Origin of the sequence: Halomonas caseinilytica, from assembly GCF_001662285.1 — a bacterium.
Lineage (GTDB): Bacteria > Pseudomonadota > Gammaproteobacteria > Pseudomonadales > Halomonadaceae > Halomonas > Halomonas caseinilytica.
Genome location: NZ_BDEO01000001.1, coordinates 170,123 through 282,930 on the forward strand (window position 1 = coordinate 170,123; position 112,808 = coordinate 282,930).

Sequence of the window (112,808 nt, forward strand, 5' to 3'; positions counted from 1 at the left end):
CACGTTGCGTTCGGGGCATCGGGCGGCCGGTGATCTGTTGTCGCAATCCGAGCCGCCCACGGCGATCTTTTGCGAGAACGACGAAATGGCCATGGGCGCCTTGCGGCGCATCAGGGAGGCGGGACTGCGGGTGCCCGAGGACATCTCGGTGGCGGGGTTCGACGATATCGCCTTTGCATCCTTCTGCGATCCTTCCCTGACGACCATTGCCCAGCCGGCCGAGGATTTCGGCCGTGTGGCCGTCTCCTTGCTGCTCGATGTCATCGATGAGCGGGACGAGGCCGCAGACCAGCACTGCATCATGCCCTTCGAGCTGGTGGTGCGGGAGAGCACCGGGCCGAGTGCTTGACGCGGGGCATGTGATGACGCGGGATCGACGGAGGCGGCCGAACCCGCGCGCTCCTTTCTCTTCATGCCGAGTCGGTGGGGTGGCGTGCCCGGCGACCGCTCAATGCCTGACGGACATCTTCATCGAGCGACTGGCGCGAGGCTCGCTCGATCTCGCCGCGGTCGAGGCCGAGATCGGCCAGTATCCGGTCGTCGTAGGCCAGTAAATTGACGGCCTGGCGTCGGAAATGCCGACGGCGCTGCCATTGACGCACTCGCGCGACGATCCAGCGCTCCAGGCTATCGATCAGCCCCAGCGGGGGCATGGCCGGCATGTACAACGCCGGGAACTGGTTGCGTGACCGGACGCCGCTCCTGACCTGTCTCGTGTCCGCGACGCCGGATTCATGACCTGTGCCACGGCATTGCGATGTGGGACGCGGTGTGTTGTAAGCGTTCATGACAGCACCTCTCGTTCGTGTGCCCCGCAGGGGCAGGGTCGATGGAAAGACTCCAGGGTCGCGACCTCGGTGCTCAGGATGGTGCGGAGTGTTTGTTCAATCCAGCGAAAAGGTCTACATTCACGATTCAGAAATTCTGAAAGGTGATATGCCATGAACACCGCTTCCGCTCCCTCGCATCCCACGGCCTTGCCACTGCTCGATACTGACGTGCTGCGTTCCTTCGTCGCCATCGCCGAGAGCGGCAGCTTCACGCGGGCGGCCAATCAGGTCTTCCGTACGCCATCCGCGCTCAGCATGCAGATCAAGCGTCTCGAGGAGACGCTGGGTCAGTCCTTGTTCGTACGCGAGGCGCGTCAGGTGCGGTTGACGCCCGAGGGGGAGATGCTGCTGGGATACAGCCGCCGCCTGCTGCGACTCAACGAGGAAGCGGTGACGCAGTTTCTGACGCCCTCCCTGGAAGGCACGGTGCGCTTCGGCACCCCCGATGATGTGGGGTCACGCATCCTTCCCCGGGTGCTGTCGCAGTTCGCGCGTTCGCATCCTGCCGTGCAGGTGGATGTCATGGTGGGCCGCAGCATCGATCTGCTGGAGCGCCTGGATAAGGGCGAGCTCGATCTGGTGCTGGCCACGGCGGGAAACGAGGGATTTCCCGCCGATCGCGGCGAGGTCGTGCATACCGAGCCTCTGGTCTGGGTGGGGCGAGAAGGCGGCGTGGCGCTGGAGCGCTCGCCGCTGCCGCTGGCGATGGCCAATCATGGCTGTGCCTGGCGACGTATGGCCTTGTCGGCGCTGGATGAAAGCGGCCTGGCGTATCGCATCGCCTATATCAGCGAGAACTGCGCAGGACAGGAGGCGGCACTGCTGGCGGATCTGGCCGTGGCCCCGCTGCCGCGCAGCCTGGTCCGGGCGCCCTTGAGCATTCTGGGAGATGAGTCGGGACTTCCGCCGCTGGGCGATTATCACGTGCTGTTGCTGCGTTCGGGCCTGTCGGGGGAAGCCACGGAGGTACTGGCCGGCCATGTGATCGAGACGTTCCGGGGCATGCGGTAGCGACGTAAGCCAGGGTGAGCAGGTTGCCTGCAGTGCGTGGTGCCATATGTCGATTCCTGGCCCCGCCAGACGACTCAAGGCTGGACGACCATCAAGAATGGAGAGAACAGCATGAAATATCTGTGTCTGGTCTACAGCGATGAGGAACTCCTGCACAGCTTGCCGGAGAGTCCAAGGGACGAGGAATGCCTGGCCTATGCCGAGAGCGTTCAGGAAAGCGGGCGCCTGATTGCCGGCGAGGCGCTGGCTCCGGTACAGACCGCGACGACCGTGCGTGTGCGCACCGGCAAGACGACCGTGACCGATGGCCCCTTCGCTGAGACCAAGGAGCAACTGGCAGGCTTCTACATGGTGGAGGCTCGGGACCTGAACGAGGCGCTGACCATCGCGGCCGGGATTCCGGCGGCGCGGGTGGGCAGCATCGAGGTGCGGCCGGTACGCCAGCTGGATGTGCCGGCACGGCCCGTGGCAGCCGGCAAGCGTGGATGAGGAGGGTATGACATGCACATGAATCCCTATCTGATGTTCGATGGCGACTGTGAGGCCGCGTTCACCTTCTATGCCGAGTGCTTCGGCGGTCGCATCGAGGCGATGGAACGTTATGGCGATGGCCCGCAGTGCGATGGCGAGATCTCCTTTGCGCCCGACAAGATCATGCATGCCCGTCTGGTGGCGGATGACTGGATCCTGATGGGCTCGGACTGTCCGCCGAGTTACATGAAGACGCCGCAGGGATTTTCGGTTGCCGTGCACGTCGATGGCATTGAGAAGGCCGAGCGCCTGTTCGGCATCCTGTCGGCCGGAGGCGAGGTCGGCATGCCGCTGCAGCAGACCCATTGGGCCATACGTTTCGGCATGCTGGTCGACCGCTTCGGCACGCCCTGGATGATCAACTGCGAGACGGATTCCCGATAGCGGGCAGCCTGACAGAAAGTCTCCGAGGCTTTCGTCAGAGCGAGGTGCGGCGACCGACCCACGGCGAACTTTGCCGTAACGACGACGCTTTCCTACGCTGATCAAGCGGCGCCAACGCCGAGTGATGTCCCGTCGTGGGGCGTTGGCATGAATCGGTTCGATGATCCGGATGCCTGGCGATCGCCAAACCCCGCGACGCGAGGCAACACGAAAAGGCCGGAGGTGGACATGAGCGCCCAGGTGCATGCCCTGGTCGAGCGCACGTACCGGCACGAGTCTCGTCGTGTCTTGGCGACCCTGATCCGGTATCTGGGGGATTTCGATCTCGCCGAGGAAGCACTGCACGACGCTTTCATGGCCGCGGTGGATCAATGGCCGCGAGAAGGAATCCCCGACAACCCGCGTGCCTGGCTGGTGACGGCCGGGCGTTTCAAGGCCATCGACCGGCTGCGTCGACGGGCCCGCTTCGATGCGTCGCTGGATACACTGGCCGAGCGGCTCGATGAGGCGCCTCGAGGCATGGGAGATCCTGCTGACGTCGAGGCCGTGGAAGACGATCGGTTACGGCTGATCTTCACCTGTTGTCATCCCGCCTTGACGGCGTCTGCTCAGGTGGCGCTGACCCTTCGCGAAGTCTGTGGCCTGACCACCGAGCAGATCGCCCACGCCTTTCTGACCCGGCCGGCTACCGTGGCGCAGCGCATCGTGCGGGCCAAGGCCAAGATCCGGGACGCCGGCATTCCCTATCAAGTACCCGAGGCCACCGAGCTGTCGGAGCGCCTGGAAAGTGTGTTGAGCGTGATCTACCTGGTGTTCAACGAAGGCTATGCCGCTTCAATGGGGGAGCGGGCAACTCGCGGCGAGCTGGCCGAGGAAGGTGTACGCCTGGGGCGGCTGCTGTTGGGCTTGTTGCCGGATCCCGAAGTCATGGGATTGCTGGCGCTGATGCTGTTGCATGAGGCGCGTCGCGGGTCGCGTACCAGCATGGCCGGCGAGCCGGTATTGCTCGCCGATCAGGATCGACGTCTCTGGGATCGGGACATGATTGCCGAAGGGCGGGCACTGATCGGGCGCGCTTTCGCCACCGGAGAAGTGGGGGGCTACACCCTGCAGGCCGCCATTGCGGCAGTGCATGCCGGCGCGGCCAGTGCCGAACAAACCGACTGGGCGCGCATCGTCGGGCTCTATGATGTGCTGGCTCAAGCCTCGCCATCGCCGATCGTTGAGCTCAATCGGGCCGTGGCCGTCGCCATGCGCGATGGGCCCGAAGCTGGCCTGTTCCTGGTCGATGCGTTACTGGCTCGAGGCGAGCTGGTCGATTATCGATTGGCCCATGCCGCACGGGCTGACCTGTGCCGCCGGCTCGGTGATGATGAGCGAGCCCGATGCGCTTATCAACGGGCGCTGGATCTCAGCGAGCAACAGCCTGAACGGGCGTTCCTGGAGCGGCGGCTGGCGGAGCTGGATGGTATCGGTGTCTCGGAAACGACGACGCCCCATCCCGAGGGTGGGGATGGGGCGTCGCGACCCTAGGCGGGGCGCGTTCGTCAGCTTTCGTCGTCCTCGTCGCCATCCTCGCCGTCAGAGGGCTGTGTGCTGGCCACGACCGTACCGGTCTGACCGCTCTCCAGGGCGGCGAGCACCGGTTCCGTCTGATGCTTGAAGCTGGCCAGTGCCTCACCGCTCAGGCTACCGCCTTCGGGCAGCGCGACCTTCATGGCATTGACCTGGTTGTTGTTGACCAGGACTTCATAGTGCAGGTGTGGCCCCGTACTGCGTCCGGTATTGCCGGACAGGGCGATGCGTTCACCCATGGTGACGCGATCCCCGCGACTGACCAGCGGCTTCGAGAGATGCAGGTAGCGCGTCTTGTAGCCGTTGTCGTGGCGAATGACGATGTAACGGCCCGCGGCCGGATGGTTGCCGACCTTCTCGACGCGACCGTTGGCCGGCGCCTTCACCGCCGTACCGACGGGCATGGCGAAGTCGGTGCCCTTGTGGGGGCTGATGCGACCGGTCACGGGGTGATGGCGTTGGGGATTGAAGGGGGAGCTGATTCGATACTGACCGTCGAACGGGTAGCGATTGAACGAGGGATCGAGGCTGACGCCATCCGGCGTGTAGAACTGGTTGTCCTGCGGGTTGCGGAGCAGTGTCAGATCCATGCGCGAGCCATCGTACTTGACGGCCAGGATGCGCGGGTCAAGGCTCTGACCGTCGATGATGTCGGATTCCACCAGCACTTCGAAACGATCGCCGCGACGGGTGTCGCGGCGAAAGTCGAGTTTCTTTTCCAGCACCTGGGAGAGCTCGGCCACCTCGGCGCTGGTCAGGCCGGTAGCCTGTGCCGAGCGGGCGAAGCTGCCGCTGACGGTGCCGGCGAACATGCGCTGGGTCGCTTCTCCGGCACGTTCGATGGTCGATATCTCGGTGTTGTCGGCGTCGCGCTTGACCAGATAGCCGTCACGCGGGTTGCTCATGATACGCAATGCCGCGAGTTTTCCCTCGGCATCGAGCTGATACTCGAAGCGTTTGCCGACGTTCCATCGGGTCAGCAATTCGGGCTCTGGCATCTTGTCCAACAGGGCCATGACCTCGCGATACCCCATCCCGAAACGATCCTGTGCCAGGGCCGTGAAAGTGTCGCCGGACTGGACGGTATAGGTGCGCCATTCGGGCACGAAGGGTTCGTTGGCGGCGATTTCTTCCTCGAGAATGATCGGGCCTTCATCGAACAGTTCGAGCTCGTCTTCGCTGATATCCTCGTAGGAGGTGGCATCGGCCATGAGGCGCTTGTCGGATGCCAGCATGCCGCTGGCCACGGTGCCGAGCACGACGGCGATGTGGCGGGCGGCATCATCGATGTGGCGGGTGCTGTCGTCGCTGGGGGACAACGGGCTGGTCGCTGGCGTATCGGTGGCCGAGACGACGGCATCGCGACCGGCCTGGGCGGCGTCGATGAAGTCGATGTCGACGACTTCACTGGCGGTCAACTGCGAGAGCGGAACGTGTTCGCGAGTGGCGTCCACGGCGCGCGAGGCGACGTCGATCGCTTCGGAGACAGGGTCGCGATCCAGGGCAAGAGAAGGAACGCCAGGACTGATGTTAGGTTCGAGAGGGACGAGCAGTGTATCGGTCTGGGTCGTGTCATGCTCGTATCGGGAGTCTTCCAGGGTGGAGACGATCTTGTGAGCGCCCAGCACGGTGACCATGGTGGCAACGGGTAACAATAGTAACTTGTGCGTGCGGGGCAGCGAATGAAGGATTCGCATCATGAAATTGGGCCGTCGTGACTGAATGAATAAACGTAAATGACATATAAATAGGCATGAGAACCATACCCCATGAAACGGGGAGTGCCTAGTCTATACATTCATACAGTAGTCGGCCGTCCCGCCCCGTCACCAAGCGGGGCGAGCGATGCAAAGGGAAATCGAACGCTGTTTGCTAAAGGCGACAATGCCATGCCTTATTGGCCGTTGGCAAGCCCCTGTTCGTTTGGTGAATGCGTCAGGGTTCCATCACGATAGTCGCGCATGGCCTGCTCCAGCTCGTGTGTGTGATTCATCACGAAAGGGCCATGGTGAGCGATTGGCTCCTGATGGGGTTCGCCGGCGAGCAGCAGCACCTGGGCCTTGTCGATGCCGTGCAGCGTCAGGATGTCGCCCGGGCCGAAGCTGGCAAGTTCGCCGCGCGCGAGGGTGTCGCCATTGGCCGTCAGGCTGCCGTCGAAAACGAATGCCAGCAACCGTGTGGCATGGTTCTCGAGCGACAGGGAGGCCCCGGCGTCGAGGCGCAGGTGCGCCATGGCACCTTGGCCGGCCAGGGCGTCGAGAGGCCCTTCGAGCGTGTCGCCGCCCGAGGTTCTCCAAGTGCCGCCCAAGGCGATCAATTCCACGCCAGGTGCCCGGTGGCGAGGCATTTCGTCGGGACTCACGTCGCGATAGGTGGGCTCGCTCAGCTTGTCGTGGGCCGGCAGGTTGATCCATAGCTGGAACGCGTGGAGCCCTTCGGCATCGGTGAAAGGCGTTTCGCCATGGATAATGCCGTGACCGGTATGCATCCACTGGGCACCGCCGGCACCGATGCTGCTGTGGTGGCCAAGATGGTCCTCATGGCGCAGGCCACCATGCACCACATAGGTGAGCGTCTGGATGCCGCGATGCGGGTGGGGCGGGAAGCCGCCGATGTCATCGTCTCCCGGGGAGGCGACGAGTTCGTCGAGCATCAGAAAGGGATCCAGGCCACCGCCGAAATCGTGCAGACGCAGGATATCGACGCCATCGCCGTCACGGCTGGCCTGGCCGCGCTGGCGGCGGGTCACTGGTCGCTGAATGGGCATGTTCATGAAGGAATCTCCTCGGTAGTGGAGGGTATGGGTGGCATTCTAGTCCGATATTTTCGAAAATTAAGCGCATATATTTGGGTTGTATGTTCGAGGGAATCGAAAATGTCGCGTGTCACGCTTGCGCAATGGCAGATGCTTGCTGCCGTGGTCGATCATGGGGGGTTCGCCCGTGCCGCCGAGGCGATCCACAAGAGTCCTTCCACGCTCAATCATGCGGTCCACAAGCTTGAGGAGCAGCTCGGCGTTGAAGTGTTGGAGCCGGTGGGGCGGCAGGTGCGCCTGACCGAGGCAGGCGAGCTGTTGCTGCGCCGTGCTCGTCAGCTCCTGGAGGGCGCCGAGGCCCTGGAAGATGTCGCCGAGCGGCTCGGCGAAGGGCTGGAGGCCGAGATCGTGCTCAGCGTCGATCAGATCTTTCCTCCCGATGTCCTGGCGCGCGCCATGGAGGCCTTCTCTCGTGACTATCCCCATGTGCGCGTGCAGCTTCACGAATCGGTGCTCAACGGTGGCGTCGAGATGCTGTATGACGGCTCGGCCGACCTGATCATTTCAGGACTTGCCGCCCAGGGCTTTCTGGGTGAGCCGCTGGTCTCGGTGCGTTTCGTCGCTGTGGCGCATCCCGAGCATCCCCTGCACAAGCTGGAGCGTGTGCTGGATCTGCGTGACCTGGAGCAGCATCGCCAACTGGTGGTGAGAGATTCCGCGCAGCGCCAGTCGCTGGATGCGGGGTGGCTGAAGGCCGAGCAGCGCTGGACGGTCAGTCATCTCAGTACCTCCATCGACATGCTCGAACGCAATCTGGGATTCGCCTGGGTACCGGAGACGTTGATCGAGGCGTCATTGGCAAGTGGTCGGCTCAAGCCACTGCCATTGTCGGCCGGTGGCACGCGTGAAGCGCCCATGCAGCTGATCCATCGCGATCGCGACCGTGCAGGCCCGGCAACGCATGCCATGGCGCAGCATTTGCGGGATGAAGTGGCGGTCTGCCCGGATGCGAGAAGGCAAGGCTGATTTTGGCTGCACTCGGCGCCCCGTCTCGTATGGCTCCCGACATGAAGCCGCACGCCCTTCAGGATCGATAAAATCGAATGAATGCCGCCAAAAACTGCGCTTGAGCGCCAAGTTTTTCGGCATAAGCTGGCAGCATAGCCTGACAGGAAAAGGAGCGGCGACATGGGCCTGCTGATCGAGGGGCGCTGGCATGACCAGTGGTACGACACCAAGCAGCATGGTGGGGAATTCGTGCGTGAATCCGCCAAGCTGCGCGACTGGGTGACCGCCGACGGCGGTCCCGGCCCGGATGGGCAGACCGGCCTGCCCGCCGAGGCGGGGCGTTATCACCTTTATGTGTCGCTGGCATGTCCCTGGGCGCATCGCACTCTGATCATGCGTCGTCTCAAGGGGTTGACGTCATCGATCGACGTGTCCGTGACCAGCCCGCTGATGCTGGATCAGGGCTGGAGCTATCATCGCGACGAGGGATCGAGTGGCGACTCGCTCAACGGTGTCGAATTCCATCATCAACTCTATACCCTGACCGATCCCCACTATACCGGCCGCGTGACCGTGCCGGTGCTGTGGGACAAGCATGAGAAGCGCATCGTCAACAACGAGTCGGCGGAACTGGTGCGCATGTTCAACGGCGCCTTCGACGACCTGACCGGCAATCGCCTGGACCTGTATCCCGAGGACCTGCGCGGGACCATCGATGCCGTCAATGCCGATGTCTATGATCACGTCAACAATGGCGTCTACAAGGCGGGCTTCGCTACCGAGCAGTCGGTCTACGAGAAGCACGTGGATGCGCTGTTCCAGGCACTGGATCGTCTCGAGGCGCGTCTCGCCGAGCAACGTTATCTGGCCGGCGAGTGGCTGACCGAGGCGGACATTCGCTTGTTCACCACCCTGGTGCGCTTCGACGCGGTCTATCACGGGCACTTCAAGTGCAACCTGCGCCGTCTGGAGGACTACCCGAACCTGTCCCACTACCTGCGCGAGCTCTATCAGTGGCCGGGTATCGCCGAGACGGTGAACATCGACCACATCAAGCGTCATTACTATGTCAGCCACGGCAACATCAATCCGACGCGCATCGTTCCCGCCGGACCAGTGCTGGACCTGGAGCGGCCTCACGATCGTGAACGCTTGCCGGGGCAGGGGATACGCCAGCGCGGCTGACGCCGCGCTCTCAGCTTGTGTTACGTGCCAGCCAGCGGTCCAGGGCGTTGGCGAATTCCCGTCGGTCCACGTCCGAATAGCCCTTGGGGCCACCGGTGTGCTCACCGCTGGCCCTCAACGTCTCCATGAAATCCCGCATCTGGACCCGGGCGCGGATGTTGCTCTCGTTCAGGGCTTCCCCCCGGCTGGTCATGACGCTGGCGCCGCGTTCGATGGCCGCCATGGCCAGGGGCAGGTCGGAGGTGATGACCAGATCCTGCTCGGCGAGACGGTCGACGATTTCGTCATCGGCGGCATCGAAGCCATGACTCACCGTCAGCCCCTTGACCCACTTCGATGGCGGCAGGGGGATCTGATGGTTGGCCACGAAGGTGGTCGGCGTGGCGGTCCGCTCGGCGGCGCGCACGATGATCTCGCGGGCGATTCGGGGGCAAGCGTCGGCATCGACCCAAAGGTTGGGCATATCGGAGGACCTCGAGGAAAGGACTGGCCAGGGTGGTGCGACAATGGTAGCATGCGCGCTCCTCGCATGTGCTGACCCCACCATCATGACGACGCGACCCGTTCACCGATGTGAACGCGGTGGTCGACAACGCCGGGCCGAGGCCCAACGCGTTTGAACTGTGTAGATGGAGCGCCGACGAGAGTTCGCCACCAGGGCGAATTCGGCGCAGACGGTCGCCACGATGTGCTCGCCAAGCCGGCGGGCAAGCATCGGATGCTAGGTGCGACCGGCGTCCCCGACTCCGCTTGAGACTCCCGCAATGTTCGGGACCTTGACTGTACGCCAGGTGTACGGGACGCCATGACTGATGTTTCTTGCCGGTGATCCCGGCCTACCAAGGTGTGATTCATGACCTCGACTTCCGTCGCCTCGCCGAGTTTCGGCGATCTGGCCCTGCTGCCCGCCGTTCTCTCCGCCATTGAGACGCTCGGTTACGAAACGCCGTCACCGATCCAGGCACAGACCATTCCGGCTCTGCTGGAAGGCCGCGACATGCTGGGCCAGGCCCAGACCGGTACCGGCAAGACGGCTGCCTTTGCCTTGCCGATTCTCTCGCGCCTCGAACTTGAGCGACGCGAACCCCAGGTGCTGGTGCTGGCGCCGACCCGCGAACTGGCGCAGCAGGTTGCCGCGTCCTTCTCCAAGTACGGCCAGAATCTCAAAGGCCTGGAAGTGGCGACCCTGTGCGGTGGCATGGAATACCGCGACCAGCTTCAGGCATTGCGCCGAGGCGCTCAGGTCGTGGTCGGCACGCCCGGTCGGATCATCGATCACCTGGATCGCGGTAGCCTCAAGCTCGGCGGTCTCTCCGCCCTGGTGCTGGACGAGGCCGACGAGATGCTGCGCATGGGCTTCATCGACGACGTCAAGCGCGTGGTAGCCGATACCCCCGTGGACGCCCAGCGCGTGTTCTTCTCCGCGACGCTGCCCACCGAGATCGAGCGCATCGTCAATCAGTACCTGGTGGAGCCGGTCAAGGTAACCATCGAATCGCGCGCCTCCAGCGGCGACAACATCGAACAGCGCCGGGTGCGCATCGATGGCGGCGCCAAGCTGGAAGCCCTGGCACGCATCCTCGAGGTCGAACCCGTCGACGCGGCGATCGTCTTCGTGCGGACGCGAGCGGCCTGCACCACCTTGATGGAGCAACTCTCGGCGCGTGGCCTGAATGTGGCGAGCCTGTCGGGCGACCTGGACCAGAGCCTGCGCGAGCGCACCATCACGCGTCTCAAGCGCGGCAAGATCGATGTGCTGATCGCCACCGACGTGGCGGCGCGAGGCCTGGACGTGCCGCGCATCACGCACGTCATCAACTATGACCTGCCGCAGGATGCCGAAGCCTATACCCACCGTATCGGCCGTACCGGTCGTGCCGGCCGCGACGGGATCGCCATCACCTTTGCCGGCAACCGTGAAGGCCGCAAGGTCGGCTGGCTCGAGCGTGCCACCGGCCGCAAGATGGAAGACATGGAACTGCCCGACGAGGCGGCCATCCGCGCACATCGCGATGCCGTCTTCCAGCAGCGCGTGGTCGGCTCGCTGACCAAGGATGCCGATACCCAGCGTGAGCTGGTCGAGCGTCTGATCGAGGAAGGCCATGATCCGGTCGAGCTGGCCTGCGCCTTCGCCGCCCTGGCGCGCGCCGATGAAGCGCCCATCGGTCGCCTGCAGGCACCGCGCAAGGAGCGTGCACCGCGCGAAGGACGCGAAGGGAAGGCGCCGCGTCGTGAGCGCGGTCCCACCGAAGGCATGACGCGCTATCGCGTCGCCGTGGGCCACAAGGATGGCATCAAGCCTGGCCAATTGGTCGGTGCCCTGGCCAATGAAGGGGGCATCGAGGGTAACCGGATTGGTCGGATCGACATCCGCAATGCATTTTCCGTCGTCGAGTTGCCGAGCGGCTTGCCTTCCAGCATTCTGGCCAAGATGGCACGGGCCCGGGTTGGCGGTCGTCCGCTGGAGATCAGCGAGGATCGCGCGCCGCGTCGCCAACGCGATGACGGGGCGGCTCGTCGCGAACGAGCCTGACCACCGTGCCGCTCAAGGGCGGCCGATGAGAAGCATCCAGGCAGGCCGGGGAATCTCCCCGGCCTGCCTGCTTTTAGGCCCCTTGCAACGAAACGACGAACAACGCTGAGGAACCTGCCATGTGGAAGCGACTGCCATTCCGCTTGCGGGGGTATCTGATCACCATGACCGGTGTGTTGCTGCTGTCGCCGGACGCTCTGTTGATCAAGGATACCCAGGCCGAGGTGGCGACCTTCATGTTCTGGCGCGGCCTGTTGTTGGGGAGCGTGCTGCTGGTCATCGCCGCCCTGCGCTATCGTGCGCGTCTGCCGGATGCCATTCGTGCCTGTGGGGCTGCAGCCTGGTGGTGTCCGCTGGCGTTTGCCGGCAGCGCCTGGGCCTTCGTCTGCGCGGCGCGCCTGACCGCTGCCGGCAACGTGCTGGTGATGATGAACCTGGCACCGCTGGTGGCGGGGCTGATCGGCATGATCGTCTTCGGCCAGCGTCTGCGTCGCCAGACCTGGGTGGTGATCGCCGTGTGCGTGACCGGGGCCTGCCTGATGGCGGCAGGCGAGATTGGCCAAGGAAGCCCGCTGGGACTGGCGATAGCCTTGTTCGTGCCCATCTCCATTGCCGTGAATACCACGGTGGCAAGTGTTCAGCGCGGCGACCGCCAGCGCGGGGTGGACACCACCGTCGTGCTGCCGCTGGGATGCCTGGCGATGCTGGTGCCGGCGGTATTGCTGGGAGGCGCGCAACCACCGCCGCCCGAGGACGTGCAGCGCCTGGCACTGCTGGCGTTGTTCCTGCCGGCGGCCTACTTCCTGATCCAGACCGGGCCGCGCTATCTGCCCGGCGCCGAAGTCAGCCTCGTGATGCTGCTGGAGACACTGGTCGGAGCCCTGCTGGTTTGGTGGTGGCTGGGCGAGGTGCCGCCGCCACTGGCCTTCGTGGGCGGCGGCATGATCGTCGCTGCCATGCTGCTCAGTGGATTGCGCGATCTCCATCGCCAACGCCGCAAGGCCGCTGCCGGCGCCCCGGACGAACGTCTGTTGCAGGAGCAGGTCATGCGCGAGGAGGAGAACGTCGATTGATCGGCCGGCGCTATCCGCTCGGCAAGGGCATTGCCGGTATCTCTCGCCTTGAGGGGGCAGGGCATCATGCTGTCGAACGGGTCGACAGGCGTTCGCCCAATGCCGTCATGAAGCGCTCGCCCGCTGCCAGTTGCTCGCACTCGATGTATTCGTCCGGTTGGTGGGCCTGGCTGATGCTGCCGGGACCGCAGATGAGGGTGGACAGCCCCTGGCGCTGGAACTGGCCGGCCTCGGTGGCATAGGCCACGGCCGACGCCTCGACCTCGCTGCCCAGCAAGGCACGGCAGAGTCCCAGCACCTCGTCGTTGTCGCGGTCGGCCAGGGCGGGCACGGTGACGTTCAGCGCCTCGGTCACGATGCCGGTCTCCGGCGCGGTCCGTTGCATTTCGGCCTCCAGCTCGGCGGCATAGGCATCAACGCGGCCGCGCAGCTCCTCGATCTCGTCGCTCGGCAGGTGACGAATCTCCCACTCGAAGGTGCATTGGCGGGCCATGATGTTGATCGCCGTGCCGCCTTCGATCCGCCCCACGTGCAGGCTGGAATGGACCACGTTGAAGGCTTCGTCGACGCGCCCCTCGGCCTTGAGTTCGCGCATGACGTCCTCGATCTTGGTCACCAGCCGGGCCGCCACGTGGATGGCCGAGACGCCTTGATAGACTTGGCTCGAGTGGGCCTCGCGGCCGGTGACCGTGGTGCGCAGGTTGGTCGCCCCCTTCTGAGCCACCACCGGCTGCATCAGTGTCGGCTCGCCGACGATCACCGTCGAGGGGCGAGGGTGATCGGCCATCAAACGCTCGATCATGCGTGGCGCGCCGACGCAGCCCACTTCCTCGTCGTAGGAGAAGGCCAGCCACAGCGGCCTTTCCAGTGTCATCGTCACCCAGCGGGGCACCTCCGCCAGGGCGCAGGCGATGAAGCCCTTCATGTCGCAGGTGCCACGCCCGTAGAGGCGGCCATCGTTGCCGTCGCGCAGAACGAAGGGATCGCTCGACCACGGCTGGCCATCCACCGGCACTACATCGGTGTGGCCGGAAAGCACCACGCCACCTTCCACCGCCGGCCCGATGCGGGCCAGCAGGTTGGCCTTGCGGCTATCGTCGCTTTCGATGCGCCAATGCTCGACGCCATGATCGTCGAGCCAGGCCTCGATCCACTCGATCAGGGCCAGGTTGGAATCTCGCGATACGGTAGCAAAGCCCACGAGGCGCTGAAGTATCTCGGTGGCGGTCATGGCGGCTCCTGGGTCAAGAATTCGAAGGGAGATTAGCACGCGGGTGAGCCTGGTCGCAGCCAGTGCGATGAAACAGGCTATAGGTCCTGCCTATCGGGACGATCATCTTGCTGGCTTGGCGAAAAATAATTAACACGCTTATTGTGTAGCCCACTTCATCATCGAGCCAACGAATCGAGCAAGCGATTCGTCGCCACAGGAGAGAGACCATGGCCGACACCACATTATTCACTCCGCTCCGGCTCGGCAGCCTGAGTCTGCCCAATCGCGTCATCATGGCGCCGCTGACGCGAGCCCGCACTCCCGACAGCGTGCCCGGAAAACTGCAACAGGCCTATTACGGTCAGCGTGCCGGTGCAGGTCTCATCATCAGCGAGGCGACCAATATTTCGCCGACGGCGCGTGGCTATGTCTATACCCCCGGCATCTGGACCGACGCCCAGGAAGCCGGCTGGCAGCAGGTCGTCGAGGCCGTGCATGCCAAGGGCGGGCGCATTGCCCTGCAACTCTGGCACGTTGGGCGCGTGTCCCATGAAATGGTCCAGCCCGACGGCCAGCCGCCCGTGGCGCCCAGCGCGTTGAAGGGCGAAGGTGCCGAGTGCTTCGTCGAGTTCGAGGATGGTTCCGCCGGACGGCACCCTACCAGCACGCCTCGGGCGCTGGAGACCGACGAGATCCCGGGTATCGTCGAGGACTATCGCCAGGCGGCCGTGCGCGCCAAGCGAGCCGGCTTCGACATGGTGGAGGTGCATGCCGCCAATGCGTACCTGCTCAACCAGTTTCTGGCCACCGGCACCAACCAGCGTACCGATCGCTACGGCGGTTCGGTCGAGAATCGTGCGCGCTTCCCGCTGGAAGTGGTCGATGCCGTGGCCGAGGTGTTCGGCCCGGATCGCGTGGGTATTCGCCTGACTCCCTTCATCGAGATCTTCGGCCTCAGCGACGACGAGCCCGAGGCGATGGCCTTCTACCTGGCCGAGCAGCTCGGCCGACGCGGCCTGGCTTATCTCCATTTCAACGAGCCCAACTGGGCCGGTGGTGATGTCACGTTCCCGGAAGGATTCCGTGAGCAGATGCGCGAGCGTTTCGGCGGCAGCCTGATTTACTGCGGTCATTACGATGCCGAGCGTGCCCAGCAGCGTCTGGAGGAAAACACCGCCGATGCCATCGCCTTCGGCCGGCCCTTCATCGCCAACCCGGATCTGCCGGAGCGCCTGCGTCTGGGCGCCTCGCTCAATGAGCCGGATCAGGGCACCTTCTACGGTGGAGGCGAGCAGGGCTACACCGACTATCCCTTCCTCGACAATGGGTACGATCACCGAGCCTGAGGGGCCACGCATCTTCATCAATGTTCATCAGCCCGGCCAGTGTGCCGGGCTTATTGCGTCGAGGTTATGGCATGATGACGGCACCCGGCCAGGGAGGCATTTCCGGGGGCGTCGTTTCATTGAGTGGCTTGAGGATGTGATATGTTCCATTACCAACCGCGTCAGTTGGCCGAGGTCGTATTGGCCATCATGGGGATCTGGCTCGTGGTTAGCCGCATGCCGGATTATGCGGCTTCTCTGTATGTGGCGTGGTCGAGTGCAGCGGTGTCGCAGCCATCGGATGGCCCGAACGTACTGCTCCTGCAAAGCGTGTATTTTCTGGTCAGTGGACTGCTGGGGCTGGCGCTGATCCTGGCGCGCAAGCCGCTCGCTGCCTGGATGTCGCCGGTTTCCACCGAGGCGCCTGCCGCCACCGAGTCGCTGGTGGCGGTGGGGGCGGCCGTTGTCGGCGTCTATTATCTCGCTGACGGGGCGGTCACGCTGAGCATGCAGATGGCCTCGGCCAGCCAGGCCTTCCTCTGGCAGGGCGGTGTGTCGATGGTCGTCGGTATTGTCCTGTTCGCGGTCTCCGTTGGCCTTGGCCGCTTGTGGGGGCTGCTGCGGGGGCGGCAAGAGCTCTGAGCACGTTCTGCACGCGTTGAGGTTCACTCCCGCTCGCTCTTCGTCGAGCGCAGCAACACTCGGTCCATGCCGCGCGTGCTGAGTACACGCTTGAGCGCGGCGAACAGATGGGTCGGTAGGGTGACCGCGTAGCGGGGCTTCGGTCGCCGGCTCTCCAGGGCATGGATGAGCTTGGCGACCACCGCATCGGCCTCCAGTGCGAAGGGCGTCTTGCCGTCGGGGTTGGCCAGTCGTGCTTCGACTTTCGCGTAGGTGCTGGCATGGGCGCTGTTGGCCGTGTCGATATTGGCCTTGAAGGCACGGTGGGCGTTTTCACGAAAGCGGCTGGCGATGGGGCCGGGCTGGATCAGGCTGACGTGAATGCCGCTGCCCGCGAGTTCCTGGCGCAGGGTGTCGGTCAAGCCCTCCAGGGCGAACTTGGAACAGACGTAGGCGCCGCGATAGGGCAGGGCAGCAAATCCCAGTACCGAACTGTTCTGCACGATACGCCCATGGCCCTGGCCACGCATCATCGGTAGCACACGGGTCGTCAGCTCGTGGGTGCCGAGCAGGTTGGTCTCCAACTGGTCCCGTAACACGTCCCGCCTGAGATCTTCGACGGCACCGGGCTGGCCGTAAGCGCCATTGTTGAAAAGGGCTGCCAGCGCGCCGCCGGTGCGCTGGCTTACTTCCGCCACCGCGGCCTCGATCGAGGCACTGTCGGCAAGGTCCAGCCGCAGGGCTTCGAGTCCTTCCTCCTGAAGCCGGATGACATCTGCCTTGGCCCTTGCGGTGGCAAAGACCCGCCAGTCGCGTGCCGCCATGGCATGGGCCGCGGCATGGCCGATGCCGCTCGAGCAGCCGGTGATCAGCAGGCTGCGTGTCGGTGTCGTCGAGGCGTCCACTATGCGCGTCTCCTTGCATTCCGCAGGGCGAGAGGGGAGGTGTCACCTCTGTGCCCGATATGATTCGTCGAGTCCATGAAAGCAAGGTGCCGCGCCGTACTCAACGCTGGCAGTTGCCTTGACCATTCAGGGTCTGTGTCGCGTCGACAGTGGCGTCGATGGCCGCGGGATCGAGAATGAGGCCGATGTGGTCGATGCCGGGCAGGTGCTTGATCGGCACATGCCGGCCGGCGTGTTGAAACACGGGGTCGAACTGCTCGGCACGAAAGATCTGGTCGTCCTGGCCCACCAGCACCTGCATGGGGCAATCGAGCGCTTTCAGGGTGGCACGATAATCGGGCTTGGGTCGGTAATTCTGCGCGAGCGTGAACGAATAGGCCGTGGTGAGCGAGGGGGCGGCGTCATCATCGACGGCGTAGCGCATCACCGGCAGATGATGGAAGGCATTGATGCCGAGTCGGTCGAGCAGGATGAGCGCAATGTAACGGGGCAGGCCGACGCTCGTCCAGCCGCCGCTGTCGGGCCGATGGGTCGGTGCCTCCTGGCTGATGAAGGGCGCCAGCAGCAGGTAGTGGTCAAACAGCCGCTGGCGCTGACTGCCGGCGACGCGCAGCGCAAAGCCGCCGCCGGAGGAGAAGCCGACCAGAGTGCGCGGGCGGGCCGGAGCGATGGTCGCCAGGAAGTCTTTTAGATCGTTTTCGAGTTGCCCGATGTAGGCAATGTCGCCTTTGGTGCCCGAGGCGCCGTGGCCGCGCACATCCAGCGAGTAGACCATGAAACCGGCCGCGGCATGGGCCTTGGCCAGCGGGTGCAGGCTGCGACTGTTACCAGCCGAACCGTGGAGCAGCACGACGCTTCCCTTGGCGGCGTCGGAGGCCGGTGGGTAATGGCGATAGGCGAGCTGGCTGCCATCGCGTGCCGGATAGTGACTGAGTTCCGGCAGGTCGCGATAGTCGACGGTGCTGAACGGGGCGTTGATGTCTTTCATGGCCGCCGGCCGGGACGGGCCGCCGAGGACGAGTACCATGGCGACGATGCCCACCGAGGCGACGAGGATCAGCAGCACTAGGCCCGCAGCGATTTTCATGAGGCCTCGCTCAAGCATTGACCAGTGTGGCGCGACTGGTGCCGTTGCCGATGGGGGCAACGTGGATCTGCACCGGTATGCGTTCGTGCATTTCCTGGACGTGGGAGATCACGCCGACACGGCGGCCCAGGGCCTGGAGGCCGTCCAGCGCTTCCATGGCCAGGGCCAAGGAGTCTGGATCGAGGCTGCCGAAGCCCTCGTCGATGAACAGCGATTCGATGGTCAGCTCGCCGGAGGCCATCGAGGCCAGCCCCAGGGCGAGGGCCAGCGAGACCAGGAAGGTCTCGCCGCCGGAGAGCGAGTGCACCGAGCGGCGTTCGTCGCCCATGTCGCGGTCGACGACCAGCAGGCCGAGCTCGCTGCCGCCGCGCACCAGACGATAGCGTCGGCTGAGGCCTGTCAGGTGCGCATTGGCGTGCTCCAGCAACTGTTCGAGGTTGTAGGCCTGGGCGATGCGACGGAACGTCTTGCCGTCGGCGGAGCCGATCAGCTCGCTGATCCGGCCCCAGCGGCGATACTCGGTGCGGGCCGCTTCCAGCTCGGCCTGGCCTTGCTGCTGGCGCGCGCGCTTGCGGTCGTCGTCACGCAGGGCATGCTGGGCGTCGTCGCGCTGTCGTTGGGCATCCTCGAGCCGTGGCGCGAGCGCCTCGCGTTCGCTGGCCAGCGCCTCGCGACGCTCGCGGAGCCTGGCCTCGGCGCTTTCCCCCAGCAGAGCCGCGTCATCTTCGTCGCTCTCGTCATCTTCGGTCAGCCCCTGATCGCGGCGGTGAGCGAGCAGTGCCTGGCGACGTTCGGCGAGGGTGGCATCGGCCTGCTGGCGGGCCCGCTCGGCGTCGTCGAGCTGCTGCTCCAGGCGTTGCGCCTCGTCGTCGGATTGGTCCAGCAGCCGGGTGAGCGTGGCGTCGTCCAGTTCGGGATGGGCTCGGCGCCATTCGGCCAGCTCGTGGTCCAGGGTATCGCGCTCCTGGTGCAAGGTCTCGAGGCGCTGGCGTTCATGGTCGCGCTGCTGGGCGAGACGTTGCGCTTCCTGCCTGGCCTCATGCAATCGGCTCAGTGCGGCATCCCGGGCGTGATGGGCCTGGGCCTGTCGGTCGTCGAGGGATTGTTGCCAGGCGTCCGGCGAGGCGTGTTCGCCGAGCTGGGCCTGTAGCTGGCGCGCGATGTCGTCACGTTGCGACCGCAAGGGCGGGAGGCGCTCGGCCAGCTCGGCCAGTTCCTTGTCGAGGGCCTCTCGCCGGGATTCGAACCTGGCCAGGACGAGTTCGTCCTGCTGCAGGGCACGCTCGAGCGGGGCCAGCTCGGCCTCGGCCTTGGCCAGATCGTTCAGTATTCGCTGGTGATGCGCTCGGGCAGCTTCGCTCGCGTCGCGTTGGGCGGCCAGCCAGGCATCGCGTTCGGCGTCTTCGATGGCGTCGAGTTCAGCGTGGAGAGGGTGATCGTTCAGGGCCTGGCGAGCCTCGTTGTGTTGCTGCTCGGCTGTTTGCGCATCCTGACGGCGCTGCTTGAGCGCGGCCTCGAGGGCGCGGTATTCGCCGACCAGGTTGTCACGCGCTTGCCGCGCCTGGTCGAGCGCTGCCTGTGCCTCGTTCAACTGGCGTTCTTCCTCTGCCTGCTGGGCGGCAAGCTGGGTGGCCTCCGGCGTCGGTGGTGGGTGATGGCGCCAGGGATGGTCGAGGCCACCGCAGACGGGGCAGGGCTCGTCCTCCTGCAAGCCTTCGCGCAGCCTCGCCACGCTCTCGCTGCGCACGGCGCGAGAGCGCTCGATGACGGCAGAGATGCTGGCGTAGTGGTTGTGCCTTTCATCGAGGCGGCGCCGAGCGTTCTGGCCCTGCTCCAGTAGCGTCGCCAGGCGACGTTCGTCGTCGCTGAGCTGGTCGGCCAGGCGGCGTTGGGTCTCGGTGGCGTGGCGGACCTGCCGCCAGCGGCTGGCCAGTTCTTCCAGGGCCAGGTGACGTCGGGCGGCCTGGTCGAGCTGACGCTGGGTCGCTTGGCGGGCGTCCTCGAGTCGTGGATGTTCACCCATCAGTTGCGTGAGCGTTGCCTGCCGGGCGTCGCGTTGCTGGCGGCGCTCGTGGTGTTCGGCCCTGGCTTGCCGATGCTGGGTGTCGAGCTCGACACGCTGGCGTTGACGCTCGGCCTGGGTGGCTTCCCGCTCGGCCAGTTGCTGCTGGATACCGGCGAGTTGCTGGGCCTGGTCGCGGGCTTCGCGCAGCCTCGGGTCGGCCCGACGTCGAGCTTCAGTGGCGTCATGCAGGGCATGCTCGGCTGCGGTATGGGCCTGGCTGGCCTGCTGGCAGGTCGTTTCACTGTTCCTGAGCGATTCGAGCGTTGCGGCGTGAGTGGTTTCCAGGGTGGCGATGTCGCCGGGTAGCGCGGCCTGGCGCGCAAGGCGGTGGCGCTGGGGGAGAATCAGTCGTCGCCACTCGCGGTCGGCACGGGCAGCCGCCAGTTCCCGCCAGCCGGCATCGGCCTGTTGCTGCTGGTGCCGCCCCTCGGCGACGGCGAGGCTAAGGCGGTCGTCGGTGTCGTGCCAGCGCTGACGAGCGTCCAGCCGGTCTTGCCGTTGCTGTAGGTCGGCCAGGGCCTGATGGGCGGATGCCGCTTGCTGCTCGAGCTCGGCGCGGGCCTGTGGCTCGGCGGGCAGGTCGTCGGCGAGCTTAGCTTCGAGCGTCTCGACGCCTTTTCTGGCCTCGCTGGCCCGGCGGTAGGCGGCGCGTGAGATTGCCGAGTACTCGGCGGTGCCGGTCAGGCGCTCGAGCAGGTCGCTGCGTTCGTTGTCGTCGGCCTTGAGGAAGGCGGCGAACTCGCTTTGCGCGAGCAGCACGGCGCGGGTGAATTGTTCGAAGGTCAGCCCCAGTCGTTCGGGCAGCAGCTTGTCGAACTCTCGCTTCTGGTTGGTCAGCAGGCGGTCATCATCGAGGTCGCGCAGCGACTGATCGACACTCTGCAGTCGTCCGTCGGCCTTGTCGCGGGCACGACGCACCGCCCAGCGTGCACGGTAGCGATGGCCATCGCGGCCCAGGAAGTCGACCTCGGCGTGGCCGCTGGCGGTCCCTCGGCGCAGCAGGGTGCGGGGGTCGCTGGTGGTGAGCGATTGCCCGGCGGGGTCGTCGACCTGGCTGTCGCGGTTGGGCGCCTGGCGCAGGCGTGGCGTGTTGCCGTAGAGCGCCAGGCAGAGCGCGTCGAGCAGGGTGCTCTTGCCGGCGCCGGTGGGCCCGGTGATGGCGAACAGGCCGGCCGAGGCCAGCGGCTCGGCGGTGAAGTCGAGTGCCAGCGGGCCGGGCAGCGAGGCCAGGTTGGCCAGGCGCAGGGCGAGGATCTTCATGCGTCGGCCTCCGGGTCGTCGAGCACGTCCTGGTGCAGGCGGTCGAAATCGGCCAGGACGTCGTCGTCGGGCGGGGCGTCCCAGCGTTCGCGCCAGGTGCGTTCGAAGAGCTTGCGCGGGCCCAGTGTCTGCAGGTCGATACGTGCCGAGGTGGTATCGCCCTCACGCTGGGGCAGACGACGCGAAAGCCGCAGCAGGCGCAGGGCCTTGCCCTCCAGGGCGGCTTCCAGTCGCGCGCGGAGGTCGGGCACCGGGGCGTCGAGCGCGACCGTGACTTCCAGCCATGGCCAGCGTTCGCGAGGCAGGGCTGGGTCATCGGTCAGCGCGTCCAGTTCGGAGAGGACCTCGTCCAGCGGTGCCGGGCCGAGGCGGTGCATGGCCACCGGGCGCGGTACGTGGAGTGCCTCGCTGCCGGTCAGTCGTTCACCGTCGAGGCTGATCTCCACCACCTGGTGGGGGTAGTCGACTTCACTGAAATCCAGCGGCAGGGGGCTGCCGCTGTAGCGGATGCGAGGCTCGCCGACCTGCTGGGCGCGGTGCAGGTGGCCAAGTGCCACATAGGCGATGTCGTCGGGGAAGAGGGCGGCGGAGATCGACTCCTCGCCGCCGATCACGATGGGCCGTTCGCTGGCCTCGGAGACGGTGGCGCCATGCAGATGGGCGTGGCTCATGGCCACCAGCGCCTGGCCGGGTTCGCGCCGCTGCCGGGCGGCATCGATCAGTCGTTCATGGACGCTCGAGATGCCGCTGACATAGTCGTCGGCGTCGCCACCGGTGACCTCGGCAGGCCGCAGGAAGGGCAGCGCCAGGCACCAGGCTTGCGTCTCGCCGGCCGCATCGGTGAGCGGCACCAGCAGGTGGTCGGCATCGAGTTCGCCGTCTTCCTGCCAGACGACGCGCCCCAGGGCGTGGGTGCGAAGGCGGCGCATCAAAGGCGCGGGAAGCTCGATGCGATTGCCGCTGTCGTGGTTGCCGGCGATCAGCACGATATCCAGGTGCGGCAAGCGCTCGTGGGCGCTGACGATGAAGTCGTACAAGAGTTCCTGGGCGCGCAGCGAAGGATTGACCACATCGAAGATATCCCCGGCGACCAGCAGGGCGTCGGCGTCGCGCGCGATGAGGGTCTCGAGCAGCCAGTCGAGGAAGGCGCGGTGCTCGGTGTGGCGCTCCTGGCCGTGGAAGCTCTGGCCCAGGTGCCAGTCGGCGGTGTGGATCAGTCTCAGCATTGGCTTCCCGGTGGCTGGTCAGGCGGCAAAACCGTAGTCTAACCCGAGAGATGCCCATGAATCAGGAAGCCCGAATGTCCAATCCTCCCTTGCATGACTGGAACCTCGCGCCGAAAGCGGCTATCGAGCTGCAGAAGCAACTGGCCGGCCGGGTCGAACTCGAAGATCGACTCGAAAGGATTCGCCATATCGCCGGTGTGGATATCGGCTTCGAGGAGAGCGGTGATATCACGCGTGCGGCGGTGGTCGTGCTGGCCTGGCCGCCAGCCGCCCCCGGCGAGTTCGAGGTAGTGGAGCAGGTCGTGCATCGCGAGCCGACGCGCATGCCTTATATTCCCGGCCTGTTGTCGTTTCGTGAGGTACCGGCGGCCCTGGCCGCCTTCGACAAGCTGACGACCAAGCCCGAACTGGTGATGGTGGACGGTCAGGGCATCGCGCATCCGCGCCGGCTGGGCGTGGCCAGCCACCTGGGGCTATGGCTCGACCTGCCGACCACCGGGGTTGCCAAGTCGCGGCTTTGCGGTCGCCACGCCACGCCGGGAGACGAGAGGGGCGACTGGATGCCCCTCATGGACGGCGAGGAGACCATCGGCGTGGTGCTGCGTTCCAGGACCGGCGTCAAGCCGGTGTTCGTGTCGCCCGGACACCGCCTTTCGCTGCCCACGGCGCTGGAATGGGCGACGGCTTGCCTGGGGCGCACCAAGCTGCCCGAGCCGACTCGCCTGGCGGATCGGCTAGCGTCGCGGCGAGGGTAGATGAGGTTGCTTTCGCCGGCGTGGTTCCGGTGCGGCATGGGACGCCAAGGGCACTGATGTTGATGCTATTTTCCCTTGTTCCTGTGAGGGCATCCCGGCCAACAGCAGGGGCGACGCTTTCCCGCCTTGAGATCGGCGCTCACTCGCGAGATGCGGCGGTGTCTCGTCTCGGGTTTCTTGGCGTCTTCTACCCAGCATATCCACTCATTGCGCGCGATGGGCGTAATGGCCTCCCAGAGCGCCAGCACTGAGCTGTCGCCGGCGAGGACGTGTCGCAGGTCCTCGGGGACATCATGTACAACACCGGCGGAGATGGTTTTTCGGATCATGAGGGGGCATCGCATGAGTCATTGATGCTTGATGGTCTCGTCAGACTAGAACGACTGGCGGTGATTGGCCAGAAGCGAGCATTCCGCTTCAGACGAGGCGTGTTTTCCCGTCGCGTTCCGCGGGTTCAAACCGGGTATACTGCGCTTCCATTCTTCTCCATTCTCCCGACGAGCCCGCTCATGACCCACCATGCCGATCCGCTTTCCGCCACCCGAGCCTGGGTTGAATCCTTCGTGGTCGGCCGTGAGGTCTGTCCCTTTGCGGGACGCGAAATTGCCCGGGACAGCGTGCGCTATGTGACGGTGGAGGCCGCACGGCTGGAGGCTGCCCTGCTGCGATTGATGGAAGAGTGCTGGCATCTCGATACGCATCCCGAGACCGAAACGACCCTGCTGGTATTGAGCGACGGGCTGGCGGATTTCGACGACTATCTGGATGCGCTGGGGCTGGCCGAGTCGCTGCTGGTGGAGCAGGGCTATGAAGGGATCTATCAGTTGGCGAGCTTCCACCCGGACTATCAATTCGAAGGCGAGGCGGAGGATGCGCCGCGCAATTTCACCAATCGCTCGCCCTGGCCGATGTGGCATCTGATCCGCGAGGCCGGGCTCGAGCGGGCCTTGGCCCATTACCCCGATCCCGAGGGAATCCCCGTGCGTAACGAGGCCCGGATGCAGGCGTTGGGCACCGAACGGTTGGCCGCGTCACTGGCTGCGTTGCGGGGAGCGGCGCGGTAGCGTTCGGCCGCTGCCGAGAAGGGCCGATTGCATCGCTCAGGTCAGGGCCAGCCAGGCTTCGACGAGCCAGCGTCCGCAGCGCTCGATCTCGGCCTCCGTGGCACCGGCATAGCCAAGCACCAGCCCCGGCTGGCCGGGGGCGCGTAGGTAATAGCCGGAAAGCGGCGATAACCGCAGGCCGGCCTCCTTGCCTCGCCGGAGCAGCTCGCGTTCCAGATCATGGCTGGCCAGGTAGGCGACCAGGTGCATTCCTGCATGGCCGGACGAGAGTTCGAGCCCGTGTGCCACTGCCGGTGCCAGTACATGTCGCAGTGCGGCCTGTCGAGTCTGGTAGCACCGGCGCATGCGTGCCACGTGGCGCGCGAAATGGCCTTCGCTGATGAAGTCGGCAAGCGCTGCCTGGGTGATGTACTGTCCTTCCCGGTGCAGGCGGGCATTGACGCTCCGAAAGGTCGTCACCAGTGACGGCGGCAGTACCAGGTAGCCGAGCCGCAGCCCGGGATAGAGAACCTTGCTGAAGGTGCCGACATAGATCACCGGCGCGTTGTCCATCAGTCCCTGGAGCGAGGCGATCGGCGCGCTGGTGTAGCGAAATTCGCTGTCGTAGTCGTCCTCGATGATCCAGGCGCCATGCTGCTGGGCAAGTCCCAGCAGCGCCGTGCGTCGCGTCAGCGACAGGGTAGCGCCGCTGGGGTACTGGTGCGATGGTGTCACGTAGATCAGTTTGGGGGAGGGCACCTCGGGCGGCAGCGATGCGACGTTCAGGCCCTCGTCGTCGACTGGCACCGGCTGCAGTGTCAGGCCTGCCGCGGTGAAGCAGGCCTGCGCGCCGCCGTAGCCTGGCTCTTCCAGCCAGACGGCATCGCCGACATCGGCGAGCAGGCGCGCGATCAGCTCGAAGCCCTGCTGCGCGCCCTGGGTGATCAGGATCTGTTCCGGCTGGCAGCGTACCGAGCGCGATAACCGCAGGTAGTCGCACAGTGCCTCGCGCAGTGTCTCCACACCGCCTTCATTCCGGTAATCGAACCAGTCGATGGGGGCTCGCTGCTGGTGACGGCGCAGCAAGCGTTGCCAGCGCTCGCGAGGAAAACGATCCAGTGCCGGCACACCCGGAGCGAAGGCCGTATGCCGCGCGCTGGGAGGCGTCGCGAAGTCGAGGAGGCGTTCGCCGCGGTGCGAGAGCGTCGCAGGTGGCGTCGGCGGGACATCGAGGGGCGTCTGCGGGTCCCACTGCCAGTCGGCCACGAAGACGCCGGCACCGGGACGCGACACCAGAAAGCCTTCGGCGGCGAGGCGGTCGACCGCGCTCAGCACCGTGTTGCGCCCAATGCCGAGCTCGGCCGCCAGTTGCCGGGACGAGGGCAGGGCACTCCCCGCAGGGAGCCGGCCCTGCTGGATGCCTCCGCGCAGGGCGTCGTAAAGGCGCTGGCCGAGCGTGCGGGCATCCGGCTCGGCCAGTTGAAGATTCAGTGCCTCCTGAATCCAGAGGCGGTGGGCATTCGGATCAGCCACTGGTTCCCCATGTATCGGCCAAACTGGTTCTTTTTGGGGAACCATTATGTCGTCAGACTGAGGCTTCGTCATGTCCGAACGCGAGCCTTGCCATGATCACGATTCGTGCTGCTACCCACGCCCACCTCGACGACCTGGTGCCCCTGGTCGACGGCTATCGACGGTTCTACCACCAACCCGGCGATGTCGACGGTGCTCGCCGTTTCATGAGCGAGCGTCTCGTAAAGGGCGATGCCCATGTGTTGCTGGCCCTCGATGACGACGATCATGCGATCGGCTTCGCGCAACTCTTTCCGGTCCCGTCCACGACGAGCCTGGCGTCACGCTGGATCCTCAACGATCTGTTCGTCATCCCCGAAGCTCGCCGCCAGGGCGCCGGGAGCGCCTTGCTGGAAGCGGCTCGCGAACGGGCTCATGCCCATGGTGTATCGCAGCTGATGCTGCGCACCCAGGTCGACAACGAGACGGCCAAGGCCCGCTACCATGCGCTTGGCTGGCAGCGCGACGCGGTCTTCGATACTTACCTGCTGACGATCTGAGAGCGTGATGCCATGACCCATGAAATCAATGACTATGGCCAGCCGGTCGGTTCCGGTCTCCCGCATTGGCAACCGCCGTCAGAACCTGGTGCCGAATGCCTGGCAGGGCGTTTCTGCCGACTGGAACCGCTGGACGCCGCCCGCCATGCCGAGGCTCTGTGGCAGGCGTGGCAGGTGCCGGCCCCGGAGATCGACAACGACACCGAGGCGTGCGCCCGCTGGACCTATCTGGGTGGCCGTCCCTTCGACGACGCGATCGGCTGTCGAGACTGGCTGGCCCGCATGAGTGCAGCCCCGGACATGCGGTGTTACGCCGTCGTCGATGCCACCGAGGGGCAGGCGGTGGGCATGGCCGCGTATCTCAATATCGTGCCGGGCGATGGTTGCATCGAGATCGGCCATCTGAGCTTCTCGCCCCGCATGGCACGGACTCCGATATCCAGTGAAGCGCTGATGCTGATGATGGCCAATGCCTTCGACAAGGGATATCGGCGTCTCGAATGGAAGTGCGATGCCCTGAATGCGCCATCGCGCCGCGCCGCCGAGCGGCTCGGTTTCCGCTTCGAGGGCATTTTTCGTCAGCACCGGGTCGTGGCCGGGCGAAACCGGGATACGGCCTGGTTCTCGCTTTTGGATGGTGAGTGGCCGGCGATTCGCGAGTGCCACCGCCGCTGGCTGGCCCCCGAGAACTTTGACGCCACGGGCCGCCAGCATCGTTCGCTCACGTCGATGACGGCCGCCCTGCGTCACGATCTTTCCCCAGCTTGAGAGGCTAATCATGTATCAGCCGCCCCAGTTTCGCATCGACAGTCGTGCCGAATGTCATCGGGCCATCGAGGAGGCGCCTTTCGCTACGCTGGTAACCCGTGATGCATCCGGCGAGCTGAGTGCCGATCACTTGCCATTGTTGCTGACACCGGCGGGAGACGAGTGGCCAGCGGATACCTTGTGTGGCCATATCGCGCGCGCCAATCCGCTTGTCAAAAGGCTTGCGAGCTTCCAGGAGGGCATCGAGGCCCTGGCGATCTTTCATGGGCCTCAGGCCTATATCACGCCGAGCTGGTATCCGGCCAAGCGTGAGCACGGCAAGGTGGTGCCGACCTGGAACTATCAGGTGGTGCACGCGCATGGCTGGCTGCGCCTGATCGACGATCCACATTGGCTGCGCGAGATGGTGACCGCGCTCACTGAACGCTTCGAAGGCGAGCGGCAGAGACCCTGGCGGGTCGATGATGCCCCCGACGATTACATCGCGGCGATGTGCCGCGCCATCGTCGGGATCGAGATCTCCGTCGAGCGCCTGACGGGCAAGCGCAAGGCGAGCCAGCACAAGCCGCTCGAGGAACGTCGGGCGATCCAGCGAGGCCTGCGGGACGAGTATGGCGTCAACGAACGAGATGCCGCCAGCCTCGGCGGCATCTCGTCATCAAGCTTCGCAAGCGATTAGACGATATCCAGTGGCTCCTTGCGTTCCGGTGCCGGAAAGGCGGCATCGAGCCGGGCCAGGGCATCGTCGTCAAGAGCGACCTCGAGGACGGCGGCATTGTCGCGCACATGCTGCGGTTGTACCGCCTTGGGAATGGCGATGACATCGCGTTGGCCGTCTACCGGGCGAATGGCCCAGGCCAGCAGCAACTGGGCCGGAGTCAGGTCGCGCTCGGCGGCCAGTGCCGTGATGTCGGGATGATCGAGCAGCCGGCGGCGCAGGCGGCCGGCCTGGGCCAGCGGGCAGTAGCCCATCAGTGGCATGCCATGCTCGCGTTGCCAGGGGCGCAGCGAGTGCTCGATACCCCGTGAGCCGAGGTGGTAGAGCACCTGGTTGACGGTGCAGTCGCCACCGCCCGGCGTTGCGCTCAGTGCCTGCATGTCGTCGATGTCGAAGTTGGATACGCCGAAACGGCGGATCTTACCGGATTCGCGTAGCCGATCGAAGGCTTCCAGGGTCTCGTCCAGCGGAATGCCGCCGGGCCAGTGCAGCAGATAGAGATCCAGATAGTCGGTACCCAGGCGTTGCAGGCTGCGTTCGCAAGCGGCGATGGCGTGGTCGCGCCCGGCATTCCAAGGGTAGACCTTGGAGACTAGGAAAGCATCGTCACGGCGGCCGCGGAGCGCCTCGCCGACCACTTCCTCGGCGCCGCCGTCGCCGTACATCTCGGCGGTATCGATCAGCGTCTGGCCGAGGTCCAGCCCTTGCCGAAGGGCACGTACCTCGTCGGCGCGAGGCGCCAGGCCTTCTCCCATGAACCAGGTGCCCTGGCCGATGGCGGGAAGTTCGATGGCGGCTTCATGGGAGGTGGCAGCGAGGGTAACGCGGGAAGAAGTCGTCATGACGTATCCTCATTGGTGGATATTGGCGACCAGTGGTTTTGGAAGTGTTTTCCATATATTCTGGTCGCAGGCCGTTCAGGATGCAATGCGCGTCCTTGTGTCCTGGAAGGGTCATCCCAATGATCTATGGTGTAGGAGCAACGCTGCGACCCACCCCAACATAGAGGAGTCGACATGAGCATCAAGAAGAATGGAAGCGCCGTCTGGCAGGGCGGCCTCAAGGATGGCAAGGGCACGGTATCCACCCAGAGTGGCGTGCTCGATGAGGTGTCCTACAGTTTCGCCAAGCGTTTCGAAGGCGAGGGTGGCTCCAATCCCGAGGAACTGATCGGGGCGGCCCATGCCAGTTGTTACTCGATGGCGTTGTCGATGATTCTCGGCGAGGCGGGCTATACGCCGGAACGCATCGCCACTCAGGCGACGGTTTCGCTGGAAGAGGATTCGGGCGGCTTCAGCATCACCGCGATTCATCTGGAGACCCGTGCCAGCGTTCCCGGTGCCGATGAGGCGGCCTTCGAGGACGCCGCCAACAAGGCCAAGGCTGGGTGCCCGGTGTCCAAGCTGTTCAATGCCGAGATCAGCCTGGACGCTAAGCTGGAATCGTAGTCGCCCTTGCTGACCTCTCAGGACAAAGGCCACCCTCGGGTGGCCTTTTCTTGTTTCGGGGAACCGGTTTCGGGCCGAGCGTTCATGACCGGCGGGCGGCGTCGACCAGGGCGCGGATCAGGCGTTGCTGGGGGCGGTTGAAGATCAGCCACTCAGGGTGCCATTGCACGCCGATCAGAAAATCGTGATGGCGGGATTCGATACCCTGGACCAGGCCGTCACGGTCACGGGCGACGATCTCGATGCCGTCGCCGGCGCGCTGCACCGCCTGGTGATGGAGGCTGTTGATGCGACACCAGGTGACCCTGAGAATCCGGTTGAGCTGGCTGTCGCCGACGATGTCCACGGTCTTGCGGGGTAGCACGGTGCGTCGGGGCTTCAGGCCCTCGTGGGTCGTGTAGATATCGGGGTCCAGGGTACCGCCCAGGTGCACGTTGATCAGCTGGGCGCCGCGGCAGATGCCGAGCACCGGGATGCCACCGGGAATGAAGCGTTCGAGCAGTTGCAGTTCGAGATCGTCGCGTTCGGGATCGACGCGTACATCGAGATGCATTTCGGCGCCGTAGAGATGCGCCTGGATATCATCGCCGCCGCCGATGATCAGCCCGTCGAGATGGCGGGGGACAGGGCGTGATGGCGAGAGTCGCAGTGGCCGTCCTCCGTGACGCCGGACGGCGAGCCAGTCGAACCACCAGGCAATGCGGCTCTTGCGGTCGGAGGTGGTGATGCCGATCAATGGACGCCTGACCATCAGTATCCCAGCCTCCGGCGCAGGGCGAACCAGTAACGGCGCGGCCAGGCGGGACGATGGCGCGCGAGATACTGGGCACTGCGCTCGGCCAGGGTGTCCGGGGCGGCGGCCAGCTTCTCGACCTCCAGCCAGCGGTTCCACTCCAGGCTGGCGCCCCAGTCAGCCTCGGAGAGTTGGGCGTTGGGCAGACGATAGTGGTAGGTCGGGCGAGCCTGAACGAGATGGTCGCTCAAGAGTTCATGAGGATGCGTCGGGTCGAGATAGGCGAACAGCGGTAACAGGTCGAGTTCCCGGTTACGGGTCGGGTTGTGCTCCAGATAATCGTCGATCAGCGTCCGCAGGTCCGGCTGGTAGTCCGGGTCCAGCACCTTGAGTGCGTAGGTCCGCGAGAAGGGGTTGGCGTGTGGCAGGACCTCCCGGGTGATATCGACGTGAATCTGTTCGCGTAGCCAGCGTGCCGTGAGCAGATAGGCCCGCAGGCAAGCCAGGACGTCGTCGACTTCCAGGCTGGGAGCCTCGGGATTGAGATGCAGGCCGAAACCATAGAGCAGGCTGGCGTCGGTGCCCTTGGCGCCATGACGACGCAAGGCATCGAACAGGGTGTCGAGGTCGTCGAGCTCGTTCCAGGGCACCGGCGGGCAGACGATCTCGGTGGGAACCAGGCCGGTGACCACGTCACCGATCAGCTCGCGGGTGCGGGCATGAAAGTCCTGACGCATTCGCTCCCACTCGCTGTCACGATAGGCCTCGGTATCGAGCCGCTGGTGATCCGGATGAGCGTACTGGGTGTCCAGCTCGATGCCGAAGTCGCCCCAGCGGGTATTCCTGACCTTGAGCCGATGCGCGCTGATCGCTTCGAGATCACCGCCGAACAGGGTCTGGACCAGGTGAGCCGTTTCCTTCGGCGGCAGGCCGGCGAACTCGATCTCGACACCGACTCGGCGAGTCTGGCCGTCATCGTTATCGGGGATGGGTGGCGGTTGCGGCGTCATGACGGCATCCTGTTGTCAGATTTCGGCAGCCTAACATACGTCTGAACCTCTTTATGTCAGGATATGCCGTTATACCATGACTCTCTGGATGGAGACCGACGTTGCTCATCGTGCATCGCTTCTCGATGGTCCTGCGTGGCCTGTTGACGCTGCTTTTGTTGATGCTGCCGCTGTTCGTGGCGGCGCAGCCCTCGCCATTGTCGAGTCTGGCGAATGCCAAGCAGTCGGAGAATCATGATCCCCAGGCGTTCCAGGCCTCGCTGGACGAGGTCATTTCCACCCTGCAGGACGACACCAAGCGACAGGAACTGCTGGAGAGCCTGGAGGCGTTGCGCCAGGCCAATCAACCGGCGGCCGAGCAGAATGGCATCACCTCCCAGCAGGGCCTGCTGGGGGCGCTCGCCGACACCTTCAATGAGTTGGGAAAGCAGGCCGAGGCGGGCCGATCGCCTCTGGATGGCTGGCGACTCCAGTTGAGCGAAGGGTGGCGAGACCTTTCCGAGCTGGTGGTACAGACCGGCAATGCCGAGCTGGCGCGCTTCGTCATCGAACTGACCGTGCTGGTGGCGATCTGGGGCGGCCTGCTGGTGATCTTCATTGCCCTGGGGCGGATGCTGGCCGGGCGTCGTGGCTGGCCATTGGACCTGCCGCGCGAACCCAAGGCGCATCTGCTCGCGATCCATTTCCTGCGGCGCATGCTGCCCTGGGCCTTGGCCTTCGCGTTGACGATGGGCATCGCGCAACTGGTGCCGAGCAGTGCCGGGCGTACGGGCGCCCTGGTCATTGCTTATGTCGCGCTGTGTGGTCGGACCCTGGCGGTGGTGGTGGAGTCGGTCATCGCGGTGTTCACGCGCGGGCATCGTTTCGTCGCCGTGCGGATCCTGCAGCATCAGAGCCTGCGGCCGCTGTTCATGATCGGCGCCTTGATTGCCCTGGGCGATGCCCTCAATTCCTCGCGGCTCACCGAACTCATCGGCCTCGATCTGGCCAGCCTGTGCTCGGTGCTGGCCAATACCCTGGCGGCCGTGTTGAGTGGACGTTTCATCCTGCGGTTCAAGCGTCCCATCAAGCACCTGATACGCAATCGGCCCTACTCTCATCGGCGCGAGAAGGGTAGCTCTTCGGAGGTGATCCGGGTGGTGGGCGGCCTCTGGCATGTGCCGGCGCTGCTGCTGGTGGGTGGTTCGCTGCTGGCGATCTTCGTCACCGGTGGTGATGTCGGTACGGCGCTGGCGCGTTCGATCATTTCCGCCGCCCTGCTGGTGCTGACGCTGGTCGTGGCGGGGCTGTTGCGTCGGCATGCCGAGCGGCGCTCGAAGCGCCGGCGCCAGAGCGAGTATCGGCGTCGGCTCGAGCGCTTCGGCTATGCGCTGGGCCATGCCCTGGCCTGGTTTGCCTTCGCCGAGCTGTCGCTGCAGGTATGGGGCGCTTCCTTGATCGGCATTGGCACCCAAGGGGTGGCCAGCGTGCGCATCGGCCAGGCGCTGCTGGGTATCGGCTTCACCATTCTGCTGGCCTGGCTGGTGTGGATCTTCGCCGATACGGCGATCCAGCGCGCCTTGGTGTCGTCGGCCCGCTCCCGTGGGCGTCGGGTCAATCAGGCGCGCGCCCAGACCATCACGCCGATGATCCGCAACGTCATCTTCGCCACCATCGTGATCATTGCCGCGATCGTCGGGCTTGCCAATCTGGGCGTCAACGTCACGCCGCTGCTGGCGGGTGCCGGTGTGATCGGCCTGGCCATCGGCTTCGGTGCCCAGACCCTGGTGCAGGATTTGATCACCGGCATCTTCATCCTCATCGAGGACTCCCTGGCGGTGGACGACTTCGTGAAGATCAATGGCCACATGGGCACCGTCGAGGGGCTGACCCTGCGCACCGTGAGGCTGCGTGATCTGGATGGCATCGTGCACATCATCACCTTCAGCCGTATCGACTCGATCCATAACATGTCGCGCCAGTTCGGCATCGCCCTGATGAAGATCCGCATTCCCTACGACATGAAGATCGACGATGCCATCACGTTGATGCACGAAACCGCCCGGGCGTTGCGACAGGATCCGATGATGCGCCACCACATCTGGTCGCCGCTGGAGATGCAGGGCATCCATGCGTTCGAGGATGGTTGTCCGATCCTGCGCATGCGCTTTCGCACCGCGCCCGAGATGCAGTGGGATGTGGCTCGGGCCTTCAATCTGCTGCTCAAGCAGCGCATGGAAGAGCTGGAGATCGATCTTGGCGTGCCGCGCCTCAGCGTCAGCATGGAAGGGCGTGGTGGTGGCCGGCTCGACGGCAGCAGCGAGCGGGGCGACGAACGGGATGCATCAGGCCGCGATCCCGGTGAGGCGGGTATCGCCGATCCGACCGGCGCGACCAGTGCCCGTGGCGCCTCGCCGGATCCCGGCACCTGATAGCGGCCTCTCCTCGGGGCTTCTCGCCTGTGCATGATCGGGCCCGGCCAAGTGCCGGGCCCGGTCGCGCTTCGGTTATTTCTCGGTTGTGACATGCTGCGTCGGGCAATGTGAAGGCTTGGCGTCAGATGCGACCATGGTGGTAGTAGGTAAACGTTTACTCTAAGGGCGTAAGCGTTTACTTTTTAGATGTCACTGACATCGGCGGTATCGACATCATCCATCAGGCCATGCCAGGAGGAACCAAGCCATGACGATCAAGGTTACGGTCTGGGGCGAGAACGTCCACGAACAGACCAACGAGGTGGTAGCGCGCATCTATCCCGAGGGTATGCATGCCTGCATCGCCGCCGGGCTCAACGAGGACCCGCAGATCGAGGCCCGCGCCGTCACTCTGCAGGACCCCGAGCAGGGGCTGCCCGAAGCGCTGCTCGAGGATACCGACGTGTTGCTGTGGTGGGGGCATGCCGCCCATGGCGACGTTCGTGACGAGACCGTCGACCGGGTTCAGGCCCGGGTGCTGCAAGGCATGGGGCTGCTGGTGCTGCACTCTGCCCACTACTCCAGGATCTTCAAGCGCCTGATGGGTACCACCTGTTCGCTGAAGTGGCGCGAGGCCGGCGAGCGTGAGCGGCTGTGGGTCGTCAATCCCGGCCATCCGATCGTCCAGGGCCTGGGCAACTACTTCGAGCTGCCGCATAGCGAGATGTACGGCGAGCCCTTCGCGGTGCCCAACCCCGACGAGGTCGTGTTCATCAGCGCCTTCGAAGGCGGTGAGGTGTTCCGCTCCGGACTCACCTATAAGCGCGGCAACGGCAAGATCTTTTACTTCGGCCCCGGTCACGAGACCTATCCGATCTACTACGACGAGCAGGTGCGCCGGGTCCTCAAGAACGGCGTGAAGTGGGCGTGCCCGGAAGGCTCGCGTTGGATCGACAGCTGCCCCAACGTGCCGCCCGACCAGGCGCCGAACCCGGTGGAAGTGAAGGGCGAAGGTCTGCACAAACCGGGTGAGGAGGGCTTCAAGTGATGCGTCTGGCGATCATCGGCGCCGGCGGCATGGCCGGCCAGCACGCCCAGCGGTTCCAGGAGATCGCGGATGTCGAGGTCGTGGCGGTCTGCGACCTGGATGGCGACAAGGCACATACCTTTGCCGCCGAGCACGGCATTTCCGCGGTCTACACCGATCTCGAGGCCATGCTGGCCCGCGACGACATCGATGCGGTGAGCAATGTCACCCCGGACGGGGTGCACAAGGCGACAACACTTGCCGCCATCGCCGCCGGCAAGCATGTCCTCTGCGAGAAGCCCCTGGCCACCAATGCCACCGATGCTGACGAGATGGCGGCGGCGGCCCGCGAAGCCGGCGTGATCAACATGGTCAACCTCAGCTATCGCGACGCCCCGGCGATCCAGCTCGCCCGCGAGCTGGTCGCCGAAGGCCGGCTGGGGCGGGTGATGCACGTTGATGCCAGCTATCGCCAGAGTTGGCTGGTGAGCGATGCCTGGGGGCGCTGGGATCAGGACAGCCAGTGGCTGTGGCGCCTCTCCGAAGCGCACGGCAGCAAGGGGGTACTGGGCGACGTGGGAGTGCACATCCTCGACTTCGCCAGCTTCCCGGTAGGCGACATCGCCGCGGTGACCTGCCGCCTAAAGTGCTTCGACAAGGCTCCGGACAATCGCATCGGCGAGTATTCCCTCGACGCCAACGACAGCGCTTTGATGCAGGTGGAATTCGCCGGTGGCGCGCTGGGCACCGTTCAGGCCACCCGTTGGGCCACCGGCCATCACAACTCGCTGACGCTCTCGGTCCATGGCGATCGCGGTGCGCTGCGCGTCGACCTCGATGCGGCGCGTGACCGGGTGCAGGTGTGCCTAGGCGAGGACGTCCATCCTGCGCGTTGGGTCGACATCACGGCGCCGCCCACGCCGAGCATCTATCAGCGTTTCGTCGATAGCATCGAAAGCGGCGTCAACGACCAGCCCGACTTCGCCCGCGGCGCGGTCTTGCAGCGTGTGCTGGATGCCTGTTTCGACTCCGACGCTCGAGGCGGCATCCTGCACCTGGAGGCGCTCCAGAGCCCGTCTGCCTGAGCCGTATCGGCCCGCTGATATTCATCATGGCCCGCCATGCCGGGGCGGTGAGTGAGGCGCTGTCGCAGCGATTCGTCCGATCGGGCACAATCGGTGGCCGCAGAGAATGGCGGTCGGCGCGAGGCCGGCCGCCCGGTGACGAGGCAGGCGATGAGCAGACAACCGTCGAAGACGGCCAACATTCGGGAAATCGCACGGCGGGCGGGCGTCTCCATCGCCTCGGTCAGCCGCGCGCTCAACGACAAGCCAGGCATCAGCGAGGCGTTGCGCGATCGTATCCTCACCATCAGTCGCGACGTCGAGTACCGGCCCAGTGCCGCTGCCCGCCAGTTGATCAGCGGCAAGGCCGCGGTGGTGGGTATCTCGCTGGGGCGTCGCGACTTCGAGTTGCGGCCTTACTACATCCTGCTCTACCAGCACCTGACCGTGGCGCTGCACCGCCAGGGCATGGTACCGATCTTCTTCGCCCACGACCGCACGGCGACCCTGCCCGAACAGGCCGGCGCCGCCATCCTGCTCGGTGAGTTCGCCGACGACCCGCGTCCCGAACTGATGAGGTCTCACCGCGTGCCCTTCGTGCGCATCGGACTGGCCGGTGAGGGATTCTCGGTGGCGCCGGAGGATCGTCACGGCATCTACCTGGCCACCCGCCACCTGATCGAGAAAGGGCGTCGGCGCATCGCCTTCGTCGGCGACGAGCTGACGAGCCCACACAGCCAGCACCGCCTGGACGGCTATCGCCAGGCGCTCGACGAGGCTGGCTTCGAGGCCGAACTGATCGACATTCCGCCCAACCTGGATCCGGCCCTGACCGGTTACCGCTGGCTGAGTCGGCGCCTCGATCGAGAGCCACGCGCCTATGACGGCTTGGTCTGCGAGACCGACGAGCTTGCCCGGGGCTGTCTGACGGCCCTGGAAGATCATGGCCTGAACGTACCCGGCGAGGTGGCGGTCACCGGCTTCGACGACCTGCCGACCCTGGCCGAAGGCCTGACCACGGTGCGCCAGGACATCGCCGGTATTGCCGCCATGAGCGTCGACCTGCTGGGAGAGGCCCAGGCAGGCAAGCCGCCGCGACATGTCTCGATGCCGGTGGAACTGGTGGTTCGCGAGACCGGTTGAACGGAGGTGCGGCTGGCAGTACTGGCGGCTCGCACCGTACCCTGAGAGCAGGAGGACACCATCATGCGATCGCTGATCCAGACATTGCTGGCGCCGGTGGTATGGGTGGCCGAGAAGCTCGGCACCCGCCGCGAAGTCGTGCGCGACGAATCCGAGCAGGCCCGGACTGACCAGGCCTGCGAGAGTCTGGCGCTCTACCAGTTCTGGAGTTGCCCCTACTGCGTGCGGGTGCGTCGCGAGCTTACTCGTCTCGCCCTGACGATCGAGATTCGCGACATCCGGCTCGACCCCGAACATCGTCGGGCATTGCTGGAAGGCGGCGGCAAGGCGCAGGTGCCCTGCCTGCGCATCGAAGAGGGCGGTGAGACACGCTGGCTGTACGAATCCAGCGACATCATCGGCTACCTGCGTCGACGCTTCGGTGAATAGGGCGGGGAGCCTCGGTGAGCCTTGTGTGGCCCAGGTTTATACCTTTGGCATGCCCCCTGCAGTTCGCTTATATCGCTGGTTTCTCAGCCTATTGACCGGCAGGCCTGATGCACAGAGGGGATCCGCGCCCACCTGCATCGGGGCATCGCCAAGAGAGACAACCACGGCACTATCACGGTCGTTACTGTCGAGGGCTGACCTGCCGGCAGAGTCCGTACGCACGTATAGCGGTGCTATATAGTAGGGTAACTGTCACTGGAATGATTGGGTGTAGCTGGCGAAGTAAACGTCTTGAAAGTCTGTTTAAGAAGGAAGTTAAGTATGCTATCTAGGAGCTTTGATAGTTATTTAAGAATTCGGCATGAGCGTTGAGATGGATCTATATCGTGCCGCGGTTGATCTTGTGCAGGAGCGGTACCCGTATGGGTGGTGAGGCGCTTCGGCTGTGAGAACTTCCTCCGGACGAATAATTATCAGTGTTGCACCGGACACAAAGAACGATGCGTTAGCACTCTGTGTGGAGGTCGGTGCGTATCTTGAAGCACATGAACTTGATGAGGCCATTACTCACTCGCTATGCATCTGCCGTGATGATGAATGCTCCGACTTCAAGATTCTTTCACCTTGCGGAATCTGTCAGGAGCGACTCCTTTACTGGGGTGGCAATGTACTGGCTGCGATTACGAATCCGGAAAATGAGGTAATATTTAAATCGGTTCGGGAGCTGCAGCCTTTTCATTGGACAGGGGGCGATGGTGGCGAGCCATAATGTCGCAAACGGTTCGAACCTAAGGCCCTAGATATCACTACGCTTGGCGGCTATCGCGAATTTTGTATTTCGGCAGGATCAATTGAATGATTACAGGCACCAATCATATTACCTTTTCGGTCAGGAATTTGAATGATTCCATTAAATTCTATCGTGACCTGCTGGGGATGGAGTTACATGTGTTCTGGGACACTGGCGCTTATCTGACTGCAGGCGATACTTGGCTGTGTTTGAGTCTGGGAGAGCCTGTGCCCGCCAACGACTATACGCACGTTGCTTTCAGTATCGCTGAAAACGAGCTTTCGGAGTTGCGTACCAGGCTGCAATCGGCGGGCGTGGAAGAATGGAAGAAAAATACCAGTGAGGGTGATTCTATGTATATTTTCGATCCAAATGGACATCGCCTTGAGCTTCATTGTGGTTCATTGTCGAGCCGTCTGGCTGAGCTGGAGAGCTCTCCTTATCAGGGGCTGGTATGGTGCTGAAATTGTAGAGACTTAGCGGTAGGGTGGTCTTGCCGTTTCTTAGCGGCTATAAGTTTGATTAAGACTGGTCGTTAAAAAGAAAAACCTGAAAATCGTTATCGTGGTTTGTGATTTTTCACGAAGTATGAGGAGCTGTCGATGAGCAACCCGAAAGCCGATGCATCTCTGTATCTATTGACTGGACTCTTTCAGCGCCTCGAGTTGGAGCGTCCAGGCATGATCCAAGAAATGATCGAGGGGGTGGAAGGGGATAAAGCCTCCCTCCCAAGCGACGTTGGAAATCGAGCTTATGTGGAAGAGGTTTTCGATGAGGCATTGACGCTGCTAAAGCGTGCGAACAATACACAATAACTGCTTTTAGACTGATAAATTTTCTTTCGTCTGACTTGAACGAAAGCGGTACCTCAAGCAAGCCTCCGATCTGGTCGAAACTCCATCCCTGTCCGAAAGGAGTCACTCGTCAGGCGTTGGTAGCGCCTTCGTTCTCTTTCCTCACCCTGTTCCGCCAACGACCCATCATGGGCCGTTGGCGCAAAGCGGTGAATGTGAGTCCTTACAGCGTTTCTTCCAGGAGCGTGGCGAGTCGCTTGTGGTGCAGGGCGTCGGCGGCGGCGTCATAGGATGGGGCGTCCTTGGCAGTGAAGCCGTGGGCGGCGCCCTTGTAGAGCTCGGTGGTGAAGTGCACGCCAGCGGTAGCCAGGGCTTCGTCCATGCGGGCGATCTGCTCGGCGGGCAGCAGTTCGTCCTTGTCGGCGTGGCCGAAGTAGACGCGCGCTTCGATGGTATCGACCTTGCCCACAGGGCTCGAGGCGTCGTCGGCCTTCGCCAGGTTGGCCGAGTGGAAGCCGGCTGCGGCGGCCACGCGGTCGGGGTGCTCGGCCGCCATGCGCAGTGCGAAGGCGCCGGTCATGCAGTAGCCGACGACCCCCAGCTTGCCGCCTGCGAATTCGGCCTCGGCATCGAGGCATTCGAGCAGGGCGATGAAATCACGGGATTGCGTCTCGGGCGTGAGGTGGCCGGCATACTCGACCAGGGTTGGGCGCACGTCCGGGTCGCGGAAGGATTTGCCTTCCGGCACGATCTGGCCGGTCGCATCGCGGTAGTAGACGTTGGGCATCAGCACGGCGTAGCCGTTGTCCGCGATCCGCTGGGCCTTTTCATGATAGCAGGGGCGAAGGCCGCCGATGTCGGTGAACAGCACCACGGCCGGCAACGGGCCGTCAGCGTTGTCGGGCGTGAAGATGAGAGCGTCGATGGTGCCGTCAGCGGTGGGAATATCGATGGCGCGAGACATGAGAGGCTCCGGATGGTCGATGGCGGATGGATATCATCAGGGGCGAATGTCATGGCCCCGTTGGCGAGGCCGTCACGGCTCCGCACCGATGGTCAAGCGCAGCGCTTGCAGCCCACCGAGCTCGAGACGGGTTTCCTCCGAGAACAGCGGGTGGCCGTGGAGGCCCAGGTCGACGGTGGCGGAAGCGCCCTGGTAGCGTACCTCGGCGGTGATACGGGCCTCGGTGCCTAGAGGTGCCAGCGGCCCGTAGTCGATGCCGTCCACTTCCACGGTGCCAAGGCCAATGTCGGTGATGGCCTGGGCGACATCATCCTTCAGCGCCATGCCGTAGGTGACATAGAGCCCGCCATAGGCCAGGGCGATGATCACGATCAGGGAGAGAAGACGGCCCATCGTGGGTTTCCTCGTCGAAAGCGTGGGTCAGGTAGCGGATGGTTGGAGGGGCGGCCAGCCGCCTTCGCGAATCGCCGGGCAACTGTCGACGTCGTGATTGTAGAGGTAGAGCCAGGCGGGTCCGAAGGACGTGGCGTGAATGGCGCGGTCGTACATGCCCGATGCCGGGGCGCGCACGCGATAGTCCTCCAGGCGGTCGAGACCGGCAAAGGTGCGCGCGTCGACGCGGTAGACCTCGACCTCCACGCCGCGGGAGGGTTCGGCCTTGGCGCCTGGGCAATGGCCGAGGTCATAGAGCGTCGCGCTGGTGAGTCGGTCGCGACCGACGAAGGTGGCGCCTTCCAGCCAGTGGTGGTTGCGCAGGCCGCGCTTGAGAGTGCCATAGACGGCCACCAGAGGCGTTCGGGTAATGGCAAGGGCGGGGCTGTGCATGGGCCGTCGCTCTTCGATGTTTCAGACAATGCCCAGATTATCGGGCCCGAAGGCGTCCGGCAGCAACTCGTCCATGGTGTAGCGGCGCAGCGGCGTGCCCTCGGCGTCGACCACGCGGATCCGCGTCTCGGCACTCGCGAACTCGCGGATGCGCTGGCGGCAGTCGCCGCAGGGCGTGCACAGGTGCTGGCCGGGCCCGATCACGTAGACCTCGTGCAGGTGCCGTTCGCCGGCGCTGGCCATGGCGGCGATGGCCGAGGCTTCGGCGCACAGCCCCTTGTAGTGGGCCACCTCGACGTTGGCGCCGGCATAGCGGGTGCCGCTTTCGCTGATGACCAGGGCGCCCACCGGATGGTTTGAGTAGGGGACATAGGCGCGGTCGCGCACTGCGATCAGTGTCTCGACGATGTCCTGGGGAATGACGTCGTGATCGATGGCGTCGCTCATGCGTTGGCCTCCCGGGTGGCATCGTCGCGCAGCACGCTGTCCAGGGCGATGCGCATCATGTCGTCGAAGGTGGTGGCGCGCTCGTCGCTGGACAGCGAGTCGCCCTTGACGATGTGGTCCGAGACCGTGCAGATGGTCGCGGCCCGGGCACCGTACTCGGCGGCCACGCCGTACAGGCCGGCGGCTTCCATCTCCACGCCGACGATGCCGTAGCGGCGCATCATCTCGATCATCTCGGGACGCGGGTCGTAGAAGAGATCGGCAGAGAAGATGTTGCCGACCTTGACCGGCACGCCGTGCTCACGGGCGGCATCCACGGCATGGCGGGTCAGCTCGAAGTCGGCGATGGCGCCCAGATCGTTGCCCAGGAAGCGAGTGCGATTGACGCCGGAATCGGTGCTCGCGCCCATGCCGATCACCACGTCGCGTACCGCCACGTCGTCGCGCACCGCACCGCAGGAGCCGACCCGGATCAGACGCTTGACGTCGAACTCGGTGATCAGTTCCTTGGCGTAGATCGAGATCGAGGGGATGCCCATGCCATGGCCCATTACCGAGATCTCGCGACCCCGGTAGGTGCCGGTATAGCCGTACATGTTGCGGACCTCGTTGACGAGCCGTGCATCGTCGAGGAAGGTCTCGGCGATGTAGCGGGCGCGCAGCGGGTCGCCGGGCATCAGTACGGTGTCGGCGAAATCGCCGCGCTCAGCCTTGATGTGGGGAGTCGCCATTATGTGTCTCCTGTTGGGGAACCGGCCGGGAGAAAGCTCTCGCCGTCGTCCATGGGCGGCAGGTCGAAATGACGGGCCAGGCTCTGGCCGATGTCGGCGAAGCTGCTGCGTGCGCCGAGCGAACCGGGAGCGAGTCCGGCACCCAGGGCGAGAATCGGGATATGCTCGCGGGTATGGTCGGTGCCATGCCAGGTGGGGTCGCAGCCGTGATCGGCGGTGATGATCAGAAGGTCGTCGTCCTCGAGGCGTTCCAGCAGTTCGGGCAAGCGGGCGTCGAAGGCCTCGAGGGCGGCGGCGTAGCCGGCCACATCGCGCCGGTGACCGTAGACCATGTCGAAATCGACGAAGTTGGTCATGATCAGGGTGCGCTCGCCGTCGGATGCCATGGCATCCAGGGTGGCGTCGAACAGGGCCTCGTGGCCGCTGGCCTTGAGGCTGCGCGAGATGCCGCAGTGGGCGTAGATGTCGGCGATCTTGCCGATGGCTGTCACCTGGCCGCCGGCGTCGCAGAGGCGCTGCAGTACCGTGGGCGAGGGCGGCTCGACGCTGTAGTCGCGACGGTTGGCGGTGCGCTGGAAGCTCGCGGCATCATCGCCGTTGAAGGGGCGAGCGATGACCCGGCCGATGTTGTAGGGTTCGAGCAGCCGGCGGGCGGTCTCACAGAGTCGATAGAGCCGTTCGAGGCCGAAGGTGTCCTCATGGGCGGCGATCTGGAAGACGGAATCCGCCGAGGTATAGACGATGGGCTTGCCGCTGCGCACATGTTCTTCGCCCAGTCGGGCGATGATCTCGGTGCCGGAGGCGTGACAGTCGCCCAGCACGCCGGGCAGTTCGGCTTCGTGGATCAGAGCGTCCAGCAGCTCGGCAGGGAAACTGTTCTCCGGCTCGCTGAAATATCCCCAGTCGAAGCGTACCGGTACCCCGGCGATCTCCCAGTGGCCGGACGGGGTGTCCTTGCCGGAGGAGACTTCCCGGGCATGGGCGTAGGCGCCGCCGAGCGACTCGGGCGGGACGATGCCTGCGGCCCAGGCCCCGGTGCTCTCGTGGTGAGCATGGAAGAGACCGAGTCGACCAAGGTTGGGGAGCTGCAAGGGGCCGCGCTTGGTGGAGGCCGCACAGGCCTCGGCGATATGGCCGAGGGTGTCGGCGCCGGCATCGCCGAAGCGTTCGGCGTCGGGGGCAGCACCGATGCCAAAGGAGTCGAGGACGAGCACGATGGCACGTGTCATGGAGCCTCCCGGCGAATGATGTCGCGAATCAGGGTGGGGGATGCGGTGGCCTCGCCGATCTCGATGGCCTCGAGCAGTTGACGTTCGGCCTGGTCGGCCGCGGCGTGGCTACGGGCATGCAGGGTGGCGAGCGGCTGGCCGGTGTCGAGCGCGGTACCGAGTTCGGCGATATCGGCCAGACCCACTGCGGGGTCGATGGCCTCACCCGGCTGGCGACGCCCGCCGCCGAGCTCGACCACGGCCATACCCAACGCCCGGGTATCCAGGCTGCGCAGGTGGCCGGCGCACGGTGCGAGCACCGGGCGCACCACCGGGGCGGTGGGCAGGTGACGATCCGGGGCGTCGAGCAGATCGGCGGGACCGCCGAGACCGGCCACCATGCGTGCGAAGCGCTCGGCGGCCTCGCCCGAGGCGAGTCGTTCGTCGAGCCGCGTCAGGGCCGCTTCCCGATCGGGGGCCAGGCCGCCGGCCAGCAGCATTTCCACCGCCAGGCCGCGGGTTACCTCGAGCAGGCGTCCGTCACGGTGCTTGCCGGTGAGCACGGCCAATGCCTCGCGCACTTCCAGGGCATTGCCGGCGCAGGGCGCCAGGGGCTGGCTCATGTCGGTGAGCAGGGCCGTGGTCGGCGTACCGGCTCGGCTGGCGACCTCGGCGATGGTCTCTGCGAGTTCCCGCGAGGCCTCTGGCGTGGGCATGAAGGCACCACTGCCGACCTTGACGTCCATCACCAGGGCATCGAGACCGCAGGCGAGCTTCTTGCCGAGGATGGAGGAGACGATCAGCGGCAGCGACTCCACCGTGGCGGTGACGTCGCGTATTGCATAGAGGCGCTTGTCGGCGGGAGCGAGATCGGCTGTCTGACCGATGATGGCCACGCCGACTTCCTTGACCAGTTGCCGGAAGGTGGCGGTGTCGGGGTTGACGGAATAGCCGGGGATCGATTCGAGCTTGTCCAGGGTGCCGCCGGTATGGCCGAGCCCTCGGCCCGAGATCATCGGGACGTGGCCACCGCAGGCGGCGACCCAGGGGCCGAGGATCAGCGACACTACATCGCCCACGCCGCCGGTGGAGTGCTTGTCGATGACTGGACCGGGCAGGTCGAGCGCCGTCCAGTCTAGCACGTCACCGGAGTCGCGGACCGCCTCGGTCAACGCCACCGTTTCGGTGGCGTTCATGCCGTTGAGGTAGATGGCCATGGCCAGCGCCCCGATCTGGGCATCGCCGAGATCGTCACCGGCGATGCCGGCGACGAGTTCATGGAGGGTCGCGGCGTCCAGGGCCTGGCCATCGCGCTTGGCGCGTATGGCTTCCTGGGGCAGCATCAGTAGTCCTCCTCTATGTCGGTGCCTCCCGCCACACCGAGGGTCTCGAGGAGGTTGTCGAGCAGTCCGGAGGCGCCGAAGCGGAAGTGCTGCGGCGTGATCCAGTCGGCACCCATCAGGCGCTCGGCCAGCTCGAGATAGGCGCGCGCATCTTCGGCGGTGCGCACGCCGCCGGCGGCCTTGAAGCCGATCTCTCCGCCGTTGTCGCGAATCACCTCGAGCATGATCTCGGCGGCTTCCAGGGTGGCGTTGACGGCAACCTTGCCGGTGGAGGTCTTGAGGAAGTCGGCGCCGCCGTCGATGGCCAGTTCCGAGGCGCGACGGATCAAGGCCGGATCGCCGAGTTCGCCGGTCTCCAGAATCACCTTGAGCGTCTTGCCGCCGGCGGCGGCCTTGCACATTTCCACCAGTTCGCGGCCAGTGTCCTCGTCACCTTCCATCAGCGCACGGTAGGGGAAGACCACATCGACTTCATCGGCGCCGGAAGCAACGGCTTCGCGGGTCTCGCGAGCGGCACGCATGATGTCGGCGTCGCCGTGCGGGAAGTTGGTGACCGTGGCGATATGGATGGTGTCGTTCAGTCGGTGGGCGGTCAGGGCGCGCCGGGCCGGCACGATGAAGCGTGGGTAGATGCAGATTGCCGCCGGATGACCGGCCGGCGTCTTGGCACGCTGACAGAGGGCTTCGATGCGCTCGTCGGTGTCGTCGTCGTTCAGGCTGGTGAGGTCCATCAGGGCCAGCGCCTGACGGGCGGTCCGGGTGAGGTCGTTCATGGCGTGCTCTCTTCAAATGTATGACGGAGACACTGCAGAAACGCCGATGTCCATGACGCTCGGCGATCGACTCAGTGTGTCCCGAGGGGGCGCGGTGGCCCCCTGGAAATTATGGCTCAAGCGCCCAGGGCGATGAAAAAGCCGGCAAGTGTGGCAGACATCAGGTTGGAAAGGGTACCCGCCAGGACGGCCCGGATGCCGAAACGGGCGATATCGTGGCGTCGGCTGGGGGCGATGCTGCCCAGGCCACCGAGCAGGATGGCGATGGACGAAAGGTTGGCGAAGCCGCACAGGGCGAACGAGAGGACCGCCTTGGTATGGGTCGTCATGGCCTCGCCGGTGGCGGCGACGACTTCTTCCCCACTGATGTAGGGGGCGAGGTTGATGTAGGCCACGAACTCGTTGACCACCAGCTTCTGGCCGATGAAGGAGCCGGCCAGCGTGGCCTCGGACCAGGGAATGCCGAGCAGGAAGGCCAGGGGTGCGAACAGCCAGCCGAGGATCTGCTCCAGGCTGAGCGCTTCCATGCCGAACCAGCCGCCGACGCCGCCGAGGATGCCGTTGATCAGCGCGATCAGACCGATGAAGGCGAGCAGCATGGCACCGACGTTGGCGGCCAGGCGCAGGCCGGAAGACGCACCGGCTGCTGCGGCGTCGAGCACATTGGTGGGGTGATCCTCTTCTTCCTCGAGGCGCTCTTCGGCTGCCGAGACGCTGTCATCGGGTGTCTCGGTCTCGGGCATGATCAGCTTGGCGAACAGCAGACCACCGGGGGCGGCCATGAAGGAGGCGGCGACCAGGTACTCCATGGGAATGCCCAGGGCGGCATAGCCGGCCAGGACCGAACCGGCAACCGAGGCCAGACCGCCGCACATCACCGCGAACAGTTGCGACTGCGTCATGCGGTTGATGAAGGGGCGGACCACCAGCGGGGCTTCCGTCTGGCCGACGAAGATATTGGCGGTGGCCGAGAGGGATTCGGTGCGCGAGGTACCCAGTGCCTTCTGCAGGGCGCCGCCGAGCAGGCGAATGATCCACTGCATGATGCCCAGGTAATAGAGCACGGCGGTCAGCGAGGAGAAGAAGATGATCACCGGCAGCACCTTGATGGCGAAGACGAAGCCGGTTTCCTCGACATTGGCCAGGCCGCCGAACAGGAAGTCGATGCCATCGTTGGCGTAGAGAACCACCTGGCTGACGGCATCGGAGACGGTGGCAAGGACAGCCTGACCGAAGGGGACATAGAGCACGAAGGCCCCCAGGCAGGCCTGAATGGCGAAGGCGCCGATCACGGTTCGCAGGCGGATCGCACGACGATTGGTGGAGAACAGCAGAGCGATGACGATCAGGGTCGCCATTCCGACGAGACTCATGATCAAGGTCATGGCAGTGTCCTTGTGGTCGATGGCATGGAGGCGTTCATGTCGGCCTGCCTTACAGGAAGTTGTACTTCAGGGTGTAGATCATCGCGTTCTGGTAATGATCGGCGGTGCCCAGCTTGTTGTTGGAGTAGCGATACTGAACGCCAGTGGTGATCTCGTCGATCGGATGCCACCACAAGGCCACGGCACCATTGGTGCCGGTGCTGCCGGCCGGACCGTTGACGTAATTCTGCTTCAGGTATTCGTCATCGCGGTCGAAGGTCTGCTCGTGCCAGTTGCTCAGGCTGAAGTTCTCGCCGAAGGCCTGGAAATCGTAACCCAGCACCCAGCCGAGCATATAGCCGTTGTCGCCGCTGTAGGCATTGGCGTCGCTGTCGACCCAGGCCTTGCCGAGAAAGGGCTTGAACCACAGGCCGTTGTCGAAGGTATGGCGATAGCCGACGCCCACGATGCGGTCCTGCTCCTCGCTGTCGAAGCCGTAGTCGCGAAAATCGTAGACGTGGAGGTAAAGCGAGAAGGGCGTGTCGCCGAGATAGATGTGCGAGGTGACCTTGGCGGCGCTGCGGCGGTTGTCGCGGGTATCGTCTTCGAGCGTGTCGTTCTGGGGATTCTCGAAATCGTAGAAGCCGTAGAATTCTCCCCAGTCGAAACCGACCCCACCTTCCAGTTCCAGGTAGAAGAAATCCCCTTTGGCGGCATTGCTCGCGGTGCGTTGTTCCGTGCCGTCGGACCAGTCCAGGTAGTTGACGGAGACGTTGGCGAACGACCACTGCGGCGAGAGGCCTGATGCGGCATCATCTCCGGTGGCGCTGGCCGGTAATGCGGTGGCGGTCAGCAACAGGCCGGAAAGGGCGGCGAAACGCTGGGATGAGGCGAAGGACGGCATAATGTCGGCTTCCTTTGGAGTTGTTGTCGTGTGATGCGTCGGACAAGCCAAGAAGGGCGGACCATCACGGACGTCAATGCATGGATCCGGCCTGGCCGGATGAATGGGGATCGTGGTCGTCTAGGCTGTTATTCGAGTAACATGCGAATGTTATTTTAATCACAACAAGGGTCGCAACCCTGGCGATCAACGACGCATACACGGTATGGCAACATGGTGCGGCAATGTTGAGGTCGGGGGCTTAAGCGAGATAGCAGAGGTGGACGAGTGAATGAGCGCAGCGCGGCACGATTGAGGCGGCTTCAGATATCGCTGGCAGAAGGGGGAAGCTTGCGTCTGGCCGAGGCGGCGACGCTTTGCGGTGTCTCGGAGATGACCATCCGGCGCGATCTGGCGGCGTCCGACGGCGCCCTGGTACTGGTCGGCGGGCTGCTGATGCGTGCCGACGATCCCCGCCATGCACCGGCCTATGATCTGGCGGCACAGCGTGACCGTCACGCCGAGGTCAAGCGCCGGCTCTGCGAAAGGGCCCTGGCGAGCCTGGAGGAAGGCGACACGCTGTTCATCGACTGTGGCACGACGCTGATGCCGCTGGCGGCCGGCCTGCCATCCGACCTGTCGCTGACGGTGGTGACCTATGCCCTGAATGTCGCCGATGCCGTGAGTGCCTGCCCTGGGGTGCGGTTGTGGCTGCTGGGTGGCCTCTATCAATCTTCCTCGCGTTCCTTCGATGGCGACGACATGGCCGCGACCATCGCTCGCCTGGGCATCAACAAGGCTTTCCTGTCGGCGGCGGGCGTCCATGCCGAGAAAGGACTGAGTTGCTTTCACTTCCATGAGGTGGCGCCCAAGCGGGCCGCCATCGACTCGGCGGAACGCCGGATACTGGTGGTCGATCCCAGCAAGCTTGGGCTGGTCAGGCCGGCCCGCTTTGCCGGGCTCGATGACATCGACGAGATCATCACCGAGGAGGAAAGCGCGGTGGTGTGACCGGGTGCGACAACCTGCGGCAAATCGCCCCTTCCCATTCTGTTCCTGGACCCTCAGAATACTGGCCTCACGGCCGGAGCCTCCCGCCCGGCGATGTCGCAGCGAGTCGTCGCCGCGGGCTGCGAGCCGTGAATGTGCCCGAAGTACTCTCCACGACGGTCGTGGGCCGCTCCCCGTCAGAGCCCCGCCAGCGACCCGCGCCGGAGAGCGCTTCGGCGCGTGCATCGCCCGTTGAACTCGAGCGGGAATGCGTTCGCCGCCAAGCCCTGACGAGGTTGAAACATGAGAAGAAACCCCACCCTGCGCATGCTCGGCGTCCTGCTGCTGCTATCGCTGCCACTGCTGTTGGCGGGCTGCAGTTCGGCGCTGCTGGATCCCAAGGGACAGATAGGGGAGGAGCAGCGCACCCTCATCCTGACTGCCTTTGGACTGATGCAGATCGTCGTTGTTCCGGTCATCGTGATGACGCTGTTGTTCGCCTGGCGTTATCGCCGGAGCAACCGGGATGCCACCTACGCGCCCGACTGGGCCCACTCCAACAAGATCGAGGCCGTGGTCTGGTTCATCCCCATGGTCATCATTGCCTTCCTGGCCGTTCTGACCTGGTATACCTCGCACAGCCTTGACCCGCACAAGTCCATCGTGCCCAACGAGGACCAGCAGGAGCCGATGGAAATCCAGGCGGTCTCGCTGGACTGGAAGTGGTTGTTCATCTATCCCGAGCAGGGCATTGCCACCGTCAACGAGGTCGCCTTCCCCGAGGATACGCCGGTACGTTTCCGGGTCTCGTCCGGTTCGGTGATGAATGCCTTCTTCATTCCGCGCCTGGGTAGCCAGATCTATGCCATGGCGGGGATGGACAACGATGTGCATCTGGTCGCCGACGAACCGGGCGTCTATGACGGCCGCTCCACCAACTACAGTGGTGCCGGTTTCTCGGAGATGACCTTCAAGGCCCATGTGGGCACCCAAGAGGACTTCGAGGCCTGGGTGGACAAGGTGCGTGAATCGTCCGATTCACTGAACTTCCCCGAGGAGTACTACGCTCTCGCCGCGCCCAGCCGGGACAACGAGATCCAGTACTTCTCCGAAGTTTCTCCCTCTCTCTACGAGAAGATCCTTCAGAGCTTCCATGCCGGCGGCAATCATGCCGAGCACATGGCAGCGGTCACCGGTGACGGCCATGGCGGTGGCCATGGCAGCGATTCCGAGTCTCACGGCGAGTCCATGAGCGCGGAGGCAGCGGAGTAAATTATGTTAGGAAAACTGAGCCTTGAGGCGATTCCTTACCACGAACCCATCATCATGGTGGTCGCGATCGCCATCGCCATTGGTGGGGCCTTCGTGGTAGGCGCACTGACCTATTTCAAGAAGTGGAAGTGGCTGTGGACGGAGTGGCTGACATCCGTCGATCACAAGAAACTCGGCATCATGTATTTCATCGTGGCACTGGTGATGCTGATCCGTGGTTTCGCCGATGCCATCATGATGCGGACCCAGCTGGCCATGGCCGCAGGGGGCGCCGAGGGGTATCTCCCGCCGCACCACTATGATCAGATCTTCACCGCCCACGGCGTGATCATGATCTTCTTCGTTGCCATGCCCATGGTCATCGGCTTGATGAACCTGGTCGTGCCGCTGCAGATCGGCGCGCGGGATGTGGCCTTCCCCTTCATGAACAACCTGAGCTTCTGGCTGTTCGCGGCCGGGGTGATCCTGGTCAACATCTCGCTGGTGGTCGGCGAGTTCGCCCAGACCGGCTGGCTGGCCTATGCGCCATTATCGGGGATAGATTACAGTCCCGGCGTCGGGGTGGATTACTGGATATGGGCGTTGCAGATATCGGGTATCGGCACGACGCTAACCGGTATCAACTTCTTCGTTACCATCCTGAAGATGCGGACCAAGGGCATGACGCTCTTCCGCATGCCGATCTTCACCTGGACGTCGCTGTGCGCGAACATCCTGATCATCGCTTCCTTCCCGATTCTGACCGCGACCATCGCGCTGCTGACACTCGATCGTTACCTGGGGATGCACTTCTTCACGAACGATTTCGGCGGCAACATGATGATGTATGTCAACCTCATCTGGGCCTGGGGCCATCCTGAGGTTTACATCCTCATCCTGCCGGCATTCGGTGTCTTCTCCGAGGTCATCGCGACCTTTGCGCGCAAGCGCCTGTTCGGTTACGGCACCATGGTCTGGGCAACGGTGGCGATCACCTTCCTGTCGTTCATCGTCTGGCTGCACCACTTCTTCACCATGGGGGCGGGTGCCAACGTCAATGCCTTCTTCGGCATCGCCACGATGATCATCGCCATCCCCACCGGGGTGAAGATATTCAACTGGCTGTTCACCATGTACCGCGGGCGTCTCGAGTTCACCTCGCCGGTGCTGTGGACCCTGGGCTTCATCATTACCTTCACCCTGGGTGGCATGACCGGCGTGATGCTGGCCTTGCCGGCGGCCAACTTCGTGCTGCACAACAGCCTGTTCGTCATCGCCCACTTCCACAACGTCATCATCGGCGGCGTGGTGTTCGGCATGCTGGCGGGGCTGACCTTCTGGTTCCCGAAGGCCTTCGGCTTCAAGCTCGACGAGAAGTGGGGCAAGCGTTCCTTCTGGTGCTGGATCATCGGTTTCTACGTGGCGTTCATGCCGCTGTACGTGCTGAGCTTCTTCGGCGCCGTGCGCCGCATGCAGTCCTATGAAAACGGCGACTGGCAGTCCTGGATGATCATCGCCTGGGTGGGTGCCGTGATCATTCTCTGCGGTATTGCCTGCACCGTGATCCAGTTCATCGTCAGCATCCGTGATCGCAAGAAGAATCAGGATGTCACTGGCGATCCCTGGGATGGTCGGACGCTGGAATGGTCCACCTCCTCGCCGGCACCGTTCTACAACTTCGCGCATCTGCCCGAAGTGAACGACATTGACGACTTCTGGGACCAGAAGCAGCGCAATGGTGGCAAGGCGCCGCTCTCCAAGCCGCCGTATCAGGATATCCACATGCCCAAGGATACCTGGGAAGGTCCGCTCATCGGTCTGTTCGCGACGATCGCCGGTTTCGCCCTGGTGTGGCACATCTGGTGGCTGGCCATCGTCGGTGGCGTCGCGACGTTCGCGGTCTTCATGGCGCGTGTCTTCAGGGAGGACGTCGACTACTACGTTCCTGCCGCTGAAGTGGAGCGCATCGAGCGTGAGCACCAACAACGTGTGGAGATGCAGGCGTAATCATGGCAACCGACACCCTAAGCAACCACGAGGGTCATGCTCACGAGCATGACCACCACGATACCGCGGGCACCAAGGTCTTCGGTTTCTGGGTCTACCTGATGAGCGACCTGGTGATCTTCGGGTCACTGTTCGCCACCTACGCTGTGCTCCTCCGGGGCACGGCCGGGGGGCCCTCGGGGGCAGACATCTTCGATCTGCCGCTGATCCTCATCAACACCTTCCTGCTGCTGGTGAGTAGTTTCACCTACGGTATGGCGGTGCTGTCGATGAACGCCAACCGCGTCAACCAGGTCAAGGCCTGGCTGGCGGCGACCTTCCTGCTCGGGGCCGGCTTCATCGGTCTGGAACTCTACGAGTTCCATCACCTGATCCACCTTGGCTTCGGTCCGGATCGCAGTGCCTTCCTGTCGGCCTTCTTCACGCTGGTGGGGACCCACGGCCTGCACGTGACCTTCGGTCTGATCTGGATCCTGGTGATGCTGGTTCAACTGCAGACCAAGGGCCTGACCGACATGACGCGGCCGCGGATCATGTGCCTGAGCCTGTTCTGGCACTTCCTGGACATCGTCTGGATCTGCGTCTTCTCCTTCGTCTACCTGATGGGAGTCCTTTGATATGAGCGGACATGCCTCTCACGAAGAGCACAGCCACGGTAGCGTCAAGTCCTATGTCGTAGGGCTGATCCTGTCCATTGTGCTGACCATCATTCCCTTCGGGGTAGTGATGACCGGTTCCTTCGGTACGTCTGCCACGGTACTCATCATCGTGGCGACGGCCGTGGCACAGGTTCTTGTGCAGCTGATCCTGTTCATGCACATGAACACCAAGGCGGACGAGGGCTGGAACTTCATGTCGTTCGTCTTCACCGTGTCGATCCTGGTCCTGATCATCGGAGGTTCCGTATGGATCATGTACAACCTGCATCAGAACATGATGATCGGTTGACGCCGGCGGCCAGGATGCGCAAGGACTATCTCACCATCACCAAGCCGGGCATCATTGGCGGCAATGTGATCGCGGTTCTGGGCGGCTTCTTCCTGGCCGCCCGGGGCGATATCGATCCCTGGCTGCTGATCGCCACGGTGGTCGGTCTGGCGTTGGTGATCGCTTCCGGGTGTGCGTTCAACAACGTCATCGATCGCGATATCGATGCGATGATGGAACGTACGCGGACACGCCCCCTGGTACAGGGGCGTGTCACCCCTGCGGCGACCCTGCGTTTCGCAACGGTGCTGGGGATCGCTGGATTCGCGTTGCTGGCACTATTCACCAACTGGGTGACCGTAGGGCTTGCGGCATTCGGCTTCGCGATCTATGTAGGGGTTTACAGCCTCTACATGAAGCGTCAATCCGAGTACGGCACTCTGGTGGGCAGCCTGTCCGGGGCCATGCCGCCGGTGGTGGGCTACTGTGCCGTGACCGGCCAGTTCGACGGTGGTGCGCTGACGCTGTTGGTGATCTTCTGCCTGTGGCAGATGCCGCATTCCTATGCCATCGCCATTTTCCGACTGAAGGATTATCAGGCGGCCCGGATTCCGGTATTGCCGGTGGTCAGGGGCATCAAGACCGCCAAGCATTATATCCTCGGCTATATCCTGGCCTTCGTCTTCGCTTCGCTGGCGTTGAGCGTGGCCGGGTACGCCGGCCCGGGATATTTCGTCGTTGCCCTGGTGATGGGCATCTACTGGCTCTATCTCGCCATGCAGGGCTACCGCGTGAATGACGAGGAGCGCTGGGCGAAACGCGTCTTTGCCTTCTCGATCATCACCATCACGGCACTGAGCCTGATGATGTCGGTAGACGCCAGTCTGCCGCCCGCGACTCCCTTGTGGACTGCCCTTAACTGATCCTGCCTGTGTTATCCGGGGGGCAAATCCCCCGGATTCCTGCCTATACTGCAAATCGAAGGAACAATGCAGAGGACCGACGGACTCGTCCTGGTCCGTCTCCGGCAGGAGGTAGCGCTATGTTGACACATGTATGGGGCCTGATCGCTCACCCGAATCGTGAGTGGAAACAGATCAAGCAAGAGCGCGAGACGCTCACCCACCTCTACGAACACCATGTCCTGTTGCTGGCGGCCATACCGGTCGTCTGCTCCTATATCGGCACCACGCAGGTCGGTTGGAGTCTGGGAGGGGGCACCACCATACAGTTGAGTTACCTGGATGCCCTGGGAGCCGGGGTCGTCTTCTATCTGGTGATCCTGGCAGCGGTCTATGCCGTCGGCAAGATCATCCGCTACATGGCCAAGCGCTATACTCGTCCGCCCAGCCAGAGCCAGTGCATCGTCTTCGCCGGTTACGTGGCCACGCCGATGTTCCTGAGCGGCGTCGTGGCGGTCTATCCTCTGATCTGGCTGTGCCTGCTGGCTGGTGTCATCGGGCTTTGCTACACCGCCTATCTGCTGTATATCGGCATTCCTGCCTTCCTTAACATCAGCAAGGAAGAAGGCTTCATCGTCTCCAGCACGACCCTGGCCTTCGGGGTGCTGATTCTCGAGGCCCTGCTCGGGATGACGGTCCTGCTGTGGGGGTATGGCGAGCGCATCATCCTGTCGATCATCGGGTAGTCCCGGCGCATAATCTCGGTCTTGAAACGCGAACGGGCGGCCATCGGCCGCCCGTTCCCGTTGACGCCATCACGCTGCCGGGGCGTCAGTCGCCCGATTGGCGTTCGACGTCAATCAGGGCTCGCTCCAGCGTCTCGACGCTGCGCTCGACATTGTGCAACTTGTCGAGCCCGAACAACCCGATGCGGAAGCTCTGGAAGGCTTCGCCTTCGTCGCACATCAAGGGGACGCCGGTGGCCACCTGGACACCGGCATCGGCAAACTTGGCGGCGATCTGCGGGTCGTCGGTATAGCTGACCACCACGCCGGGTGCCTCGTAGCCCGGTGCGGCGACGCTCTTGTAGCCGTGTGTGGCCAGCATCTCGCGAACCCGGCGGCCTAGCTCGAACTGCTCGTCGCGCACCTTGTCGAGGCCGTAGGCTTCGGTCTCGGCCATGACATCGCGAAGCTGGCGTAGCCCGTCGGTCGGCAGCGTGGCGTGGTAGGCGTGGCCGCCCGCCTCGTAGGTCTCCATGATCGACAGCCACTTGCGCAGGTCGCAGGCAAAGCTCGTGCTGGTCGTTTCGTCGATGATCTCCCGTGCCAGGCGGGAGAGCATGACCATGCCGCAGCAGGGTTCAGCACTCCAGCCCTTCTGTGGGGCGCTGATCAAGACATCGACGCCGATGTCCAGCATGTCGACCCAGGCAGTGCCGGAGGCGATGCAGTCGAGCACGAACAGGCCGTTTTCCTCGTGGATCGCCTCGGCGATGCGGCGCATGTACTCATCGGGCAGCATCATCCCCGAGGCGGTCTCGACGTGGGGCGCGAAGACCAGGTCGGGTTGCTGGTCACGGATCGCCTCGACCACGTCTTCGATATCGGGAGGGGCAAAGGGTGAGGTGGGGTCTTCTTCATCCACGCGCCGCGCCTTGCGCACGTTGAGTTCCGAGGGGATCCGGCCCATCTCCAGGATCTGGCTCCAGCGGTAGCTGAACCAGCCATTGCGGATCACCAGGCAGCGCCGGTCGATGCCGAACTGACGGGCCACGGCCTCCATGCCGAAGGTACCACTGCCGGGGACGATGACCGTCGAGTGAGCACGGTAGACGCGTTTCAAGGTGGTGGAAACGTCGCGCATCACCTCCTGGAAATTCTGCGACATATGGTTGAGGGCGCGATCGGTGTAGACCACCGAGTATTCGAGCAGTCCGTCGGGGTCGACATCGGGTAGCAAGCCGGCCATTTCTCTCTCCATCGTGGGTGGCGCATCAAGCGTATTCCGAGGATATGCGCAATCCGTGCCGTAGACCAGCCTATCCTATGCCGATTCATAAGTAGGCCGCTAATGGAGTGGCCAGGGCGACAGCGGCGCAGGCCTGGGCAAAAGGAAAAACCGGACTCGGTAACCCAGAGAGGGCAACCAGGGAATGCCGACGATAGTGCGGGAATGTCGGTGGGGTAGCCGGGTCGTGGCAACGACCCGGCCCGGTGCCAGGATCAGACCTCCTTGTAGAGTTCGGCACCTTGTTCGCGGAATTTTGCGGCCTGCTCCTCCATGCCTTTCCTGACCGCTTCGCGGTCGCCATCGAGGCCCTTCTCCCTGGCGTAGTCGCGGACCTCCTGACTGATCTTCATCGAGCAGAACTTGGGCCCGCACATGGAACAGAAGTGGGCGACCTTGGCCGAGTCCTTGGGCAGGGTCTCGTCGTGATACTCCCGAGCGGTGTCCGGGTCCAGGCCGAGGTTGAACTGGTCCTCCCAGCGAAATTCGAAGCGTGCCTTCGACAGGGCATTGTCACGACGCTGGGCGGCCGGATGGCCCTTCGCGAGGTCGGCGGCGTGCGCGGCGATCTTGTAGGTGATGATGCCGGTCTTGACGTCGTCCTTGTTGGGCAGGCCCAGGTGTTCCTTGGGCGTCACATAGCAGAGCATAGCGCAGCCATACCAGCCGATCATGGCCGCACCGATTCCCGAGGTGATGTGGTCGTAACCGGGGGCGATGTCGGTGACCAGCGGCCCCAGGGTGTAGAAGGGAGCCTCGTCACACTCGCGGAGTTGCTTGTCCATGTTTTCCTTGATCAGGTGCATGGGCACATGGCCGGGACCTTCGATCATTACCTGGACATCGTGCTCCCAGGCGATCCGGGTCAGTTCGCCCAGCGTCTCGAGTTCGGCGAACTGGGCCTCGTCGTTGGCATCGGCCACCGAGCCGGGGCGCAGTCCATCGCCCAGCGAGAAGGCAACGTCATATTGCTTGCAGATCTCGCAGATTTCCTCGAAGTGGGTATAGAGAAAACTCTCCTGATGATGGTAGAGGCACCACTTGGCCATGATCGAGCCACCGCGCGAGACGATGCCGGTGGTGCGCTTGGCGGTCAGCGGCACGTAGCGCAGCAGCACGCCAGCATGAATGGTGAAGTAGTCCACGCCTTGTTCGGCCTGTTCGATCAGGGTGTCGCGGAACACCTCCCAGGTCAGGTCCTCGGCCACGCCCTTGACCTTCTCGAGCGCCTGGTAGATGGGCACGGTGCCGATCGGCACCGGGGCGTTGCGGATGATCCACTCGCGAGTCTCGTGGATGTTCTGGCCGGTAGAGAGATCCATGATGGTATCCGCGCCCCAGCGGATGCCCCAGGTCATCTTGTCGACCTCGTCCTCGATGGACGAGGTCACCGCCGAGTTGCCCAGGTTACCGTTGATCTTCACCAGGAAGTTGCGGCCGATGATCATTGGCTCGGATTCCGGGTGGTTGATGTTGTTGGGAATGATGGCGCGTCCGGCGGCCACTTCGGCACGCACGAATTCGGGGGTGATCTCCTCGGGCAGGCGGGCGCCGAAGCTTTCGCCAGCGTGCTGATGGCCGAGGATGCGCTCGACCTCTTCGGTACCCAGCGCTTGCCGGCGCTGGTTCTCGCGGATGGCGATGAACTCCATCTCGGGCGTGATGATGCCCTGGCGCGCATAGTGAAGCTGGGTGACGTTGCGACCGGGCTTGGCGCGGCGGGGTGTACGGGTCAGATCGAAGCGCAGCGGAGCGAGCATCGGGTCATTGGCGCGGCGCTGGCCGTACTCGGAGGTTGGGCCGTCGAGGCGTTCGGTGTCGCCGCGCTCCTCGATCCAGGCGCGGCGCAGTTCGGGCAGGCCACGACGCAGGTCGATGCTGGCCTCGGGGTCGGTATAGGGGCCAGAGGTGTCGTAGACCAGCAGTGGAGGATTGTCCTCGTCGGGACCGGAAGTCTGGGTCGGGGACAGGGAAATTTCACGGAAGGGCACTCGGATGTCCGGACGCGAGCCTTCCACGAAGATCTTGCGCGAGCCGGGCAGGGCCTGAATGGCGGCGTCGTCGACGCGCGCGCTTTCGGCGAGAAAATGGTCGGTCTTTGCCATCGGTCGGTCTCCCTTTGCTTGGATGATGTTGTTCAGGGAGGACAGCTGGGAAGGACATTGGCAGCCGGGCGGGAAGGCCCGACGGCGTGTCGCTTGATCCCTACGCTGGTCCTAGCCAGTTCAGGTTCAACGGGATCCATGCTGTCTCCGCATGATCTCAGCCGTCGTCAACGGCACCCCGTCAAGCGTGGTGTTGCCCGCCGTTGCTGGCGGACGGGTTCAGTGCCGGGAAGTCTCTGCCTGGAGCCCGGGGCTGATCCGGTGACAGGTCTACGAGGAGGCGCTATGAACCCATCCCTGGGCGCTACCTACGCCATTCATGGCGTAGGACCTCCTCTACGACCTGTCTCCGATGCCCCTTGCGTCCGCGCAGCCGGCAATGGATATCAAGGCAGTGGGCTAGTTTGCGCCATCCAGCCCCATTTGCCAGAAGTCGATCTCCAGTCGGGTGGCGTCGCGGAAGATGGTGGCCAGACGTGCGAAACGCTCGGGCGTGACCTCTGCCAGGCGGGCATCGAGCCAGGCGACTTCGTCGCGCATGGCGCCTTGGAAGTCGTCGCTTTCGTACATGGCGATCCAGGCATCGAAGGGGTTGTCGCCGCCGCGTATGGTGTCCTGGCGTGCATTCAGCCAGTTGGCGATTTCGCCGTAACCCACCAGGCAGGGGGCGAGCGCCACGTGCAGGTCGAGCAGGTCGCCGCGATTGCCGGTGTCCAGTACGTAGCGGGTGTAGGCCAGGGTGGCGCGGGCTTCGGGTAGCCTGGCCAGGTCATCCTTGGAAATGCCCCATTCGCGGCAGAATCCCACGTGCAGGTCGAGTTCCACGTCGAGGATGGTCTTGAGCCCCTCGAAGGCATGGCGCAGCTCGTTCAGGTCGTGGCTCTTGTAGGCGGCCAGGGCATAGGCCCGAGAGAAATGGATCAGGAACAGGTAATCCTGCTGCAGGTAGTGGCGAAAGGCTGCCGGCTCGAGGCTGCCGTTGCCGAGGGAGCGGACGAAATCGTGCTCGATATAGGCGCGCCAGTCCTGCTGGCAGGCGTCGGTCAGGTCGCTGAAACGATAACCCATCATGTCTCCGGTGTCGGGATCCGGAAGGTGGGCGAAGCGAAACAAGGAGGGAGGACTGACAAGCGGAGAGGTCGAGTCCACCGCCTGATTCCCTACGCCGGTTCACGTGCGCACGAGGTCGCACCTACCCGGATCAGGTTCCACGGGATCAACGCTGTGTTCGTCGCGAACGCGCGTCATCTCAGCCGGCCCAACCGGCACCCCGTCAAGCGAGTAGCCTCAGTCTAGCAGTTTGCTCGGCAATGAAAAGTCCTCGTCGTCACTTGCCGATGCCCTGTCCCTGAGCGGGCAGGCGGCGTGCCCAATCCCGCGAAAACGACTGGAGCGGCATGTCGCGGGGATGTTCCACCGGCGGGGGCGCCGGTTCGGCGTCGCCCTCGACGGGTGTCGGCAGCGTCAGTTCTTGAAGCACGGTGGGCGGTGTCGTCTCACTGGGAACCAGTAACAGGCCGCGTTGCCGTAGACGCCGGCCGATGGTGAGACTGCTGCTCAGGCGAACCAGGGGGGCTGCCAGCATCAGACCCAGCCATACCGGTGTCAGCCACCAGAAGAAGGTCGGCGTGTACCACCAGGTGGCCCAGGCCCAGCAGACGCCGGCCAGGGTGCCAGGCCAGGTGTGGCGTAGCGCCTCGCGCCAGGGAAGAGCTCGCCCCTCGCGGGATTGGGGGTTCCAGGCGACGGTGCGCCCGATGAGTACTTCGATCACGAAGCGACTGTGGAAGACCATCATCAAGGGAGCGATCAGCATGGCGAACAGGGCTTCCAGCAGGGCGCTGTTCACCAGCCGGGTTCGGCCGCCGTAGTGGTCCGGGTGCTTGCGCAGGGCCAGGCAGACGCCCAGGACCTTGGGCATCAGCAGCATCGCCAGGGTGCCACCCAGCAATGGCATGATCAGGTTGGGTGGGGCGATCGGCCAGTCGGGAAAGAGCTGGGCATTGGACGTGAAGAAGTTGGGCTCGATCAGGGCGCGCATCAGGGCATCAATGGTGCTGACCACCAGGATTGCCAGCCAGATCAGCGATGACAGATAGGCCAGGGCACCGCACAGGAAGTGCACACGGCTGACCATGTGCAGGCCGCTGCCTCCCAGCAGTCGAAGGTGTTGCAGGTTGCCCTGGACCCAGCGGCGATCACGCTTGGCGTAATCGAGGATATGGCTCGGCATTTCCTCGAAGCTGCCGCCCAGGTCGGTGCGCATGCGCACTTCCCAGCCGGCACGCCGGAGCAAGGCGGCCTCGACGAAGTCGTGGCTCAGGATGTCGCCGCCGAGCGGCGGACGGCCGGGCAGTTCCGGGAGTCCGCAATGCCGGGTGAAGGCCTCGACGCGCATGATGGCATTGTGCCCGAAGTAGTTGGCGGCGTCGGACTGCCAGAAGCTCAACCCGGTGGCGAGCATGGGCGCATAGACCGCGGCGGCGAATTGGTTGGCGCGGCCGAACAGGCTGTCCTGGCGAACCGGGATCGGTACCGTCTGCAGCAGGCCAAGGCGTGGGTTGGCTTCCATCTCCGCGATCAGCTCGTGCACCGTGTCGCCGCTCATCACGCTGTCGGCGTCGAGCACCAGCATGAAATCGTAGTGTCGTCCCCAGCGCTGGCAGAAGTCACCGAGATTGCCGGCCTTGCGACCGGCATTGCTGTTGCGGTGGCGGTAGTGGAGCTGGCAATGGTCGGCGAGGCGATGCTGCAGTGCGGCCATGGTGGTGCGTTCTCGGGCGATCGTCTCGGCGTCGGTGCTGTCGCTGAGCACGAAGGCCTCGATGTGTCGTGCTTCGGTGACAGGGGGCAGGTCCCGGCAGGTGGCCTCGAGACCGGCGGCCACTCGCTCGACATCCTCGTTGTGGATCGGCATGACCAGTACGGTACGCGAATGCACATCCTTGGGCGGTCGGGGCGGCGACGCCTTGGCCAGGCTGAGGGGGTCACGGCCGGTCAGCGTCAGCGCGAAGCCGATGATGCCGCTCCAGAAAGCGATGGCGATCCAGCCGAAGGTCACGGCGAACAGCCCCAGGATGACGAGTTCCAGGGGCGTCAAGCCGCCGACGTGGAGGATGCGGAACATGGTCCACAGCCCCAGGCTGGTCGTGGCGGCGACCAGCAGGGCAAAGACCAGGCGACGCGTGCGCCGGAAAGGAACGGGGGCCGCGATGGCTCGGGAGTCAACGTCGCTCATCGGGATACCAGACATAGTTCCAGGTTTCGGTCAGGGGTTCACCGTGAAGTGTCAGGGCCAGGCGCATGTCGGCCGGCGTGCCGTCTTCCGGGGAGAGCCGGAAGTTGGCGCGCCAGGTGTTGTCGCCGGGCAGGCGCTGGACGCGCGGCTCGAGAATTTCGCCGTGGGAGGTCGTCAGCCGTGCCTCCACCGGTTGGTCGGCATCGAGATCCTCGAGAGAGGGGCCCTGGAAGTCGACGATGAAGTGGCGCTGGCTGGTTGGGGGCGGATCGTCCTGGCCCGGCATGGCGCCCCAGCCCTGGCGGCTGCGAATGACATGGGCGAGCCGCTGATCGGGGGGCGTGGCGCCGAAGGTGCGCAATCGATAGCGGAAGGTGCGTGATTGCCCGGCCTCGAGCGACTGTTCGGGGACCCAGTAAGCGGTGATGTTGTCATTGGCCTCGCTGTCGGAGGGGATCTCGACCAGTTCGAGGTGACCCTTGCCCCAGTCGTCCAGAGGGGTGACCCATTCGCTGGGCCGAGTTTCGTAGTGGGCCTCGGCGTCGAGGTAGCCGTCGAAGTGCCGAGGCCGCTGGACCAGGCCGAATCCCCGCGGGGCGGTATCCTGCAGGCTCGAGATATGCAGCTTGTCGGGGTTGCTCAGCGGTCGCCAGATACGTTCGCCGCTGCCGGTATGCAATGCCAGGCCGCTGGAATCATGGACCCGCAGGCGATAGTCGTCGGCCGGATAGTTGGCGATACCGCCGTGCATGAACATGCTGGTGAGCGGAGCGATGCCGAGCTTGCCGACGTCCTCGCGGGCAAAGAGGCGGGCTTCGGTATCGACGACGGTCTGGCTGCCGGGGTCGATGTCGAAGCGGTAGGCACCGGTCAGCGAGGGGCTGTTGAGCAACGCCAGCACGGTCATGCGGGTCGCGTCCGGTTCGGGCTTGACCAGCCAGAATTCGCGAAAGGCGGGGAATTCCTCACCGTGGGGTTCTGCAGTATCGATGGCCAGGCCTCGGGAAGAGAGGCCGTACCCCTGGCCTCGACCCACCATGCGGAAGTACGAGGCGCCGAGAAAGACCATGAACTCGTCGCGGTACTCGCCACTGTTCAAGGGATAGTGGAGGCGGAAGCCCGCATAGCCCAGGTCGTCGAGATCGAGCTTGGCGAGCTCGTCGGTCTCGCCGTCGTAACGGAAGTGCGATGTCTCGAAAGGCAGAGGCTGCACATCGCCGTCGGGGTCCACCAGATTGAGGGTGACCGGCCGGTCATAGAGAAATCCGGGATGAAACAGCTGGACCTCGAACAACCCTTGATCGTGCCAGATCGCATCCTCCGGGCGAAAACGTATCTGCCGATACTGGTCGTAATCCAGCTCGGCGAGCGCCGGGGGGATCGTCGGCGCCGCATCATTGTAAGGTTCATCGGCCAGGCGTTCGGCCCGGTCGGTGATGGTGTCGTATAGATCCTCATTGGACGAGGATCCGGCGGCTTCCATGGCCACCAGGCTCCCCAGCGCAAAGGCCAGGAGTCGGGTCGGCAACATCATGTCGCGTGTCTCCATACGGTCCCGCCGGCACTTCCCCGCGCAAGCCGGGCCAGGAGGTTCAGGTCATCCCGGAGCTTCTTGTGATGTCATGGATGCCTTGGGTGAGGTGTCACTCGCGGCGCTTGCCTCGAGCCTGTTGCATTGTCCTACCTTTGTCGATGCGTCGCCAGGATGGTTCCTGATTTCCCTGGATCAGCGATAGAGGCGAAACCGTTTCCAGTCCGGGCGCTGTTCGGCCTCCTCGGGTGTCTTGCGATAGCGCTTGTATTCCCATTGATACTGAGCCGGGTCCAGGGCAATGGCCGCCTCGACGCTGGCATTGACGCCGGCGGCGGAGGTTGCCTCGTTGCTGTCGTAGACACGCTCGTCGGCGGCCAGGAAGTGGATGGCGAAACCGCGTCCGGGCAGGCGGCGTGCCACCCCGGTGACCACGCGAGCTTCGGTGCGGGCCACCAGTTTGGGCAGCAGTGTGGCGGTGTAGGCCTGGCGCCCGAAGAAGGGCGCGAAGACACCGCTGCCCCATCCCGGTTCCTGGTCCGGGAGGATGCCGACCGCCTCGGTGCGTTTCAGGGCCTTGAGCAGGGCGGCCACGCCGCGAGGGTTGGTGGGTACCAGGCGTGCCCCCTGACGCTCGCGCCCCCGGCGGATGATAGGGTCGAGCGCTGCCAGCTTGGGTGGCTCGTACATCGCCGTGAAGGGAAAGTGGCTCGACAGCCAGAAGTTGAGCACTTCCCAGTTGCCGAAGTGCGGCGCCAGGACGATGACGCCCTGTCCCCGGTCACGCGCGTCGTCGAGCAATTCCCGGCCGTGCACTTCCTGGATTGAGTCGGAAACGCGGCGGGCATCGCCCAGCCAGGCGAAGCCCAGTTCGAGCATGGTGGCGCTGGAATGCACCAGGCTGTCCCGGGAGCGTTGCCGGCGTGCGGACTCGTCGAGTTCGGGATAGGCCTGGCCCAGGTTGATGCGCGTGACTCGCCGCTCGCGCTGGCTGACATGTTGTATCAGTGGTCCGACCAGACGGGCCAGCCGCCAGAGCGAAGCAGGTTGCCAGCCGGACAGGATACGCCATAGCGTGGCGACCGCCCGGCTCTTGAAGCGTTCGGCGAATGATGCGGATGCGGCCATGGGTCAGACCAGCCAGGTATCCACGTTTTCCGGCTTGCGGTGTTCCTGCAACCCCTTGAAGCCCTTGACGCAGCGGATGACCAGCCAGATCACCGCCAGCAGCCAGGTGAGGAAACCGATGAGGATGAAGGTCAGCAGGCCGGAGACGGCGAAGTAGAGCAGACCGATCCAGAAGGTGCGGATCTGGTAGCGGTAGTGCTCGTCGAGCCAGTCGGGCCCCTTGCCGCGATAGACGTAGGCGATCACCACGCCGACCAGGGAGGTCAGCCCGCCGGTGACGATACCCGCCAGATGCAGGGCATAGATGACCATGGGAATGGTCGTATCGGGTCTGTGATTGGATTCGACGACCACGGGATCGTGGGGCGCTTTCTCGTTCATCGGTCATCCTTGAAGGGTGGGTGAGAAGTGATGGTTGCCTGGTTCATGATACCTTGCACCGCGATCGATGCCACCGGGCGAGGGGCATGTCAGCGCAGCGGCCGGCTGATTTCCAGCAGGTTGCCGTCCGGGTCGCGCAGGTAGAGGGACTCGAGCTCGCCATTGGCCCCCTGTCGCTTGACGGGGCCAAGCTCCACATCCACCGACAGGGCTTCCAGGTGGCGCTGAATCTCGTCCAGGGGCAACTGGCTGCGCAGGCAGAGGTCGAGGCTGCCCGGTGTCGGCGTGGCGGCGCGGGGTTCGATATCGGTGGCGGTCCAGTGCAGGCGCAGTGCCATGTCGCCGAGCATCAGGTCGACGCGTTCCCGGTCGCGATAGCGTACATCGAGCCCGAGAACCCGACTGTAGAAGTCCACGGCGCGGGAAATATCGGTCACGGTGATGACCAGATGGTCCAGACCTGACAGCATGCATGTCTCCTTGAACGGTGTCTCTGACAAAAGAATACGATGATGCAGACGTGTCCGCTATGCGCCTCGCCCGATACGGGCGTCTATCACCGCGAAAACGAACGTACCTACCTTCGGTGTGGACATTGCACGCTCGTTTTCGTGCCCGCAGGGCAACATCTGTCTGCGGCCGAGGAGAAGGCCGTCTACGATTGCCACGAAAATCGACCCGATGATCCTGGATACCGGCGTTTCCTGGGACGGCTCTTCACGCCTCTAGTCGCGCGCCTGCCGCCCGCGGCGCAAGGGCTGGACTTCGGATCGGGGCCCGGGCCGACCTTGTCGCTGATGTTCGAGGAGGCGGGACACCGGATGACGATCTTCGATCCCTTCTACGCGCCGGACGAGACGGTATGGCAAGGGCGCTACGATTTCATCACGGCCACCGAGGTCGTCGAGCACCTCGCCGCGCCGGGGAGGGAGTTCGAACGGCTGGTCGCGCATCTGAAACCCGGTGGCTGGCTGGGCCTGATGACCAAGCGCGTGCGCTCGCGAGAGGCGTTTGCCGGCTGGCATTATATCCGCGACCCTACCCATGTGGCCTTCTTTTCCGAGTCGACATTCCGGTGGTTGGGAAAACGCTTCGGCCTGCACCCATGTTTTCCTGCCGATGATGTTGTGCTGTTGCAGAAAGGGTAACCGGGCGCATTTGATAACCTGCCGTTATTGAAAGGGAAATTAACCACAGGGGCAGTGGAAACCTATTGGCCGGTCGAGGGGATGAGCGTATAGTCCGCGCGACGTCGCGATACGCTGCAGATCGTGGCGTCCCTTCCTTCCCTGCCACGAGAGTCCTTCATGTCACGGCATCTGTTGTTCATGGTCCTGGCACCGTTGCTGGGGCTGTTCATCCTTGCCATCGGCAACGGGTCGCTGGCCACCCTGACCACCTTGCGGCTGGATTCCGCCGGTTATTCGCCACAGGTCATCGGCTGGGTGTCCTCGGCCTATTTCATCGGCCTGGCGCTGGGTGCGCTGTTCAATGACCGACTGCTGTTGGCGATCGGCCACATCCGTGCCTATGGCAGCTTCGCTTCCCTGGTGGCGGTGACCGTTCTCCTGCAGGGGCTGTTTGTCGACCCCGTGGGCTGGTTCGTGTTTCGCCTGATCGGTGGCTGGGCCACGGTCGGCGTCTTCCTGGTCATCGAGAGTTGGTTGCTGGCTGCCGGCGAAGCGAAGTCCCGGGGCCGTTTGCTGGCGCTTTACATGATCGCCATGTATGGCGCGGGCGTGGTGGGACAGTTGATGCTCGGCGTGACCCAGTCGATAGGCAGCACGGCACCGTTCATGATCATCGGCATGCTGGCGGCGCTCTCGGTACTGCCGATGGCGATGATCCCTCGGGTGACGCCGTTGCTGGAGAAGGCGGAGCCGCTGTCTCCCTTGCGCCTTATCACCCTGACCCCCACCGGCGTGATGGGCAGTTTTGGCTCGGGATTGGCGGTGGCGGCGATCTACACCTTGTTGCCGCTCTATCTGCAGGGGATCGGCCATGGTGTCGACCGGGTCGGCCAACTGATGGCGGTGGTAGTGCTCGGGGCCATGCTGCTGCAGTATCCGGTAGGCCGTTGGTCGGATCGCCATGACCGGCAGATGGTATTGATCCTGATGGGGGCGGCCTGCGCCCTGATTTCTGCCGGCATCCTCTGGCTGCCGCTGGGCGGTTGGGGATTGGCGGCCCTGCTGTTCCTGCTTGGCGGCGGGGTGTTCTCGCTGTATCCAGTCGCGGTCGGCCATGCCGCCGACCGCGCCCCCGCCGGTGCCCTGGTGCGCATGAGCCAGGGCCTGCTGCTGATCAATGCGATCGGGTCGACCCTGAGTCCACCGGTGATTTCGCCGGTCATGTCGGTGTTGGGAGACGAAGGACTCTTCTGGTGTCTGGGAGTGTTGGGCGTCGGGCTGGTTGGCTTTTTCGGCTGGCGGCGCAGTGTGCGTCCGGCGCCGGTGCCGGTGGCTCCCTTTTCGCCCACCACGCCGCTCAGTGCCGTGGGCGCCGAACTGGCGGTGACCGACGAGTGGGTACAGGGTGCCCTCGAGCACGAACATGTGGAAGATCTTTCCCATGCTGTGCCTGACGTGGCGGTGGCCGAGCCCTTGGTGGGGCCGCCACCGCCCGACGAGGCCCATATTGCCTACTACGAGGACGAGCCGGCGGCCGGCATGGAGCGGAACGGCTCGAAGGTTGCGACCTAGGCATAATGGTTCATGAGGCGATGTGAAAATAAGCTCGTGCCTCAGTCCTTTCTGTCGAGGAGTCGTCATGACCCCCTATATCGCCCCCGTTCGTGAGCATCGTTTCGTACTCGAGGAACTGCTGGAACACGAGGCTTTGTCGCTACCCGGTTTCGAGGAGGTGGGGGCCGACCTGGTCGAAGCGGTACTCGAGGAGGCTGCGCGTCTCGCCGGGGAAGTGTGGGCACCGCTGAATGCCAGCGGCGACCGCCAGGGCTGCGTACGCCGTGATGACGGTGGCGTGAGCGTGCCGGAGGGGTTTGCCGACGCCTACCGAGCCTACGCCGAGGGAGGCTGGAACGGTATCGGTGTCGATCAGGCGCATGGCGGGCAGGGGTTGCCCGAGGTAGTGGCCAGTGCCGTGCAGGAAATGCTGCATGGGGCCAACATGGCCCTTGGGCTGTGCCCGATGCTGACCGCCGGTGCCATCGAGGCCTTGATACAGCATGGCGACGAGGCGCAATGCGCGCGTTATCTGGCGCCGCTGGTGGAGGGGCGCTGGACAGGCACGATGAATCTCACCGAGCCCCAGGCTGGCTCCGACCTTTCCCGGGTGCGCACCCGGGCCGAGCCGACTGACGAAGCCGGCACGTACCGCCTGACCGGCCAGAAGATCTTCATCACCTGGGGCGAGCATGATTGCGCCGAGAATATCCTGCATCTGGTGCTGGCGCGCCTGCCCGACGCACCCGAAGGCAACAAGGGCATTTCGCTGTTTCTGGTGCCCAAGTTCCTTGTCGATGACGACGGTGAACCAGGTCAACGCAATGATGTTGTCTGCGCTTCCCTGGAACACAAGATGGGCATTCACGCGTCACCGACCTGCGTGCTGAGCTTCGGTGAGCGGGAAGGTGCCATCGGGTATCTGGTCGGCGAGCCGGGGCGCGGGTTGAACCACATGTTCACCATGATGAATGCCGCGCGCCACAAGGTCGGCATCCAGGGCATCGGGGTGGCCGAGCGAGCCTGTCAGCAGGCGTTGGCCTACGCCCGGGAGCGTCGCCAGGGGCGCCGCAGCGGCGAGGAGTGCGCGATCGCCGAGCACCTCGATGTAAAGCGCATGTTGCTGTCGATGCGCGCGCGAACCGATGCCCTGCGCGCCCTGGCGCTGACATGCGCGTCGGAGATGGACAAGGCGCGTCATGTCGAGGAAGACGATGCCCGGCGACGAGCCCAGGCTCGGGTCGATGTGCTGATCCCGGTGGTCAAGGCCTTTTCTACCGATCAGGCCGTGGAGATCGCCTCTTTGGGGATACAGGTTCATGGTGGCATGGGGTACATCGAGGAGACTGGCGCCGCTCAGTTGCTGCGCGACGCACGCATCGCGCCCATCTACGAGGGGACCAATGGTATCCAGGCCCTGGACTTGGCCGGTCGCAAGCTGGGTCGTGATGGCGGTGCTGCCTTGGCCGCCCTGATCGATGATGTTGAAGCCACGGCGTCGGCACTGGCCGCGCGCGAGGAACTGGTGGCGCTTGGCGAGAGCCTGGCCGGTGGGGCAGCCGACCTGCGCGTTGCCATGGCTGCCGTGCTGGAGAGCAGTCGTGATACCCAGCATGGCGAAGATGCCATTCAGGCCTTCGCCACGCCCTTTCTTTCGCTGGTCGGCCATGTCCTGTGTGCCTGGCAGATGGGACGTGCCGCCCTGGTGGCCGAGGCGGCACTGCTTGACGGCAGTACGGATCCCTTCTATCGCGCCAAGTTGGCTGCCGCCGACTACGCCCTGCGTCATTGGTTGCCGGTCGGTCGTGCCCAACGTGCCGTGATCGAGGCCGGCGTGGATGGCCTGACACACTACGTCCCGGATATCGATTGACCCCCCTTTGTTGCTCTGTGTGGTAGCTCCGGTGGCCCACCCAAAGGAATGATTGCCGCCCAACCTAGCGTTCGCTAGGGTTGGGGCGAAGCATCGTCGTTTCACAACATGAGGAGCTACCATGAGCGAATCCTTGATCGAGGTGCGGGACAATGCCGGCATCGTGCGCCTGACCATCAACCGCCCCAAGGCGCTCAATGCCTTGAACAGCGAGGTGATCGCCGAGCTCGAACGTCTTCTGGTCGATCTCGAGGGGCGCGATGACCTGCGTGCCGTCCTGATCACCGGGGCTGGTGAAAAGGCCTTCGTGGCCGGTGCCGACATCACAGAGATGCGCGGCAAGTCACCCCAGCAGGCTCGCGATTTCGCCGGCCAGGCACTGCGGACCATCAAGCGTCTGGAGACGTTGCCGGTGCCGGTGGTGGCTCTGGTCAACGGCTTCTGCCTGGGCGGCGGTTGCGAGCTGGCACTGGCCTGTGACTGGGCGGTAGCCAGCGACAATGCCATCTTCGGCCAGCCCGAAGTGCAGCTCGGCGTGATTCCCGGGTTCGGCGGGACGCAGCGCTTGCCGAGGCGCGTCGGGCCGGCAATGGCGCTGGACCTGGTGACGACCGGCCGCAAGATCGATGCGGCCGAGGCGTTGCGCATCGGGCTGGTCAATCGTGTCATGACCCAGGATGAGCTGGAGGCTTACGCGGACGAGCTGGCCGGGCAGCTCGGCGGCAACGGACCGCAAGCGGTACGCAGCGCCAAGCAGGCCGTGCATGATGGTCTGGATCAGGATCTGGACAGTGCCCTGGCGCTGGAAAACAGCCTGTTCGCGCTGTGCTTTGCCTGCGAAGAACAGACCGAGGGCATGGGCGCCTTCGTCGAGAAGCGCAAGCCGAACTTCCGCTAGCCATTGCCGGCAAGTTGTCCCGGACGGCCACGGCGAGATGTCGTGGCCGTTTGGTTGATGTTGTCATGGCCTGGCGTGTCCTCGAAGGCGCGTGACGGAAGAGAAAAGCAGTCAGCGGGACAAGTACCGTCAAGGTGATGACGGGAGGGGCTATGGTGGTGAAGCTTGAACGTGCCGAACCTCATCATCTGGATGCCGTCCTTGAGTTGGTACGTGCCTTTCATGCTGAAGAAGGTGTGACGCTCGAAGAAGAAAGGCGCTCTGAGGCGGTCAATACGCTGCTGAACGCCCGTCACTACGGGTATATTTTTCTGATATATGCAGAGGAAGGTCTGATCGGTTACCTCGTGGTCTGTTTCGGCTATTCGATCGAGTTTGCCGGTCGCGATGCCTTCATCGATGAATTGTATGTCATCCCTGAAGCACGTGGTCGGGGGGCGGGCAGGGCTGCTCTTACGGAGCTTTCGCAGACGATGCAGGAAAACGGGGTTGTTGCTCTGCATCTAGAAGTGGAAAGATCGAATGACCGTGCACGATGCCTTTATCGAGAGATTGGATTCACGCCTCGCGACAACTATGGGCTGATGTCGCTATCGTTGGTGTGATTCCGTCATCAGTGCGACTCCTGATGACTCGGTCAGAAAATCGGGGAGTGCGAGATGAAAACCATCGGCCTGTTGGGTGGCATGAGCTGGGAGTCCACGGAGAGCTATTATCGGGCGCTCAATACCGGCATCAAGGCGTCGCTGGGAGGCCTGCATTCAGCGAGGGTGGTGATGGTCAGCGTCGATTTCGCCGACATCGAGGCGCTGCAGCGCCAAGAGGACTGGGAGGCCATGGCGAACATCCTGGCTCGGGAGGCGCGCCATATCCAGATGGCGGGAGCGGACATGTTGCTGATCGCCACCAATACCATGCACAAGGTGGCACCCGAGGTGGCCGAGGCTATCGACATTCCCCTGCTGCATATCGCCGATGCCACCGGGGAACGGCTGGTGGCCGACGGCATGCAGCGTGTCGGCCTGCTGGGCACCCGCTTCACCATGGAACAGGACTTCTACAAGGCCCGCTTGACCGAGCGCTTCGGCATCGAGGTACTGGTGCCCGAGGAGGAGCAGAGGGAGCAGATCCACCGGGTCATCTATGAGGAACTGTGTCAGGGGCGGATCGAGCCGTCGTCCAAGGTCGGGTATCTCGACATCATCGAGACGTTGCACCAACGAGGCGCCGAGGCGGTGATCCTCGGCTGTACCGAAATTGCCCTGCTGGTCAATCAGACGGATACGGACTTGCCGCTCTACGATACCACGGCGATCCATGCGGCCAGTGCCGTTGCCCGGGCGCTCGAGGCTTGATGGGCTTCCGGCGGTGAGCAGCCGGGCTGGCGCTGGTAGAGTAAGGGATCACGAATTCGCCAAGGGAGAGGCAAGGTGCGCATTACTCAGCTCAACATCTATCCGGTCAAGTCATTGCGAGGCATCGGCCTGGAGGCGGCGTCGATCACTGCCCGCGGGTTCGCCTTCGATCGGCACTGGATGGTCGTCGATGATGACAACCGTTTCGTGACCCAGCGGGAACTGCCGGCCATGGCCCAAGTGGTGGTAAGGCTCGAATCGCACGCCTTGATTCTCGAGCATGCCGACGCCGCCGAGCCCCTGGTCATCGAGCTTGAGCGCAATGAGGTGGCACCGCGCCTCGAGGTGCGCATCTGGAAGGAGGTCTGCGAGGCGCTGGACGAGGGAAGCAGGGCCTCCGACTGGTTGACCGAGGTACTCGGCCGCCCTGGCGGCAGTCGCCTGAGGCTGGTGCGCTTTCCCGATGACCAGCGTCGCGACATCGAGTCCGATTATCTGCGTGGTGAGAGTGCCCAGACCGGCTTCGCCGACGGCTACTCCTTTCTGGTGACGTCCGAGGCGTCACTCGCGGCGCTGAATGCGCGACTCCTCGACAAGGGGCTCGATGAAGTGCCGATGAGCCGGTTTCGTCCCAATATCGTGGTGCAAGGTGAAGCGGCCTTTGACGAACGGGAGTGGGATGAGCTCGGTAATGAGGAGGTGCGCCTGGGGCTGCGCAAGCCCTGCAAGCGTTGCAAGATCATCACCCAGGATCAGCGGACCGGTGACGCCCCCACACCCAAGGAACCGCTCAAGACGTTGGTCGAGATGGCAACCCAGCCGGGCTGGAAAGGCGCCTTCTTCGGGCAGAACGCCATTCTGCTGGCCGGCGAGGGACGAGAGTTGCGCGTGGGCGATCGGGTGAATGTCTCGAGGCGGCGTGCGGATAGCTGAGCATGGCAAGATGGTCACTCGTGCCGGCCCATCAGGAGGAACGCGCCTGGGCAGCAGCTTTGGTCCTTGAGAACATGTCGCTGTATTACCGGCGACATGGCATCGACTGGTGCCATACCCGCTTCGCCGCCGATTGGGAGGCGGGGGAGAATCGTCTGCTGTGGATGGGCGATGAGCGCATCGGTTACCTGCGCCTATGGCAGAACGGTGGCCGAATTTACCTTCAGGACCTGCAGGTGGTCGCCGGACATCGCGACCGGGGCTGGGGAGGTCGCATGCTGAACGAGGTAAAGGCGCTGGCATGCTCCCGAGACATTCGAGCCATTCGCCTCAAGGTCTTCGAGGACAGCCCGGCCGTGCGTCTCTATCGGCAGCACGGGTTCGAGACCCTCGTGCGCGAGCCGCCCCTCATCGGCATGGCGCTGCCCGTGGGCCGCCATGCCGATAGCTCCTGAGGCAGTCAGCGAGCGGGGTCGATCATGCCCCCAAGCGAGGCATTGCGGCGGAACCAGCCGGCGATACTGGCCCGGGGCCAGCGGGTTGGCAGCACCTCATGGGGGATGGTCTCGGCGAGAAAACACACGAAGGTGCCGGCCTCGGGCCGGACCCGAGCCACCTCGCGCTCGTCGTCCGGTGAGTAGATGACCATTTCGCCCCCACCATCCGACGGCCAGTCGGGCGTCAGATAGCCGACCGTGGACACGACGCGATTGGCGCGCCCCCGGAAGCTGTCCAGATGGCGCCGATAGAAGGCGCCGGGCGGGTAGTGGGCAAAGTGAGCCTCGTACTCGAACAGGCCTAGAAACAGCGCCTGGTTCAGGGCCTGCTGGAGTTCTCCCATGGCATCGAGATAACGCCGCTGGGCCTGGCTCTCGCGATCCAGCCAGCGAATGGCGTCACCGCGCACATCGCGTCGCAGATGATGGTTGTCGCCACGGCCGATGCCGGCGGCCACCAGGGCGTCGCGTGCCGTCATGTCGTCGAGTTCGGCATGCAAGGCCTCGCACAGGGCGTCGGGGAGAAAGGCGGTGCCGACATACCACCCCTGGGTGACCAGGCCATCGATCAGTTCGCCAAGGCGGGCTTCGGGAAGTCGTGGCGTGTCGTTCATGGTGCGGACATCCGGCGTGCAGGATGGTGTCGCAATTCGCCGCCGGGGCGATGAAAGAGGCTGATCGGCATATCGAAGCCCTCGGCCAGCAGTTCCACCAGCATCATCGACGATAACCCCCAGATGACATGCTCGTCCTGGCGGTAGCTGGGCACGTAATAGTCACGTTCATCGACACGGATCACGTCGGTATGGGTGCGTTGGTCCTCGAGGAAGTGGCGCACGGGGACCTCGAAGATGGTATCCAGCTCGCGTGGATCGGGTGTCAGCGGCAGGTCCGGGGGGATCACGCCGACGAAGGGCGTCACCAGGATGCCGTGCAACGAGACGACGTCCGAGAGCCTTCCGAGGATCTCCACGCGTTCGGTGGGAAGACGGATCTCTTCCCGTGATTCGCGCAGGGCGGTGGACAACAGGTCGGGATCTTCAGGCTCGCGCTTGCCGCCGGGGAAGGCGACCTGGCCACTGTGGGTGGCAAGGTGCGCGGCGCGGCGGGTGAACAGCAGCGTCGGTTCCGGGCGAGCCACCACGGGAATCAGTACGGCGGCCCGGGGCAGGTCGAGCTGCAGGCGACGAGGGGCATGCGCTTGCAGGCGCTCACGGAGTTTCTCTAACATGGTCTTTCCGTCGGGTTTCACCCCTTGTACCCAGTCGCCGAGCGCGGCGTCAAGTCCGGGCCGGGAGCATGTCGCCGGCTCGTCAGGGAGGACCATGAATTTTTGCAGCCATTGTGGCCAGCCGGTCCGCTTCGCCATTCCCGAAGGGGACGACAGGCCGCGCTATATGTGCGACGCCTGCGGAACCATTCATTATCAGAACCCGCGTATCATCGCCGGGACGCTGCCGGTCAGCGGTTCACGGATCCTGCTGTGCCGTCGTGCCATCGCGCCGCGCAAGGGTTACTGGACATTGCCGGCCGGCTTCATGGAGAACGCCGAGACCACCCTGGAGGCCGCGGCGCGCGAGACGCGGGAAGAAGCCTGTGCCGAGGTGGCGTTGCATGGCCTCTATACGCTGATCAACCTGCCGCATATCGATCAGGTCTACATGATCTTTCTGGCCGACCTCGAAGGCAGCTTCGATGCCGGCCCGGAGAGTCTCGAAGTGGCACTGTTCGAGGAGTGGGAGATTCCCTGGGACGAGCTGGCCTTTCCCACTATCGAACGGACGCTGCGCCACTTTTGCGATGATCGTCGCGAGGGAAACTACCCATTGCATGTCAGCGATATCACGCCGGAGGATCGCGAACGCTATTTCGGCTCGGCCTGACGGCTTTCGACAGGTCGGAACGCGACAGGCTCGGATGGCTTCACCCAGGACGGCGCGGACGAGGTGCTCGCGTGGGCCATGCAACGCCTGTTGTCCCAAAGCCTGTTGCCTTAAATGTCTTCCAGGCGCCATGCGTCGAACGCTGGCTCCTCATAGGGATGGGCTTGCCGCAGTGCCGCTACGGCATCGTGGATGAGCGCGTCGTCGCAGACGAGCTCGACCTTGAGTTCGGCGACCCTTTCCAGATCGCCGACCTGGCCGATATGCGGATCGGCGCCGTCCAGCGGGCGGAATTGTCCGGTGCCCCGGGTCTGGAAACAGCATGCCTCGTAGTCGCCGATGCGCCCTGCGCCGGTGGCAAAGATGGCTTCCTTGACGGCTTCAGCATCTTCCTCGGGAACGAAGAAAGCGAGTTTATACATGGCATGTCCTCCTCGGGTGGTTCGGGTCCATCCTCGTGGCTGAAACAGCGTCTGGCAAGGCATCGGCCCAAGCCAGCCGCTGGCTGATGTTGGACAAGTGCTCGACGAGACGAAGGGAGCGGGATCATGGATACCGAATGGCGTGATTTTCTGATGTCTCTCGATCTATCGCCCCGCGGCGAGCCTCGCCCGCTGGGCGGTGGCGATATCGCGGCGGTGTCGTGGCTGGAAACCGATCAGGGGCCGGTGGTGATCAAGCGTGACGACCCCGAGCGACTTTCCGGCGAGGCGGAGGGCTTGCGCGTCCTGCGTCAGGCATCAACGCGGTTGGTGGTGCCCGAGGTACTGGGGGAAGGCGAGGGTTGGCTGGTCATGGAGGCGCTGGAGAGCGCCGGACGCGCCGGAAGAGACGAAACGGTCCTGGGTGAGGGGCTGCGCGAACTGCACGGCGTGACGCGAACGGCGCATGGCTGGCATCGCGACAATGCCTGTGGCGCCACCCCCCAGCCCAATGCGCCCCTCGAGGATGGGCGGGCTTTCCAGCGTGAGCGACGTTTGCTGCCGCTGGCTCGTGCCTGCCATGACAAGGGGCTGCTCGATGGCCGCTTGTGCACCAGGCTGGAGCGTGTCGCCGATGGCCTGGAGAGCTGGCTGCCTTCGCAGCCCGCCAGTCTGGTGCATGGCGATCTATGGTCGGGCAATGTGATGTTCACGCGTCGCGGGCCGGCCATCATTGATCCGGCGATCCATCGGCACTATCCCGAGGTCGATCTGGCCATGCTGACGCTGTTCGGCGCGCCGGGAGAGGCCTTCTTCACAGCCTACTGGGATGGTGCCATGCCCGATGACTGGCCGCGTCGCGAGGCGCTGTTTCAACTGTATCCGCTGCTCAATCACCTGTTGCTGTTCGGTGGCGCCTATCGTGGCGGCGTCGAGCGTGCGGTTGGTCGGGTAGAGAACGGCTGAACGTCACTCTGCCGCCGATGCCCGACGTTGCCCGAACAGCCGGCGCCACCAGGGTGCCCGGGAGGCGTCGTTCGGGGATGAGGTCTCCATGGGTCGAGTCAGGAAGTCGAGGATCGGTTCTACCTGGCTGGGGCGATCGAGCATGGGGGCGTGGCCGCATTCGGGCACTTCCAGGCTGACCAGGTCGGGGCGTGATTCGCGCATCTTGTCTATACTCTCGGCGCTCAGTAGCGTGGAAGCGCCACCGCGTACCACCATGACAGGGCACTGAATGGCACGCCAATCGTTCCAGAGATCGCGCGGCGTGTCATGGATGAATTGCTCACCGATGCGGGGATCGAAGTGGTGAGTCCAGCTGCCATCGGGGAGTCGGCGGGCACTGTTCAGCGCCAGTCGCCGCCAGGCATCGTCGTCCTCGATGCCGAAGTCGGCGTAATGGCGGCGCAGTTCGGCCTCCAGCTCACTGAACCGGGTGAAGCGATGAGGAACGGCGAAATAGGAGGCCAGCGAGGTCATGCCATCGGCTTCGAGTTCGGGGCCGACGTCATTGAGCACCAATCTATCGATGCGCGAAGCGGTGTCCTTGTCGGCGGCCAGCAGCAAACCCAGCAGGCCGCCCATGGAGGTGCCGACCCAGGCCACCCGTTCGAGCTGGAAATGATCCAGCACCGCCTCGGCGATTGTCATGTAATGCGAGTAGAGATAGTCGTGGGCAGGATAGAGCGACCAGCTGGAAAGCCCTCGCCCGGGAGTGTCCGGTGCCAGCACGCGCCACTCGGGACCCAACTGGCGTGCGAAGTCGTCAAAGTCGCCCCCATGCCGCGCCAGGCCATGCCAGGCGATGACGGTGCGAGGAGCGTCCGGATTCCATACCCGCACGGCGATTTCCAGTTCCCGGACCTTGAGCAGGGTCAATGCATCCATGGTGTGGCGTCCTTGTTGGTCTGCGCTACGCTGTCTTGCAGCTTAGTCGGTACGATGAGGCGTGCTGGCGAAACGGAAAATTTTCACGCAACTTGCATGAACAGCGATGGATTCATGCTGGAAACATGCGACAATGTATGTAAATCAAGTCCACGAATCGACAAAGGATCTTGCCGATGATGCCTTCTCGTCCCGTGAAGCCGGCGAGCTGTGCCGCCCGTCCGGCCCGTAGGGCTCTTTTGCCAATGCTAGTCGCCTCCTTGATGGCCGGCCAGGTACAGGCCGCCGATTTGCTGACCATCACGCGGGATGCCCTGGAAAACAACGCCGAACTGGCGGCCGCTCGGTCCGAGACCAACAGCGTGGAAGCCGGGCGTGATGTCGAGCGTGGCGATCTGTTGCCCCAGGTGAACGCTTCCGGGCAGGTCGCTCACAACGAGCAGTTCGAGAGTCAGTCCAGCAAGTTCAGCGTGGGAAGCACACCTTCCGATGATAGCTACAACAGTGCCAGCCTGACGCTGGAGGCGTCCCAGGCGTTGTACGATGCGGTCAACAGCGCCGAGCTCGAGAAGGCCGAGCGACAGATCGATCAGCAGACCTATCAGCTCGCGGCAACCGAGCAGCAGGTGCTGATCGATGTGGCCTCGGCTTACTTCGATATCCTGCGTGCCCATGAGATCCTCGAGGCTCGCCGTGCTCAGGAGCGTGCCATCGGGCGTCAGTTGGAGCAGGCGCAAGAGCAGTTCGACGTGGGCCTGATCGCTGTCACCGAGGTGGAAGAAGCACAGGCAAGCTATGATCAGTCGCGTGCCGATCGCATCTCGGCCGAAAGCGATTTGCAGGTGGCCTTCGAGGCGCTCGAACGCTTGACCGGCAAGCGTTATGACAGCATCGAGTCATTGGAGGAGGCCATGCCGGTCACGCCTCCCGAACCCGCCAAGCGTGGTGCCTGGGTCGACCTGGCCATGGAAAACAGCCCTCTGGTGCTGGCCCAGCAGGCCGGTGTCGAGGTGTCGCGTAGTGCGGTCGATGTTTCCAAGGCGCAACGCCTGCCGGTGGTCGAGGCCTTCGCCAACTACCAATATGCCGATAGCGATAACGATACCCTGAAAGGCGAGGATTCCTCCGCTCAGGTCGGTGTCGGGGTGAGCGTGCCGCTGTACACCGGCGGGAGTACCAGTGCGGGGATTCGCCAGAGTACCTATGCCCTGGAGTCCAGCCAGTACAACTTCGAGGCTCAACGTCGCGATACTGTCCAGCAGGTACGTTCGCTGTTCACCCAGGTGAGCAATGACGTGTCCACGGTGGAGGCGCGGGCCCAGGCGATCGTCTCCAACCGGAGCGCCCTGGAGGCGACTCGCGCCGGTTACGAAGTGGGTACGCGCAACATCGTCGATGTGCTGAATGCCGAGCAGAGCCTCTACGATGCCATCGCCAACCACGCCGACGCGCGTTATGACTACGTCATCAACCTGCTCACCTTGCGGCAGCAGTCGGGGACCCTGGATGTCGATGCCATCGAGGAAGTCAACGGCTGGTTGACTGAGAGCGAGAGCGTCACCTTCACGCTGCCGGAAGAAGGGCGTTATGACCAGGTGCTTGATATCGGCGCACCACCCCAGCCCGACGCATGATGCCGTCGGCATCCAAAAGACATACAGGTGTGGATGTATATTTTACATGCACGCCTGTATGCGTATAGTCTCTGTCGACTTTCGAAGTGCTCAATGGGATAGCTAGGCATGAAAACGATGATCCACAGGAGTCGGGGCGGTTGGCTGGCGCTGGCCTCGAGCCTGTTGCTGGTGGCCTGCGGCCAGGACGATGGCGGCCAGCAGCAACAGACAGCGGGAAGCGACGCGCCACCTCGGCCGATGCAGGTGATGGAGGTGACGCGCCAGGATCTTCCCCTGGAGAAGTCCTATCCTTCCAAGCTGCGCAGCGATGAAGAAGTCACGTTGGTCGCCCGAGTGACCGGTACTCTCGAGGAGCGCAAGTTCGAGCCCGGTGACATGGTCGAGAAGGGCGATAGCCTGTATTCCATCGAGCCGGACCTCTACGAAGCCACGGTCGCACAGCGTCAGGCCGACCTGGAGAGTGCCAAGGCCGAATTGGCCAGGGCACAGAGCGATGCTCGGCGCTACGAGCAGCTGCTGAACCAGAACTCGGTGAGCCGTCAGCAATATGACCAGGCGCTGGCCGATCGCAACGTTGCGCGTGCCAGCGTGGCCCAGGCCGAAGCTGCCCTGACCAGCGCGCAGATCGATTTGGGATATGCCAATGTCACCGCGCCGGTGAGTGGCCAGATCAGCCTCAGTCAGGTGAACGTGGGCAATCTGGTGAACTCCGGTACCGAGCTTGCCACGATCACGCCTCTGGACCCCCTTGAGGTGCGCTTCCAGCTGCCGCAGGCCGACGCCTTCGCCTTGCGCCGACAACTGGTTGATCAGCCGGCGAGCGAGATCGGTGCGAAACTCGAGCTGTCGGCGGGCAACGAGTCTCTCGAGGGGCATCTGGATTTTCTCGGTGCCCGGCTTGACGAGGGCACCAGCACCGTTCAGGCCCAAGCCACCTTTGCCAACCCCGATGGCACGGCATTGCCGGGCCAGTTTGCGCGGGTGCACCTGCAGGGCCTGAAGCGTTTCGATGTGCTGGCGGTTCCCGAACTGGCCGTCACCCAGGGGATGATGGGGCCGCAGGTCTTCGTGCTTGACGAGGACAATGTGGCTCGGGCACGCACGGTACAGCTTGGCGAGCTGGCAGGCCCCTGGCAGATCCTGGTGGATGGCCTGGAAAGCGGTGAGCGAGTCGTGGTGAGCGACCCGGGCGGTCTGGAGCCGGGTACGCCGATCGATCCCCAGCCCTTCGACGGCGATGCCGAGTCGCTGATGGACGAACAGCGCCAGTCTCAGCAACAAGGCCAAGGTCAAGGGCAGGGACAAGCGCAAGGACAAGGCGGAGCGTCGGCCGAGGGCGGCCAGGAACAGGTCCCCGATGAGCCGTCCGCGCCGGCCGAAGAGGACGCGGCGGAATGAACTTCTCCAACTTCTTCATCAAGCGGCCGATCTTCGCATCGGTGCTTGCCATCATCCTGACGCTGATCGGGCTGATGAGCATGCGGGTACTGCCGATCGAGCAGTACCCCAGCGTCGTGCCGCCTACGGTCTCGGTCTCCGCCACCTTCCCGGGGGCGGATGCCGAGACCGTGGCGCAGACGGTGGCGGCGCCGCTGGCGGAGGCCATCAACGGTGTCGAGGACATGCTCTACATGACCTCGACCAGTGCTGACAATGGCTCGATGAGCCTCAGCGTGGCCTTCAACATCGGCAGCGATGGCGATATCAACACCATCAATGTCAATAACCGGGTCCAGGGGGCGCTGTCCCAGCTGCCAGAGGCGGTGCAGGATCAGGGCGTGACAGTGGAGCTGCGCTCCAGTTCGATTCTGATGCTGGTGTCGTTGATCTCGCCGGATGGCGATTACGGCTCCGTGTTCATGCAGAACTATGCCACCCTCAATATCCTGGATGAGTTGCGCCAGGTGCCAGGGGTCGGTGACGCTGAAGTGCTGGGTGGCGGTGAATTTGCCATGCGTGTCTGGATGGACCCGGACAAGCTGGCGCAATACGACCTGACGCCAGCCGAAGTGGCCAGCGCGATCCGAGCTCAGAACACCGAGGTGCCGGCGGGCAGCCTGGCAGCCACGCCACAGGCCGACCCACGCGCCTTCACCTATACCATTACCGCCGGAGGCCGGCTGTCGGATCCCGACGACTTCCGCGAGATCTTCCTGCGTACCAACCCCGATGGGTCGGCATTGCGGTTGGGTGATGTGGCGCGCATCGAGCTGGGGGCTTCCTTCTATGGTATCGATGCGAAGCTGAACGGCGGCACCATGACGCCGATCATGATCAATCAACAGCCTGGTGCCAATGCGCTGGAAACGGCCCGGGGTGTGGAAGAGGTCATGGATGAGCTGTCCGGTCGCTTCCCGCCGGGGCTCGAATATGTGACGCCCTACGACACGACCCAGTTCATCGACGCCTCTGTGGAAACGGTATTTCATACCTTCATCGAGGCATTCCTGATCGTTGGCGTCATCCTGTTCATCTTCCTGCAGAACTGGCGCTTCACGGTGATCGCCATGTCGGTGGTGCCGGTCTCGGTACTGGCGACCTTCGCAGGCTTCTATGCCTTTGGCTTTTCCATTAACTTGCTGACTCTGTTCGCCTTGGTGCTGTCGATAGGTATCGTGGTCGACGACGCGATCCTGGTGGTGGAAAACGTCGAACGGGTGCTCAGCGAGGAAGAAGATATCACCGTCATGCAGGCGACGATCCGGGCCATGAAGGAGGTTGGGGGCCCTGTGATCGCGACCTCGTTGATCATGGCGGCGGTGTTCGTGCCGGTGGCTTTCCTCGGTGGCTTCAGCGGGCAGATCTATCAGCAGTTTGCCTTGACCATCGCCGTGTCGGTGGCCTTCTCGGCCTTGATGGCATTGACCTTCACCCCGGCGCTCTCGGCGATCTTCATCAAGCATGATCTGCACCGCAAGGAATCGGCCTTCATGCGCGCGGTTCGCACGCCGCTGCGCCTGTTCGACCGCTTCTTCGCCGGTGTCACCGCCATCTATATGTGGACCGTCAAGGTGCTGGTTCGCTTCTGGGGATTGGCCCTGCTGCTGACCGCCCTGGTTGGTGCGGGTTCCTGGTGGCTTTATCAGAGTACACCTTCGACACTGGTGCCCGAGACTGACCAGGGGATCGTGCTGGCCTCGGTGCAGCTGCCGGACTCGGCGTCGCTGGCGCGAACCGAGGAGTACATGAACAAGCTGAGCTCTGCCATCGAAGACGTGGAAGGGGTGAAGTTCTCCACGGCGGTGGCGGGCTATGACATGTTGACGAGCTCGGTGAATACCGCACGTGGCATCATCTTCGTCAACATGGAGCCCTGGGGCGAGCGTGACCTGACGGCATCCGAACTGATCAACAAGATCATGCAGTTCGGTGCTCAGATTCCGGGGGGCTCGGCCATGGCCTTCAACATGCCACCGATCGTCGGTCTTTCGACTACGGGCGGTTTCACCGGATATCTGCAGTCCTATGAGGGGGCGTCTCCCGAAGAGCTCTATCAGGCTTCTCTGAAGGTCATGCAGGCGGCCAGCGAGCATCCGGCACTGAGTCAGGTCTTCACTACCTTCAATGTCAATGTGCCGTCCTACGAGGCCAAGATCGACCGCCAGAAGGCAATGAGCTACGGCGTGCCGATGGAGTCGCTGAACTCGACGCTGGGAAATACCTTCGGCAACGGGTTCGTCAACTACTTCAGCTACCAGGGGCGCAATTTCCAGGTCTACCTGCAGAACGAAGACGAGTTCCGCAAGACGCCGGATGATATCTCCAACGTCTATGTTCGGGGTGGCGATGGTGAGCGGATCCCGCTTTCCGAATTCGTGACCATGGAACGCAAGACGGCTCCGGCGGTAGTGACACGCTTCGGTGTCTATTCCGGCGCGCAATTCCAGGGTGGTGCGGCCCCTGGCTACAGTTCGGGCCAGGCAATCGAGGCCATGGAGCAGGTCGTCCAGGAGGAGCTTGGTGACGGCTGGGGCATGGGCTGGACCGGTACCGCTTATCAGGAGAGTCAGGCCGGTAGTGCCGCAACCTTGGCCATCATCTTCGGCATACTGATGGTGTTCCTGATCCTGGCGGCGCAGTACGAGAGCTGGTCGCTGCCGCTGGCGGTGTTGACAGCCACGCCGTTCGCCTTCCTCGGTGGCATTGGTGGCATCGCGCTGCGCGGGCTCGATACCAGTGTCTACGTGCAGATCGGGATGCTGGTGGTGGTCGGCCTGGCGGCGAAGAACGCCATCCTGATCGTCGAGTTCGCCGAGCTGCAGCGCCGCGAGCAAGGCAAGACGATCCGCGAGGCGGCCATCACGGCGGCGCATCTGCGCTTCCGTCCGATCGTCATGACCTCGCTGGCGTTCATCTTCGGTACCTTGCCACTCGCGTTGGCAACCGGTGCCAGTGACACCAGCAGTCACCATATCGGCACCACGGTGGCGATGGGTATGGCCTCGGTGGCTGTTCTTGGCAGCGTGTTCGTGCCGACCTTCTACGCCATGATCGCGGGTGTCTCTGACTGGCTGAGGCGCAAGACGCAAGGCCAGCGTGATGACCATGGTGGCGACGAGCCGGCGCTGGAGCACGATACGCACTGAGCACCTGGCGTGCTCGAGTGCAGGCGGGCATCGTTCCTTCGGGAACGATGCCCGTTTTTTTGTGCGGGAAGTGACAACGCGATGTTCGAGACAAAAAGGGAGGCGTCGCTCGGGATTATTCGACTATGCTGATGGATAGAAGAGCACTTTGCCGGCTAACGGGACCGGCGGGAGGAGGATGCCATGAACGCCATCACCGATCTTGCCCTGCGCTTTCCGCTGATCGTTTTCACCGTGCTGTTGGCACTTCTGGGCCTGTACTGGCTGCTGGTGCTGCTGCGCTTGGTGCCTACCGAGCTGTTCGAGCGGGACAGCCTCAAGGAGGACCATCTGGCCAGTACCATGGTGTCGCTCGGATTCGCCGGCGTGCCTGTCTCGGTAGCCTTGACCATACTGACGCTACTGGCCGGCGCCGTGACGCTGGTCGTCGAGTTGCTGGTGCTCAGTTGGGTACCGCTGGGCTTTTTCCGGGTGCCGGTAGGCGTCGTGGTGCTGTGGTTGTCGTTCGCGCTGGCGTCACCCGTGACGGCGGGGGTGTGCCGGCGGTTGCATTGCCGGCTGCATCGCCACCCCGGCCTGTCTCGGCGTTGCTTGCTCGGCGAGCGGGTCCAGGTCACCAGTGTCGCTGAGAATGGGCGTGCCAGCGCCGTGATGGATGATGATGAGGCTCGCGAGGTTCAATTGCTGGGCAAGACGGACAACCAGCCCAGGACGGGCGAAACCCGGATCCTGGTCAAGTATCTACCGGATATCGATGCTTACCGTTCGGTGCTCGAAGAGGACTATCTGGATGCCCGCACTCGGCTGGTGCGGTTGCATCTGGTCGGTCATCACGAGACGTCCGAAGGACAACGACATGGCCACAATGGCTCGACGCCGTCAGCCTGAATGATTGTCCCGCTCGAACAGACGAAGTTGGGTATCGACCAGTTGGGTCCCGCGTTCGTAGAGGGAGAAGGCCTCGGTATCGCGCAGCCAGTCATGGAAGAGGCCACTGAGGGTCGACTGAAGAAGCTTGGTGGCCACTTCCGGGTCGAGGTCCTGGCGTAGCAGCCCCTGGTCCCGGGCCTGGGTGAGATAGATCAGCAAAGCGTCCAGGCATTCGCTGGCCATCTCGCTTTCCATGGCGCGGGGATCGATATCGCTGAAGAACTCGCAGCGGTGAACCAGAGTGACATGCACGCGCCGATGACGGGGCTGCTCCAGGCGACGGAACCCGAGTTGACAGCCCAGACGAATCGCCTCCAGAGGTGAAGCGTCGCTGGGGGCAGTTTCCGCTACGAGTTCCTCGAATGGCATCCGGACCCTGTCGAGCATGGCGCGGAACAGATCGGCCTTGTTGCGGAAATGCCAGTAGACGGCCCCGCGGGTCATGCCGGCATGCCGGGCGATCTGCTCCAGCGAGGTGCAGGCGACTCCTTTCTCGAAGAAGACATCTTCGGCGGCGTCCAGCAGCGCCTCGCGCGTGGCCTCGGCTTCGGCCTTGGTACGTCTGGCCATGGGGGATTTCGACTCCGGATGATGCGTGCTGTCTATTCTACCCGAGGGTGACAGCTTTTACATTCGTTGTTGTATGGTGACAGCTACGGCTCGCCCTTGATGCGCGTTGCGTGTATAAGGCGAAGCAGAACCTTCTTCCATCAGACAAGGACCGACGATGGCGCGCGCTCCCTTCGAAATGGCCGATATGCGTGTAGCCCCCGGGACCCGGCAGCAAATCGATGTGCCCGTGGCCAGGCTTTACACCCATGCTCCCTTGTACATTCCCGTCGAGATCGTGCATGGCCGGCAAGCAGGGCCGGTGCTGCTGGTGTGTGGCGGTATTCATGGCGACGAGATCAATGGGGTGGAGATCGTGCGACGCCTGTTGCGCTCGCGGCAACTGGCACGGTTGCGGGGCACTCTGATCGCCGTTCCCATCGTCAATGTGTTCGGATTCGTGCAACACAGCCGATACCTGCCGGACCGGCGCGATCTGAACCGATGCTTTCCGGGGAGCGAATCGGGCTCGCTGGGTGGTCGGGTGGCGGCACTGTTCCGCGAGCAGATCGTCGATCAGGCAACCCATATCATCGATTTGCACACCGGTGCCATCCATCGCACCAATTTGCCGCAGATCCGGGCTCAGTTGGGGTCGAATGACGAGACAGAGCGCATGGCCAGCGCCTTCGGCGCGCCGATCGTCCTCAATGCGGAATTGCGGGAAGGCAGCCTGCGACATTATGCGCAGAATCGTGGCACGCCGGTATTGACCTACGAAGCTGGCGAGGCGCTGCGTTTCGACGAATGGGCGATCACGCCAGGCGTGCGTGGCGTGCTGAGAGTGATGCGCCGCCTCGGCATGCTCAGTGGCGAGCATCGGCATCGCGCGCCCCCGGTGGCGGAGCTGGCAACCGGCTCGAGTTGGGCGAGAGCCCCGATCGATGGCATCCTGCGCCCCCAGGTGCGCCTAGGTGCGAGGGTGGCCAAGGGTGAGCGGCTGGGGCGCGTCGCCGATCCTTTCGGCAATGCCGAGGGCGAGGTGCTGTCGATGGCTGATGGCATCGTCATCGGGATGGGGCGTCTGCCGCTGGTCAATGAGGGCGAGGCGTTGTTCCATATCGCACGCTTCGATGTCATAGAGGAGGCCGAGAACGCCGTGGAAACCTTCCAGTCGAGCCTGGAGCCGCCACCGGACTCGCTTTACTGAGCAAGGACGCGATCAGCTTGCCAGGGCAGGCTGGTCCTCGGCCACCAGGCCCAGGGCATCGTCGAACACCGCCAGGCCGGCGCCGTCACGGTGAGCGTTTTCGGACAGATGACGCCGGAAACGTCGACCTCCCGGGCAGCCCTGGAACAGCCCCAGGAGATGGCGGGTGAGGTGATTGAGTCGGGCGCCTTCCTCGAGCCGGCGGGCGATGTAGGGGCGCAGCGCACGCGCCGCCGCGTGCCGGCTCTCCGCCGGATCCGGCTGGTCGTACAGGCGGGAATCCACCGACGCCAGTAGCCAAGGGTTCTGATAGGCTTCGCGACCGACCATCACGCTGTCGACGTGATCAAGCTGCCCGAGGCAATCGTCCAGGGTCTTGAGGCCGCCGTTCAACCCGATGTGCAGCTCGGGGTGCTGAGCCTTCAGGCGGTGAATGCGCGGATAGTTGAGAGGTGGCACGTCACGGTTCTGCTTGGGGGAGAGCCCTTCCAGCCAGGCCTTGCGTGCGTGCACGATGAAGGTGTTGCAGCCGGCATCGGCGACGTGCTGGATGAAGTGTGCGAGGTCGGCGTCTTCATCCTGATCGTCGATGCCGATGCGGCATTTTACGGTCACTGGAATAGAGACGGCTGCTTGCATCGCCTTGACCGCCGCGGCGACCTTGTCGGGGTAGGCCATCAGGCAGGCGCCGATCAGGTTGTTCTGTACGCGGTCGCTGGGACAGCCCACGTTGAGGTTGACCTCGTCATAGCCCCATGCCTCGGCAATGGCGGCGCACTCGGCGAGCTCGCCGGCGTCGCTGCCGCCCAGTTGCAGGGCCAATGGATGCTCGACGGCATCAAACCCCAGAAAGCGCACCCGCGGTGAACCATGCAGGATAGCCCCGGTCGTGACCATCTCGGTATAGAGCAGGGCACGACGTGTCAGGGTGCGAGCGAAGGCGCGGTAATCGCGGGTGGTCCAATCCATCATGGGGGCCACAGAAAAGCGGCGCGCCTCGTCTGCGGCGTTATGTCTCGTCATATCAGATTGCTATCCTTCGTGTCGGTGTCGTCCGATCACGTCAATACCCTCTAAATGCCGTCCAGAACCGACCTTGATGCATCTTCTGCCTATCAGGTATGGCGCGGCGTCTGTGTTCCATGGTCGAGTGGTGCATCATGGGTGACATGCCGGCAGTGCGGTTTTCGATGGGCGGTATTGTACGAAAGACGGACTACTCGGCATAGGCAGGCATGCTGGGAGGAAGGCTTTCCCGACGGGGTGATGCAGCACTGACCTGGCGGTGCCATCTCGGGCAACCGAACTTCTCGGGATGTCATGCGCCGCCGACGAGTGGCCATGATGAAAGAGAAGGGCGGAAACATTCTTGTGCTACTGCGGTCAGTGCAGTAACTTGGAAATGTATAGGGAAACACCCCAGTTTATCTTCTCTTTGGGGGAAGCGTCTGTCCATGCGTCGTTTTGTCACTGCTTGTCTGGCCTTTCTGATTGTCGGCGCCATGCTGTCGACGTCGCCTGTGGGGCTGGCCGGCGTGCAGGCTTCGGACAAGGCGCTGACGACGGCCTTCTCGTGGGATGCTTTCCAACCAGGAACGCCGCTGTCGGACACGCACGAAGGGGACAGCGATCAGCTTGCCGCTTTCGTCTTTCTCGCTTCGTGGGGCGCCCCGGCATCGGGCCTGGTGTCACCTTCTTCCGCGCATGGCCACCGCCATCGCACGTCGCTGTCTATCCGGGCTCCGCCACAGTACCTCTGAATCCTTCTCTTCAACATCCTGGTCCGTCACGGGCCGTTTCCGAGAATGTCTCCCGCGCTATGGGCCATGCCGACGCGGGCTGTTCAGAGGTTTGCCAAATGAAATTCTTGCCCTTGTCACGACTCGATATCGCCGACCATCTGGTGACTCCCCAGGAATTCTTCGACATTGAAGGCGACTCGCCGGCCTTGAGTCTGATGATGGACTTTCGCCAGTATCGTCCTCGTGCCATCAGTGCCTCGACGCCGGCTCTGTGGGCCGCCAATTCGATGGCCTCGGAGCAGGTGGATTGCAAGCTGGTGGTCGATCGCCAACGGGAATTCATCGGATTGTTGTCCCAGGAGCGTCTCTCGGAGCAGAGCCTGATTGCTGCCCAGACGACTCTTGGCATCGATCGCGAGAGCCTGACCGCAGCCGACCTGATGTTGCCTCGTTCCTCCATGCCGGCACTCGACTATGGCGACCTGGTGAATGCCACCGTGGCGGATCTGGTGGCTACCCTGCGGGAAGCGGGCGAGCCGTACTGCTTGGTGCGGGACAATGCGCATCGGCAGATACGAGGATTGATCTCCGTGCGGGAAGTATCCGTTCGCCTGCACCAGCAAGTGTCACTCAAGCCCAAGAGCTCGGTCCTCAAGATGCTGGATGCGCTCGGCTGACAGACATCCTGCGAACCGTACAGGCGGCCCTGAAAGGGGCCGCCTGAAGGCGATGGCCGTGCTTGCAGCCCGAGATCAGGGCGATTTTCGTTGGATAATGTCCCCTGATGTATCGGAAGGAGCAAGGGGGGAATGATAATCTGACAGCTCATCCTCGGATCGAGGGAAGATGCATGAACGGATGGCATCGAGTCATGGCGGGCCTCATGCTGTCGTTGTTGGCGGGGTGCGGCAATGGCGGGGAGCAGGAAGACAGTGGGGCGACAGAACGCCTCGGTGGTGTCGCCCAACCGGAAGAGGCCACCCAGCCGGGAGAGGGGGAAGAGGCGGAGCGTGTGGCCGAGCCGGCACCCTTCGATCAGGATGTCGCCTTCGATATGTCGATACGTCTGGATGCGTCGAGTCGACTGCTGGTCGAGGGGACGACCAACTTGCCGCCGGGCACTCGATTGCGTGTGATGGCAGAGCGCGATGCCAGTGGTGTGAGCTGGCGGGAAAGGGTCGAGGTCGGCCCTGATGGCTTTGCTGCGGGGCCTTTCGGGCCGGGAAGCGGGCTGCCCGAGGGGATCTACCGGCTCCGCGTGACGATGCCGCCGATCAGTGTTCAACCTTCAGCCGTGCAATCCCGCTTGGGGCAACGGGGGGAGCATCTCAGTGGCCCCTGGGTCGTGAGTTCCGAGCATGGCCTGGGGCAGGTCGTCGAGGCGCGGTGGTCCTTGCGCATCGAGCCGGACGGTGTGCGCATGATGCCGTGACATCTCCCGGTGGCATGACGAAGGGCCCTGCGGATGGCTTGCTGGGTGCGTATAATGCGGTCAACCGCCCTGGTGCCAGGGCTTCTTTTCATTGATCGGACCTAGGACGACATGACCGTACGTACTCGTATCGCTCCGTCCCCCACCGGGGATCCTCACGTCGGCACGGCCTATATTGCCCTGTTCAACCTGTGCTTTGCACGTCAGCAGGGTGGTCAGTTCATCCTGCGTATCGAGGATACTGATCGCCTGCGCTCCACCGCCGAGTCCGAGCAGATGATCCTCGATTCGCTGCGCTGGCTGGGGCTCGAATGGGATGAAGGGCCGGATGTGGGCGGGCCTCATGGTCCCTACCGGCAGAGTGAACGCGGTGATATCTACGTCGAGTATGCTCGGCAGTTACTTGATGCGGGCCATGCCTTCAAGTGCTACCGAACCAGCGAGGAGCTCGATGCCTTGCGGGAGGAACGCAAGGCCGCTGGTCAGCATCTGGCCTTGAAGCCTGATGACTTGGCCTTGCCCGAGGAGGAAGTGGCGCGTCGCGAGCGTGAGGGATGGCCTCATGTGGTGCGAATGAAGGTGCCGACCGATGGGACCTGTGTGGTCGAGGACATGCTGCGTGGCACCATCGAGGTGGATTGGGCGCAGGTGGATGCCCAGATCCTGCTCAAGTCCGATGGCATGCCGACCTATCATCTGGCCAATGTGGTCGACGATCACTTGATGGGCATCACGCATGTGCTGCGCGGGGAGGAATGGATCAATTCCGCACCCAAGCACCAGTTGCTCTACGAGTACTTCGGCTGGCCGATGCCGGCGTTGTGCCACATGCCTTTGCTCCGCAATCCGGACAAGTCCAAGCTGTCCAAGCGCAAGAATCCAACATCGATCAACTACTATCGACGCATGGGCTTTCTGCCGCAGGCGGTGGCCAACTACCTGGGTCGCATGGGCTGGTCGATGCCTGATGAGCGGGAGAAATTCACCCTCGACGAGATGATGGCGCATTTCGATATCCAGCGCGTCTCTCTGGGTGGGCCGGTTTTCGACCTGCAGAAACTGACCTGGCTCAATGGCCTCTATATTCGCGAGGACCTCGATGACGATGCTCTGCTGGAGGCATTGAAAACGTGGGCTTTCAACGACGCCTATGTGCGCGAGATTCTGCCCCAGGTACGTCCTCGTGTGGAGACGCTTTCCGAGGTGATGCCGTTGGCCGGGCATTTCTTTTCCGGGCTGCCGAGCATCGATGAGGATAGCTTCGCCCAGGTCAAGCTCGAGCGGGAGTCCTTGCTGAAACTGCTGCAGTTCCTGGTCTGGCGCTTCGAAGCCGTCCCGGCCTGGAACAAGGAAGCCCTGTTGGGCGAGGTGAAGGCACTGTCGGCGCATTTCGAGCTCAAGATGAAGGATTTTCTGGCACCGGTCTTCATCGCCATCACCGGGTCGTCATCGAGCACCTCGGTCATGGATGCCATGGCCATCCTGGGGTCTGACATGACGCGTGCGCGCCTTCGTCATGCCATCGAAGTGCTGGGCGGCGTCTCCAAGAAGCAGACCAAGCGCTTCGAGAAGGAGTTCCGCGAACTCTAATGTCATAGTAAAACGCTGAAGTTCCGTCGCGAGCGACGGTAAACTGGTCGTCGCCGGAGCGCAGCGCCCGGAGTGTAGCCTGCTACATGAGGAGCGCGAGCACCGCCGGCGGCCAGGATATCGAGCGCAGCAGGAAATTCTCGTTTTCCCGTTGACGAAGGCGGGGGGAATCAGTATCATACGCCCCGTCTTCACGAGATGTGGGGCCTTAGCTCAGCTGGGAGAGCGCAACACTGGCAGTGTTGAGGTCAGCGGTTCGATCCCGCTAGGCTCCACCACCATCTCGTCTCGAAGTCGATGCGTCCCATTCGTCTAGTGGTCTAGGACACCGCCCTTTCACGGCGGTAACAGGGGTTCGAACCCCCTATGGGACGCCACTCCCTTTTCTCTTCTTGCATGTCACTTCCTCTCCGTCAGTCGGCGAGGCGATTTGCCATGAGTCCTCATGCTGTCGGCATAACTCTGTGGCTGGCATCGGTATCCGGGTGAGTCTGCGTCTCACTCAGCGCCATAAAGCCTGAATTCGGGCTTGACTTGTCCACGTCCCCTGTTCTTTTCCAGTGCGAGTCTGCGGTGACGCGCCGTCAACCCGCATGGTACTGGGCTTCTCTGAAAAAGCTAGGTAAATCAATGTCTTGGAGTTGGGTTAAAAATTAACCAATTTGAGAGCGACCCGCTGTTCATGGCGATTCAGGGACGTTTTGGAAAGGTTTTGAACAGGGTTATCCACAGAATGTGTGGAAAAGGCTTCAAGCACACAGAGAGGGCATGAAGAGAGGGGGCGAGGTGATGCATCCCCCTCTCGAGCGCTGGTCAGTCGAAGGCGCGCAGTCGACGCAACAGGGCGGACGTATCCCAGCGTCCGCCTCCCATGGCCTGGAGGTCGCCATAGAACTGGTCCACCAGTGCCGTGACGGGGAGTCGGGCCTGGAGGTGGCGTGCTTGCTCCAGGCAGATGGCCAGATCCTTGCGCATCCAGTCGATCGCAAAGCCGTGGTCATACTCGTCGTCGATCATGGTGCGGTGGCGATTGTCCATTTGCCATGAGCCCGCGGCACCCTGAGAGATCACCTCAATGACCCGGGACTGGTCCAGTCCGGCACGTTCAGCGAAATGCAGTCCTTCCGAGAGTCCCTGGACCAGACCGGCGATGCAGATCTGATTGACCATCTTGGTCAGTTGGCCGCTGCCAGCCGGGCCGAGCAAGTTCACTGCGCGTGCGTAATGGGCAAGCAAAGGCTCGATGCGGGCGAAGTCGCTTTCGGTTCCGCCGCACATGATGGTCAGGGCGCCACTCTCGGCGCCTTGCTGGCCACCGGACACTGGGGCATCGAGAAAGCCGATGTCGCGCTCACGACAGGCTGCGTCGAGGTCTTCGGCCAGTCGGGCGGAGGCCGTGGTGTGGTCGACCAGCAGGCTGCCTGCCCGCATGCCGGCCAGGACGCCATCGTCGCCATGCGTGACTTGCCGGACATCGTCGTCGTTGCCTACGCAGAGCAGTACCAGGTCAGCCTGTTCTGCGGCCTGGCGGGGTGTGCCGTGTTGATGGCCACCGTGGTGCGCGACCCAGGCGTCGGCCTTGGCGGTCGTGCGGTTGTAGACGTGAACATCCAGACCGGCCCTGGCCAGGTGGCCGGCCATGGGATATCCCATGACGCCGAGGCCGATGAAGGCAATACGCTGAATTGTCTGGCTCATGTTGTTTCTCCTCTGGAATCGAGCAGTCGTCGGCGAAACGAAAAAGGCCACCGCAAGGGTGGCCTTTTCGTCATTGCATCTGCATCATCGGCGCGAAATCACTCGGCGGGATAATCGCGCTTGTCGTGTCCCACGTAGAGCTGGCGCGGGCGGCCGATCTTGTAGCTGTCGCTGATCATCTCGTGCCAGTGGGAGATCCAGCCGATGGTGCGTGACACGGCGAAGATCACGGTGAACATGTTCTTCGGAATGCCCATGGCCTTGAGGATGATGCCTGAATAGAAGTCGACGTTCGGGTAGAGCTTGCGCTCGATGAAGTACTCGTCTTCCAGGGCGATCTGCTCGAGGCGCTTGGCGATCCTGAGCTGCGGGTCGTCGGCGCGGCCGAGCTGCTCCAGTACCTCGTCGCAGGTCTCCTTCATGACTTTGGCGCGGGGATCGAAGTTGCGATAGACCCGATGGCCGAAGCCCATCAGCTTGAAGGGATCGTCCTTGTCCTTGGCTCGGTCGACGAAGCGCTGGATATTCTCTTCGCTCTCGTCGCCGATCTCGTCGAGCATGTTCAGCACGGCCTCGTTGGCGCCACCATGGGCCGGGCCCCAGAGGGCGGCGATGCCGGCGCTGATGCAGGCGAAGGGGTTGGCACCGGTGGAGCCCGCCAGGCGTACCGTGGAGGTGGAGGCGTTCTGCTCGTGATCGGCATGGAGCATGAAGATGCGATCCATGGCCTTGGCGAACACCGGGTTGATCTTGTACTCCTCGCAGGGGTTGCTGAACATCATGTAGAGGAAGTTCTCTGCATAGTTCAGGTCATTGCGGGGATAGTTGAAGGGCTGGCCGATGTTGTACTTGTAGGACATCGCCGCGAGCGTCGGCATCTTGGCGATCAGGCGGATGGCGCTGACCTCGCGGTCTTCCTGCTTGGTGATGTCCAGGTGGTCGTGATAGAAGGCCGCCAGGCCACCGACCACGCCGCACAGGACCGACATCGGATGGGCGTCGCGGCGGAAGCCCTTGAAGAAGTTGGCCAGTTGCTCATGGACCATGGTGTGCGAGGTGACGCGTTGCGTGAAGTCCTCGTACTCGTCCTTGCTGGGCAGCTCGCCGAACATCAGCAGATAACAGAGCTCGACGAAGTTGGAATGCTTGGCCAGTTGTTCGATGGGGTAGCCGCGATGGAGCAGCATGCCCTTGCCACCGTCGATGTAGGTGATGGCGGACTGGCACGAGGAGGTGGCCATGAAGCCGGGGTCGTAGGTGAAGAGACCTTCCGAGCCCAGGCCGCGAACGTCGATCACGTCCGGGCCGCGCGTGCCGGAGTAGATCGGCAGCTCGATCGGCTTGTCTAGGCCCTCTACCGTCAAAGTCGCTTTCCTGTCAGCCATGATGGCCTCCTCTACGTGTTCTTGATGAGCCGATAAGTCGCCATCTCGCAGGACTTGCCGGCAAAAAGGTTCGCCCACTATAGAAGCGTCCTCGTGATTGTCAATTGGTCTATCGGCGCCATTAGTTCTACCTATTCACCTGTCTTGTATGGCTTTTGTACATGAAATGGTGCTTCGCACCATGCATGCCGCGGGCTTCGCGAGGTCCTCGGCGAGGGAGGGAAGGTGCGGCGGGAGCATCGAAATTTTTCGATGCATTCCCTGCCGTCAAGACCGTGTGGGTGGGGAGCGATTTGTCAGGGATGGGGCTGGACCCTATAATCTTGTCCCGCGACTGGCAGGAAACGGCAATCGTGACCGTGTCGGTCACGATGGCTCCTTCCCGAAACCACCGCCCGCTTCGGGGCAAGCTCGAGTGCCCAGCGGCGGGCCAAGAGAGTGTGTATAGCGCCGTGAATAGCAAACGACCCGTAAACCTGGATCTGTCCACGATACAGTTCCCTCTCCCCGCCTTGACGTCCATTGCGCACCGCATTACCGGCGTCATTCTCTTCATCGGCTTGATCTTCGGCTTCTGGGCGCTGGATGCGTCGTTGTCGTCGGCCGAAGGCTTCGCGACCGTGCAGGACGCGCTGGCTCACAATTTCCTGGCGAAGCTGATCGCCTGGGGGCTGTTGTCTGCGCTGGCCTTTCACTTCGTGGCCGGTATCAAGCACCTGCTGATGGATATCAATATCGGCGTGACCCTCGAAGGGGGCGTCAAGAAGGCGCAGATCACCGTTGTGGTGAGTGCGGTTCTGATCATTCTGGCGGGAGTCTGGGTATGGTAACCAATATCACGAATCTCGGGCGCAGCGGGCTGTCCGACTGGCTCGTGCAACGCGCTTCGGCCATCGTGCTGGCGCTCTACACTCTCTTCATCGTCGGCTACCTGCTGTTCTCCCCGGGGCTGGACTATGCCACCTGGAGTGGCCTGTTCGCCCAGACCTGGATGCGGATCTTCTCGCTGTTGGCGTTCGTGTCGCTGGCGGCCCATGCCTGGGTCGGCCTGTGGACCGTGACCACCGATTACATCAAGCCGACCGGCATTCGTGTCGCCGCCCAGTCCATCATCATCCTGGCCATCTTCGTGTTTCTGGTCTGGGGCATCCAAGTTCTGTGGGGAGCCTGATCCATGTCCAACATGCGTAGTCTGACATTCGACGCCATCATCATCGGCGGCGGCGGTTCCGGCATGCGAGCCGCCCTCGAGCTGGCCAAGTCCGGCAAGAAGACCGCTGTACTGTCCAAGGTCTTCCCGACCCGCTCGCATACGGTCTCCGCCCAGGGCGGCATTACCTGCGCCATCGCCTCGGCCGACCCTAACGATGACTGGCGCTGGCACATGTACGACACCGTCAAGGGTGGCGATTACATCACCGACCAGGAAGCAGCGGAGTACATGTGTTCCGAAGGGCCCAAGGCGGTCTTCGAACTCGAGCACATGGGGCTTCCGTTCTCGCGTTTCGAGAACGGACGTATCTACCAGCGTCCCTTCGGCGGTCAGTCCAAGGACTTCGGCAAGGGCGGGCAGGCGGCCCGGACCTGTGCGGCGGCCGACCGTACCGGGCATGCGCTGCTGCATACCCTTTATCAGAATAACCTGAAGAATCAGACCACCTTCCTCAACGAGTGGTATGCCGTCGACCTGGTCAAGAACGCCAATGGCGACGTGGTGGGCTGCATCGCCATGGACATCGAGACCGGTGAAGTCGTACACGTCAAGGCCAAGGCCACTGTCCTGGCGACCGGTGGTTCCGGTCGTATCTACTCGTCCACTACCAATGCCCTCATCAATACCGGCGATGGTATCGGCATGGCGCTGCGCGCCGGCATTCCGATGCAGGACATGGAAATGTGGCAGTTCCATCCCACCGGCATCTATGGTGCCGGCGTGCTGGTGACCGAGGGCTGCCGTGGCGAGGGTGGCTATCTCATCAACAAGGATGGCGAACGCTTCATGGAGCGTTATGCGCCCAACGCCAAGGATCTGGCCGGTCGCGACGTGGTTGCACGCTCCATGGTCATGGAGATCCTGGAGGGGCGCGGTTGCGGCGAGAATGGCGATCACGTCTATCTCAAGCTGGATCACCTCGGCGAGGAGGTGCTCAGCAAGCGCCTGCCCGGCATCGTCGAGCTGTCCAAGACCTTCGCCCACGTGGACCCGGCCAAGGAACCGATTCCGGTGGTGCCGACCTGCCACTACATGATGGGGGGCGTGGCCACCAATGTGCACGGCCAGGCAATCTCCCAGGACGCCGATGGCAACGATCAGATCGTCAATGGTCTGTATGCCGTGGGCGAGGCAGCATGCGTCTCCGTGCATGGCGCCAATCGCCTGGGCGGCAACTCGCTGCTCGACCTGGTGGTGTTCGGACGTGCTGCGGGCATGTTCATCGAGAGCGCCCTCAATGAGGGGATCGATTATCTCGCGGCCAGTGATGATGATGTCGAGGCCGCCATGCGGCGGATCAATCGCTGGAACGAGTCCGAGGACGGCGAGACCGTGCCCGAACTCAAGCGCGCCCTCCAGGAGATCATGCAGAGTGATTTCGGTGTCTTCCGTCAGGAGGACAACATGCAGAAGGGCGTCCAGCAGCTCGCCGAGCTGCGCGAGCGAATCGCCAATGCCTATCTGCCGGACAAGTCCAAGGCTTTCAACACCGCGCGTGTCGAGGCGCTGGAGCTGGACAATCTGATGGAGGTCGCCGAGGCCACCGCCATCGCCGCCCTGGAGCGCAAGGAGAGCCGTGGCGCGCATTCTCGCTACGACTATCCGGATCGCGACGATGCCAACTGGCTGAAGCATTCGATGTACTTCCCGGCGGAGAAGCGCCTGGGGCAGCGCGATGTCAATTTCGCGCCCAAGACCGTCGACATGTTCGAGCCGAAAGTTCGCACCTACTAAGGGGGAGTCACGATGTCCATGCTTCAGGTATCTCTGTACCGCTACAATCCGGAAACGGACTCCGCCCCGTACATGGAGGAGTTCCAGGTCGACACCCAGGGTCGCGACATCATGGTCCTGGATGTCCTTCACATGGTGAAAGAGCAGGACAACGGCCTGGCCTTTCGTCGTAGCTGCCGCGAAGGGGTTTGCGGCTCCGACGGCATGAACATGAACGGCAAGAATGGCCTGGCCTGCATTACGCCGCTGTCAGAGGTCGTCAAGAAGGGCAAGCTGACGCTGCGTCCGCTACCCGGCCTGCCTGTGATCCGCGATCTGGTGGTCGACATGGGGCTGTTCTACAAGCAGTACGAGCGCATCCAGCCGTACCTGCAGAACGACAACCCGGCGCCCGCTATCGAGCGTCTGCAGTCACCGGAGGACCGCGACAAGCTCGATGGCCTCTACGAGTGCATTCTCTGTGCCTGCTGCTCGACGTCCTGCCCGTCGTTCTGGTGGAACCCGGACAAGTTCGTCGGTCCGGCCGGGCTGCTGCAGGCCTACCGCTTCCTGGCTGATTCGCGCGATGAAGCCACCCGCGAGCGCCTGGCCGAACTCGAGGATCCGTTCAGCGTATTCCGCTGCCGGGGCATCATGAATTGCGTGGCGGTATGTCCCAAGGGACTCAATCCGACACGTGCCATCGGCAAGATTCGTGAGATGTTGCTGGCCAATGCCACTTAAATCGAGGCTCGCAGCTTGTTATCATACTCACCGGCCCTGAGTTGCGGCGTATTGCCGCAGCCCTGACCCGGTGATTCGTCGAAAGCCGGTGCCATGTGCACCGGCTTTTGGCCATCGAAATCAAGGGCGGGTCCACCATCGGTGGCCGCCACCGATGTCGTCACGGATGAGCCGTGCGACGCCGATACCACCCCATCAGTGCAGGGTGACCGAGAGATGCAACAAGGCATAATGGAGTTGATGTGGCGCTCCTCCCACGTGAGTGGCAGTAATGTCCATTACGTGGAAGCGCTCTACGAGCAGTATCTGGATGATCCCGAAGCCGTTCCCGACGAATGGCGAGAGTACTTCGATACACTGCCGAGACCCGACGGCAGCGCCACCCAAGACGTTCCGCTTGCCCCTACCCGCGAACAGTTCTATCAGCTAGGCCAGCAACGACGCACCGCGCAGGCCCCCTCGTCCGGCAGTGGCGAGAACAAGAAGCAGGTCAAGGTCCTGCAGCTGATCAACGCCTACCGCGTTCGTGGACACCAGAAGGCCGATATCGACCCCTTGGGCTTGCGTAGCCCGACGCCCGTTCCCGATCTCGACCTCTCCTTCCATCAGCTCTCCAAGTCCGATCTGGACACCGAGTTCCAGACCGGCTCGTTCTTCCTGGGAGCCGACAAGGCACCGCTGAAGGAGATCGTCGAGGCGCTGCAGCAGACCTACTGCCGCAGCATCGGCTGCGAGATCATGCATATCGTCGACACCGAGGAGAAACGCTGGCTGCAGCAGCGTTTCGAGTCGGTGCGCAGCGCACCGAAGTTCAGCGAGGAAGTGCGCAAGCATGTGCTGGAGCGTCTGACGGCCGCCGAGGGTCTGGAAAGCTATCTGGCTTCCAAGTATCCGGGGACAAAGCGGTTCGGTCTGGAAGGGGGGGAGTCCTTCATCCCCATGATGGACGAGTTGATCCAGCGCAGTGGCGGATACGGCACCAAGGAAGTCGTCATCGGCATGGCCCACCGTGGCCGACTCAACGTTCTGGTCAACATCCTCGGCAAGAATCCCTCCGAGCTGATCGACGAGTTCGACGGCAAGAAAGTGGTCGAGCGTGGCTCCGGCGACGTCAAGTATCACCAGGGCTTCAGTTCCAACGTCATGACGCCGGGAGGCGAGGTCCATCTGGCGTTGTCGTTCAACCCGTCGCATCTGGAGATCGTCGCGCCGGTGGTCGAGGGCTCGGTACGCGCCCGGCAGGATCGCCGCAATGACCCGGATGGCGGCAAGGTGCTACCGATCAACGTGCACGGCGATGCGGCCTTCGCCGGCCAGGGCGTGGTCATGGAGACCTTCCAGATGTCCCAGACCCGTGCCTACGAGACCGGCGGCACGGTGCACATCGTGATCAACAATCAGGTCGGGTTCACGACCTCGCACCCGCGGGATTCGCGATCCACCGAATACTGCACCGACATCGCCAAGATGGTCCAGGCGCCGATCTTCCACGTCAATGGCGATGACCCGGACGCCGTGCTGCATGCGACCCAGGTGGCCCTGGATTATCGCCAGCAGTTCAAGAAGGACGTGGTCATCGACCTGGTCTGCTATCGTCGGCGCGGGCACAACGAGGCCGACGAACCCTCCGGCACCCAGCCGATGATGTATCGCAAGATCAAGGACCATCCTTCCTCGCGGGCCCTTTATGCCAAGCGCCTGGTGAACGAGGGGCTGCTCACCGAGGATGAGGCCAAGGCGATGGTCGACACCTACCGTGATGACCTGGTGGCCGGCAACCATGTGGCCAATGCCCTGGTCCAGCAACCCAATACCGCCCTGTTCGTCGACTGGAAACCGTATCTCGGCCATGAATGGTCCGGGTACACCGACACCAGTGTCGACCTGAAGCGCCTGCAGCGACTGGCGGCGAAGATGTGCGCGATTCCCGACGGTATCTCCGTCCAGCGCCAGGTCGCCAAGATCTACGACGACCGTCGCAAGATGCAGGCCGGCGGCATGGCGGCCAACTGGGGCTTCGCCGAGACCCTGGCCTATGCCACCTTGCTGGATGAAGGGCACCCGGTGCGCCTGACTGGGCAGGACAGTGGTCGTGGCACCTTCTCCCACCGTCACGCGGTGGTGCACAACCAGAACGACGGCTCCATCTACGTGCCGTTGCAGCATCTGGCCGAGGGGCAGCCTACCTTTACCATCCACGACTCCTTCCTCTCCGAGGAGGCCGTGCTGGCCTTCGAGTATGGCTATGCCACCACCGCCCCCAACGACCTGGTGATCTGGGAAGCCCAGTTCGGTGACTTCTTCAACGGTGCCCAGGTGGTGGTCGACCAGTTCATCTCGTCCGGCGAGACCAAATGGGAGCGGCTGTGCGGCCTGACCATGCTGCTGCCCCATGGATATGAAGGGCAGGGGCCGGAGCATTCGTCAGCGCGCCTGGAGCGCTTCCTGCAGCTGTGCGCCGAGCACAACATGCAGGTCTGCGTGCCGACCACGCCGGCACAGATCTTTCACCTGTTGCGTCGCCAGGTGATCCGCAAGCTGCGCAAGCCGCTGATCGTGATGTCTCCCAAGAGCCTGCTGCGCCACAAGGAAGCAACCTCGAGTCTCGATGAGCTGGCCAATGGCCACTTCCAGATGGTGCTGCCCGACCAGGGCAAGCGTGACGCCGCCAAGGTGGAGCGCATCATCCTCTGTGCCGGCAAGGTCTATTATGACCTGGCCAACTGGCGCGAGGAAAATGCCCGCGACGACGTGGCCATCCTGCGACTCGAACAGCTGTATCCCTTCCCCGAGGAGGAGCTCTACGAGGCGATCAAGGACTACACCAACGTCACCGACGCGGTGTGGTGCCAGGAAGAGCCACTGAACCAGGGCGCCTGGTATCCCAGCCAGCATCACATGCGGGCTGCAGTCGAACGACTGAAGTCGGGATTGGGCGGACGACTCAAGTTCGCCGGTCGCCCGGCTTCCGCAGCCCCTGCGGCGGGCTACATGTCCGTGCATACCGAACAGCAGCGCCAGTTGGTGGAAGACGCCTTCAACCTCTGAGGCGAACCACCGGGACGAGAGAGAACACATAAGGGAAACGACATGGCTACCGAGATCAAGGCACCCACCTTTCCGGAATCCGTTGCCGAGGGCAGCGTGGCTGCCTGGCACAAGAAGCCGGGTGATAGCGTCGAGCGCGACGAGCTGATCGTCGAGATCGAGACCGACAAGGTGGTGCTCGAGGTCGTGGCACCCGAGGCCGGCACGCTGAGCGAGGTGCTGGTGGAAGAAGGCGACACCGTGGAGTCCGAGCAGGTGCTGGGCCGCCTCGGCGAAGGCCAGGCGAGTGGCGAATCCCAGGACGACAGCACGTCCAAGTCCGAAGATGACGACGCCGGTGCCGGAGACGAGGGAGACGAGAAGGCGTCCGGCGGCGGCTCGGCTGATGCCAAGCCTGCCGCTGACGGTGCGAAGCATGAAGTGAAGGCGCCGACCTTCCCTGAGTCCATCCAGGAAGGCACCGTGGCCAGCTGGAACAAGCAGGTCGGTGAAGCGGTCAAGCGCGACGAGGTGCTGGCCGAGATCGAGACCGACAAGGTGGTACTCGAAGTGGTGGCGCCCGCCGATGGTGCCTTGATCGAGATCAAGGCCGAGGAAGGCAGCCAGGTCGAGTCGGAAGCCGTTCTGGCGGTGTTCGGCGAGGGTGCCGGTGGCGATGATGCCGCGCCCAGTGCCGGCGAGGACAAGGCTGCGGCTTCCGCCGACGATGGCGAGAGCGACGAGAAGGTCGGGGACAAGATCCTCGCACCGGCGGCACGCAAGCTGGTGGCCGAGCACGATCTGGACGTCAACAAGATCGAAGGCACCGGCAAGGGCGGACGCATCCTCAAGGAGGATGTGCAGAAGGCCGTGAAGGATGGCTCTGCCAAGAAGACGGCCAAGTCTTCCGGCGGTGGCGGCGCCAAGCAGCCGGCAGCGGCAGCGCCCGCCGTCGAGGGCGAGCGTCCCGAGAAGCGCGTGCCGATGACCCGGCTGCGCCAGACCATCGCCAAGCGTCTGGTACAGGCCCAGCAGACCGCCGCCATGCTGACCACCTACAACGAGGTGGACATGGGCGCGGTGATGGACCTGCGAGCCCAGTACAAGGAGACCTTCCTCAAGGCCCACGACACCAAGCTCGGTTTCATGGGCTTCTTCGTCAAGGCGGCCTCCGAGGCGCTCAAGCGCTTCCCCGACGTCAACGCCTCCATCGACGGCACCGACATCGTCTATCACGGCTATCAGGACATCGGCGTGGCCGTCTCCACCGACCGCGGTCTTGTGGTGCCGGTGCTGCGGGACACCGACAGCATGAAGATCGCCGACGTCGAGAAGGGCATCGTCGACTTCGGCAAGCGGGCGCGTGACGGCAAGCTCGGCATCGACGAGATGCAGGGCGGCACCTTCACCATCACCAATGGCGGTATCTTCGGCTCGCTGCTGTCGACACCGATCATCAACCCGCCGCAGACCGCGATCCTGGGCATGCACAAGATTCAGGAACGTCCCATGGCGGTGAACGGCAAGGTCGAGATCCGTCCCATGATGTACCTGGCGCTGTCATACGATCACCGCATGATCGATGGCAAGGACGCGGTGCAATTCCTGGTGACCATCAAGGAACTGCTCGAGGATCCGGCGCGTCTGCTGTTGGACATCTGAGCCGCGGGATAACGAGCCTCTCAGCGAAGAGCAACGATAGGAGCCGACATGGCTGACAAGTTTGATGTGATCGTCATTGGCGCGGGCCCCGGCGGCTACGTCGCCGCCATCCGGGCCGCCCAACTGGGCCTGAAGACCGCCTGTGTCGAGAAGTGGGTCAACAAGGAAGGCAAGACCGTCCATGGCGGCACCTGCCTGAACGTGGGATGCATTCCGTCCAAGGCGCTGCTCGAGTCGTCCCACAAGTTCGTCGAGGCGCGCGACCATTTCGCCGAGATCGGCATCGACATGGAAGCGCCCACGCCGAACATCGCCAAGATGCTCGAGTTCAAGGAAAAGGTGATCGCCAAGAACGTCGGTGGCATCAGCGCGCTGTTCAAGGCCAATGGCGTCACTGCCATCGACGGCACCGGCAAGGTCACCGGCAGCAAGCAGGTGGAAGTGACCGACCATGATGGCAAGGCCACGACCTACGAGGCCGACAACATCGTCGTCGCCGCCGGCTCCGTGCCGGTGGAAATTCCGCCGACGCCACTGACCGACGACCTGATCGTCGATTCGGCCGGCGCCCTGGAATTCCAGGAGGCTCCGAAGCGCCTCGGCGTGATCGGCGCCGGTGTCATCGGCCTGGAGCTCGGCAGCGTGTGGAGTCGCCTGGGCAGTGAGGTCACCATCCTCGAGGCCATGGACGACTTCCTGCCGATGGTCGACAAGGCCATCGCCAAGGATGCCCAGAAGCTGTTCAAGAAACAGGGCCTGGACATCAAGCTTGGCGCCCGAGTCACCGGCTCCGAGGTCAAGGACAACGAGGTCGTGGTCAAGTACTCCGACGCCAAGGGCGAGCAGGAAATCACCTTCGACAAGCTGATCGTCTGTGTCGGCCGTCGTCCCTACACCAAGGGCGTGATCGGTGAGGGCGTCAGCGTCGAGCTGGACGAGCGTGGCTTCATCAGCGTCGATGACCAGTGCCGCACCAATGTGCCGAGCATCTACGCGATCGGCGACTGCGTGCGCGGCCTGATGCTGGCGCACAAGGCGTCCGAGGAAGGGGTCATGGTGGCCGATATCATCGCCGGCCATAAGGCGGAGATGAACTATGATGCCATTCCCAGCGTGATCTACACGGCGCCGGAAGTCGCCTGGGTCGGCATGACCGAGGAAGAGGCCAAGTCCGCCGGCATCAAGGTGGAGACCGGTTCCTTCCCGTTCTCCGCCAACGGTCGCGCCCTGGCCAACAATGCGCCGGATGGCCAGGTCAAGATCGTTGCCGACGCCGAGACCGACCGTATCCTGGGCATGCACATCCTCGGCCAGAACGCCGGTGAACTGATCGCTCAGGGCGTGATCGCCATGGAATTCGGTTCCAGTGCCGAGGACCTGGCGCTGACCTGCTACGCTCACCCGAGTACCTCCGAAGCGGTGCACGAGGCGGCCCTGGCCGTGGGTGGCCATGCCATCCACATGGCCAACCGCAAGAAGCGCAAGTAAGACAAGAAGCGCCGCCTGGAAAGGATTGGCAGAGTTGCCGACGCTCCAGGACGGCGCGTCCCTTTCGGCCATGTACCGGAAGGGGTCGGTGGTAGCCTGACTGCCGCGCCACGCGAGTGCTGGCGAGGCTGCCGTTCGAGTCACATGCAACCAATGGCATGAATCGATGAACCTTCACGAGTATCAGAGCAAACAGCTGTTTGCCGACTACGGCTTGCCGGTGTCCAAGGGCTTTGCCGTCGACACCCCCGAGGAAGCGGCGGAAGCCTGCAAGAAGATCGGCGGCGACAAGTGGGTCGTCAAGGCGCAGGTGCACGCTGGCGGGCGCGGCAAGGCCGGCGGCGTCAAGCTGGTCGAGAGCCCGGAGGAGGCCAGTGCCTTCGCCGAGCAGTGGCTGGGCAAGAATCTGGTGACCTTCCAGACCGACGAGAAGGGCCAGCCGGTCGCCAAGATCCTGGTCGAGAACTGCACCGACATCGCCGATGAGCTCTATCTGGGTGCCGTGGTCGATCGTGGCACGCAGCGAGTGGTCTTCATGGCCTCCACGGAAGGCGGCGTGGAAATCGAGAAGGTCGCCGAGGAGACGCCCGAGAAGATCCTCAAGGCCGAGATCGATCCGCTGGTCGGCGCTCAGCCGTACCAGGCCCGCGAGCTGGCCTTCAAGCTGGGACTGTCCGGTGATCAGGTCAAGCAGTTCACCAAGATCTTCCTGGGACTGTCCAAGCTGTTCCATGACAAGGACTTGGCGCTGCTGGAGATCAACCCGCTGGTGATCACCGAGGAAGGCAACCTGCACTGCCTCGATGCCAAGGTCAACCTGGATGGCAACGCCCTCTATCGCCATCCGGACCTGCAGGCCATGCGCGATCCCTCTCAGGAGGACGAGCGCGAAGCCGACGCCGCCAAGTGGGACCTGAACTACGTGGCCCTGGAAGGCAACATCGGCTGCATGGTCAATGGCGCGGGCCTGGCCATGGGTACCATGGACATCATCAAGCTCCATGGCGGCCAGCCGGCCAACTTCCTCGACGTGGGTGGCGGTGCCACCAAGGAACGTGTCGCCGAAGCCTTCAAGATCATCCTCTCCGACACCTCCGTTAAGGCCGTGCTGGTCAACATCTTCGGCGGTATCGTGCGTTGCGACATGATCGCCGAGGGCATCATCGGCGCCGTCGAGCAGGTGGGCGTCAATGTCCCGGTCGTGGTGCGTCTGGAAGGTAACAACGCCGAGCTGGGTGCCGAGAAACTGGCCTCCAGCGGTCTGAACATCATCGCTGCTACCAGCCTGACCGATGCGGCTCAGCAGGTCGTCAAGGCAGCGGAGGGCAAGTAATGAGCATCCTCATCGACAAGAACACCAAGGTCATCTGCCAGGGCTTCACCGGTGGCCAGGGGACCTTTCACTCCGAGCAGGCGATCGCCTACGGCACCCAGATGGTCGGCGGCGTGACCCCGGGCAAGGGCGGCCAGGAGCATCTTGGCCTGCCGGTGTTCAACACCGTGGCCGAAGCCGTCGAGGCGACCGGTGCCGAGGCCAGCGTGATCTATGTGCCGGCCCCGTTCTGCAAGGATTCCATCCTCGAAGCCGCCAACGCCGGCATCAAGCTGATCGTCTGCATCACCGAGGGCATTCCGACCCTGGACATGCTCGACGTCAAGGTGAAGTGCGATGAGCTCGGCGCGCGCCTGATCGGCCCGAACTGCCCCGGCGTGATCACTCCGGATGAATGCAAGATCGGCATCATGCCCGGCCACATTCACAAGGCGGGCAAGGTCGGCATCGTGTCTCGTTCCGGCACCCTGACCTACGAGGCGGTCAAGCAGACGACCGATCATGGTTTCGGTCAGTCGTCCTGCGTGGGGATCGGCGGCGACCCGATTCCGGGTTCCAACTTCATCGACATCCTCGCCGAGTTCGAGAAGGACCCGGCCACCGAGGCCATCGTGATGATCGGTGAGATCGGCGGCACCGCCGAAGAAGAGGCGGCCGCTTACATCAAGGAGAACGTCTCCAAGCCGGTGGTTGCCTACATTGCCGGTGTGACGGCGCCTCCGGGCAAGCGGATGGGCCATGCCGGTGCCATCATTGCCGGCGGCAAGGGCACGGCTGACGAGAAGTTCAGTGCCCTCGAGGCAGCAGGCGTGAAGACCGTGCGTTCACTGGCCGAGATCGGTGATGCGCTGAAGGAAGCTGCCGGCTGGTAAGTCGACCCGGCGCTTTCGAAGCAGAAAAGGGCACCTTCGGGTGCCCTTTTTTCGTTGCGGGGTGCTGCCCGGGAGAGGCGCCGGCGAAACGTTGTCCTGGTGCGAGTGTCGCGAATGCTTCTTGTCATGACGTTGAGGGACAGGCGACATCCGTGCCAAGCCCCATCATGGCGAATCACAAAATCAACAACCTCAGGGTTTTCGTCGCCATGATCTATACGCTCGCGATCTTGTTCAGCCTGATCGGGTACTTCGTCATCGGCCATCTGGCCGGGCGCCGGGTCAAGCATCTCGATGACTATCTGGTCGCCGGCCGCAATGCGCCGACCTTTCTGATCCTCGGGACGCTGGTCGCCAGCTATCTGAGTACCAGCGCCTTTCTCGGGGAAACCGGCTTCGCCTACCAGGGTTATCCCTTCGTCATGCTGATCTTCGCGGCCGTCAGTACGTCGGGGTGTCTGCTGGGGGCTCTGGCCTTCGGTCGTTATCTGAGGCGCAGCGGGGCGCTGACGGTGCCGGAATTCTTCGGCAAGCGCTTTGCGTCACGGCGCGTTCAGGTCATTGCCGGCCTGACCACGGTGGTGGGGCTCGGTGCCTATCTGCTGGGCGTCATGCAGGGTGCCGGCATCATGTTCGCCGAGTTGACCGGCATGCCGTACTGGGTCGGTCTGGTGCTGGTGTGGCTGACCTATACGGGCTTCATTCTCTATTCGGGTTCGCCTGGCGTCATGCTGACCGATACCGTCATGTTCGTGATCTTTTCCGTGGCGGCGCTGGGGGGCTCGCTGTACATCATCCACGACCTGGGAGGCTGGTCGGGCGTCATCGAAGGGCTCCTGGCGCAATCGGAGAAGCCGGGCATCGCGCTTTGGCATGGTGTCATCGAAGGGGAAGGGGAGACGTTCAGCTCGCCCGGCGAAGCCCTGACATGGGGGTTGACGCTCGGCCTGGTGTGGGCGGCCGTGCTGGCAGCGAGCCCCTGGCAGTCGAGCCGCTATCTGATGGCGCGCAACGAGCATGTCGTCATGCGTTCGGCCATGCTCACCGCCGTGGCGCTGGCGATCTTCTATGCCTTGATGATGATGACCGGGGCGGCCATCAACCTCTATGACACGGGGCTCGATTCCGAGCGGGCCATGGTGTGGTCGGCGCTGAATATCCTGCCGCCCTGGCTCGGGGTGATCATACTCACGGGCGTGTTCGCTGCTGGTCTTTCTTCCTGCTCGACCTTTCTGTCGATCATCGGGTTCAGTCTTTCCAATGACATCCTGCCTGCCGCGCGTAATGAGGCGTCGGCAATGCGTGCCAGTCGCATCGCTGTACTGGCGGCAGGCTTGATCGCCTTGCTGCTGGCATTGTTCCAGCCGCCGGCAGTGATGGCCGTGGTGTGGTTTGCGGCGACCCTGTTTGCCTCCTCCTGGGGGCCGGTGGCGCTGATGAGCATCTGGAGTCGCCGGATTACCGCTGCCGGAGCGGGCTGGGGGCTGGCCGTGGGCTTTATCGGCAATCTCATCCTGTCGTTGGCGGACCAGGCCGGTTGGGTGCAGTTGCCGGTCTACCTGCACCCGGTGGCGATCAGCACGCTGGTGGCCCTGGGGATCATCCTGGTGGTATCGCACCTGACGCGGGTGAGCGAGGAAGAGCGCGAGTACCTGGCCTTTCTGCATCGGCATGATGCGAGCCTGGAGGCCAACTGGAGCAAGGGCTCGCGCCGGGTGGCGATCGTCACCATGCTCTCGGGTATCGGTGTGGGGCTCTTCCTGTGGCGCCAGTATGCCGAAACACTGGCCAGTCTGGCCGAGGGCTATGGCGTTTCCCAGGGGGCGGTCCTGGGGGCCTATGGCCTGGCCCTGGGGTGCGGGGTCATGCTGCTCATCGCGGGTGGCGTGGGCTATCGGGTGGCGCGTTCGCGGAAGGTTGCCGAGCGTAGCGCGAGCGTTGCCGGGATGCCGGAGTGAGGGTCGAAGTGTTGCCTGTGTCGGGGCCCGACGGATGTTTCAGCCAGCGCCCTACCAGGATCACGAAGGCCGGTGCGCCGGCCAGCAGGTAGAGGTGATAGGTGACCAGCCGCCATACGACGACGGCGGCGGCGGCCTGGGTCGCGGGCATCAACGGCATCAGCAGTGCGCCGACGCCGAGTTCGGCGGCGCCGGCGCCGCCGGGGAGAATGCTGATCTGGCTGGCCGCCATGGCCAGCATCTGGGTCAGGAAGGTCCAGGCCCAGTCCGCCTGTCCGCCCACGCCGAGCACGGCCAGGTAAAGCAGGCTGTAGCGCAGCAACCAGTGTGCGGCACACAGGCCGAGTATGCTCGCCAGTCGAAGGGGCGGCAGGCAGAGCGTGGCGATCAGGGCCCGACGACACCCGAGCAGTCGCCTGGCAAGCCAGCGCCGTCGATGGGCAGAGAGGCGGCGCAGCCCTATGCTCGGAGGCTGGCGCAGCAGCCGAGGAAGGCGCAGGAGCGACACGCCGACCAGCAACATCAGGCCGACCAGGCCCAGCATGGCGATGGCGAGCAGTCCCTGATGAGGCCAGGTCACGTTGCCGCCCAGCGAGATGCTCACCAGCACGCCTAGCATGGCCAGAAAGAACAGCATGTCGCAACCCTGGTCGACCAGGAAGATCGCCGAGCCTCGCGATGGCGGAAAACCTCGTCTTGCCAGCAGGGCCAGCAGGGTGACGGCACCGCCGCTGCCGCCGGGGGTGGCGCACAGGGCGAACTTGGCGGCCATCTCGATGGCCAGTGCCTCGCCCTGGCCGACCCGTCCGGCGCGCCCGTCCAGCAGCAGGCGCAGGCGAAGGGCGTTGAGATTCCAGCAGGTCACGGTCATGACCAGCATCAGTGCCAGGATGCCTAGCGGAAAATCGGCCAGGGCATCGAGGACATCCTCGCCACCCAATAGCCAGGGCACCACCAAGGCCATGGACAGGGCTAGTCCCAGCCAGCCCCAGCGGGCCAGCAGGTTGCGTTCCCTGCGCGGTCGATCCAGTCGCTCAGCCATGCCGCGAGAAGCTGGAGGCCGCGGTGTTCGGTACCAGGGCGGTGTAGTGGTCGAGCAGGCCGTCGATGACGTTTTCCCAGCGGAAGCGACGCTCGACATAACGGCGCGCGTGCCGACCACTCGCCTGGACATCGTTGATGAACAGTTCCTCGACCGCCCGGGCCATGTCCGCCGGATTCAGCGGCTCGCAGAGGATGCCACCGCCCAGCGGGACGTTTTCGATCAGGGCGCCGGCGCGGGCGGCGATGACCGGCAGGCCGCAGGCCATGGCTTCCAGCGCCACCAGGCCAAAGGTTTCCCGAGTGCCGGCATGGATCATCGCATCGGCGCTGGCCAGGGCACGGGCCACCTCGCGGCTGTCGCAACAGCGGGGCACCACCGTGACATTGTCGGGGACCCGGGTCGGCATGCCGGGCCCCATCAACAACAGGTGGTAGGGAGACCCGAGCTGCTGCATCACGCGCAGTAGTACATCGACATTCTTTTCGCGGGAGTTGCGGCCGGCGAAGGCCAGCAGGCGAGTCTGGTCGGCGAGTCCCAGGGAGGTGCGCAGGCTCGGGTCGGCGCGGTCCGGGTGAAAGGTGTCCAGGTCCACGCCGAGAGGCTGGACCCGAACCTGCTCCACGCCCCATGACTCGAGGCGTTCGGCCATGGCCCGGCAAGGGGCCATCACGCTGTCGAACCGGCCGTAGAGATCGGCCACATAGCCTTTCAGCCGACGCTTCACGGCACCGCCGAAGCGATCCCCCATCAAGCGTGGGAGGTCCGAATGATAGAAGCCGACCACCGGCACGCCCAGTCGTTGACCGGCCTCGAGGGCCGCCCAGGCGGTGACGTAGGGATCGCCGGCTTCGATCAGGTCGGGCGACATGGCCTCCAGCGCATCGCGCCAGGGACGGCGACGCAGGGGAAAGCGATATCCCTGGCCCAGGGGCAGGCGCAGGGCAGGCAAGGTATGCAGGTCACCGAGGGCATCGCGCTCGGCGCCGGGCACCAGCAGGCTGGTGCGGATGTCGTCGTGGCGGGAAAGGCAACGGTGCTTGGCACTGAGGTAGGTGCGCACACCGCCGCTGGCGGGGGCATGGAACATGGTGACGTCGACGAGATGCAAGGGGACCCTCCGGGAATGCCGTTGCTTGTCCCCAGCCTAGGCGCCCTTTGCGACAATTCGACGACAACCGGAAAACACAAAGGCGGCCCTCGGGCCGCCTTTCTTGTCACGCTGGCCAGAGGCGTTCGTTCAGTCGGCGGGACGACCCACCAGCGAACGCGTCTCCTCGCGAGCTTCGGTCAGCGCGACCCGGATCGTGTCGCCGAGCTTGAAGCGCTCTTCGCCTTCGATCTGGATACGGCCTTCCTTGTCGTCGATCACCACCTTGTCACGGTCGCTGTGCATCAGCGGGGCCGGCACGAAGGCTGTGGCACCGTTGTCGGTCAGGCGCACCCGCATGCCACCACGGTTGATGGCAATGATCTCGGCATCGAAGGCCTTGCCGGATTCGGCGTGCGGGCCGAGGTAGCGAACATAGAGCCAATCCTTGACGTCACGCTCGGCCATGCGGTTGAGGCGACGACGCTCGGTCAACTGTTCGGTGAGCTCGAGGCTGGCTTCCGCCGGGGCCTGTTCGCCCTTGAGCACGCGCTTGATCAGCCGGTGGTTGACCATGTCGCCATACTTGCGGATCGGCGAGGTCCAGGTGGCATAGGCAGATAGCCCGAGGCCAAAGTGCGGGCCAGGGCGGGCGGACATGCTGGTGAAGCCCTGGAAGCGGCGCAGTCGCGCGTCGAGCCAGGCATCGTCGCGGCCTTCCAGCTCACGCTTGAGCTCCTTGTAGCGCGGCAGTTCGGTGAGGGCTTCCAGAGCGACCTCGATGTCCTGGTTGGCCAGGAATTCGCGGGCGGCCTCGGCCTTGTCTGGCTCGAAGGCGCGATGAACATTGAAGATGCCGTGACCCACATGCTCGGCCAGCAGGTGCGCGCAGCAGGCATTGGCCGCGATCATCGATTCCTCGATCATGCGGTTGGCGATGCGCCGCTGTTCGGTACGAATGTTCAGCACGTTGCCGGCATCGTCCAGGTCGAAGACGTAGTCCGGGCGGTCCTTGAAGACCAGGGCATGCTCGGCACGCCAGGCGGTCCGCGCCTCGGTCAGGTCGCGCAGCGCCTCGAGCTGCTCGCCGATGTTCGTCTCGGGAGACCATTGGCTCTGACCTTCCAGCCAGTCGGAGACATCGTCGTAGGCCAGCCGCGCGTGGGAGCGAACCGTGGCGGCGAAGAAGCGATAGTCGCCGAGGGAGCCGTCGGTTTCCACGTCCAGGGCGCAGGCCAGGGCAGGGCGATCCTGGTTTTCCCACAGCGAGCACAGATCGTCGGCCAGGCGTTCCGGCAGCATGGTGACGTTCTGCCCGGGCAGATAGACGGTAAAGGCGCGGGTGCGCGCTTCCAGGTCGACGCCGCTGCCTTCCTCCACATAGGCGGTGGGATCGGCGATGGCGACGGTCAGTCGCCAGCCTCCGCCCTCCCGAGGCTCGATGCGCAGGGCATCGTCCATGTCCCGGGTCTTGGCGTCGTCGATGGTGAAGAAGGGCGCGGCGGTGAGGTCCTCGCGCTGGAGACCTTCATCGTGCAGCGGCCACTCATCGCCGGCCTCGGGACTGGCCTGCTCCAGCGCGTGGCGCGCCAGGGTCACGCGCCAGGGCACGGCCGGGTTGTCGTGCTTGGCGACCAGCTCGTCGATCTGGGCGAAGAAGGCGCGATCGTCCGGCTTGAGAGGGTGGTGCACGAGACGCGCCACGACCCAGTCTCCCTCGTCGAGCGAGGCCTCATCGAGGCTGCGCTTGACGCGGGCCTTGAGGGCATTGCTGATCGAGGGATGATCGGGGATCACCGCCAGGCGTCCATCACGCTTGCGTACCCGGGCGATGAAACGCTCCAGGCCCTGTTCGATCAGGGTGTCCGGCTCCACCGTGGTCTTCTCGCCTTCCTCGTGAAGGACGGCCTCGACCCGATCGCCATGCAGTACCTGCTTCATGGCGGGCGGTGGCACGAAATAGGAAGTGCCATCCTCGGTCTCGAGAAAGCCGAAGCCTCGCTCGGTGGCCTTGATCACGCCTTCGACACGAGGCGTGTTGTCGCGGATCTGTTGCTTGAGCTGAGCAAGCGCCGAGTTGTTCTGCAGCATGATAACGATCGAATGGCGGGATAAGGGGGCCACTATACGGATTCCGTCGGCCCACGCCAATCGCGGCAGGTGGCGATTCCGGTCGAGACTGGCGCGGAGTCGTCGGCGGGCTGGCCGCGGCGTGCCTGTGCGGTGCCTCGGAGAGGCGGCTCGGACCAAGGTATAAGACAAGTGGTATTTAATTGGTATGGTTGGTGGTCTATATTGGTCTTATCACAATGCGGCATGAGAGCGATCATGGATCCTCGATTTGAGCAACTTCACCTCGATCCCGGCCTGTCCACGCCGCTGTACCATCAGTTGGCGAGCCGACTGGAAGATGCCATCGAGGAGGGGGCCTGGCAGGCCGGTGAGGCCCTGCCCTCCGAGCGGGCTCTGGCCGAGTCGCTGGAGGTCTCGCGGATCACGGCGCGCAAGGCGCTGGATCAGTTGGCCGAACGCGGGTTGATCCGTCGCACCCGAGGTTCCGGCACCTTCATCACGCCGCGCCTCAACCAGCCCCTGACGCGCCTGGTGAGCTTCACCGAGATGCTGACCCAGCGTGGCTTCACGCCGCGTTCGTGCTGGTTGTCACGCAGCCTGGCCGCCCCTTCGGCCGACGAGAGCCTGCGCCTCGGCCTGGGCGGCGATGCCCGGGTCGCGCGGCTCAAGCGCTTGCGCCTGGCGGATGGCGTGGTCATGGCGGTCGAGGAGAGCTGCCTGCCGCAGTCGGTACTCGACGATCCCCAGGGCGTGGGGGATTCGCTGTATGCCTTTCTGGAAGAGGCGGGCCGGCCGGTGGTGCGCGCGCTGCAGCACGTCACGGCGGTCAATGCCGATGCCGAGCTGGCGCGGCTGGCCGAGGTGCCGGAGGGGCAGGCCCTGCTCAAGGTGACGCGCCAGGGCTATCTGATCGATGGCACGCCGGCGGAACTGACCGTCACCTACTGCCGCACCGATTACTACGACTTCATCGTCGAGCTGACACGCTGACCTCTGACATTGAGAAGGAACCGGGAGACACCATGCGCTACGGCAATATCCTGACACCCGACGGTTGGCGGCTCGGCGAGCTGCATTGGCACGAAGGCCGCATCAGCCGCATCGACGGTGAACCGGTCGACCCCGAGAGCAATGACTTGCCGCGCCTGTTGCCGGGGTTCATCGACCTGCACGTGCATGGTGGCGGCGGCGCCGATGTCATGGAGGGCGGCGCGTCGGTGGCCACGGTGGCGCGCACTCATGTGCGCTTCGGTACTACCAGCCTGCTGGCCACCACCATGACGGCACCGGATGACGATACCCGGCGTGTGCTGGGGGATGTCGGCGCCTACATGGAAGCGCCGGACCCGACAGCCAGTCGCGTGCTGGGGGTGCACCTGGAAGGCCCTTACATCAACCCGGGCAAGCTTGGCGCCCAACCGTCCCATGCCCGGCTCGGCGTGCTCGAGGACATCGAGGAACTGCGCCGGCTGGCACCGATCGTGCTGTTGACCCTGGCGCCGGAGCTGGCGGGTCACCTGACGCTGATCGAGCAGCTCAGCGAGCGAGGCGTGCGCGTGCAGATCGGCCATACGCTGGGCACTTACGAGGAAGGCGTGGCGGCGCTGGAGCATGGCG

At 63.8% G+C, this 112,808-nt stretch carries 106 protein-coding genes, 2 tRNA genes and 2 riboswitches (2 of these 110 running past the window's edge); of the genes, 65 read left to right on the forward strand and 43 right to left on the reverse strand.

The window, feature by feature from the left end; all coding sequences use genetic code 11:
* Nucleotides 1-349, forward strand: the final stretch of a protein-coding gene (locus tag HSDC_RS00720) for a LacI family DNA-binding transcriptional regulator (protein WP_064698012.1). It extends 650 nt beyond the left edge of the window; the window shows 349 of its 999 coding nt (coding positions 651-999); its start codon lies beyond the left edge, outside the window; the stop codon is at nt 347-349.
* A 61-nt stretch (nt 350-410) separates the two neighbouring features.
* Here HSDC_RS00720 and HSDC_RS00725 read toward each other — a convergent pair whose 3' ends face one another.
* Complete coding sequence (locus tag HSDC_RS00725) at nt 411-662, reverse strand: YjiS-like domain-containing protein (RefSeq protein ID WP_170862749.1); 252 nt, start codon at nt 660-662, stop codon at nt 411-413.
* A gap of 279 nt (nt 663-941) precedes the next feature.
* Here HSDC_RS00725 and HSDC_RS00730 point away from each other — a divergent pair, with 279 nt between their 5' ends.
* The 4 genes from HSDC_RS00730 to HSDC_RS00745 all read left to right on the forward strand — a co-directional run bounded on the left by HSDC_RS00730 (nt 942) and on the right by HSDC_RS00745 (nt 4,289).
* Nucleotides 942-1,841 (forward strand): LysR substrate-binding domain-containing protein, encoded by a 900-nt coding sequence (locus HSDC_RS00730; RefSeq protein WP_064698014.1) that lies wholly within the window; start codon nt 942-944, stop codon nt 1,839-1,841.
* Nucleotides 1,842-1,952: 111 nt separating this feature from the next.
* On the forward strand, nt 1,953-2,330 hold the full coding sequence (locus HSDC_RS00735) for a YciI family protein (protein ID WP_064698015.1): 378 nt from the start codon (nt 1,953-1,955) through the stop codon (nt 2,328-2,330).
* A 12-nt stretch (nt 2,331-2,342) separates the two neighbouring features.
* Nucleotides 2,343-2,756, forward strand: coding sequence for a VOC family protein (locus HSDC_RS00740; protein ID WP_064698016.1), 414 nt, complete (start codon nt 2,343-2,345; stop codon nt 2,754-2,756).
* 228 nt (nt 2,757-2,984) lie between these two features.
* Nucleotides 2,985-4,289 (forward strand): RNA polymerase sigma factor, encoded by a 1,305-nt coding sequence (locus HSDC_RS00745; RefSeq protein WP_082919903.1) that lies wholly within the window; start codon nt 2,985-2,987, stop codon nt 4,287-4,289.
* Nucleotides 4,290-4,303: 14 nt separating this feature from the next.
* On the opposite strand, the gene HSDC_RS00750 is transcribed toward HSDC_RS00745, so the two are convergent.
* Nucleotides 4,304-6,031, reverse strand: a complete 1,728-nt coding sequence (locus tag HSDC_RS00750; protein WP_064698018.1) for a peptidoglycan DD-metalloendopeptidase family protein — start codon at nt 6,029-6,031, stop codon at nt 4,304-4,306.
* Nucleotides 6,032-6,225: 194 nt separating this feature from the next.
* Nucleotides 6,226-7,104 (reverse strand): pirin family protein, encoded by an 879-nt coding sequence (locus HSDC_RS00755; protein WP_064698019.1) that lies wholly within the window; start codon nt 7,102-7,104, stop codon nt 6,226-6,228.
* 102 nt (nt 7,105-7,206) lie between these two features.
* On the opposite strand from HSDC_RS00755, the gene HSDC_RS00760 reads away from it, so the two are divergent.
* Both HSDC_RS00760 and HSDC_RS00765 read left to right on the forward strand, forming a co-directional pair.
* Complete coding sequence (locus HSDC_RS00760; RefSeq protein ID WP_064698020.1) at nt 7,207-8,112, forward strand: LysR family transcriptional regulator; 906 nt, start codon at nt 7,207-7,209, stop codon at nt 8,110-8,112.
* Nucleotides 8,113-8,274: 162 nt separating this feature from the next.
* Entirely contained in the window at nt 8,275-9,279 is a 1,005-nt protein-coding gene (locus HSDC_RS00765; RefSeq protein WP_064698021.1) for a glutathione S-transferase family protein, read from the forward strand.
* Between the two features lie 10 nt (nt 9,280-9,289).
* Here the strand turns inward: HSDC_RS00765 and HSDC_RS00770 are convergent, their stop codons facing one another.
* A complete protein-coding gene (locus tag HSDC_RS00770; protein WP_064698022.1) occupies nt 9,290-9,742 on the reverse strand; it encodes a YaiI/YqxD family protein in 453 nt (150 codons plus the stop codon).
* Nucleotides 9,743-10,132: 390 nt separating this feature from the next.
* Here HSDC_RS00770 and HSDC_RS00775 point away from each other — a divergent pair, with 390 nt between their 5' ends.
* Both HSDC_RS00775 and HSDC_RS00780 read left to right on the forward strand, forming a co-directional pair.
* Entirely contained in the window at nt 10,133-11,812 is a 1,680-nt protein-coding gene (locus HSDC_RS00775; protein ID WP_064698023.1) for a DEAD/DEAH box helicase, read from the forward strand.
* Nucleotides 11,813-11,931: 119 nt separating this feature from the next.
* A complete protein-coding gene (locus tag HSDC_RS00780; RefSeq protein WP_064698024.1) occupies nt 11,932-12,885 on the forward strand; it encodes a DMT family transporter in 954 nt (317 codons plus the stop codon).
* A gap of 64 nt (nt 12,886-12,949) precedes the next feature.
* On the opposite strand, the gene argE is transcribed toward HSDC_RS00780, so the two are convergent.
* Complete coding sequence (argE, locus tag HSDC_RS00785) at nt 12,950-14,116, reverse strand: acetylornithine deacetylase (RefSeq protein WP_064698025.1); 1,167 nt, start codon at nt 14,114-14,116, stop codon at nt 12,950-12,952.
* 209 nt (nt 14,117-14,325) lie between these two features.
* Here argE and HSDC_RS00790 point away from each other — a divergent pair, with 209 nt between their 5' ends.
* Nucleotides 14,326-15,444 (forward strand): alkene reductase, encoded by a 1,119-nt coding sequence (locus tag HSDC_RS00790; protein WP_064698026.1) that lies wholly within the window; start codon nt 14,326-14,328, stop codon nt 15,442-15,444.
* 141 nt (nt 15,445-15,585) lie between these two features.
* Entirely contained in the window at nt 15,586-16,065 is a 480-nt protein-coding gene (locus tag HSDC_RS00795) for a hypothetical protein (protein WP_064698027.1), read from the forward strand.
* A 23-nt stretch (nt 16,066-16,088) separates the two neighbouring features.
* Here HSDC_RS00795 and HSDC_RS00800 read toward each other — a convergent pair whose 3' ends face one another.
* From HSDC_RS00800 to HSDC_RS00815, 4 genes are all read right to left on the reverse strand, one after another.
* The gene (locus HSDC_RS00800; protein WP_211612766.1) at nt 16,089-16,949 is read right to left on the reverse strand and encodes an SDR family NAD(P)-dependent oxidoreductase; all 861 of its coding nucleotides are present in this window, start codon (nt 16,947-16,949) and stop codon (nt 16,089-16,091) included.
* A gap of 100 nt (nt 16,950-17,049) precedes the next feature.
* Nucleotides 17,050-18,036, reverse strand: a complete 987-nt coding sequence (locus tag HSDC_RS00805; RefSeq protein WP_082919904.1) for an alpha/beta hydrolase — start codon at nt 18,034-18,036, stop codon at nt 17,050-17,052.
* A gap of 10 nt (nt 18,037-18,046) precedes the next feature.
* Nucleotides 18,047-21,361 carry an AAA family ATPase gene (locus tag HSDC_RS00810; protein WP_064698030.1) on the reverse strand — a complete coding sequence of 1,105 codons (3,315 nt, stop codon included), beginning with the start codon at nt 21,359-21,361 and terminating at the stop codon, nt 18,047-18,049.
* Nucleotides 21,358-22,587, reverse strand: a complete 1,230-nt coding sequence (locus HSDC_RS00815; RefSeq protein ID WP_082919905.1) for an exonuclease SbcCD subunit D — start codon at nt 22,585-22,587, stop codon at nt 21,358-21,360. The genes HSDC_RS00810 and HSDC_RS00815 overlap by 4 nt, the downstream gene beginning before the upstream one ends.
* 74 nt (nt 22,588-22,661) lie before the next feature.
* Here HSDC_RS00815 and nfi point away from each other — a divergent pair, with 74 nt between their 5' ends.
* On the forward strand, nt 22,662-23,342 hold the full coding sequence (nfi, locus tag HSDC_RS00820) for a deoxyribonuclease V (protein ID WP_137055157.1): 681 nt from the start codon (nt 22,662-22,664) through the stop codon (nt 23,340-23,342).
* 65 nt (nt 23,343-23,407) lie between these two features.
* Here the strand turns inward: nfi and HSDC_RS16305 are convergent, their stop codons facing one another.
* The gene (locus HSDC_RS16305; RefSeq protein WP_342039349.1) at nt 23,408-23,686 is read right to left on the reverse strand and encodes a YdeI/OmpD-associated family protein; all 279 of its coding nucleotides are present in this window, start codon (nt 23,684-23,686) and stop codon (nt 23,408-23,410) included.
* Between the two features lie 165 nt (nt 23,687-23,851).
* Here HSDC_RS16305 and HSDC_RS00825 point away from each other — a divergent pair, with 165 nt between their 5' ends.
* On the forward strand, nt 23,852-24,406 hold the full coding sequence (locus tag HSDC_RS00825; protein ID WP_064698032.1) for a DUF1415 domain-containing protein: 555 nt from the start codon (nt 23,852-23,854) through the stop codon (nt 24,404-24,406).
* A 36-nt stretch (nt 24,407-24,442) separates the two neighbouring features.
* On the opposite strand, the gene pdxR is transcribed toward HSDC_RS00825, so the two are convergent.
* The gene (gene pdxR / locus HSDC_RS00830; protein ID WP_425292848.1) at nt 24,443-25,963 is read right to left on the reverse strand and encodes a MocR-like pyridoxine biosynthesis transcription factor PdxR; all 1,521 of its coding nucleotides are present in this window, start codon (nt 25,961-25,963) and stop codon (nt 24,443-24,445) included.
* 47 nt (nt 25,964-26,010) lie between these two features.
* Between pdxR and HSDC_RS00835 the strand changes: the two genes are divergently transcribed.
* From HSDC_RS00835 to HSDC_RS00845, 3 genes are read left to right on the forward strand one after another with little or no spacing between them, the layout of a single operon-like run.
* A complete protein-coding gene (locus tag HSDC_RS00835; protein WP_064698034.1) occupies nt 26,011-26,457 on the forward strand; it encodes a GNAT family N-acetyltransferase in 447 nt (148 codons plus the stop codon).
* Between the two features lie 12 nt (nt 26,458-26,469).
* Nucleotides 26,470-27,225, forward strand: a complete 756-nt coding sequence (locus tag HSDC_RS00840; protein WP_064698035.1) for a GNAT family N-acetyltransferase — start codon at nt 26,470-26,472, stop codon at nt 27,223-27,225.
* A 10-nt stretch (nt 27,226-27,235) separates the two neighbouring features.
* Nucleotides 27,236-27,904: an FMN-binding negative transcriptional regulator gene (locus tag HSDC_RS00845; protein ID WP_064698036.1), complete on the forward strand. Its 669-nt coding sequence runs from the start codon at nt 27,236-27,238 to the stop codon at nt 27,902-27,904.
* Here the strand turns inward: HSDC_RS00845 and HSDC_RS00850 are convergent.
* On the reverse strand, nt 27,901-28,785 hold the full coding sequence (locus tag HSDC_RS00850; protein ID WP_064698037.1) for an aldo/keto reductase: 885 nt from the start codon (nt 28,783-28,785) through the stop codon (nt 27,901-27,903). The genes HSDC_RS00845 and HSDC_RS00850 overlap by 4 nt on opposite strands.
* A gap of 174 nt (nt 28,786-28,959) precedes the next feature.
* Between HSDC_RS00850 and HSDC_RS00855 the strand changes: the two genes are divergently transcribed.
* Nucleotides 28,960-29,391, forward strand: a complete 432-nt coding sequence (locus tag HSDC_RS00855; protein ID WP_064698038.1) for an OsmC family protein — start codon at nt 28,960-28,962, stop codon at nt 29,389-29,391.
* 82 nt (nt 29,392-29,473) lie between these two features.
* Here HSDC_RS00855 and HSDC_RS00860 read toward each other — a convergent pair whose 3' ends face one another.
* Nucleotides 29,474-30,142 carry a gamma-glutamyl-gamma-aminobutyrate hydrolase family protein gene (locus HSDC_RS00860; RefSeq protein WP_064698039.1) on the reverse strand — a complete coding sequence of 223 codons (669 nt, stop codon included), beginning with the start codon at nt 30,140-30,142 and terminating at the stop codon, nt 29,474-29,476.
* Entirely contained in the window at nt 30,142-31,134 is a 993-nt protein-coding gene (locus tag HSDC_RS00865) for an amidoligase family protein (protein ID WP_064698040.1), read from the reverse strand. The genes HSDC_RS00860 and HSDC_RS00865 overlap by 1 nt, the downstream gene beginning before the upstream one ends.
* A 125-nt stretch (nt 31,135-31,259) precedes the next feature.
* On the opposite strand from HSDC_RS00865, the gene HSDC_RS00870 reads away from it, so the two are divergent.
* The 8 genes from HSDC_RS00870 (at nt 31,260) to HSDC_RS00900 (ending at nt 38,795) form a co-directional block, all read left to right on the forward strand.
* A complete protein-coding gene (locus tag HSDC_RS00870) occupies nt 31,260-33,545 on the forward strand; it encodes a mechanosensitive ion channel family protein (RefSeq protein ID WP_064698610.1) in 2,286 nt (761 codons plus the stop codon).
* A 250-nt stretch (nt 33,546-33,795) separates the two neighbouring features.
* Entirely contained in the window at nt 33,796-34,575 is a 780-nt protein-coding gene (locus tag HSDC_RS00875) for a ThuA domain-containing protein (RefSeq protein WP_064698041.1), read from the forward strand.
* Nucleotides 34,575-35,639, forward strand: a complete 1,065-nt coding sequence (locus HSDC_RS00880) for a Gfo/Idh/MocA family protein (RefSeq protein WP_244534415.1) — start codon at nt 34,575-34,577, stop codon at nt 35,637-35,639. The genes HSDC_RS00875 and HSDC_RS00880 overlap by 1 nt, the downstream gene beginning before the upstream one ends.
* Before the next feature lie 150 nt (nt 35,640-35,789).
* Complete coding sequence (locus HSDC_RS00885) at nt 35,790-36,761, forward strand: LacI family DNA-binding transcriptional regulator (RefSeq protein WP_064698043.1); 972 nt, start codon at nt 35,790-35,792, stop codon at nt 36,759-36,761.
* Between the two features lie 63 nt (nt 36,762-36,824).
* Entirely contained in the window at nt 36,825-37,190 is a 366-nt protein-coding gene (locus tag HSDC_RS00890) for a glutaredoxin family protein (protein ID WP_064698044.1), read from the forward strand.
* 445 nt (nt 37,191-37,635) lie between these two features.
* Complete coding sequence (locus tag HSDC_RS17070) at nt 37,636-37,959, forward strand: cytidine deaminase (protein ID WP_211612768.1); 324 nt, start codon at nt 37,636-37,638, stop codon at nt 37,957-37,959.
* Between the two features lie 86 nt (nt 37,960-38,045).
* On the forward strand, nt 38,046-38,444 hold the full coding sequence (gene fos / locus HSDC_RS00895; protein WP_064698045.1) for a fosfomycin resistance glutathione transferase: 399 nt from the start codon (nt 38,046-38,048) through the stop codon (nt 38,442-38,444).
* 138 nt (nt 38,445-38,582) lie between these two features.
* On the forward strand, nt 38,583-38,795 hold the full coding sequence (locus HSDC_RS00900) for a hypothetical protein (RefSeq protein ID WP_064698046.1): 213 nt from the start codon (nt 38,583-38,585) through the stop codon (nt 38,793-38,795).
* 202 nt (nt 38,796-38,997) lie between these two features.
* On the opposite strand, the gene HSDC_RS00905 is transcribed toward HSDC_RS00900, so the two are convergent.
* From HSDC_RS00905 to HSDC_RS00950, 10 genes are all read right to left on the reverse strand, one after another.
* On the reverse strand, nt 38,998-39,738 hold the full coding sequence (locus tag HSDC_RS00905) for a dienelactone hydrolase family protein (RefSeq protein ID WP_064698047.1): 741 nt from the start codon (nt 39,736-39,738) through the stop codon (nt 38,998-39,000).
* 72 nt (nt 39,739-39,810) lie between these two features.
* Nucleotides 39,811-40,131 carry a hypothetical protein gene (locus HSDC_RS00910; protein ID WP_064698048.1) on the reverse strand — a complete coding sequence of 107 codons (321 nt, stop codon included), beginning with the start codon at nt 40,129-40,131 and terminating at the stop codon, nt 39,811-39,813.
* A 27-nt stretch (nt 40,132-40,158) separates the two neighbouring features.
* A complete protein-coding gene (locus HSDC_RS00915; RefSeq protein ID WP_064698049.1) occupies nt 40,159-40,563 on the reverse strand; it encodes a gamma-glutamylcyclotransferase family protein in 405 nt (134 codons plus the stop codon).
* 21 nt (nt 40,564-40,584) lie between these two features.
* Complete coding sequence (gene cdd / locus HSDC_RS00920) at nt 40,585-41,010, reverse strand: cytidine deaminase (protein WP_064698050.1); 426 nt, start codon at nt 41,008-41,010, stop codon at nt 40,585-40,587.
* Nucleotides 41,007-41,741, reverse strand: coding sequence for a purine-nucleoside phosphorylase (gene deoD / locus HSDC_RS00925; RefSeq protein WP_064698051.1), 735 nt, complete (start codon nt 41,739-41,741; stop codon nt 41,007-41,009). The genes cdd and deoD overlap by 4 nt, the downstream gene beginning before the upstream one ends.
* Entirely contained in the window at nt 41,741-42,970 is a 1,230-nt protein-coding gene (locus HSDC_RS00930; RefSeq protein WP_064698052.1) for a phosphopentomutase, read from the reverse strand. The genes deoD and HSDC_RS00930 overlap by 1 nt, the downstream gene beginning before the upstream one ends.
* Nucleotides 42,967-44,292, reverse strand: coding sequence for a thymidine phosphorylase (gene deoA, locus HSDC_RS00935; RefSeq protein WP_064698053.1), 1,326 nt, complete (start codon nt 44,290-44,292; stop codon nt 42,967-42,969). The genes HSDC_RS00930 and deoA overlap by 4 nt, the downstream gene beginning before the upstream one ends.
* On the reverse strand, nt 44,292-45,065 hold the full coding sequence (deoC, locus tag HSDC_RS00940) for a deoxyribose-phosphate aldolase (protein WP_064698054.1): 774 nt from the start codon (nt 45,063-45,065) through the stop codon (nt 44,292-44,294). The genes deoA and deoC overlap by 1 nt, the downstream gene beginning before the upstream one ends.
* A gap of 116 nt (nt 45,066-45,181) precedes the next feature.
* On the reverse strand, nt 45,182-46,450 hold the full coding sequence (locus tag HSDC_RS00945; protein ID WP_064698055.1) for a NupC/NupG family nucleoside CNT transporter: 1,269 nt from the start codon (nt 46,448-46,450) through the stop codon (nt 45,182-45,184).
* A gap of 49 nt (nt 46,451-46,499) precedes the next feature.
* Complete coding sequence (locus HSDC_RS00950; protein ID WP_064698056.1) at nt 46,500-47,333, reverse strand: outer membrane protein OmpK; 834 nt, start codon at nt 47,331-47,333, stop codon at nt 46,500-46,502.
* Nucleotides 47,334-47,600: 267 nt separating this feature from the next.
* Between HSDC_RS00950 and HSDC_RS00955 the strand changes: the two genes are divergently transcribed.
* From HSDC_RS00955 to HSDC_RS00985, 7 genes are all read left to right on the forward strand, one after another.
* On the forward strand, nt 47,601-48,323 hold the full coding sequence (locus HSDC_RS00955; RefSeq protein ID WP_064698057.1) for a DeoR/GlpR family DNA-binding transcription regulator: 723 nt from the start codon (nt 47,601-47,603) through the stop codon (nt 48,321-48,323).
* A gap of 282 nt (nt 48,324-48,605) precedes the next feature.
* Entirely contained in the window at nt 48,606-49,574 is a 969-nt protein-coding gene (gene cyoA, locus HSDC_RS00960; RefSeq protein ID WP_064698058.1) for a ubiquinol oxidase subunit II, read from the forward strand.
* Between the two features lie 3 nt (nt 49,575-49,577).
* Nucleotides 49,578-51,560 carry a cytochrome o ubiquinol oxidase subunit I gene (cyoB, locus tag HSDC_RS00965; RefSeq protein WP_064698059.1) on the forward strand — a complete coding sequence of 661 codons (1,983 nt, stop codon included), beginning with the start codon at nt 49,578-49,580 and terminating at the stop codon, nt 51,558-51,560.
* A 2-nt stretch (nt 51,561-51,562) separates the two neighbouring features.
* A complete protein-coding gene (locus HSDC_RS00970; RefSeq protein ID WP_064698060.1) occupies nt 51,563-52,177 on the forward strand; it encodes a cytochrome o ubiquinol oxidase subunit III in 615 nt (204 codons plus the stop codon).
* Between the two features lies 1 nt (nt 52,178).
* Nucleotides 52,179-52,508, forward strand: coding sequence for a cytochrome o ubiquinol oxidase subunit IV (gene cyoD / locus HSDC_RS00975; RefSeq protein WP_064698061.1), 330 nt, complete (start codon nt 52,179-52,181; stop codon nt 52,506-52,508).
* The gene (gene cyoE / locus HSDC_RS00980; RefSeq protein WP_064698062.1) at nt 52,466-53,410 is read left to right on the forward strand and encodes a heme o synthase; all 945 of its coding nucleotides are present in this window, start codon (nt 52,466-52,468) and stop codon (nt 53,408-53,410) included. The genes cyoD and cyoE overlap by 43 nt, the downstream gene beginning before the upstream one ends.
* A 119-nt stretch (nt 53,411-53,529) precedes the next feature.
* Nucleotides 53,530-54,135, forward strand: a complete 606-nt coding sequence (locus HSDC_RS00985; protein ID WP_073292021.1) for a Yip1 family protein — start codon at nt 53,530-53,532, stop codon at nt 54,133-54,135.
* 85 nt (nt 54,136-54,220) lie between these two features.
* On the opposite strand, the gene HSDC_RS00990 is transcribed toward HSDC_RS00985, so the two are convergent.
* The 8 genes from HSDC_RS00990 to HSDC_RS01025 form a co-directional block, all read right to left on the reverse strand.
* A complete protein-coding gene (locus HSDC_RS00990) occupies nt 54,221-55,360 on the reverse strand; it encodes an aminotransferase class V-fold PLP-dependent enzyme (RefSeq protein WP_064698063.1) in 1,140 nt (379 codons plus the stop codon).
* 254 nt (nt 55,361-55,614) lie between these two features.
* Entirely contained in the window at nt 55,615-57,504 is a 1,890-nt protein-coding gene (gene thiC / locus HSDC_RS00995) for a phosphomethylpyrimidine synthase ThiC (protein WP_064698064.1), read from the reverse strand.
* An 80-nt stretch (nt 57,505-57,584) separates the two neighbouring features.
* Nucleotides 57,585-57,695, reverse strand: a riboswitch (TPP riboswitch).
* Nucleotides 57,696-57,903: 208 nt separating this feature from the next.
* Entirely contained in the window at nt 57,904-58,572 is a 669-nt protein-coding gene (gene tenA / locus HSDC_RS01000) for a thiaminase II (RefSeq protein WP_064698065.1), read from the reverse strand.
* Nucleotides 58,573-58,643: 71 nt separating this feature from the next.
* A riboswitch (TPP riboswitch) is annotated at nt 58,644-58,787 on the reverse strand.
* Between the two features lie 44 nt (nt 58,788-58,831).
* Nucleotides 58,832-60,742 carry a glucans biosynthesis glucosyltransferase MdoH gene (gene mdoH / locus HSDC_RS01005; RefSeq protein ID WP_244534394.1) on the reverse strand — a complete coding sequence of 637 codons (1,911 nt, stop codon included), beginning with the start codon at nt 60,740-60,742 and terminating at the stop codon, nt 58,832-58,834.
* Entirely contained in the window at nt 60,729-62,276 is a 1,548-nt protein-coding gene (locus tag HSDC_RS01010; RefSeq protein WP_244534395.1) for an OpgD/OpgG family glucan biosynthesis protein, read from the reverse strand. The genes mdoH and HSDC_RS01010 overlap by 14 nt, the downstream gene beginning before the upstream one ends.
* Nucleotides 62,277-62,468: 192 nt before the next feature.
* Entirely contained in the window at nt 62,469-63,401 is a 933-nt protein-coding gene (locus HSDC_RS01015; protein ID WP_064698068.1) for a lysophospholipid acyltransferase family protein, read from the reverse strand.
* Nucleotides 63,402-63,404: 3 nt separating this feature from the next.
* The gene (locus HSDC_RS01020) at nt 63,405-63,782 is read right to left on the reverse strand and encodes a DUF4870 family protein (RefSeq protein ID WP_064698069.1); all 378 of its coding nucleotides are present in this window, start codon (nt 63,780-63,782) and stop codon (nt 63,405-63,407) included.
* Nucleotides 63,783-63,871: 89 nt separating this feature from the next.
* Nucleotides 63,872-64,252: a glyoxalase/bleomycin resistance/extradiol dioxygenase family protein gene (locus HSDC_RS01025; protein WP_064698070.1), complete on the reverse strand. Its 381-nt coding sequence runs from the start codon at nt 64,250-64,252 to the stop codon at nt 63,872-63,874.
* Between the two features lie 39 nt (nt 64,253-64,291).
* Between HSDC_RS01025 and HSDC_RS01030 the strand changes: the two genes are divergently transcribed.
* The 8 genes from HSDC_RS01030 (at nt 64,292) to HSDC_RS01065 (ending at nt 71,980) form a co-directional block, all read left to right on the forward strand.
* Nucleotides 64,292-64,930, forward strand: coding sequence for a class I SAM-dependent methyltransferase (locus HSDC_RS01030; RefSeq protein WP_064698071.1), 639 nt, complete (start codon nt 64,292-64,294; stop codon nt 64,928-64,930).
* 159 nt (nt 64,931-65,089) lie between these two features.
* Nucleotides 65,090-66,484, forward strand: coding sequence for an MFS transporter (locus tag HSDC_RS01035; protein ID WP_064698072.1), 1,395 nt, complete (start codon nt 65,090-65,092; stop codon nt 66,482-66,484).
* A 67-nt stretch (nt 66,485-66,551) separates the two neighbouring features.
* On the forward strand, nt 66,552-68,339 hold the full coding sequence (locus HSDC_RS01040) for an acyl-CoA dehydrogenase family protein (protein ID WP_064698073.1): 1,788 nt from the start codon (nt 66,552-66,554) through the stop codon (nt 68,337-68,339).
* A 121-nt stretch (nt 68,340-68,460) separates the two neighbouring features.
* Nucleotides 68,461-69,237 carry an enoyl-CoA hydratase-related protein gene (locus HSDC_RS01045; RefSeq protein WP_064698074.1) on the forward strand — a complete coding sequence of 259 codons (777 nt, stop codon included), beginning with the start codon at nt 68,461-68,463 and terminating at the stop codon, nt 69,235-69,237.
* Between the two features lie 152 nt (nt 69,238-69,389).
* On the forward strand, nt 69,390-69,842 hold the full coding sequence (locus HSDC_RS01050; protein WP_064698075.1) for a GNAT family N-acetyltransferase: 453 nt from the start codon (nt 69,390-69,392) through the stop codon (nt 69,840-69,842).
* A gap of 54 nt (nt 69,843-69,896) precedes the next feature.
* Complete coding sequence (locus HSDC_RS01055) at nt 69,897-70,592, forward strand: aspartate/glutamate racemase family protein (protein WP_064698076.1); 696 nt, start codon at nt 69,897-69,899, stop codon at nt 70,590-70,592.
* Between the two features lie 75 nt (nt 70,593-70,667).
* Entirely contained in the window at nt 70,668-71,525 is an 858-nt protein-coding gene (locus HSDC_RS01060; protein WP_064698077.1) for an MOSC domain-containing protein, read from the forward strand.
* A 2-nt stretch (nt 71,526-71,527) separates the two neighbouring features.
* Complete coding sequence (locus tag HSDC_RS01065; protein ID WP_082919907.1) at nt 71,528-71,980, forward strand: GNAT family N-acetyltransferase; 453 nt, start codon at nt 71,528-71,530, stop codon at nt 71,978-71,980.
* Between the two features lie 5 nt (nt 71,981-71,985).
* Here the strand turns inward: HSDC_RS01065 and HSDC_RS01070 are convergent, their stop codons facing one another.
* Both HSDC_RS01070 and HSDC_RS01075 read right to left on the reverse strand, forming a co-directional pair.
* Nucleotides 71,986-72,636 (reverse strand): 2OG-Fe(II) oxygenase, encoded by a 651-nt coding sequence (locus HSDC_RS01070; protein WP_064698079.1) that lies wholly within the window; start codon nt 72,634-72,636, stop codon nt 71,986-71,988.
* Complete coding sequence (locus HSDC_RS01075) at nt 72,633-73,253, reverse strand: CoA pyrophosphatase (RefSeq protein WP_137055160.1); 621 nt, start codon at nt 73,251-73,253, stop codon at nt 72,633-72,635. The genes HSDC_RS01070 and HSDC_RS01075 overlap by 4 nt, the downstream gene beginning before the upstream one ends.
* Before the next feature lie 94 nt (nt 73,254-73,347).
* Between HSDC_RS01075 and HSDC_RS01080 the strand changes: the two genes are divergently transcribed.
* Complete coding sequence (locus tag HSDC_RS01080; protein WP_064698081.1) at nt 73,348-73,905, forward strand: NUDIX hydrolase; 558 nt, start codon at nt 73,348-73,350, stop codon at nt 73,903-73,905.
* A 110-nt stretch (nt 73,906-74,015) separates the two neighbouring features.
* Here the strand turns inward: HSDC_RS01080 and HSDC_RS01085 are convergent, their stop codons facing one another.
* Entirely contained in the window at nt 74,016-74,327 is a 312-nt protein-coding gene (locus HSDC_RS01085; RefSeq protein WP_064698082.1) for a YqfO family protein, read from the reverse strand.
* A 126-nt stretch (nt 74,328-74,453) separates the two neighbouring features.
* Between HSDC_RS01085 and HSDC_RS01090 the strand changes: the two genes are divergently transcribed.
* Nucleotides 74,454-75,293 (forward strand): fructosamine kinase family protein, encoded by an 840-nt coding sequence (locus HSDC_RS01090; protein WP_064698083.1) that lies wholly within the window; start codon nt 74,454-74,456, stop codon nt 75,291-75,293.
* Nucleotides 75,294-75,296: 3 nt separating this feature from the next.
* On the opposite strand, the gene HSDC_RS01095 is transcribed toward HSDC_RS01090, so the two are convergent.
* Entirely contained in the window at nt 75,297-76,217 is a 921-nt protein-coding gene (locus tag HSDC_RS01095) for an alpha/beta fold hydrolase (RefSeq protein ID WP_064698084.1), read from the reverse strand.
* A gap of 176 nt (nt 76,218-76,393) precedes the next feature.
* On the opposite strand from HSDC_RS01095, the gene HSDC_RS01100 reads away from it, so the two are divergent.
* The 4 genes from HSDC_RS01100 (at nt 76,394) to HSDC_RS01115 (ending at nt 83,328) form a co-directional block, all read left to right on the forward strand.
* On the forward strand, nt 76,394-77,851 hold the full coding sequence (locus tag HSDC_RS01100) for a TolC family outer membrane protein (protein WP_064698085.1): 1,458 nt from the start codon (nt 76,394-76,396) through the stop codon (nt 77,849-77,851).
* Between the two features lie 108 nt (nt 77,852-77,959).
* On the forward strand, nt 77,960-79,252 hold the full coding sequence (locus HSDC_RS01105) for an efflux RND transporter periplasmic adaptor subunit (RefSeq protein WP_064698086.1): 1,293 nt from the start codon (nt 77,960-77,962) through the stop codon (nt 79,250-79,252).
* The gene (locus HSDC_RS01110) at nt 79,249-82,440 is read left to right on the forward strand and encodes an efflux RND transporter permease subunit (protein WP_064698087.1); all 3,192 of its coding nucleotides are present in this window, start codon (nt 79,249-79,251) and stop codon (nt 82,438-82,440) included. Before HSDC_RS01105 ends, HSDC_RS01110 begins: the two co-directional genes overlap by 4 nt.
* Nucleotides 82,441-82,623: 183 nt before the next feature.
* Entirely contained in the window at nt 82,624-83,328 is a 705-nt protein-coding gene (locus HSDC_RS01115; RefSeq protein ID WP_064698088.1) for a hypothetical protein, read from the forward strand.
* On the opposite strand, the gene HSDC_RS01120 is transcribed toward HSDC_RS01115, so the two are convergent.
* Nucleotides 83,320-83,940, reverse strand: coding sequence for a TetR family transcriptional regulator (locus tag HSDC_RS01120; protein WP_064698089.1), 621 nt, complete (start codon nt 83,938-83,940; stop codon nt 83,320-83,322). The two genes, HSDC_RS01115 and HSDC_RS01120, sit on opposite strands and share 9 nt — an antisense overlap.
* A 157-nt stretch (nt 83,941-84,097) precedes the next feature.
* On the opposite strand from HSDC_RS01120, the gene HSDC_RS01125 reads away from it, so the two are divergent.
* Nucleotides 84,098-85,129 carry a succinylglutamate desuccinylase/aspartoacylase family protein gene (locus tag HSDC_RS01125; RefSeq protein WP_064698090.1) on the forward strand — a complete coding sequence of 344 codons (1,032 nt, stop codon included), beginning with the start codon at nt 84,098-84,100 and terminating at the stop codon, nt 85,127-85,129.
* A gap of 12 nt (nt 85,130-85,141) precedes the next feature.
* Here the strand turns inward: HSDC_RS01125 and dusA are convergent, their stop codons facing one another.
* Nucleotides 85,142-86,152 (reverse strand): tRNA dihydrouridine(20/20a) synthase DusA, encoded by a 1,011-nt coding sequence (gene dusA / locus HSDC_RS01130; RefSeq protein WP_064698091.1) that lies wholly within the window; start codon nt 86,150-86,152, stop codon nt 85,142-85,144.
* A 431-nt stretch (nt 86,153-86,583) separates the two neighbouring features.
* Here dusA and HSDC_RS01135 point away from each other — a divergent pair, with 431 nt between their 5' ends.
* The 6 genes from HSDC_RS01135 to HSDC_RS01160 all read left to right on the forward strand — a co-directional run bounded on the left by HSDC_RS01135 (nt 86,584) and on the right by HSDC_RS01160 (nt 90,270).
* Entirely contained in the window at nt 86,584-86,889 is a 306-nt protein-coding gene (locus HSDC_RS01135) for a hypothetical protein (protein ID WP_064698092.1), read from the forward strand.
* Nucleotides 86,890-86,987: 98 nt separating this feature from the next.
* Nucleotides 86,988-87,548 carry a CBS domain-containing protein gene (locus tag HSDC_RS01140; protein WP_064698093.1) on the forward strand — a complete coding sequence of 187 codons (561 nt, stop codon included), beginning with the start codon at nt 86,988-86,990 and terminating at the stop codon, nt 87,546-87,548.
* Between the two features lie 173 nt (nt 87,549-87,721).
* Nucleotides 87,722-88,303, forward strand: a complete 582-nt coding sequence (locus HSDC_RS01145) for a hypothetical protein (protein WP_064698094.1) — start codon at nt 87,722-87,724, stop codon at nt 88,301-88,303.
* A 111-nt stretch (nt 88,304-88,414) separates the two neighbouring features.
* A complete protein-coding gene (gltX, locus tag HSDC_RS01150) occupies nt 88,415-89,893 on the forward strand; it encodes a glutamate--tRNA ligase (protein ID WP_064698095.1) in 1,479 nt (492 codons plus the stop codon).
* 202 nt (nt 89,894-90,095) lie between these two features.
* Nucleotides 90,096-90,171, forward strand: a tRNA-Ala gene (locus HSDC_RS01155).
* Nucleotides 90,172-90,194: 23 nt separating this feature from the next.
* Nucleotides 90,195-90,270: transfer RNA gene (locus HSDC_RS01160), tRNA-Glu, on the forward strand.
* 436 nt (nt 90,271-90,706) lie between these two features.
* Here the strand turns inward: HSDC_RS01160 and HSDC_RS01165 are convergent.
* Both HSDC_RS01165 and gltA read right to left on the reverse strand, forming a co-directional pair.
* Nucleotides 90,707-91,591, reverse strand: coding sequence for an NAD(P)-dependent oxidoreductase (locus HSDC_RS01165; RefSeq protein WP_064698096.1), 885 nt, complete (start codon nt 91,589-91,591; stop codon nt 90,707-90,709).
* Nucleotides 91,592-91,689: 98 nt separating this feature from the next.
* A complete protein-coding gene (gltA, locus tag HSDC_RS01170) occupies nt 91,690-92,976 on the reverse strand; it encodes a citrate synthase (RefSeq protein WP_064698097.1) in 1,287 nt (428 codons plus the stop codon).
* A gap of 452 nt (nt 92,977-93,428) precedes the next feature.
* Here gltA and sdhC point away from each other — a divergent pair, with 452 nt between their 5' ends.
* The 10 genes from sdhC (at nt 93,429) to HSDC_RS01220 (ending at nt 106,986) form a co-directional block, all read left to right on the forward strand.
* Nucleotides 93,429-93,806, forward strand: a complete 378-nt coding sequence (sdhC, locus tag HSDC_RS01175) for a succinate dehydrogenase, cytochrome b556 subunit (RefSeq protein WP_064701344.1) — start codon at nt 93,429-93,431, stop codon at nt 93,804-93,806.
* Complete coding sequence (gene sdhD, locus HSDC_RS01180) at nt 93,800-94,147, forward strand: succinate dehydrogenase, hydrophobic membrane anchor protein (RefSeq protein ID WP_064698098.1); 348 nt, start codon at nt 93,800-93,802, stop codon at nt 94,145-94,147. The genes sdhC and sdhD overlap by 7 nt, the downstream gene beginning before the upstream one ends.
* Before the next feature lie 3 nt (nt 94,148-94,150).
* Complete coding sequence (gene sdhA / locus HSDC_RS01185) at nt 94,151-95,923, forward strand: succinate dehydrogenase flavoprotein subunit (RefSeq protein ID WP_064698099.1); 1,773 nt, start codon at nt 94,151-94,153, stop codon at nt 95,921-95,923.
* Nucleotides 95,924-95,935: 12 nt separating this feature from the next.
* Nucleotides 95,936-96,646, forward strand: a complete 711-nt coding sequence (locus tag HSDC_RS01190; RefSeq protein WP_064698100.1) for a succinate dehydrogenase iron-sulfur subunit — start codon at nt 95,936-95,938, stop codon at nt 96,644-96,646.
* A 216-nt stretch (nt 96,647-96,862) separates the two neighbouring features.
* Nucleotides 96,863-99,694 (forward strand): 2-oxoglutarate dehydrogenase E1 component, encoded by a 2,832-nt coding sequence (locus tag HSDC_RS01195; protein WP_064698101.1) that lies wholly within the window; start codon nt 96,863-96,865, stop codon nt 99,692-99,694.
* Nucleotides 99,695-99,736: 42 nt separating this feature from the next.
* Entirely contained in the window at nt 99,737-101,335 is a 1,599-nt protein-coding gene (gene odhB, locus HSDC_RS01200; RefSeq protein WP_064698102.1) for a 2-oxoglutarate dehydrogenase complex dihydrolipoyllysine-residue succinyltransferase, read from the forward strand.
* Nucleotides 101,336-101,383: 48 nt separating this feature from the next.
* Nucleotides 101,384-102,823 carry a dihydrolipoyl dehydrogenase gene (gene lpdA, locus HSDC_RS01205; protein ID WP_064698103.1) on the forward strand — a complete coding sequence of 480 codons (1,440 nt, stop codon included), beginning with the start codon at nt 101,384-101,386 and terminating at the stop codon, nt 102,821-102,823.
* Nucleotides 102,824-102,989: 166 nt separating this feature from the next.
* Nucleotides 102,990-104,156 carry an ADP-forming succinate--CoA ligase subunit beta gene (gene sucC, locus HSDC_RS01210; protein ID WP_013332865.1) on the forward strand — a complete coding sequence of 389 codons (1,167 nt, stop codon included), beginning with the start codon at nt 102,990-102,992 and terminating at the stop codon, nt 104,154-104,156.
* On the forward strand, nt 104,156-105,028 hold the full coding sequence (gene sucD, locus HSDC_RS01215) for a succinate--CoA ligase subunit alpha (RefSeq protein WP_064698104.1): 873 nt from the start codon (nt 104,156-104,158) through the stop codon (nt 105,026-105,028). Before sucC ends, sucD begins: the two co-directional genes overlap by 1 nt.
* Before the next feature lie 209 nt (nt 105,029-105,237).
* Nucleotides 105,238-106,986: a sodium:solute symporter family protein gene (locus HSDC_RS01220; protein ID WP_064698613.1), complete on the forward strand. Its 1,749-nt coding sequence runs from the start codon at nt 105,238-105,240 to the stop codon at nt 106,984-106,986.
* Here the strand turns inward: HSDC_RS01220 and gpgF are convergent.
* From gpgF to HSDC_RS01235, 3 genes are all read right to left on the reverse strand, one after another.
* Nucleotides 106,901-108,028: a glucosaminyl phosphatidylglycerol flippase gene (gpgF, locus tag HSDC_RS01225; protein ID WP_064698105.1), complete on the reverse strand. Its 1,128-nt coding sequence runs from the start codon at nt 108,026-108,028 to the stop codon at nt 106,901-106,903. The two genes, HSDC_RS01220 and gpgF, sit on opposite strands and share 86 nt — an antisense overlap.
* On the reverse strand, nt 108,021-109,139 hold the full coding sequence (gpgS, locus tag HSDC_RS01230; protein WP_064698106.1) for an N-acetylglucosaminyl phosphatidylglycerol synthase: 1,119 nt from the start codon (nt 109,137-109,139) through the stop codon (nt 108,021-108,023). Before gpgS ends, gpgF begins: the two co-directional genes overlap by 8 nt.
* 129 nt (nt 109,140-109,268) lie before the next feature.
* Entirely contained in the window at nt 109,269-111,209 is a 1,941-nt protein-coding gene (locus HSDC_RS01235; protein WP_064698107.1) for an exoribonuclease II, read from the reverse strand.
* 237 nt (nt 111,210-111,446) lie between these two features.
* Between HSDC_RS01235 and HSDC_RS01240 the strand changes: the two genes are divergently transcribed.
* Together HSDC_RS01240 and HSDC_RS01245 are read left to right on the forward strand one after the other, a co-directional pair.
* On the forward strand, nt 111,447-112,181 hold the full coding sequence (locus HSDC_RS01240; RefSeq protein ID WP_137055163.1) for a GntR family transcriptional regulator: 735 nt from the start codon (nt 111,447-111,449) through the stop codon (nt 112,179-112,181).
* Nucleotides 112,182-112,213: 32 nt separating this feature from the next.
* Nucleotides 112,214-112,808, forward strand: the 5' portion of a protein-coding gene (locus HSDC_RS01245) for an N-acetylglucosamine-6-phosphate deacetylase (RefSeq protein WP_064698109.1). 527 nt of this gene lie beyond the right edge of the window; only the first 595 of its 1,122 coding nucleotides appear in the window; it begins with the start codon at nt 112,214-112,216; its stop codon lies beyond the right edge, outside the window.

Coding starts and splice junctions, on each gene's coding strand:
- HSDC_RS00750 (WP_064698018.1), bottom strand. CDS start 6,031: ATGATGCGAATCCTTCATTCGCTGCCCCGCACGCACAAGTTACTATTG.
- HSDC_RS00930 (WP_064698052.1), bottom strand. CDS start 42,970: ATGACACGTGCCATCGTGCTCGTCCTCGACTCCTTTGGCATCGGTGCT.
- nfi (WP_137055157.1), top strand. CDS start 22,662: ATGTCCAATCCTCCCTTGCATGACTGGAACCTCGCGCCGAAAGCGGCT.
- sucD (WP_064698104.1), top strand. CDS start 104,156: ATGAGCATCCTCATCGACAAGAACACCAAGGTCATCTGCCAGGGCTTC.
- HSDC_RS00805 (WP_082919904.1), bottom strand. CDS start 18,036: ATGAAAATCGCTGCGGGCCTAGTGCTGCTGATCCTCGTCGCCTCGGTG.
- HSDC_RS01220 (WP_064698613.1), top strand. CDS start 105,238: ATGATCTATACGCTCGCGATCTTGTTCAGCCTGATCGGGTACTTCGTC.
- HSDC_RS00860 (WP_064698039.1), bottom strand. CDS start 30,142: ATGGTCAGGCGTCCATTGATCGGCATCACCACCTCCGACCGCAAGAGC.
- cdd (WP_064698050.1), bottom strand. CDS start 41,010: ATGAGCGACGCCATCGATCACGACGTCATTCCCCAGGACATCGTCGAG.
- HSDC_RS01075 (WP_137055160.1), bottom strand. CDS start 73,253: ATGTTAGAGAAACTCCGTGAGCGCCTGCAAGCGCATGCCCCTCGTCGC.
- HSDC_RS00755 (WP_064698019.1), bottom strand. CDS start 7,104: ATGAACATGCCCATTCAGCGACCAGTGACCCGCCGCCAGCGCGGCCAG.
- argE (WP_064698025.1), bottom strand. CDS start 14,116: ATGACCGCCACCGAGATACTTCAGCGCCTCGTGGGCTTTGCTACCGTA.
- HSDC_RS00740 (WP_064698016.1), top strand. CDS start 2,343: ATGCACATGAATCCCTATCTGATGTTCGATGGCGACTGTGAGGCCGCG.
- HSDC_RS00795 (WP_064698027.1), top strand. CDS start 15,586: ATGTTCCATTACCAACCGCGTCAGTTGGCCGAGGTCGTATTGGCCATC.
- HSDC_RS01140 (WP_064698093.1), top strand. CDS start 86,988: ATGAAATTCTTGCCCTTGTCACGACTCGATATCGCCGACCATCTGGTG.
- HSDC_RS00990 (WP_064698063.1), bottom strand. CDS start 55,360: ATGGCCGGCTTGCTACCCGATGTCGACCCCGACGGACTGCTCGAATAC.
- HSDC_RS01190 (WP_064698100.1), top strand. CDS start 95,936: ATGTCCATGCTTCAGGTATCTCTGTACCGCTACAATCCGGAAACGGAC.
- HSDC_RS00905 (WP_064698047.1), bottom strand. CDS start 39,738: ATGTCTCGCGCCATCGATATTCCCACCGCTGACGGCACCATCGACGCT.
- HSDC_RS00815 (WP_082919905.1), bottom strand. CDS start 22,587: ATGCTGAGACTGATCCACACCGCCGACTGGCACCTGGGCCAGAGCTTC.
- cyoE (WP_064698062.1), top strand. CDS start 52,466: ATGGATCATGTACAACCTGCATCAGAACATGATGATCGGTTGACGCCG.
- lpdA (WP_064698103.1), top strand. CDS start 101,384: ATGGCTGACAAGTTTGATGTGATCGTCATTGGCGCGGGCCCCGGCGGC.
- HSDC_RS01110 (WP_064698087.1), top strand. CDS start 79,249: ATGAACTTCTCCAACTTCTTCATCAAGCGGCCGATCTTCGCATCGGTG.
- HSDC_RS01165 (WP_064698096.1), bottom strand. CDS start 91,591: ATGAGCCAGACAATTCAGCGTATTGCCTTCATCGGCCTCGGCGTCATG.
- sucC (WP_013332865.1), top strand. CDS start 102,990: ATGAACCTTCACGAGTATCAGAGCAAACAGCTGTTTGCCGACTACGGC.
- HSDC_RS00915 (WP_064698049.1), bottom strand. CDS start 40,563: ATGCACAGCCCCGCCCTTGCCATTACCCGAACGCCTCTGGTGGCCGTC.
- HSDC_RS01125 (WP_064698090.1), top strand. CDS start 84,098: ATGGCGCGCGCTCCCTTCGAAATGGCCGATATGCGTGTAGCCCCCGGG.
- HSDC_RS00970 (WP_064698060.1), top strand. CDS start 51,563: ATGGCAACCGACACCCTAAGCAACCACGAGGGTCATGCTCACGAGCAT.
- thiC (WP_064698064.1), bottom strand. CDS start 57,504: ATGGCAAAGACCGACCATTTTCTCGCCGAAAGCGCGCGCGTCGACGAC.
- HSDC_RS00845 (WP_064698036.1), top strand. CDS start 27,236: ATGTATCAGCCGCCCCAGTTTCGCATCGACAGTCGTGCCGAATGTCAT.
- HSDC_RS01105 (WP_064698086.1), top strand. CDS start 77,960: ATGAAAACGATGATCCACAGGAGTCGGGGCGGTTGGCTGGCGCTGGCC.
- HSDC_RS01240 (WP_137055163.1), top strand. CDS start 111,447: ATGGATCCTCGATTTGAGCAACTTCACCTCGATCCCGGCCTGTCCACG.
- HSDC_RS00945 (WP_064698055.1), bottom strand. CDS start 46,450: ATGACCTTGATCATGAGTCTCGTCGGAATGGCGACCCTGATCGTCATC.
- HSDC_RS01235 (WP_064698107.1), bottom strand. CDS start 111,209: ATGCTGCAGAACAACTCGGCGCTTGCTCAGCTCAAGCAACAGATCCGC.
- HSDC_RS01120 (WP_064698089.1), bottom strand. CDS start 83,940: ATGGCCAGACGTACCAAGGCCGAAGCCGAGGCCACGCGCGAGGCGCTG.
- deoD (WP_064698051.1), bottom strand. CDS start 41,741: ATGGCGACTCCCCACATCAAGGCTGAGCGCGGCGATTTCGCCGACACC.
- HSDC_RS00765 (WP_064698021.1), top strand. CDS start 8,275: ATGGGCCTGCTGATCGAGGGGCGCTGGCATGACCAGTGGTACGACACC.
- HSDC_RS00760 (WP_064698020.1), top strand. CDS start 7,207: ATGTCGCGTGTCACGCTTGCGCAATGGCAGATGCTTGCTGCCGTGGTC.
- cyoB (WP_064698059.1), top strand. CDS start 49,578: ATGTTAGGAAAACTGAGCCTTGAGGCGATTCCTTACCACGAACCCATC.
- gpgF (WP_064698105.1), bottom strand. CDS start 108,028: ATGGCTGAGCGACTGGATCGACCGCGCAGGGAACGCAACCTGCTGGCC.
- HSDC_RS00730 (WP_064698014.1), top strand. CDS start 942: ATGAACACCGCTTCCGCTCCCTCGCATCCCACGGCCTTGCCACTGCTC.
- HSDC_RS00735 (WP_064698015.1), top strand. CDS start 1,953: ATGAAATATCTGTGTCTGGTCTACAGCGATGAGGAACTCCTGCACAGC.
- HSDC_RS01050 (WP_064698075.1), top strand. CDS start 69,390: ATGGTGGTGAAGCTTGAACGTGCCGAACCTCATCATCTGGATGCCGTC.
- deoA (WP_064698053.1), bottom strand. CDS start 44,292: ATGCTGCCCCAGGAAGCCATACGCGCCAAGCGCGATGGCCAGGCCCTG.
- dusA (WP_064698091.1), bottom strand. CDS start 86,152: ATGACGAGACATAACGCCGCAGACGAGGCGCGCCGCTTTTCTGTGGCC.
- HSDC_RS00855 (WP_064698038.1), top strand. CDS start 28,960: ATGAGCATCAAGAAGAATGGAAGCGCCGTCTGGCAGGGCGGCCTCAAG.
- HSDC_RS01095 (WP_064698084.1), bottom strand. CDS start 76,217: ATGGATGCATTGACCCTGCTCAAGGTCCGGGAACTGGAAATCGCCGTG.
- HSDC_RS01115 (WP_064698088.1), top strand. CDS start 82,624: ATGAACGCCATCACCGATCTTGCCCTGCGCTTTCCGCTGATCGTTTTC.
- HSDC_RS00880 (WP_244534415.1), top strand. CDS start 34,575: ATGCGTCTGGCGATCATCGGCGCCGGCGGCATGGCCGGCCAGCACGCC.
- HSDC_RS01020 (WP_064698069.1), bottom strand. CDS start 63,782: ATGAACGAGAAAGCGCCCCACGATCCCGTGGTCGTCGAATCCAATCAC.
- HSDC_RS01065 (WP_082919907.1), top strand. CDS start 71,528: ATGGCAAGATGGTCACTCGTGCCGGCCCATCAGGAGGAACGCGCCTGG.
- HSDC_RS01145 (WP_064698094.1), top strand. CDS start 87,722: ATGAACGGATGGCATCGAGTCATGGCGGGCCTCATGCTGTCGTTGTTG.
- HSDC_RS01045 (WP_064698074.1), top strand. CDS start 68,461: ATGAGCGAATCCTTGATCGAGGTGCGGGACAATGCCGGCATCGTGCGC.
- HSDC_RS00835 (WP_064698034.1), top strand. CDS start 26,011: ATGATCACGATTCGTGCTGCTACCCACGCCCACCTCGACGACCTGGTG.
- HSDC_RS01085 (WP_064698082.1), bottom strand. CDS start 74,327: ATGTATAAACTCGCTTTCTTCGTTCCCGAGGAAGATGCTGAAGCCGTC.
- HSDC_RS01055 (WP_064698076.1), top strand. CDS start 69,897: ATGAAAACCATCGGCCTGTTGGGTGGCATGAGCTGGGAGTCCACGGAG.
- HSDC_RS00775 (WP_064698023.1), top strand. CDS start 10,133: ATGACCTCGACTTCCGTCGCCTCGCCGAGTTTCGGCGATCTGGCCCTG.
- HSDC_RS01090 (WP_064698083.1), top strand. CDS start 74,454: ATGGATACCGAATGGCGTGATTTTCTGATGTCTCTCGATCTATCGCCC.
- cyoA (WP_064698058.1), top strand. CDS start 48,606: ATGAGAAGAAACCCCACCCTGCGCATGCTCGGCGTCCTGCTGCTGCTA.
- HSDC_RS00865 (WP_064698040.1), bottom strand. CDS start 31,134: ATGACGCCGCAACCGCCACCCATCCCCGATAACGATGACGGCCAGACT.
- HSDC_RS00985 (WP_073292021.1), top strand. CDS start 53,530: ATGTTGACACATGTATGGGGCCTGATCGCTCACCCGAATCGTGAGTGG.
- HSDC_RS00900 (WP_064698046.1), top strand. CDS start 38,583: ATGAGCAACCCGAAAGCCGATGCATCTCTGTATCTATTGACTGGACTC.
- HSDC_RS00875 (WP_064698041.1), top strand. CDS start 33,796: ATGACGATCAAGGTTACGGTCTGGGGCGAGAACGTCCACGAACAGACC.
- HSDC_RS00725 (WP_170862749.1), bottom strand. CDS start 662: ATGCCGGCCATGCCCCCGCTGGGGCTGATCGATAGCCTGGAGCGCTGG.
- HSDC_RS00850 (WP_064698037.1), bottom strand. CDS start 28,785: ATGACGACTTCTTCCCGCGTTACCCTCGCTGCCACCTCCCATGAAGCC.
- tenA (WP_064698065.1), bottom strand. CDS start 58,572: ATGGGTTATCGTTTCAGCGACCTGACCGACGCCTGCCAGCAGGACTGG.
- pdxR (WP_425292848.1), bottom strand. CDS start 25,963: ATGGTTCCCCAAAAAGAACCAGTTTGGCCGATACATGGGGAACCAGTG.
- HSDC_RS00870 (WP_064698610.1), top strand. CDS start 31,260: ATGGTCCTGCGTGGCCTGTTGACGCTGCTTTTGTTGATGCTGCCGCTG.
- mdoH (WP_244534394.1), bottom strand. CDS start 60,742: ATGAGCGACGTTGACTCCCGAGCCATCGCGGCCCCCGTTCCTTTCCGG.
- HSDC_RS00790 (WP_064698026.1), top strand. CDS start 14,326: ATGGCCGACACCACATTATTCACTCCGCTCCGGCTCGGCAGCCTGAGT.
- HSDC_RS00810 (WP_064698030.1), bottom strand. CDS start 21,361: ATGAAGATCCTCGCCCTGCGCCTGGCCAACCTGGCCTCGCTGCCCGGC.
- HSDC_RS00950 (WP_064698056.1), bottom strand. CDS start 47,333: ATGCCGTCCTTCGCCTCATCCCAGCGTTTCGCCGCCCTTTCCGGCCTG.
- HSDC_RS00885 (WP_064698043.1), top strand. CDS start 35,790: ATGAGCAGACAACCGTCGAAGACGGCCAACATTCGGGAAATCGCACGG.
- HSDC_RS01030 (WP_064698071.1), top strand. CDS start 64,292: ATGATGCAGACGTGTCCGCTATGCGCCTCGCCCGATACGGGCGTCTAT.
- deoC (WP_064698054.1), bottom strand. CDS start 45,065: ATGAACGACCTCACCCGGACCGCCCGTCAGGCGCTGGCCCTGATGGAC.
- gltA (WP_064698097.1), bottom strand. CDS start 92,976: ATGGCTGACAGGAAAGCGACTTTGACGGTAGAGGGCCTAGACAAGCCG.
- HSDC_RS01040 (WP_064698073.1), top strand. CDS start 66,552: ATGACCCCCTATATCGCCCCCGTTCGTGAGCATCGTTTCGTACTCGAG.
- HSDC_RS01070 (WP_064698079.1), bottom strand. CDS start 72,636: ATGAACGACACGCCACGACTTCCCGAAGCCCGCCTTGGCGAACTGATC.
- HSDC_RS01100 (WP_064698085.1), top strand. CDS start 76,394: ATGATGCCTTCTCGTCCCGTGAAGCCGGCGAGCTGTGCCGCCCGTCCG.
- HSDC_RS01195 (WP_064698101.1), top strand. CDS start 96,863: ATGCAACAAGGCATAATGGAGTTGATGTGGCGCTCCTCCCACGTGAGT.
- sdhD (WP_064698098.1), top strand. CDS start 93,800: ATGGTAACCAATATCACGAATCTCGGGCGCAGCGGGCTGTCCGACTGG.
- HSDC_RS00825 (WP_064698032.1), top strand. CDS start 23,852: ATGACCCACCATGCCGATCCGCTTTCCGCCACCCGAGCCTGGGTTGAA.
- HSDC_RS00890 (WP_064698044.1), top strand. CDS start 36,825: ATGCGATCGCTGATCCAGACATTGCTGGCGCCGGTGGTATGGGTGGCC.
- sdhA (WP_064698099.1), top strand. CDS start 94,151: ATGTCCAACATGCGTAGTCTGACATTCGACGCCATCATCATCGGCGGC.
- HSDC_RS00745 (WP_082919903.1), top strand. CDS start 2,985: ATGAGCGCCCAGGTGCATGCCCTGGTCGAGCGCACGTACCGGCACGAG.
- HSDC_RS01025 (WP_064698070.1), bottom strand. CDS start 64,252: ATGCTGTCAGGTCTGGACCATCTGGTCATCACCGTGACCGATATTTCC.
- HSDC_RS01015 (WP_064698068.1), bottom strand. CDS start 63,401: ATGGCCGCATCCGCATCATTCGCCGAACGCTTCAAGAGCCGGGCGGTC.
- HSDC_RS00910 (WP_064698048.1), bottom strand. CDS start 40,131: ATGGGCCGTCTTCTCTCCCTGATCGTGATCATCGCCCTGGCCTATGGC.
- HSDC_RS00780 (WP_064698024.1), top strand. CDS start 11,932: ATGTGGAAGCGACTGCCATTCCGCTTGCGGGGGTATCTGATCACCATG.
- odhB (WP_064698102.1), top strand. CDS start 99,737: ATGGCTACCGAGATCAAGGCACCCACCTTTCCGGAATCCGTTGCCGAG.
- HSDC_RS01035 (WP_064698072.1), top strand. CDS start 65,090: ATGTCACGGCATCTGTTGTTCATGGTCCTGGCACCGTTGCTGGGGCTG.
- HSDC_RS16305 (WP_342039349.1), bottom strand. CDS start 23,686: ATGCGATGCCCCCTCATGATCCGAAAAACCATCTCCGCCGGTGTTGTA.
- cyoD (WP_064698061.1), top strand. CDS start 52,179: ATGAGCGGACATGCCTCTCACGAAGAGCACAGCCACGGTAGCGTCAAG.
- HSDC_RS00770 (WP_064698022.1), bottom strand. CDS start 9,742: ATGCCCAACCTTTGGGTCGATGCCGACGCTTGCCCCCGAATCGCCCGC.
- fos (WP_064698045.1), top strand. CDS start 38,046: ATGATTACAGGCACCAATCATATTACCTTTTCGGTCAGGAATTTGAAT.
- HSDC_RS01080 (WP_064698081.1), top strand. CDS start 73,348: ATGAATTTTTGCAGCCATTGTGGCCAGCCGGTCCGCTTCGCCATTCCC.
- HSDC_RS01010 (WP_244534395.1), bottom strand. CDS start 62,276: ATGATGTTGCCGACCCGACTCCTGGCCTTTGCGCTGGGGAGCCTGGTG.
- gltX (WP_064698095.1), top strand. CDS start 88,415: ATGACCGTACGTACTCGTATCGCTCCGTCCCCCACCGGGGATCCTCAC.
- HSDC_RS00840 (WP_064698035.1), top strand. CDS start 26,470: ATGACCCATGAAATCAATGACTATGGCCAGCCGGTCGGTTCCGGTCTC.
- HSDC_RS01135 (WP_064698092.1), top strand. CDS start 86,584: ATGCGTCGTTTTGTCACTGCTTGTCTGGCCTTTCTGATTGTCGGCGCC.